Origin of the sequence: Halosolutus halophilus, assembly GCF_022869805.1 — an archaeon.
GTDB classification, from domain to species: domain Archaea; phylum Halobacteriota; class Halobacteria; order Halobacteriales; family Natrialbaceae; genus Halosolutus; species Halosolutus halophilus.
In genome coordinates this window covers 4063084-4176164 of the sequence record NZ_CP094974.1, presented here as the reverse complement: position 1 = coordinate 4176164, position 113081 = coordinate 4063084, and the positions used below count along the sequence as shown (strand labels likewise).

The window sequence follows — 113081 nt, the reverse complement described above, 5'->3', positions numbered from 1 at the left end:
TGCTCCCGCTCATCAGACTGCCCCCTGGTTGTCGACGGCGGAGGACCCGTCGTCGTCCACCATCACCACCATCCCCTCGGTGTCGATATCGCCGTAGATCTCGTCGATCGCGTCGATCGTGAGTTCGTCGCGATAGCCGTCGAACACCTTCGTTCCGTCGCGGAGGCCGATGAACCGTTGGCCGAACTTCCGGGCGAGGTTGACCTGGTGGAGACTGACCATCGCGGTCAGGCCGCGATCGGCGGCAGCAGCCCGGAGATAGGTCATCACCTGCTGGGCGCTGCCCGGATCGAGGCTCGCGACCGGTTCGTCGGCGAGCAAGACGTTCGGTTGCTGGACGAGCGCCCGGGCGATCCCGACGCGCTGTTTCTGGCCGCCGCTCATCTGGCGGGCTTTCTGCTGGGCCTCGTCGAGGAGGCCGACGGTCTCGAGCGCCTCAAGCGCGCGGATCTTCTCGTCGCGGTTCTGGAGACGAAGGAGGCTTCGCAGGAAGCCGTTCCGGCTCAGCGAGCCGGTGAGCGCGTTCGAGTACGCGCTCATCTGGCCGATGATGTTGTGGCTCTGGAAGATCATCGCCACGTCGTCGCGCGGGCTCGTGATCCGATCGCCGTCGATAGTGACGGTGCCGTCGGTCGGGGTCGTGAGCCCGTTTATGCACCGCAACAGGGTGGACTTCCCCGACCCGGAGACGCCGAGAACGACGACGAACTCCCCCGCGTCGATCTCGAAAGAGACGTCGTCGAGTGCGACGGTGTCCCCGTACGCTTTCGTAAGCCCGTCCACTGTTATCTGGCTCATAGATAGTGAAAGCTAGCCCGGGACACGTTACGAAATATCTTCGAATTCGAGTCCGAGTTCGTCGAGGACCTCCTTGATGGGATCGTAGTCCTCGTGGCTGCCCTCGACGACGCTGGAGAACCAGAGTTCCTCACCTTCGTAATCATCGCCGTGACTGAGGTCCTCCGGCTCGGCGTTGAGGATGGCTTCTTCGACGTCCTCGCGAACCGGGTCGTCCCAGTTCGATCGGGCCATGATCGGAGCCCGTGGAAGCGGATCGGAAACGGCCAGCAACTGTAGTTCCTCGTCTTCGGTGCCCGCGTCCTCGTACTCCGTGGAGATCTCCGCGAAGTCGTCCGAGAGTTCGTCGAACTGCTCCTGTGGAACGTAGGGTGCGGTGGAGAACGCGCCGGTCGACGCCGCCGCGACGTCCGGGTTGTTGAGCAGTTGTTCGGCCGCCGTGCTGTGATCCGAGTGCTGGGCGGTGAAGTCGACGGGATCCCCATCCGGCGCGGAGCCGGTATCCAGTCCGGCTTTCTTCAGCATCGTCATCGGCACGAGCGTCCCCGAGACGGAGAGCGGTGACGCCATCGCGATCGTTTCCCCCTCGAGATCGGTCAGTTCCTCGATGCCGCTGTCGGGCGTGGTAGTGATCAGCGAGAAGTACTGTGCGGCACCGTACGCGACGCGGATTCCCACGACGTCGGCGACGCCGCGACCCGCGACGGCGGCCGACGGCGACGTGTCCGCGAGGTGCGCCCGATCGCTACGAATCGCCTGCAGCGTCGCCGCGTAACTGGCCGCCCGATCGAGACTGATCGTTACGTCGACTTCGGACTCGATGTGGTCGACCAGCGGTTGGTACTGCGATCGAATGTCGACGTCCGACTCCGCGGGATTGAGGATCATCGTGATCTCGTTGCTCCCATTGTCGCCGTTGCCGTCGGCTCCCCCCAGACAGCCGCCAGCCATCGCTGCGAGGCCGACAGCACCGCCCGACTGCAGCACGTTTCGTCGCGTCACGCGTCGTCCGCCTGTTGTGCGAGGCATACCGTGGAGATTCCATTTCAGATACAAATATCTTTGTAAGTCAGGTATCCGTGACTATATACGCCCGGTGACTCCGCCAGTTACAGCGAATTTTCCCAGTCGTTCCGTTTTCTTCATCCTGTATAGTATATCATTATGTACCGGAACGCGGTACATCTGTCGTGGCGGTACGATGCGGCCGATCGCGGCCGTCGCCGTGGGCGAACGCGCACTTCACTACACCTATTCGTCTCAGCCGCCTACGGACTGGCAGGAAATGGCCCGGAAAGACGACAACTACCCCTCCCGGTCTGTTGTAACTACTAACTGAACGCGTCTCCATCTGATCGAGGACTCTGATTCAGTCCCCCAGTTCTCGGAGCTTCTTCTGCACCTGCGTGTAGACTTTCGGGTGCAGATTCATTCCCTCATCCACGAGGTCGTACAGGAGATCGGTTGCCTCATCCGCCGTCAAGTCACCTTCTTTCGTACATCTGAGCAACAGCGTCGTCACCCACCAGCACTCGACGCCGTGACTTCGGGCAACCTCGATCAGCCCTTTGTCGTTAGCGAGAAGGATCTCCTCGTCAGCCTCTGCCAGCAGGATCACTGACGCGTCGGCCACCGCAATTCCCTCCATCGACGCCACTTCGTCGGCTGCGTCCGGTATTCCGTGAACAGCTACGTCCGCCAGAAACTCGTCGAGCGTCGCGGTACCACGCTTACCCTCAGTGAGGACTTCTTCCCGAACTCCTTCTGTCGTCCGAATATCATCGAAGGCGGTCGAGACGAGGTCGAGTCGCCCGACCCACGCGAGCGGAATCAGCGCGGAGGAATCGACGACAACCATTAGACGCGATCGAGATCGCGTTCGAGGTCGGCCGTCGTGTACCCGACGTCGATCCCCTCTTCGGAGGCGAGGGTCAACATCTCGACGTACGAGACGTCTGCCAGCTCTGCTGCCTTCCGCAGCGTAATGCGGTGGTCACGGAGCTGGTCGAGTGCCCGCTCCTTGCGCCAGTCGGAGAGGCCCTGTCGGATCAGACGGCGAAGCACCTCCGACCGATCAGCACTCAACTCCGTCTCGAGTTCGGCGAGGGCCTCCTCGTCGTCCTCCGGGATGCGCGTAGTGACCGTTTTCATCGTTACGATCCACTACGTTACGATACGCAATAGATGTAACGGAGAATCGTCCCCCGCTTCGAGTAGTGAATCGCCTCGGGGTCACGCCCCGAGGTATTCTCCTATGCCGCTGATAAATTGACGCACCGGGTGGACACCTCGATCCGAAAATCTACGGACGGAACGAGCCGAATGCCTCGGGATCGTTCGAAAATCGTCGATTTCGTGGTTCGGCGAGAGCGGAACTCTCGTCGAGTTCGCAGGATCTTCGCTCACGCTTGGTGATGAGACGCTTCTGCAGAGCCCGACGGCTGATCGATACTATCCGACGTGCCTTTCCGAGTCGGGGGCATCTCATTCCGTATGAACGCAGATCCACCGACCGTTCCTACGCAAAACGTGACACGGGGTTCGATGACGTACCTATGACACGACGCGACGACTACTACAACAGGGCGAAACAGGAGGGGTACCGCTCGCGGGCGGCCTACAAGCTCAAACAGCTCGACGAACTGGAGAACGTCATCTCGGGCGGCGACACCGTCGTCGACCTCGGTGCCGCACCCGGCGGCTGGCTACAGGTCGCCGCCGAGAAGGTCGGCCCGACCGGGACGGTCATCGGCGTCGACCTCCAGCGCATCAAAGACCTCGACGACCCCGACCTGAACGATCGGGTCGAGACGATTCGCGGCGACATGACCGAGAAGCGAACCCGCGAGCGCGTCGTGGACGCCGCCGGCGGAACGGTCGACGCGGTCGTCTCCGACATGGCACCCAACATGTCCGGCGAGTACTCGCTCGACCAGGCCCGATCGTTGCACCTCGCGCGACAGGCGTTCGAGACCGCACTCGAACTCCTCGACACTGGCGGGAACTTCGTCGTGAAGGTCTTCGAGGGTCCCGACGTCGACGACTTCCGGGCAGACGTCGAAGCGGAGTTCCAGTACGTCCGCGCGACGGCCCCGAAGGCGACCCGGGACGAGTCCTCCGAGATCTACCTCGTCGGGAAAGGCCGGCTCACGGCCCCGATCCGGGCGGGCGACGAACTCGAGGTCGAAATCGTCGACGTCGGCAGCGAGGGCGACGGGATCGCCTCCGTCGACGGCTACCGGCTGTTCGTCCCGGGGGCGGAGGACGGTGACACCGTCCGGGTTCGCGTCGAGGACGTCAAACCGAACTTCGGGTTCGCACAGCGACTCGATCGGGACTGAACGCCGATCGATCGACGGTCGCGTCGGCGTCGACGGTCGCCCGCGATCGCTATCCCGCTGCAGGCCAGTGACAGTCGCTATCCCGCTGCAAGTCGTCCGCGGTCGCTGTTCACCCCAGTCGTTCGCGTCACCCTCCTAGTCGGCCAGTTCGTACTTGATCTCGACGCTCGCGATCGATTCCTCGGCCGTTCCCACGTAGAGTTCCTCGATCCCCTCGAACACCTCGTCGGAGAGCTGTTCCGGTTCCACGGCCCCCGTTTCGGCGGCCGTCGCGAGTTCGTCGTAGAGGTAGCCGATCGCCTCGTGGAGCGCGCGCTGGGTCGCGTCGGTCGCCGGCAGTTCGATCGTCTCGGTAGCCGTGTGGTCACACTGGTCGCCGCTCGGTGCTGACATTACCACTGACATTCACCGGCGCTCATTTAGTTGCTTTCGCCGATCGCTAACACTAGTCCTCCGTCTCGAGTCGATCGTGGCGCTCGTCGATCTCGTCCAAGATGTCGAGGGTTTTCCGGATCGACGCACGGATGGCGTCGCTGCGGTTGACGAACTTCCCGTCGTCGCCGACGTGGTCGTCGAGATCGTCGAGCAACTCCTGTGGAATTTCGACGCTGATCTTGGGCATGTGCGGGGCGTTCGAAGGCGGACGCCTTAAGAGTCGCTGGTGCTGCGGCTCGCTTTCGTCGGAGCCCGCGTCGGGGCGGCCGCAGTCCGGACCGCAGACGGGTCGATATACCACGGCGTGGGTCTCCCCGCGAACGCGGGACCGCGTCGTCTTGCGCGGACAGGAATGCGGCGCGTCTCCCGATCGGGCTCTCGCCGACTCGAACGCGATCTGACTGCCGTCGAATAGCCGCTGTTCCGGTCCGAACGCGAGTCGACGCCGTTATTCGATCGCTGTGTTGGCGTCGGCGTCCGGATCGGGCGTCGCCTCGGAGCCGCCACCACCGCCGAAGAGGCGCCCGCCGGCGGTGAGCACGTAGAGGACTGCCAGACCGAGCAGGTATGTCAGCGCGATCGGGATCGCCACGAGCAGCATCGTCAGGATACCTTTCGGGCTGGCAAACGCGGCGACGGTGAAGACGCCGACGACGACCGGTCGCCACCGATCGAGCATCGTCCGGTAGCTGATGATGCCGCCGACGTGGAACAGCGCCATCGTGACGAGGATATTGAAGAGGAAGCCGACCCCGAGGGTCGTGTAAATCACGAGCCACGAGAAGCTGTTGACCCGGTAGGAGACGACCATTCCGTTCTCGAGCGCGTCGGTGATGAGATACGAGATGACGGCCGGTGCGATCCAGTAGAACCCGAGGAAGAGTCCCAGACCGAAGCCGGCGAACAGCGTCCCGCCCCAGACGAGGAAGACCCGTTGATCACCGCGGACGAGGCCGCGTTCCCTGGCCGCCGGCCATCCCCAGTAGAAGATCAGCGGCACGACGGCGATGAACGCGAGGATCGTACTCACCTTCACCATGAAGATCAGCACCTCGACGGGGTGGAGCGCGACGACGAGCCCCATCTCGTTTATCAGTTCGGTCAGTTGGGCCGGCGAATCCGCGGCGGCGATCTCCGCTGCGTCCATGTCCGTGACCTCGGCGAGGACCTCGTCGGGGACTCGATCGACGAACTTGGCGAGGATGACCCCGAACGCGCCCTGGTACATCGCGAGGAACGAACCGGCGAGGACGGCCATGAACACGCCCACGATGTAGATCGTCTTCGAGGTGAGGCTGTCGACGATGAACGCCAGGTCGTAGGCGTAGCCGCCGATATCTTCCTCGGTCGTCTCCTCTTCGGTGAACGGATCGAGCATCCCGGCAGCGGTACTCGAGAAGACGCTCTCCTCGTCGTCACCCCCGCTTCCTTCGGCGGCCGCGGCACCCCCGGACGCGGTCCCGGCCGTCCCGCCTGCACCGCTTCCCTCGCTCTCCGCCGCGTCCCGTTGTTCCTGAAGGCGATCGAACCGGTTGAGGATCGCCTCCGCCTTCGCCCGGTCGTCGTCGTACATCGCCTGTCGGGAGTACTCGAGGGCCTCCTCTTCTTCCATCGCGAGGAAGACCTGTGCCGGAACCTCCTCGACGTCGTCGGCCGCGAGCGTCTCGAAGTCGACGTCGTCGGGGTCGTCCGCGCTCCGGATGTCGCCTTCGCGGGGGTAGACCGGGGACTGCAACACCTTCACCGTGTAGCCGACGATCACGAGGAAGCCGACGACGGCGGCGACGATCGCACCGACCGCGGCGTCGCCCAGCAGGCCGTACTCGACTGCGATCGACTCGAGCCCGAACGCTCCCTCGGGCCGGTAGGGTGCCGGGAACAGCGGGTAGACCGACTCCTCGAGCTGATCGAATCCGTCCCGGTTGACGAAGACGCCCGTCGTGACGGCGACGATCGCCAGCGCGGTGACGAACTGGAGGAGCCGCCGTTTCACGAGTCCGGCTCCCGTATCGAGTTCGGCCGCACCGCGGCGACGAATGTTGGTGACGACCTTCGCGAGACCGAGGCTGAAGACGTAGAGGCCGACGAGCGGCAGTGCCCACATGACCAGCGTGAACGGGTCCGGCGGGGAGAACACCGCGCCGAAGACCGTGATGGCGACGATCGCGTGACGCCACTTGTCCCGGAACTGCTCGTAGGAGACGATCTCGGTGTAGGAAAGGACGCTCATGAGAAGCGGCAGTTGCGCCGCGAGACCGAACGAGAGGGTCAACAGGGCGATGAACTCCGTGAACTCCGTGATCCCCCAGCTCGGGGTGACGCCGGCGTCGTGGGCGACGGCACCGAGGAAGTCGAACGCGTAGGGGAAGAAGATCGCGTAGGCGTAGGTCACGCCGATCCAGAACAGGGTGAACGAGGTTATGACGAGCCCGGCCACGTACCACCGGGAAACGGGGACGGCCGACTGGACGCCGCGACGGCGGAGCGCGTCCCGGGAGAAGTAGAGCAGGGCCGGTATCGCCATGAGGACCCCGACCAACATCCCGATCTTCGCCTGTAACAGGATCACCTCGAACGGCGTCCGGGTGATGATGCTGGTCGCGTCCGCGACCTCCTGGCCCATCTCCGCTTTCGCCGTCGCCTCGAGGAAGTCCCAGATGAACACTCGCAGGGCGTAGAAGGAGCCGATGAAACCGATCACGAACACGATAAACACCTTCTGAAGATGCGTCTGCGCACTCGAGAACAGTGCGCCAAGCGTCTCCCGGCCGGAGTTGATGGCTCGGGCTGTGTCCTCGTCGACGGCAGAACTCATTGACTGGTGGTTGGTAACTGACATCCAGTTATCAACCTTTCGAGTAGGGCGAGCCACCGAGTGCGGGACGCGAGTCTTCCAGCGTCCCTTGTCAACTCTTCACAGTCTCTGTAAGAAAAAGGCCTATAACCGCCGGCCTATCTATATCCCGATAGATGTCGGACGAGCCGGAGGAGAGGACTGCCGCGGACGGGTCCGACGAGCCACGGGTAGACCCCGACGAACGATCGGTCGAGTCAGCCGAGCGCGACGACGAGTCCGACACCGAGTCGTTTTTCGGGGACGACGTTAGCTCCGTCTTCAGTGACGAACCGGGCGACGGCCCCGACGAGGAGAGCCCGTCGTTCACGGCGGACGCCGAGACGGACGATTCGATCTTCTCCGACGACGCCGCGGCGACCGACGATACTGAGCCGACCGCGACCGACGATACTGAGCCGACCGCGACCGACGAACCGGCCGAGGGCGAGCCGACTGCGGCCGACGACACCGCACCGGCCACACCCGACGATCCGACCGAGGCCAGGACCGACGGCGAAGGCGTCGTCAGTGATCATCCCGATCCCGGCTCCGGCGGGCCGGGATATCCGGAGGACGACGACATCGGCGGCATCTCGACGCCGCCGGACGACGAGGAGATGCCCCTGGCCGATCACATCGAGGAGATGGTGCTCCGGCTCGCGGTCGTGTTACTGGTCGGTGCGGCCGGGACCGCGATCGGGCTGCTGTGGGCCTCGGAGGCCATCGAACACATCTGGCTCAACGTCTTTCCGTACGCCATCGACGAGGTGCCGCCGCCGCACCTCTACCACCCGCTGGAACTGTGGCTGACCCGGATCAAGCTCTCGGCGCTGCTCGGCATCATGGTCGCCCTGCCGGCGTTCGTCTACGAGTGTTACCTGTTCATGCGACCGGGGCTGTATCCCCACGAGCGCAAGTACTATCTCGCGGCCGTGCCGACGAGCGTCGTGCTCGCCGGGCTGGGCATGCTGTTCTCGTACCTGCTCGTGCTGCCGGTCCTCTTCCAGTACTTCACCTACTACGCTGAGGGGAGCGCGAACATCGCCTACGCGCTCGGGGAGACCTTCAACCTGATCATCACGCTGACGGGCTTTCTGGCGATCGTTTTCCAGATTCCGCTGTTCATCATGCTCGCGATCATGATGGGCGTGACGACCCGTCGCTGGCTGGTCCAGAAGCGGCTGTACTTCTGGGCGGCGTTCGCGGGGCTCTCGTTCATGTTCACGCTCGATCCGACGATGATGGCGCCCGTCCTCGTCGCCGTCACGATGATCCTGCTGTTCGAGGGGACGCTGCTGGTGTTGAAGTGGGTCGGCCGGGAGTGACGGACCGTCGGCTCCGACGCCGGGCGGTGTCTCGGGTCGATTACCGATGCTCGCGAGTCCGATCGGTGGCGTACTCGAGCGCGTTTTCGAGCGAACCGGCCCCGTCGTAACTGGCCGAAAACAGGGTCATGAACTGGCGCCCGATCCGGATACAGCGTTCGAACCGGAGGACGGTCCTGACCCGGTTCGACTCGGAGAACTCGAGCCCGGGATAGCTCGTCACGGTGAGCGTGTAGCCGGGGTGCTCCTCGCCGTCGAGCGAGGCCGGGGCGACTTTCACCCGGAGGTCGCCCGACTCGTGACGGTAGATCCGATACTCCAGTTCTCGATCGCTGTTGGCGGCGGTATAGGTCCGACGCTCTTCGATCGTCCAGTCCGGCGGCAGGTCGGCGTCCATCGATCACCAGTACCCGTGGAAAGGCTACGTCCGTATCGCATTGTGCAATATTATCGGATAGTGATTCAGAAATACTTCTATTGGTTGGTTCACGACGCAAGATTGGGTTATATTCTGGACGAATGTCTCTCAGTGTCGGGGCGATTCGGACGATCGAGAACTCCGGGCCGGCGAGCGGGTCGTCGCGGGGCCATCGATCGAACCGGCCGCGCCGGCGGTCGTCAGTCGTCGGTTCCCGAGTCGGCCGCGAAGACGTCGGAGACGACGGGGTCGTCCGATCCACGTTCGGACCCCTGGTCGGTCCCGTGACCGCTTTCGTTCTCGTGGGCGTTTTCGTGCTCGATCTCGCCCTCGGGACTGACGCTCCCGGTCCGGTAGCCGTGCAGGTCGAGCGTGACGTGGTCGAAGCCCAGATCCGAGAGTTCCGCGCGGACGGTCTCGACGAACTCCAGTTCCAGCGCCCGATCGAGTTCGGCCGGCGAGACCTCGATGCGCGCGAGGCCGTCGTGGTCGCGGACGCGGAACTGGTCGAACCCCCACTGCCGGAGCAGCGCTTCGGCCCGCTCGACCCGTGTGAGCCGGTCTTCGGTGACGGACAGCCCCGTGGGAATGCGCGAGGAGAGACAGGCCATCGAGGGTTTGTCCGCGACCGAGAGGTCGTAGTGGTCGGCGATCGCCCGGACCTCCTCCTTCGTGACGTCGTGGGCCAGCAGCGGCGAGTAGACGTCCAGTTCCTCGACCGCCTGCAGGCCGGGCCGGTGACCCACACCCGGATCGTCGGCGTTGGTTCCGTCGCAGACGGTCTCGATACCGAGACCGCGGGCCGTCTCGAGCATCTCGCCCAGCCGCATCGTCCGGCAGTGGTAGCAGCGATCGTCGTCGTTCGCGACGAAGTCGTCGCTCTCGAGTTCGGAGAAGGCGACGATCTCGTGGCGGATACCGATCTCCTCGGCGACCCGTTTCGCGTCCGCGAGTTCCGCTTCGGGGAGGGTTTCGCTCTGTGCGGTGCAGGCGACCGCGTCCTCGCCGAGGGCGTCGTGGGCGAGCGCGGCCACCACGCTGGAGTCGACTCCGCCGGAGAAGGCGACCAGCACGCCGTCGTAGGTTGCGAGATCGTCGCGGGCGGCCTCGAGTTTCGCCTCGACCCGTGTCATGGCCCCCCGTTCGCACCGGACGGGCAAAAACGCGTTGTCGTCGACCCGATCGCTCGGACCGATAGAGGATCCAGAACAGCGACGGTTGGTCCCGGACACAGTGGTACAGCGGCGCGACCGATCGGCGGGGTCGACTGCATTAGACAGCGCGCCGGATGGTTAAGGAGCCGCCAGTGGTACACGTCCAGAACCGATGTCTCTACGAAATCGAGTCCGACGGCTGCGGTCGACGAGGGAACCCCGGGAAGGACCGCAGGCGACGTCCCAGCAATCGCGGGCGGAACACGCGATTTACGCGACGATTCGCGGGCTGCAGGCGGGGTTCGTCGCGACCGTCATCATGACGGCGTTCCGGCTGCCGATCATGCGATCGCTGCCGCCGTCGGCGAACTTCTGGTCCCAGTACGTCACCGGAGGCGATCCCGAGGAGCATCCGATCGCCGGACTCGTCTTGCACTTCGCCTACGGGATCCAGGCGGGCGCGCTCTTCGGCGGCCTGTTCGCGCTACAGGACGCGGAACGGTCGATCGAACCCGAACAGCGGGGCATCATCTGGGGCATGATCTACGGGATGGCGCTCTCCGCGTTCGGCACGCAGATCGTGCTGAAGGAACTGCTCGGGATTCGACTCGACAGCGACGAACTCGCGCTGTTTCACGCTGGACACCTCGTCTACGGGCTCTCGCTGGGCGCCTGGGTCGGGTCGCGAACCGAGGGCGTCGAGGATCCCGAGACGGAGTACGAGTACGACGACGGAAACTGAAATCTCTACGGTGACATCCCCCGCGGCTACAGCCCTGGGCTCTCACAGTGCTACCACTGGGCAGAGCAGTCGTGCGATCGGGGGTACGAAACTGAACGGCGATCAGGAAACGAGTAGCGCTGCATCAGTGACACTCCGTCTCGAGGATCAGCCCTCGTAGCCCGCGTGCACCATGAGATCCGCGAAAACGTCGGTATCCATCGCGTCGCGATAGACGATTCCGTTGACCATCCCGCCGGGATAGACGTTGCCGTTCATCGCGTGGTGGACCTTGTGACAGTGCATGAGGTAGATGCCGGGGTCGGCGTCGGCCTCGAATTCGACGGTATGGCGTTCCGCGGGGGCGATGTTGGTAACGTCCTGTTCGTACTGGGCCGCCTCCGGGATCTGGCCGCCGTCCTTCTCGACGAGACGGAATCGGTGGTTGTGCGTGTGCATGGGATGAGACATGTAACCCGCGTTGATCATGTGGAGGCGAACTGTATCGCCGTGATCGACGATGATCGGCGACCCGTCTTCAGGGTGGAGCGTTCGCGGGAGACTCTTCCCGTTGATCGTGAACACGTCCGGGTTGCGCTGACGCGGGCTGTAGTCTACATCTTCGCCGGCCAGCTGTCGGTTCACGCGCGAGTCCCAGTCCTTGAGGGTGAAGAAGTACTCCTTGTCGGCCGGTTCGTACCCCTTCGGATCGACCCGGAAGATACCGTACATCCCCATATCGATGTGGCGATGGGTCTGGTAGTGGCAGTGATAGAGGTGCGTTCCAGGGACGTTCGCGGGGATCGTGTAGGTGTGTTTTTCGCCGGGGTCGACCGTGATACCGGTCGTCGTCGGCACGCCGTCGTTCTCCCAGGTCTTCTTCGCCCCGTGGAAGTGCAGCGTGTGCGGCATGTCAGCGCCCGTGTTGTCGAGGGTCACTTCGATGTCGTTGCCCTCGGTCGTCCGGAGGATCGGCCCCGGCACGCTCGGCTTTCCGTCGTCTGCCTTGAACGCCCAGACCTGCGGGAGCTCCACCGGACCTCCCATCGAGTCCATGGGATGGACGGCGTGCTGGGCCGTCACCGACCGTAGCGTCACGCTACCGCCCTGCTCGTCGACCTGTACGACCTCCGGTGAACTCGTCCACGGCAAACCAGACTCGGACGAGTCGGCGGGCTCCTCGGTCGACTCCGCCGGCTCGGTGCCCTGCACGGCCCCCCGACTCGTACAGCCGGCCAGGCCGGCCAGCGTCGTTACGCCGCCGGTCGCAGCAACGAATTCGCGTCGCGAGAGACCCAATCCAGGTGCGCCAATACGATCACTCATACCAACTCGACGTAAGAAGAGCCGGCGTATAACGGGCCGAGCCCGTTCTTATCGATCGGGAAGTGACGTGAACATGTTCCCCGAGACTACGTAAACGACGGCTGCACGATCGGATGTGCGCTGACTTTCGGTGGCTACTGTCGACCTCTCGACTCGAACCGTTTCCGTCTGTAGAATCGCCCGGTACCGGGTTCAGGGTTCGATCGTACCCAGTAACGCGTCGACGTCGGCCTCGAGCGCGTTCGCGTACTCGAGTCGCAGGTCGCGGGCGTCGCCCCTGGTGACGTACTGTCGACCGTCGATCCGCGTCGCGATCGGGTGGTAGTCGCCGATCGAGAACCCCATGCGATCGAGATAGCCGGCGACGCGGTCGTCTTCGAGCCCGTCGTGGATGGCGGCCTCCGCGAGGTCACAGGTGGTGTCGAAGTCGGGGAGCGAGATGCCGTCGCTCGTGACGCGGCCGGGCGCGTCGCCGCTTCGGTCCTCGATCTGCACGTTGGTGTGATGGAGGCCGTCCATCACCGCCCGGAGTTCGCCGGTCAGTCGAAGGAGTTGACTCGGGAGCGCCGCGTCGGGCGATCGCCACTCGACGGTCGGCATCGACTCCCGCAGTCGGATCGGCGTCCAGACGACGTCGTCGGGCGAGAAGTGCTCCTCGACCGCCGCCTCGTCGACGCCCGCCCCGATCGCGGCCGACTTGAACTCCTCGAAGCGGTGCTCGAGGCGGCGGTGCCACTCGCCGACGTTCTCGACGTACGCCCAGAGCTGACCGTGTTTCGGGTACCGGTCGTACCCCTCCTTCCGGTACCAGTAGGCGCGTGCGCCGTTCGCGACCCGCTCACCCCGGACGTACGGCGACGAGTTGACGAGCGCGAGCGCCGGATCCAGTGCGATGAGCGTGTTGAGCTGGTCCGTGACGTTTCGCTTCTCGACGTGGACGTGGGTCCCCGCACAGTGCTTCGCACAGTCGAAGTCCGACCCGACGACCCGCTTCTGGATGCGGCCCCGTTCGCCGGGCCGACGCGTAATCCCGTCGCAGTTGATCGGCGTCCCCAGCGGGACGAGCCGTTTGTCCAGTTCCTCGGCACGCGAGAGGACGGCGTCGAGTTCCTCGAGGAACCGGTGGCGAAGCTCCTCGATCGACTCGCAGGGCGGCGTCTTCAGTTCGAACAGCGGTTCGACGAACTCCTCGACCGTCCGATCGGAGACGTCGGTGAGTTCGCCCGGCGACGTGAGGTCGCCGTCTCGATCGATCACCCAGTATTCGACCTCGATGCTCGTTTTCATTGCTCGCGTCCTTCGAACGGGAACTGCTCCGGCGGTTCGGTACCTGCTACGGCGATTCGATCGAGTCGGTCGGTGAAAATTGGCGTCCGTACTCCGTTATCACAGTTCGAACGTGTTTCTCCGAATCGATCGGGCCTGCAGCAGCCTGCTGTATTTGACGTGGCCGGAGCCGACGGTCGAGCGAGCGGTTGTCGATCCCTCTACATAACGGTCCGTCCCGTCGACTCTCGTTCGAGACGGGGCCGTTCCTCGCGAACCGCGAACGGCGCGTCACGGGCCGTCGTCGGGCCGATACGCGGCGTTCCCCGTCCGCGGGTGGTGTGTGGCGGAGCCACGCCAAGACGTTTTGCCGTGTTCGTGGAAGCGCCGCGCATGCCCACGACGCTCGAGATAGCACAGTTCGTTCGGGAGACCGACTCCGACGACCTCTCCGCCGACGTCCGGGACGCGCTCAAACGCCGGCTCCTCGACTCGATCGGCGTCGCGATCGCCGCGGAGGGTGCCGAACCGCCCCGGGCCGTCTATCGAACGGTGACGGACCTCGAGGACGACGGGCCGTGTACGCTCTGGGGTCGCGACGGCGGTGCGTCGCCGGTGCAGGCGGCGATGCACAACACCGCGCTCGTCCGGTACCTCGGTTACGTGGACTCGTTTCTCGCGCCGGGCGAGACCCCCCACCCGAGCGATGCCGTCGGCGCCGTCGTCGCCGCCGGGGAGTACGCCGATCGATCGGGATCGGACCTGCTCGCGGGGCTCGCGATCGCCTACGAGATTCAGGCCGAACTCGCGTGGAACACCCCGGTCCGTGAGAAGGGATTCGATCACGTGACCCACACCGTCATCTCGGCCGCCGCGGGCGCGTCGAAACTCCTCGGACTGGATCTCGAGGAAACCCGGAACGCCATCGCCATCGCCGGAACCGCACACAACGCCCTGCGGGTAACTCGCACCGGCGAGATCAACGAGTGGAAGGGACTCGCGTCGGCGAACGCGGCGCGCAACGCGGTCTACTCGGTGATGCTGGCCACGAACGGGATCGCTGGGCCGCGGAACCTCTTCGAGGGACAGCAGGGGTGGGAGGACGTGCTCTCGGGGCCGTTCGACGTCGACCTCTCGCCCGGCGAGCGCGTCCACGACGTGATGACGAAGCGCTACGTCGGCGAAACCTACGCCCAGTCCGCGGTCGAGGGGATCATCGAACTCGCCCGGCACCAGGACCTCGATCCGGCCGCCGTCGCGGGGATCAAACTCGAGACGTTCGCCGGCGCGAAGCGCATCATCGGCGGCGGCGAGGGCAACCGCTACGATGTCGAGACGCGGGCCCAGGCGGACCACTCGCTGCCGTACATGCTCGCCGCGGCGCTGATCGATCGCGACCTCTCGCTCGCACAGTACGACCCCGAGCGCATCCGGCGCGACGACGTGCAGGCGTTGCTCCGGATCGTCGACGTCAGCGCGGATCCCGAACTCACGGCGCGATTCGAGGCGGGCGAGATGCCCGCGATCATCGACGTCACGATGGACGACGGCACCACATACCGGGTCGAGAAGGACGCCTTCCGCGGCCACCCGACGAATCCGATCGGCTGGGACGGCCTCGAGGAGAAGGTCGACGCGATCGCGGGCGAACACCTCGCGGACGGCCGTCGCGACGATCTGGTCGAGACGATCCGGCGTCTCGAGGAACACGAGGTGGCTGACCTGACGGGGGTGCTGGCGTAGCGGTCCCGTCTGGAGCCGGGACCCGGTCAAGTCCACCTGACGGAGGCCCAACTGAAGACTCCGACCAATGAACTCACACAACTCACGGAACGATAGACTAGCTCTCTCCCGCCGTCGAGCACTGCGCGCCGCCGGGATCGCCGCCGTCACCACGACCACCGGCTGTCTCGGCTCGGTCCGCGAGGGCATCGCGTCGAGCGACGAGCCGCCACTGACCGAGCACGACGGCGAGGTGCCGACCCAGACGATTCCCGACGGCGCCGTCCAGTTCCGCGGTTCGGTCGAGCGCTGGGGGTACTACCCGGACGAGCGCGTCCCCGACGCGGTCGAACGCGAGTGGCGCTTCGACGAACTCAACCAGATCGACCACAACGCCGCGAAGGCGAGCGCCGTTCCGCTTCCCGACGGCGGGGTCGTCCTGCCCGGCGACACCGGCCACGTCAGGGCGTTCGAGCCAGATGGCGAGGTGCGCTGGACCGCCGAAACCGACCTCGAGGACCGCGGCGTCCACGGCACGCCCGCGGTCGTCGGCGACACCGTTTACGTCGGCGCGTACGACGGGATCTGTTACGCCTTCGACGCCGCCACGGGCGAGGAGGTGTGGCAGACCCGACTCGGCGACTACATCGGTTCCAGCCCGCTCTACTTCGACGATCGGCTCTTCGTCGCGGTCGAGTACTCCGGCTACGACGGCAGTATCTTCGCCGTCGATCCCGGGGACGGCGCGGTGCGCTGGGAAGACGCGGAGAGCCGCCCGGACGAGCACCCGCACTCGACGCCGGCGATCGACCCCGAGACCGGGACGCTCGTCGTCGGAGCGAACGACGGACTCCTCTACGGATGGGACACGTCAACGCTCGAACTGGCGTGGACGTTCGAGACCGACCCGCACAACGACACGGACGGGGAGATCAAGGGCCCCGTCGCGACGTACGACGGCGGCGCATTCTTCGGCTCCTGGGACGGGCGCATCTACCGCGTCGACCTCGAAGCCGGCACCGAGGACTGGTCGTTCGACACGGGACGATCGGCCATGACCGGCCCCGGGATCGATCCGACGCTGAACGCGGTGTTCGCCGGCAGCCACGACGGGAACATGTACGCGTTCGACGCCGACACCGGCGAGGAGGCGTGGCGCTTCGGGACGGACTGGCGGATCCTCAGTTCCCCGACGGTCTGTGCCGATCGGCTCGTCTTCGGGTCGGACGATCGCACCCTCTACGCGGTCGCGAAGCGATCCGGCGAGGAGGTCTGGCACGTCGACCTGGACGGCTACGTTTCAAGCACGCCGCTGGTCTACGACGGCGCGATCTACGTCGCCGAGCGCGCGCCCAACCCGCCGGACCCGGAGGAGGATCAGGACGAGTCGGAGATCGACACCGACGGCGGCGGCTACAAGTTCGTGGCCGCCGAGTGAGACGCCGTGAGCCGTTTCGGTGGGGCCGTCCGATCGCGGGTGGCGAGGGGTGATCGCGAGTGACGGGTGGACGTGTCCGATCGCGAGTGACGGGGTGAGGATTACCGGTCTCCGTCCCGTTGGATCGATCGATGACGGTCCGACCACACTCCGGGCAACGTCTCGCCCGTCTCGATCGGCCGACGGCGACCGAGCCGACCCGGCTCGCGATCCTCTCCGACGTCCACCTCGCGACGGACGCGACCGGGACGTGGAAGGTGTTTCACCGCACGGAACGGCACCTGCGCGGTGCCGTCGCGGCCGTGAACGATCGGGACGTCGACGGGGTGGTCGTCGCGGGCGACCTGACGCGCAACGGCGTGCCCGCGGAGTTCGACCTGTTCGACGACCTCGCCGCCTTCGATCCGCCGGCAGTCGCGGTGCCGGGCAACCACGACTTCCCGACGACGTTCGACGAGCACGACTCGCTTCCGATCAGGAAGTTCGAGGAGCGGTACACGCCCGGCGGGCTCCCGTTCCGGATTCGGTTCGGCGACCTCGCCGTGTTCGGACTCGACAGCCACGCCGCGACCCCCGGGTCGCCCGCGGAGACGTGGGACGGCCGGATCGACGCGGAACAGCTGATGTGGCTCGACGAGGTGTTGACCGACGCCGACGCCGACGCGTCGATCGTCGTGGTCCACCACAACCTCCCGGCGACGGGCGACCTCTACGAGCGATACCGCGCGGAGTTGCCAGTCGCCGGCGAGGTCCCCGGATTCTCGAACCCCGAACCGCTGGTCGACCTCCTCGTGAGCCACGACGTCGCGCTGGTCGTCACCGGCCACCTCCACTTCCCCGCGATCGAGCGCGCCGACGGCGTGACGGAACTCACCGTCCCGGCGGTCTCGTCGTTCCCGCACGGCCTCCTCGTGCTCGAGATCGACGATCGGGGAACGGTCGTTCGGTTCGTCCCGTTGACGAACGGCGACGGAATGGTCGAGTCTATCGCGCACGGCTACGAGAAGGATCGGGTGTTGCTCTCGGCGGCGCAGTTGGCGACGTTCCCGCTCGTCGACGACTTCGCGTAGGTGCCCGTCTGCACCGCTGTGCCGCGATTCGCCGTCCTGAATCTGCAAGGATAACGCCGATCGGTCGGCCGATCGTAGATTCGGCTATGACGGGCTACGAGATGCACGAACCCGAGTTCTCGGGGACGACCGCCGAGGAGTGGGACGACCCGCAACTCGAGGACTTCGACACCGATGACCTGGGGGAGGTGGCGGCCCACTTCGTCCTCTCGGCGTCGGGATTCCCGCCGGAGAACTTCACCGATCTCAAACTGCCCGTGGTCGATCCCGGGGGCGACCTGAACAAGAACGCGCTCAGCACGGCGAAAAGCGGCGGTCGCGGCGTCGGTGCGATCGAGGATCTGGACGACGAGAAAGCCGAGGAGACCGAGGACCTGATCGACGACCTGGCCAACGACCACTTCGAGGACGCGGACTTCGGCGACTAGCGGCGGTCCCTCGTTGAACCGTCGACTACGCCGGCTTCGAGGCCGACGAGCCGCCCCGTCCCGCCCGGAGCAGTTTGACGACGCCCTGTGCGGCGAGGCCGACCACCGTCCACTTCCAGGCGAGGACGGCGACGCCGAGTAACGCGATCGCGCGCGTCCGATTCCCGCGATCGAGCGCGGTCTTCGCGTCTCTCAGCACCGAGACGACGGTCAGCGATCGGGTCGCTTTCGAGTGGAGGAGTTTCGTGAGTCCCATACCCGTCCTTGCACCGCTGACGGGATAACGGGCCCGCCGGAGTCCGCAAGCCATCGCGTGGGCGTCTCGGTAACCGGAATGCCAGTCCGCGAGCAGGTGCCGGCCGCGTCTGTCCTCCCGAGCGGCCTCTGTCGGCTGGCCGGGGCTTTTTCCGGCTCTCCGTCGTCGGCTCTCGTATGGTGTCGTTCGACGAAGAGCAGGCCGAAGCCGAGGCGCTCGACCGGTTCCAGGAACTCGGACTCTCCCAGTACGAAGCCCAGACGCTGATCAATATCCTGCGACTCGGGACGGGAACCGCCCAGGACATCACCCGCGTCAACAACGTCCCCCGGACTCGCGTGTACGAAGCGGCCGATCGACTCCACGAACGGGGATTCATCGACATCCTGCACACGACGCCGCGAAAATTCACGGTGGTCTCGGAGGAGACGATCATCCGCACGCTCAACGTCGAACGTGAGAACACCATTACCGAACTCGCGGAGTGTCTGGAGACGATCGGGCCAGCCCAGCCCCAGCGCGAACAGTTCGGCGTCTGGACGGTCACCGGTCGGGAGGCGGTGTCCTCCCGCATCGACGAGTTCATCGCCGACGCCGAGGAACAGATCGTCTACATGACCGTCGACGAGTTGCTCACCGACGAGCACCTCGACCGGATCGAGGCGGCCGCCGATCGCGGGGTCGAGATCTATCTTGCGGGCATCTCCGACGACGTACAGAACCGTATCCAGGAGACGGTGCCGTCGGCCGAACTGTTCGACACGCTCTGGGAGTGGGAAGAGACACCTGCCGGAAGCCTGTTGATTACCGACGAAGAGACGGCGCTCGTCAGTGCGCTCGTGGACGGCTACGCGAACGAGACGGAGATCGAAGAGACGGCGATCTGGGGGGCGGGCGACCGAAACAGTCTCGTCGTCGTCCTTCGAGCGATCTTCACGTGGCGACTCGACGGCGATCGAGCGGAGTGAGTTTCTACGGGCGTTCTCTCGGCGAGGTGACCGGTTCGATCAAAATTCTGAACGACACAATTACCGCCAGACGCGCTGTCAGGCCGGTCGCCCGATCGTGTACAGGAACTGCGGCGTCTGGCCGGCCGCTCGCGGCGCGAAGAAGTCCGTGACCGCGTCGTCGTAGAACGTCAGCCCCGTCCCGCCGAGGTCGCGGTGGGCGTAGGTTCCCAGGTACAGGCGACCGGCAGTCAGCGACGCCTCCAGCTGGGCGACGCGGTAACCCCGATCGCCGAGCGCATCGACGATTTCGTCGAGATCGGTCACGAAATAGAGACAGACTGCGGCGTCGGCTCCCAGCCGCTGATCGAGCGCGAGGTGGCCCGCCTCGCTGCGGAACTCGCCCGCCCGTAGCCGCTCGAGGTTGCCCTCGTCGGGATGGTAGTGGTAGGCCCCCGATTCGAGGCCGTCGACCCCGTTGACGAGCAGGTAGGGATCGACGAACGACAGGGGCGGATCGGCCGCTCGCCCGTTCGAGGACGAACGAAGTGAGTCCTGACGCCGTACGTCCATTGGAACCCCGCGAACGGCCCGATCGAGCACGGTCGACAGCTTTCGAAAGCTGATCGGTTCGCGATTGTACTCGCGACAGGAACCGCGGCGCTGGATCGTCCGGTGCAGCGGCCGACTCGACGCCGTCTCGTGATCGACCGGATCGAGGGGGATCCGCTCGCCGTCGCCGGAGTCGCGCGTCCCGATCGGCCCCGCGGGCCGATCGGCGCGCCACGATGCGGCTTCGTCCCCGTCGGCGAGCGTGCCGGCGGCCCACGCCTCGTGGATCAGCGGAAACTCCCTCTCGGTCGGCGAGAGCGGTTCGGTCTCGGGATCGATCGGCTCCTGACCGGTCGCGCCGGCGGGGGACGAGTCTGCGCCGTCGCCGATCGGGACGATTTCGAGCGGCGCTTCACGCTCCGGGGCGACGCCGAGCAGGTCGGCCACGGGCCGGTCCGCGAATCCGGTGACGACCTCGGCCCGGTAGTCCAGCGCGTGGGCGACGGCGAGCAGGTTCGCGAGTGTCGTGCCGGAGTCCCAGAACGCGTGCCGGAAGGTCCGATCGCGGTACTTCCAGGCGTTGCGCCACCACGTCGAGGTCGTGACGATCGAGAGCGGTGCGTTCGCGACGCCGTCGTGGTCCGCTGCGTTCGCGAGAACTCCGCGGCAGTCCTTCTCCCGGAGCACGTCCAGCGACAGCGTCCCGGGATCGAAGTGGTAGACGCCGGCGTCGAGCGCGGGTTCGTCGCGGTTCGAGGACGACGTCGCCGCCCCGGCGAGGTCCCCACAGACCACGTACAGGTCGACGTGGTACAGCGCGCCGGTGGTCGCCGCGGCCCGGAACAGGAGGGTGCGATCGCGACGGTCGATCGACTTCGTGATCCCCGCCGCGTAGTAACAGAGGGCGGTGACGGTCTCGAGGTCCGGCTGTCGGTCCCGGTCGAGGTCGCGGTCGGGCGTCGACTCGGCGATCGCCGAAAGCGCCGGTTGCTGGGGCGGGCGGACGCGATCGGCGAGCGCCCGTTTCGGCACCCCCACGTACTCCTTGTACGGCCGCGGCTTGTTGTCGAAGTTCAGGCCGTGACTGCCCTCGCGAACGCTTCTCGGTGAGTGTTTCGTCCGTTCGTGGTACTCGCGGGCCCCGACTGGCATGGGTGTCGGTACCACGCCATCCCGGAAAAACGGGCGGGAGCTTTTTCTCGCTTCGATGGAATAGGCCGGTCGAGAACATGGACCTCGAGTCGATTCCGGGCGTCGGCGAGAAGACGGCCCGGGCGCTGTCGGAACTCGACGAACCCGAACGAGCGTTGCGGGCGGGTGACGTCGCGCGGATCGCCGAGGCACCCGGGATCACGCAGGGGCGGGCGGCCCGCATCGCACGCGGCGCGATTCGCCGCGAGCACGACGATCCCGGCGGCTTCCTCGCGACCGATCGCGCCCGCGAGGTCTACCGCGAGGTCCTCGGCCTGCTGAAAGGTCGCACCGTCACCGACTACGCGGCCCAGCGCCTCGAGACGGTCTATCCGAGTCCGAGTCGATCGCGCATCGAGGAGGTGCAGGCCTTCGCGGCCGACGCGATCGATCGGGACTACGACGCTACCGTGCTGGACGCGCTCGAAGGGGTCGAACCGCTCGCGACGCCGGGCGACGTCCGGGTCCGGGAACGCTGTCTGGCGACGACCGACGCCGAGCGCTACGCCGAGGCGCGCGAGGCGATCCCGGAACTCTCCGTCGAGGTCGTCGAGGACGCACAGGGGCTGGCCGAACTCGCGCGCGGCTACTCGACGGTCATCGCCCTCGACGAGTCGTTCGCCGGCGTCACCGTCGACGGGGAGGTGCAGGTCCGGCCCGACGCCCTCGAGACCCCTGCGGAGGTCGTCCCCGAACGCCCGCTCGCGTTCTTCGCGCGGAACCGGGACCGCCTGCAGGCGGCGATCGCGGTCCACCGCGCGGCCGACCTCGACCCGGCCTGCGACCTCGACGCGCTGGCGGACGGCCTCTCGCGGCTCGACGAGGACGGGACGGTCGCGGGCGACGACGAACTCGATCGGCTGACGACGGCGGTCGACGACCTGGACGCGGCGACGGGGACGGCCGAGAGCATCGCCAACGATCGGCTCCGGGAGGCGATCCGCGAGAAGGACGTCACGATCGAGGGTTCCGACCTCCTCTCGCTGGTCGAACGGGGCGCGGGCGTCGACTCGCTGCTGTCGCGGGAACTGGCCGACGAGTACGCCGCGGCGGTCGAGTCCGCCCGCCAGCACCTGATCGAGGCGCTCGACCTCGATCAGGGCGAAGCCGAGATTGCCCGGCGCGCATTCGGCGACGAACCGACGTTTCCGGTCGAGCGCGACGAGGACGCGATCGGTCGGCTCCGCGAGGAACTTACCGCCACGAAGGAGCGCCGCGCGGGCCGGCTCAAGCGCGACCTCGCGGCCGATCTGGCCGATCAGCGCGACGGGGCGCGCCGGCTAGTCCGGGACGCCCTCGAACTCGACGTCGAACTCGCAATCGCCCGCTTCGCCCGCGAGTACGAGTGTACGATGCCCGAGTTCGTGTGGGAACCCAGCGGGACCGAGGGAGAGCCCGCGGGCTTCGCGATCGAGGGCGGCCGGTCGCCGCTGCTGGACGAACCGCTTGCGGCGATCGATCCCGTCGACTACGCGGTCTCGGGGGTCGCGCTCCTCTCGGGAGTCAACAGCGGTGGCAAGACCTCGACGCTGGACCTCGTCGCGAGCGTCGTCGTGCTGGCACACATGGGACTGCCGGTGCCCGCCGAGGACGTTTGCCTCCGGCGGTTCGACGACTTCCACTACCACGCCAAGACCCAGGGGACCCTGGACGCGGGGGCCTTCGAATCGACGGTCCGGGAGTTCGCCGACCTCGCGCAGGGCGGCGAGGGGTCGCTCGTCCTCGTGGACGAACTCGAGAGCATCACGGAACCCGGAGCCAGCGCGAAGATCATCGCTGGCATCCTCGAGGCGCTCTCGGAGAACGGCGCGACCGCGGTGTTCGTCTCGCACCTCGCGGGTGAGATCCGCGAGATGGCCGACTACGACGTCACCGTCGACGGGATCGAAGCCGTCGGCCTGGTCGACGGCGAACTCGAGGTAAACCGATCGCCGGTGAAAGACCACCTCGCCCGATCGACGCCCGAGTTGATCGTCGAGAAACTCGCCGGCGAGCGCGAGGCGCGGTTCTACGATCGGCTGCTCGAGAAGTTCGAGTAGCGTTCGCGTCCCGGTTCCGCGTCCCTCTGTCTCCGGGCTCCGGGCGCTCCCGCTGGGTTCGAGCGCGTGCTCGTTCCCGATCGACGCCCGATCGGCCGATTCGGTCGCGAACGTCCGGGAACGCCGTCACTTCGGTCGCGGCCCCTCCAGTGGATGTTGACTCCCCTCGATTACGTCGAGCGCCCGCTCGAAGGCGGCCTCGACGTCTCCGAACTCGCCTTCCTGTGTCCACTCCCCGTCGGGAGTGGCGGTGTAGACGTCGAACCCGCCTCCGCGGTACTCGTGGGACTCGACGTACAGTTCTTCGTCGACCGTGCCGTCGTCGTCGACGAGGAGCCAGACGCCCAGTTCCTTCCCGCCCTCGAGGTCGCGTCGCCGTTTCCAGTGCATAGTTCGAGCTACGATTCCGAGAGACGTATAGCTGGTCCGGGGCCTCCACTCCCGTCCCTGATCCGAATCTTCGACGACGGTGGGGCCGGTATTCGAGTGTCCACGCTCGCGCTGAGCAACCGATCGTCTCCGGACTGCGCCGAATCGTACGCCGGCGTCGACCGCGTGGCCGTTCGGTCCGCTACGCCGACGCCGGCCATCGGGCGAGGACGTCTAGCTGGTGGGCGAGGTAGACGAGTTCCGCGTCCGCGACCTGTTCGTGGCGACTCTCCGCCCACGCGCGCAACCGCTCGGGGTCGATCGTCCCGTCGGCCGCGAGCGCGGACTCGACGGTGTCGACGATATGATGGAGGAAGTACGCCTCGTCAGCTTCGTATCCGCCGTCGGTCGGCCGCACCACCCAGTCGGAGCCGCCGGCCGCGACGATCCGTCCGCCGGTCGCCGGAACCGCGGTGAGGAGGCGGCGGCCGGCGTTGCTGTCACCCGTCTCGCCGCCGACCTTCTCGGTCGTGTCCATCCGACGGTGAAACCGCCGCTCGATCCGGTCCTCCAGTTCGGGGTCGACCGGCGGCACCAGCGCCGTCACCCCGTCGAACGTGATGGGGAAGTAGGCGACCCCGCCGGATCGGAGCCCGTCCGCGATCGCCGAAAGCGCCGTCTGGACGTCCGTGAGGTCGAGGAAGGCCTGGGCGACGACGGCGTCGTAGGTCCCGTCGCGGTCCGCGAGGTGGGCGAGCGCGTCTTCGGCGCGGAACTCGACCTCGAACGTCGCCCCGTCGCGGTCGACGCGTACCGTTCCATCAGACCGATCCGGACCGTGGCCCCGATCCGACGCGCGGTCGACGACGCTGTCCGCGGCGGCCTCGACCAGGGCCGGGTCGGCGTCGATGGCCGTGTACCGGACCTCGGTGCCGGCCGTCCACTCGAGGATCGTCTCGACCATTGCGCCCGTCCCGGCCCCAATCTCGCAGAGTTCGACGGACTCGTCGAACCTCTCGAGCGTCCGGCGAAACGCGTCCGCGACGCGCCGGTTCCTGGCGCGCCGGTCGACGGTCCGCTTGGCATCGAGGTATCGACGGAACGAGTAGTGATCGGGTTCGGTCACGTCTCTATCGGCCCGTCAACTCGTGGCGGGTTAAGTCCGGTCGTCACGGCGACGGCCCCGCGGCCTCGCGGAGTCGAGTCGTGAACGACGCGACGCGATCGACGGTGTCGCTCCAGGTGGGATGGGCGTCGTAAGCGTCCCGGGCGGCGACTCCCATCTCGGTGAGGCGCTCGCGATCGGCCGCGAGCGAGCCCACCGCCTCGGCCACGGCCCGCGGTTCGCCCGGCGGAACCAACACCCCCGTCTCCCCGTCGTCGACGACCTCGCTGGCGCCGCCGGCGGTCGACGCGAGCGCCGGCATTCCGAACCCCATTCCCTCGAGGTAGACGATGCCGAACCCCTCGTAGCCGGATGGAACGGCGAGAAGGTGCCCCTCCCGGAGGGTCGATGACAGCGCCGAATCGGACACTCGGCCCGCGACCGTCACCGACTCCTCGACGCCCAGCGCGTCGATCAGGCGGTCGATCCGACGGGCGTACCGCGGATCGATCGTCGGGTCGCCGACGACGGTCAGGGTCCACTCGTCGGCCGGGCGGGCGGCCAGCCCCCGGAGCAGCGTGTGGAGCCCCTTCCGTTCGACGAGCGTCCCCACGAAGACGATTCTGAGCGGCCCTGGCTCGTGGGCACGTGCGCGGATCCGCGCCCGCGTGACTCCCGGGTCGACGTGGTCGCCGCCTGGCGGCGCGACGACGCCCGTCGTCGGGCCGACGAGCGTCTCGACGGTCTCCCGGGTGGTCTCGCTGTTGTACACGAAGGCGTCGACGGTGTCGAGGTAGCGCCGCTCGATCGCCCTGACGAGCGCGTTCCGCCACGCCGCCCGCGGCTCCCGACACCGGAGGTGGTGGACGATAGAGACGATCGGCGTGGCGTCGTCGCGCCGGCGGTTGTGCCGGACGAGCGACGGGTGACAGAGTTCGTCTTGCAACAGCACGTCGACGTCGAGACCGGTCAGGTCGGCGGCGACCTCCCGGGAGACGTTGTCGAGCACGTTCGTCCCGTATCCGCCCTTCGGGAGCGCGACGACCACGACCTCGTGGCCCCGTTCGCGGAGCCCCGCGACGAGCCGTCGATCGTAGCGATAGCCGCCGGACGTGCGCTCGAGGCCGTCGTAGACGACTAGCCCCAGCCGCATCGAATCAGACGGTCGTGGCGTACGAAGCGGCTGCCCCGTCCTCTTCCCACATCGTCACCTCGACGGCGTCGAGTCGGTCGGTCTCGATCCCGTCCGCGACTCGATCGGCGAAGAACCGCGAGAAGTGCTCCACGCTCGGGTTGAGCCCCTCGAACTCCGGGAGGTCGTTGAGCGTCGCGTCCCGGTACCGGTCTACCAGCCCGTCCACGACCGCCTTGAGGTCGTCGATGTCGACGAGGTAGCCGTACTCCCCGAGTTGCTCGCCCTCCACCTCGACCTCCACCGTCAGGTGGTGGGAGTGGAGGTCTCCCTCGGGTCCGGGGTCGGGGACCGTGAGCCAGTGTTGGGCGACGAAGTCGCGAGTGACTGTCACCGTGTACATACCCCGTCGGACCACGCGCGTGAACTAAAACCCAGGTGGCGCGCGACCCGACGCCGGACCGACGGACCACAGTCGAACCGGGCCGCGGCGGACCAGTCAGTACGTCAACAGCACCTGGACAGTCTCGTCCGGCCGATCGTCCAGCAGTTCGTAGGCCTCCGGGGCGTCCGTGACCGGGACGCGGTGGGTTACCAGACGGTCGGTCGCGACGTCCTCGAGTCGCCGCCACGCGGTCGCCAGCCGACGGGCCACGGTCCAGCGTCCCCGCCGTGCCGGCGCGATGGTGCTCACCTGGCTGCTGATCAGGCGGATTCGGCTCCGGTGGAATCGCCCGTCGAGCGACAGTTCGGCCGTCCTGGTCCCGTACCACGATCCGACGACGACGCGACCCCCGTACCCGGTCGCGTCGACGGCGGCGTCGAGCGCCGCCGGATTCCCCGAGAGTTCGTAGGTCAGGTCCGCCCGACGCGGGGGCGCTTCCCGTTCGGTCCGTCCGGACGGCGATTCCGGACGCTCGGGCGGTCCCGACGGCTCGCTGACCGCCGCGGCCGGGTCGTCGTCGGGATCGAGGCACCGGTCGGCCCCGAACGCCTTCGAGAGCCGTCGTCGCTTCTCGTAGTAGTCCACGGTCACGAGCGACGAAAGCGGCGTTTCGGCCAGCAGTGCCGTCGTCAACAGCCCCACGACGCCCTGGCCGAACACGATCGCCCGCTCGCCGATGCGGGGCTCCCCGTCGAGGACCAGGTTGACCGCCGTTTCGACGTTCGGGAGGAACGCCGCCTCCGCTGGCGAAACTCCGGACGGCACGACGCTCACCTCGTCGACTCCGACGACGAACTCGCTGGCGTGGGGGTGGAACGCCAGCACCGTCTCGTCGCGCCACGCCGGGTCCACGTCCGCGCCGACGGCGGTCACCGTCCCGACGACCGCGTACCCGTAGGGAAACGGGTAGGAGAACGATCCGGAGAGTGCCTCCAGCGTCTCGTCCGCGGCGATCTCGGGGTTCATTTCACCCCGGTAGAGTAACAGTTCCGTCCCGGAGCTGATGGCGGATACCGTCGCAGCCACCTTGAGTTCGTCCGGGCCAGGGTCGGGAACCGCCGTTTCTCGGACCTCGACCTCGCGGGGACCCGTGAAGTACACCGACTGGGCCGGCATCGGGTTACGTCCCCCTCGTTCTCTCACCGGCACCGATCTCGACGCGGGTTCCGTTCTCCCGGCAGCGTTCGAGCGCCTCTTTGGCCACCATTCCGGCGTCGCCAGCCGTCCGATCGCGACCGACGCCGACCTTGAGGTCGATCCCCGCGGCCTCCTCGACGTGATCGATCGCCCCGTCGAACGCCGTTCGATCGAGCCCGGCGGTCACCGAGATGACGTTGTCGCCACCGATGAAAAACGACAGCGAGTCGTGACTGTCGTACATGTGCTCCAGAAGTGTCGTGTACCCCCGATCGATGCGCCGGAACACTTCGAAGGCGTCGAGTTCGTCAGTATATCGCCCGGTCGCGTCGTTGACGTCGAAGTGGGCGATCTGGACGGTCCCTTGCTCGCCCAGCGGATCGCCGCGCAGGATCTCGGTTCGCGCGCCGTCCTGGGCGCTCCCGGCCGCCTGGAGGTTCGCGGTCGCCTCGCCGACCGCTTCCCGGGGCGAGGTCCCCGTGGCGACGCCGAGGCTGACCGTCACGGGATAGCGGTTGCGGACGGCGTCCTGGATGCGCCGGTGTCCCGCCAGGTCGAGCCCGTTCGTGACGGCGATCATGTTGTCGAATCGCGTGGAGAACACGTAGCCGTCGTGATGACCGACGAGTTGTGAGAGGTCCGCGTACAGGCGGGACTGGAGCATCTGCAGGTCGACCTCCCGTTTCGGTGACGGTGCTACCGTCCACGGCCCGTAGTTGTCGATCTGGATCACCGTAACCTGTGTTTCGGTCACAGTCACTTCCCCCCGTACCACGTCTAACGGTATAATTTGTGGGCGATAGTGAACGGGAAACGGGGACCGGAGAACGGCCGTCCCCAGGTATATGCTACTCCTTCCCGTAGGGTTCAGCCGGAGTATCGGCTCGTGTCTCGAACGCACGCCGCGAGCGGCACCGGATCGCCCGCGATCGCCGCCGGGGAAACGGATGTCTGAACGGGTCTCCGAGGAGCGTGTGCTCCGGGACTGGCTCGCACGGGAGGCCGACTGCGGCGCGGCTGACGTCGATCCGGAGACGGTCCCGACGAACTCGGCGGCCGTGCTCGACGCGCTCCTCACGGCGAAGCCGGGCGCGGCTGCGTTCGTCTGGCGCGAGCGGCCGGTCCGGTGGTACCGGCTCACGCTCGATCGGGAACGATTCGTCGACCTCCGTCCGGTGGACGGGCCGGACGATCTCCTGTGGCGCGCCGCCTCGACGGACGGCACCCTGTTCGGCGTGGCCGAGCGGATCCACGAGGAGGGGGTCGCCCCGCTCGAATCGGCGGGAATCGACGCCGAGGCGATCCGAACGTACCGCGACGACCTCGCTTCCGGGACGCCGTTCGACCCGCTGGTCGTCCGGACCAGATGCGGCGCGACCCCGTGGTTCGTCGCCGACGGGAACCACCGGGTGACCGCGGCGGCGCTGCACTACCTCGAAACCGGTCGGTACGTCCCCCTGTCGGCCTACGTAGCCGTGACCGCGAACCCGGTCCTCGGGCCGACTATCACCCGGATCCGAGGCCTGCTCCAGCGACTGGCTGGACGAACGATCGCCCATCGCGGCAGTCGGGAGCCGTAACTACGTCCGGCGAACGGGGTGAATGCGAGTACGACGCTTTTGCACGTGCTTCGGGTCTCGCCTGCACGAGAACTGCGACCGAGATCGCGATCGCGTCCTCGATCGCCGTGGGCGGTGCTCGCGACCTGACGCCGTATGACCGACAGGATTGTGCAAGTACAACGCCTACCACGGCTCTCGACCTCTGGTATGGTATGGCTTACCGATTCGAGTGTCCGCTGGGAAGTTGCCAGTTCGCGCTCCGATCGAGCAGCAGCGACGAGGTCGAACGGCTGGTCCGGGCCCACGCTCGGGTGAGTCACCGCGGGCGGATCGATCCGGCCGATATCGATCGCGGGATGGAGCGGGTCGAAGCGGCCTGAGCGTGAGCGTGGCCGAGCGGACGAGACTGCGAACTCCCGACCTGCGACCCGTAATCCTGCGAACAACTAAGTAGCTTCGACAGCGTGGTGAAAGTAATGGCAGACGGCCCCGACGAGGGGATGTTGTCGTGGGACGAGTCCGTGTTCAGGAACGAGCACGTCTTCGAAATCGACTACGTTCCCGAGACGTTCAAACACCGCGAGGAGCAGACCCGGAGCCTGACGTACGCGCTCCGGCCCGCGGTGCGCGGGTCGCGTCCGCTGAACGTCGTGGTCCGCGGCCCGCCGGGGACGGGGAAGACGACGGCGATTCAGAAACTGTTCGACGAGGTCGGTGCCCAGACCAGCGACGTCCGGACGATCCGGGTCAACTGTCAGGTCAACGCGACCCGATACTCGGTGTTCTCGCGGCTGTTCGAGGGGACCTTCGACTACGAACCGCCGTCCTCGGGGATCTCGTTCAAGAAGCTGTTCGGCCAGATCGCGGAGAAACTCGTCGAGGAGAACCGCGTCATGGTGGTCGCGCTCGACGACGTCAACTACCTCTTCTACGAGAACGAGGCCTCGGACACGCTGTACTCGCTGCTCCGGGCCCACGAGGAGTACCCCGGTGCGAAGATCGGCGTCATCGTCGTCTCCTCGGACCCCGCGCTCGAGGTCATCGAGGAACTGGATTCGCGCGTCCAGAGCGTCTTCCGGCCGGAAGACGTCTACTTCCCGGTCTACGACCAGCCCGAGATCGTCGACATCCTCGACGAACGCGTGAAACGGGGCTTCCACGACGGCGTCATCTCCCGCGAAACGCTCGATCGCGTGGCCGAGTTGACCGCCGAGAGCGGCGACCTCCGGGTCGGGATCGATCTCCTGCGACGGGCGGGACTCAACGCCGAGATGCGTGCGAGCCGCACCGTCGAGATGGAGGACGTCGAAGAAGCCTACGAGAAGTCGAAGTACATCTCCCTCTCGCGGAGCCTCTCGAACCTGACCGACACCGAACAGGCCTTGCTCGAGGTGATCGCCCACAACGACGGGGAACAGGCCGGCGACGTCTACGAGGCCTTTCACGAGCGGACCGACCTCGGCTACACGCGCTACTCCGAGATCGTCAACAAACTCGATCGACTGGGCCTGATCGACGCCGACTACGCGGACGTCGACGGTCGCGGCCGCTCGCGATCGCTCACCCTCTCGTACGACAGGGACGCGATTTTGAACCGACTGGAGTGAGCGCGGCTGGCGGGCACGCCGATCGCACGACAGCCGTTCGATCGGGGGCGCACTACCGGTCGCGACTGTCGCGCGATAACCGCGCGTTTCAGGCCTGATCGATCGTCTCGCGGTAGTTCTCGAGCGTCTCGATGGCCGACTCGACCTTGGTCTCGGTGTTGCCGTCCGCCTGCTGGCTGACCTGCCGGAGGGTATTGAGCCGTTCGTCGAGGAGGGCGTGATCCGGCTGAGTGTCGCTCATCACGTAGTCGGAGAACGCGTCGGTGGTCTCGCGGATATCGTCGCGCACGTCGTCGTCGGCGCTCTTGGCGGCCTCTTCGAGGTCGTCGCGGGCCTGCTGGAGGTGGTCCGTCATGCGCCGCGCTACCCCGTCGCCGCCCATAACGGTTGGCCGGGCACCAGCCACGTCCGATCGATCGGCCCGTGGAATTCGGCACTTACACGATCGTACTATCGGGATACCGGTACGTCGACGTCGCCGTACAGGCGTCCTTCCGATCACAGGGGCGTGATATCTCGAAATCGCCGGACGGAAACGCCGGAACTAGTCGCGCTACTGACTGTCGGCTATTTGTCTTCCCGATCCTCCATCACGATCGCATCATGCCAGTATCACGCCGCGCGGCGCTCAAGGCGATGGGGATCGCCGGTGGACTGACTGCGGCGAGCGGTACCGTCCTCGCCGTCGGTGAACACGAACACGACGATCGGCCGAAACCCGACGAGAAGCGCAAGGGGGACGGAAAACCGGTCGATACACCCGGAGCCGCCGTCCGGGTCGCGCACTTCTCCCCGGACGCACCGAACGTCGACGTCTACGTCGACGGGAATCGCGTGCTCGCTGACGTCGCCTACGGTGACGTCTCGCCGTACCTCGAGATCGAACCGGGAACGTACCGGATCAAAATCACGGCGTCCGGCGATCCGGGAACGGTCGCGTTCGACGGTGACGTGGCGTTCGGCGCGGCGTTCTACACGGTCGCCGCGATCGGTGAACTCGGTTCCGGGACGTTCCAGCCCGCAGTCCTGCTGGACGCCGGCTCCGCACTCGTCAGACTCGTCCACGCCGCTCCCGACGCGCCGGCCGTCGACGTCTACGCCGACGACCAGCCCGTGTTCGAGGACGTCGAGTTTACCGACTCGAGCGACTACGTCCCGGTCCCCGCCGGCGCGTACACCGTGACGGTCCGGCCGGCCGGCGATCCTGACACGATCGTCGCCTCGTTCGACGTCACGCTCGAACGAGGGACGGCATACACGGCCTACGCGATCGGCTACCTGGAGCCGCCCCAGGACGTGATGGATCGCGACTTCACGGTCAAACTGACGGTCGACGGACCGATGGCTGACGCGGACTGATTCCGTCCCGGATCCGCTCTCGAGGCCAGCGCCGATCAGCCGTCGGACGCCGCCCCGACGAGCGAGACGAAGTTGTCGAAGACGCGGTGGGCGGTCACGTTCTCGTAGGAGTGGGCCGTCTCCGTCCACCCGAAATCGGCCTCGATCTCCTCGTGAAAGTCGCTCGTAAACTCCGGGTGAAACTGAACCGTCCACAGCGGGGCCACACGGTGTTTCGTCCCGAAATGGGGGTAGTAATCGGTCGTCGCGATGACGTCCATGTCGTCGCCGGGCTCCAGTACGACGTCACCGTGTACCGCCGGGACGATCGGTTCGACGCCGTCGAACAGCGGGTCGTCCGCGAGTTCGATCCCGACCAGCCGGTGTGTCGTCCCGACGCGTTCGACTCGACCGCCGAGCGCAGCGTTCGCGATCTGGTGGCCGAAACAGACGCCCAGCGTCGGGATCCGGCGCTCGACGAGTTCGTGTACTAGCTCCCCCTGGTCCGCGATCCAGGGCTCGTCCTCCACCTCGTAGACGCCCGCCGTGCTTCCCGTCAGGACGACGCCGTCGACCCCTTCGAGGTCGGGCCGCTCGCCGGCGGGGAAGTCACACTCGAGACAGCCCGGAAAGTGGTCGGCGAGCGCGAGGGCGTGGTAGTCGTAGTCGTCGTCGATCTCGTTGTGAACGACGAGGATCGTCGGCGGTGTCATCGGGATAGTCGACGCGTCCCGGATCGATAATGCTGTGGGCAGCGCGACAAGCGTGCCGGTCAAGTGGCTCCAGTTCCTTATCGAACTCACTGTGAGTGATACGCGAGGTCCCCTCCAGCCGGACCGTCCGGACGTCGACCGACCGTTCGAGGTCGACGCCCCGTTCGACCCCGCGGGCGACCAGCCCGAGGCGATCGAAGGGTTGGCCGACGGGTTCCGATCGGGGATGGACAAACAGACTCTGCTCGGCGTGACGGGATCGGGCAAGACCAACACCGTCTCGTGGCTGATCGAAGAGATCCAGAAGCCGACGCTGGTGATCGCCCACAACAAGACGCTGGCAGCACAGCTGTACGAGGAGTTCCGGACCCTCTTTCCCGAAAACGCCGTCGAGTACTTCGTCTCCTACTACGATTATTACCAGCCCGAAGCCTACGTCGAGCAGACCGACACCTACATCGACAAGGACGCCTCGATCAACGACGAGATCGATCGGCTCCGCCACTCCGCGACGCGCTCGTTGCTCACCCGCGAGGACGTCATCGTCGTCGCGAGCGTCTCGGCGATCTACGGGCTCGGTGACCCGCGCAACTACGTCGACATGTCGCTTCGTCTCGAGGTCGGAGAGGAGATCGGCCGCGACGACCTGCTCGCGCAACTCGTGGACCTGAACTACGAGCGCAACGACGTCGACTTTACGCAGGGCACCTTCCGGGTCCGTGGCGACACGATCGAGATCTATCCGATGTACGGCCGCTACGCGGTCCGCGTCGAACTCTGGGGCGACGAGATCGACCGGATGGTCAAGGTCGATCCGCTCGAGGGGAAAACGCAGGGCGAGCAACAGGCCGTGCTCATTCACCCCGCAGAGCACTACTCGATCCCGGAGACGAAACTCCAACAGGCGATGGACGAGATCCGCGACGATCTGGACTCTCGCATCTCGTACTTCGAGCGCAAGGGCGACATGATCGCCGCCCAGCGCATCGAGGAGCGGACCACCTTCGACCTCGAGATGATGCAGGAGACGGGCTACTGTTCGGGGATCGAGAACTATTCGCTGTACCTCTCCGATCGCGAATCGGGCGAGGCTCCCTACACCCTGCTCGATTACTTCCCGGACGACTTCCTCACCGTAGTCGACGAGTCTCACGTGACCCTGCCCCAGGTACGCGGGCAGTACGCCGGCGACAAGTCCCGCAAGGACTCGCTGGTCGAGAACGGGTTCCGGCTCCCGACCGCCTACGACAACCGGCCGCTCACCTTCGAGGAGTTCGAGGCGAAGACCGACCAGACTCTCTACGTCAGCGCCACGCCGGGCGACTACGAGTACGACCACAGCGACCAGGTCGTCGAACAGATCGTCCGGCCCACCCACCTCGTCGACCCGAAGGTCGAGGTCTCGCCCGCTACGGGGCAGGTCGACGACCTCATGGACCGCATCGACGAGCGGATCGATCGCGACGAGCGAACCCTCGTGACGACGCTGACGAAGCGGATGGCCGAGGACCTCACCGAGTACCTGGAGGAGTCGGGCGTCGACGTCGAGTACATGCACGACGAGACCGACACCCTGGAGCGCCACGAGATCATCCGCTCGCTCCGCCTGGGCGAGATCGACGTCCTCGTGGGCATCAATCTCCTGCGGGAGGGCCTGGACATCCCGGAGGTGTCGCTCGTCGCGATTCTCGACGCCGACCAGGAGGGCTTCTTGCGGAGCGAAACCACGCTCGTCCAGACGATGGGCCGGGCCGCGCGGAACGTCAACGGCGAGGTGATCCTCTACGCCGACGAGCCCTCGAACGCGATGGAGTCGGCGATCGAGGAGACCCAGCGGCGCCGCGAGATCCAGCAGGCGTACAACGAGGAGCGTGGCCTCGAACCCACGACGATCGAGAAGGAGGTCGGCGAGACCAACCTTCCCGGGTCCAAGACCGACACCAGCGAGGTCTCCGGCCGCTCGCTCGCTGACGAGGACGAAGCTGCGCGGTACGTCGATGAACTCGAGGAGCGGATGCAGGAAGCGGCGAGCAATCTCGAGTTCGAACTCGCGGCGGACATCCGCGATCGCATCCGCGAGGTCAGCGAGGAGTTCGACCTCGCGGGCGGCGAGGACGAGGGGATCGCGCCGCCTGCCGAGGAGTTCTGAGCCGGGATCGGGCGGTCGTCGGGGTGGCGGTGCTCGAGTAGCACGCGTTTCGTTGGTTTCTTCAGTATTCCGTTTCGACGTGCATCACCTCGAGTGTACTATCGTTTGTGCCATCTACAATCGGTACCGAAGGTCGTTCCGATGGCTCTGACCGGAGCGCCCGGGCCGACATCTCCGAGGAGGCCGACGGCTGGATCGACTCCACCGTCGCAAACGATGGACATCTCGACGGCGGCTTCGGCTGTTTCCTCGGCGAGGAATCGGATGCTCACTGGAGCGTCTGTCTCACGTTCGGTGAGGCGACCGGCGGCGCCGTGGAGAACGCGCGGCTGACACTTGACGAGGGTACGCTACCGAGCGGTCCACGTACACGAACCCCTGGCCGAGGGACGGCGAAACCAGTTAGGTAGATCGCCTTCGTGAGCCGACCGCTCTCAAACTCCGTTTACAACTGCTTCAGCCCTCACGCGAGGCCAATTGTGATACACCGGCCTCGTCAGCAGTTCGCTCGAGCGCCCGCTCGACAAATGTCGCGACTTTCTCGTTTGAATCCGTCCGATAGGTCGCGAGGTCGTCGCGATACGGCCGGACTGCACCCGGAACTTCGTCTGCGATTCTCGAGATCGTTACCGCAAGATTTCCACGCGCGGTTTCCGATAGCTCACTGTCGGTAAGCGCCTCGAGTACTGTCTCGACGTGCGTGGACACTAACTCCGGGTCAGCTTTCGCGAGTCGGCCGATGACTTGCGATGCAACGAGACGAAGGTCCGTAGATTCGGCAGTGAGCGCGTCGATACTAACGTCACGAAGTAGCTCGCGATCGGTATCCGGAATAGCTCCAACGCTGATACTGTAGAGCAACTTGACCCGAACCGAATCGACGGATTCGGCGACCGCTCGTTCGACCAGACGGTCCGTCCACGATCTGAGACGGCCGTGGTCTTCCCAGGCGAATGTGGCGAGGGCGGACGCCGACTGATAGCGGACCTCCCAATGACTGTGATCGAGGTGGTCCACCAGGAACGCGATAGTCTCGTCGGTGAGTGATTCGTCGGCTTCGATCCGCCGTTGGAGAGCCAGTATTCGCCCGAGAACGACGGGTGTCAACTCGAGGAACGAGCGACCAGGGTTTGTCAACCGACTCCGAAGAATTCCGACGAACCCGCGCCGTTCAACCGTTAGCGTGACGATAACCGAAACGAAGACATATCCGACGAAATCGTAGCGGACGGCAACGAGCGCTTCTCTCCCACCCAGTCCGACGGCTGTGAGCGCGACTGCGTACAGGAGTCCAAAGCCAAATGCGCTGCCGGCTAGGAGGAAGAGGACGACTGACGGACCGTAAACGAGGCGTCGTTCGAGTTCTTCCGATTCGAGTGAGACAACGATCGTATTGAGCGCGTCTCGGGTGCTCGGCATCGCCGTCACGGCCAACGAAATCCCAACCCAGAGCCCAAGCAATCCCAGTAGTTGCGTCTGCGGTCCCGTTTCGACTGCGAGGATGTCCCAGTAGAGTCGAACGAGGCCGGACACCTTGTTCGGATAGGTGATGATTTCAACGGGAAGGAGGGACCTCGTTACTGCGGTGAAGACAGACAGCGCCGCCACCGTGTTGACGAACAGTGGGGCGATCGCGATCAGGAACGCCTTCCACGCGGAACTTGGCCGTTCGTGACGCACCCATCCCAGCGCCGGTTTCGTCAAACCGGCCGGAATCACAGGCAGCCCCACGAGTCTCATCTGAGTGAGTTCGACACCAAGGAGACGACATGCCCCCGCGTGGGCCAGTTCGTGGACGACGATCCCTGGCGCGAATAGCAACCCGATGAACGCCCAGGGTGAATGGGGTCTGCGGCCCCATCGTCGACGAACGTCCCGTAGAAACATGATACTACAGCCGAATTACATCTTAGTATATCTATCGTCTGTATCACATTTTGCTCGTACTCGTGTACGTATCTGCGACTTCTAGCCCAACAGCGGTATCACTACCATTGATGCTACGTCCAGAACGCGATGAAGCTGCCGTCGCTCAGAGCACGCCGAATCCGAACTCCGGCATGCCGAAGACGGGTCCCCAGAGCAGGTTGAGCGCGACGCCGACGACGACGGCGGGCAGGAAGTTGTAGATCGTCGCGACGATCGCCGCTCTGGCGTCGACGGCCAGCAGCGGGAACAGCGCGTCGCCGTCCTGCGCGATCGCGTTGGCAGTCAGCGCCGAGAAGGGCAGGCCGCCTTCGGCGTAGACGCTCGCCAGCAGGATCTGCGGGCCGCAACCGGGGATCAGGCCGACGGCCGCGCCGCCGATCGGGGCGAGGACGCCCGCGGCCGCGGCGACGGTGGCGACGTTTAGCCCCGTGAGGAGGACGGCGTACTCGTAGATGAGGAAGGCCACGAGCACCCAGACGGTGACGAAACTGGTCTCCATCGCCGCGTGGGTGAGCGTGTCGTAGACCGACCCGAAGGAGTCTCGAGCGCGTGCGATCTCTCCCTCGCCGACGTAGTGGCGACCGATCGCGTAGAGGTACAGCGACAGCACCGCGCCGGCGATCCCGACGACCGTGAACAGGCCGTCGAAGCCGATCCCGGGTGCGAGCGCGACTTCGGGACCGCCGCGGAGCAGGTAGATCGTCCCGAGGACGAGCCCCGCGACGGCGGCCACCCACCACGCGACGTGGGCGAAGTGGGAGAGTGGAGTGAGCACCCGAGAGCGGCGGTCCGGCCCCGATTCGTGGGCGTGGGTGGGTGCCGGACAGCCGTAGTCGTGGGCGGGATTGGACCCGACGCCACTGTTGACAACGGTGCCGCCGTCGGCCATCGCGGGCGAGAGCTGTGCGACGGCCGCGTCGATGCGGGAGACGCCGAGGCCAACTGAATCGACGAGGTAGCCGGTGGCGACCGATGCCGCGAAGGCGATCGCGTAGGCGTAAATCGCGGCTTCCGGGGCGAGCGCGAGGATGACGAACGCCGAGTCGCCAGCGGTCGCGCCGAGCGTCGCGACGACGGTCCCGAAGCTGACCGTTCCGCGAACGTACAGCGGCATGACGACGATCGCGCCGCCACAGCCGGGGGTCAACCCGAGGAGGCCGCCGAACAGCACCTGCAGGCGCTCGTTGTCCTCGATCGCGGCGAGGAGCGCGCCGTCGGTCCGGTACTGGGCCAGTCCGAACGCCAGGACCGTCACCGCGACGAACGCGCTCACCTGGACGTAGCTATCCCGGAGCGATTCGAGGAGAACGACGAGCAGTTCGTTCATCGACGCTCACTCGGAGCGTCCCCTCGTCCGAGCAAAGGATTAGACATATCTAAATCTGGATTTAGCAGGGGAGAATAAATAGTTGCTGGTACACGCAGTCTTCGATCGGACCGACGGTTATCGTTCGATCACCCCCAGAAGTATCGGCGAGACGCTGCTGTCGGCTCCCGTCTCGTCTGGTGTACCCCGAAACCGTCCGGACGGAGCAAGCGGTGGATCGCTCGAGGTGACGGTCGTCGCTACTCGTGGTCGTCCCGCAGGTGTTCGATCGCGTGCAGTTCCACTACGGGGACGACTTTCGCGACGAGGAGGAAGATCAACGCCACCATGGCGATCGTCCCGACGAGCGACATGATCTCGATGAGACTCGGGACGTACGTGCCGGGCGTCGCTTCGTAGATGTCGAAAGTCGGATGCAGGAAGCCCTCGACGACGAAGAGGACCTTCTCCATGACCGTCGCGGTGAGCACCATGATGCCCGATGCGACGGCTCGCTTCTTGGTGAAGAGGCTCGGCCGGATCGTCTGCGCGAAGATGTACGCGAGCACCGTAAAGACCAGCAACATCGAGGTCTGATAGATGGGGTTTCCGAGCCGCGCCTCTGCGGCGTGGGTCACGTCGACCGGGGCCTTGAAGAGGCCGGTGACGTTCTGCTGAAGCTGGAGCCAGAGGAACAGCAGGCAGAAGAATCCGAGCCACAGCAGTAATCCGCGGAAGATGTCGTCGGTGATGATGTGATCCCAGTCGTAACCCCAGCGGAAGCCGTAGGAGAGGAGGATCACGCCGCTGATCGCCGAGGTCAGCGCGATCGTGAGGAACTGCGGTCCCTGCACGCCGCCGTACCACGTCGGGTACGTCGGGAGCACCGCGAACAGCCACGGGATGACGCCCCCGTGGAGCAGGAGCGGGGCCATGATGATGATCGCCAGCGCGAGCCACCAGACCATCCGCTGGACGATTTCGTCCTCCCGCTCCGTGTAGCCGATCGTCAGCCCCCTGTAGATCGGATCCAGCCGATCCGGCAACTCGTCGCGAAGACGCGTGACGTCGTAGCGGACCGTCAACGCCAGATACGTCGCGGTCAACACGAAGTAGGCCGTAATGACGGTCACGTCCCATACCAGCGGCGAGGCGTGCACCGTAATGTGGTAGTGTCCCAGGACGCTGGTGACCATCCGATCGGGTCGGCCCAGGTGAATGATGATGTAAAAGCCCGCGGCGGAGAGCCCGGCGATCGTCAGCAGTTCGGCCAATCGAGCGACCGGCATGTATCGGTCCATTCCGAGGAGCCGAACGGCCGCCGAGAGGATGATCCCGCCGTGAGCGATGCCGACCCACCAGATGAACGCGCCGATGTACAGTCCCCAGGTCACGCCACCACCGCTACCCCAGTCCGAAAGGCCGGTCACCACCAGCCCTTCTGCGAGCTGGTACCCCCAGCCGATCAGGAAGAGCACGAACGCCAGACCAGCGACGGCGACTAGCGCGTAATACGTCGTCGATGTGTGCTTAATCGGACGGAGAATGTCCGCCTCACTCGGCGATTTCGTGGCCATGGTGGGAGTTCTTCACTAACAGATGGTGGCGAATCACTTGCTTCCGACCGGTGAATTTGCAAGCCCCTTCTTGTAGCGGGGTCGACGATCGGCGTTCCGCGCTTTCGATCACGGTTTTCGGCCCTCTCGACTACGGCCTCCCGGTCCGGCCGCGGCGCCACCGGTTCCGGCTACAATTCGAGGGTGTAGACCACTTCCCGGCGCTGTTCGCCGCCCATCTCGACCTCGCCCTCTCCGGTCCGCTCGAACCCCTGTTGCTCGTAGAACCGCTGTCCGACCTCGTTCGACGCGAGGTCGATCGCCCGCATCCGTTCCATGTTGAAATCCTGCAGGTCCTCCCGGAGCCGTTCGTGTAACTCGGTCCCGATACCCTCTCCCTGGTGGTCCGGGTGGACGGCCATCCGGAGGACGTCGCCCTCGTCGTTCTGGACGACGCCGTGGGTGAAGCCGACGACCTCCCCGTCTTTCTCCGCGACGAGGAACGCGGTCCCGGCCTGTTCCAGGGCCAGTTTCAGGGTCTCGTCGCCGTACCAGTCGTCGATCGTCTCGTCGATCGTCTCGACGTCGAGTTCGTCGTAGGTGTCGTGCCAGGTGGCTCGCGCGACCTCCCTGATCGCCTCGCGATCGTCCATCGTGGCTGGTCGGAGTTCCATACCCGTCCCTACGGTATCGAATACCAAAGTGATTCCACCATACCCGGTATGTGGGTCAGACGCGCTTCGGTAGGTGAGCCACGCGGCGACGAGTCGGGCCAACGAGCCCACGATCGGCACCTAGAGTTCGAGCGTGTAGACTGCTTCTGGGTAGAACTCGCCGTCGATCTCGACTTCGCCCTCGCCGGTCTGCTCGAAGCCGAGTCCCTCGTAGAACGCTCGGCTGACGTCGTTGAACGCGAAGTCGAGCGACCGGACGCGATCGACGTCGTACCGCTCGATCTCCGCGAGCAACCGCTCGTGAAGGTCGGTCCCGACGCCCTCGCCCTGGTGGTCGGGATGGACGTACATCCGGAGGATGTCCGCCTGCTCGCCCTGAGCGACGGCGTGTGTGAAGCCGACGATGTCACCATCGCGTTCAGCGACGAGAACGACCGTTCCAGGTGCCTCGAGCGGCATCGAGTCGTCGGTGTACCAGCTCACGACGGTGTACTCGATCGTCTCGGCGTCGAGTTCCTCGTAGGTGTCGTGCCAGGTCTCGCGTGCGACCGCCTTGATCGCCTCGAAGTCGTCGGCAGTCGCCGATCGGATGCTCATATCGACTCATTGATAGTGAGGGTACAAAGTAATTCGTCACCGGCGACCTTCTCACGACCAGTTGGTTCCGGGGCGCTCTCCGGTCGATACCGTCGGTCGTCGTCACTCGCGGACGTCGAATCCTCGCTCGCGAAGCAGGTCCGGGACGCGGTCCCGGTGATCGCCCTGGAGTTCGATCCGCCCCTCGTCGACCGTGCCGCCGGTTCCCATCGAGGACTTCAGGTCCGACGCGATCGACTGTATCTCGTCCGTCGGGAGGTCGAACCCCTCGACGATCGTCACCGGCTTGTCGTACCGGCGGCTCTCGGTCCGGATCGACAGGACCTGCTGGGACGTCTCGAGATCACCCTGGGTGTCGAGTTCGTCGAGCAAGTCGTCGAGTTCGTCGTCGTCGTTTGCCATGGTATACCATCGTCCGGTCCAGGGGATATCCCTGTCCCTGCTCTCGCAACGGTCCTTCCCCGATCGAGTTGTCGACCTACAGCCTCGACTTGATCGTCTCGGCCGTCTTCTCGCCGACGCCGGGGACGCTCCGGAGGTCCTCGATCGACGCCTCACGGACGTTCTCGACGCTGCCGAACCGGCCGAGCAGTTGCGTGCGCGTCTCGGGGCCGACGCCAGGCACGTCGTCTAACACCGTTTTCACCTCGTCTCGGACCGTCTGGTGGTACTGGACCGCGAAGCGGTGGGCCTCGTCGCGCACGCGCTGGAGGAGGTGGAGGTGCGGCGCGTCCGACGGCCACGAGAACTCCCGATCGGGGGTGATCACGCGCTCCTCGGCCTTCGCCAGCGCGATCGCCGGGACGTCCCACCCCGCGTCGGCCAGCGCGTCGCGGGCGGCCTGGAGTTGTCCCGCGCCGCCGTCGATCACGAGCAGGTCGGGATCCGGCCGATCGTCGCGCCCCTCGACGGCCCGGCTGGCGCGCCACCCGAGGAGCGCGCGCATGTTGTCGTAGTCGTCGTTCTGATCGGTCAGCTTCTTCCGGCGATAGTCCGCTTTCTCGGCGCTGCCCTCGACGAACGTGACGTTGCTCCCGACCGCCGACGTGCCCTGGGCGTGGCTCACGTCGAACCCCTCGATCCGCCGGGCGGCGTCGATCCCGATCGCGTCCGCGAGCATGCCACACTCGTCGCGGCCGCCGACGTTGCGGCGGGCGTTCTTGAGCGCGAGTTCGACCAGTTTCGCTTCGCGGCCCGCGCCCGGAACCCGGACGGCGACGCCCTCGGCGTCGAGCCACGCCGCGACCTCTTCGTCGCCGTGGCGCTCGGGGAGGAGCAGCGCGTCCGGCAGGTCGCGCTCGGCGTAGTACTGGACGACGAAGGCCGCGAGCACGGCGGGGACGCCCTCGCCGGCCCCGTCGGCACTCCCTGCTGGGGCTTCGCCGGCTCCCGGCGCGTCCATGGTGTGGCGATCCCGATCGACCAGTTTGCCGTCCTCGGCGCGCAGGCGGGCGACGGTCGCGTCCGCGCCCTCGATCGCGACCCCGAGTACGTCGACGGCCCGTTCGTCGCCGACCGACTGGACCGCCTCGCCGCCCTCGCCGTGGAACGCCTCGACGGTCTCGAGTCGATCGCGCAGGTTCGCCGCGCGTTCGAAGTTCCGCTCCTCGGCGGCGGCCTCCATCTCACGGCGCAGCGGATCGGCGAGGATGCCCGTCTCGCCCTCGAAGAACCGTTCGACGGCGGTGACGTCCTCGCCGTAGCTCTCGAGGTCGATCTCGCGGGTGCAGGGCGCGGTACACAGCCCCATCTCGTAATCGAGACAGGGCCGATCGCGTCCCGCGTACTTGTGGTCGGAACACCCTCGGACGCCGTACGTTTCGCGCAGCGCCTTCACGACGGTCTCGACCTGCCCCTTGTTCGTGTACGGGCCGAAGACGGTCGCCGATTCCGCCGGATCGCGAGTGATCTCGATCCGCGGAGCCTCGTGGTTCGTCAACTGCACCATCGGGTACGACTTGTCGTCCTTGAGCCGGACGTTGTACCGCGGCTGGTGGCGTTTGATGAGGTTCGCCTCGAGCAACAGCGCCTGCGTCTCGGTGTCCGTGACCGCGATCTCGATCCCGTCGGCCCGATCGACCATCCGGCGGATGCGTGCGCTTCGCGGGTCGGCGTAGGAGCCGACCCGACTCCGGAGGTCGACGGCCTTCCCGACGTACAGCGTCGTATCCCCCTCCTGAAACTGGTAGACGCCGGGCTCACGCGGTACCGATCGCGCCCGCTCGCGAACCCCGTCAGCGTTCATCGGCGGTCCTATGCAGTGAGCGGGTTTCAGCCTGACGTCACCGATCCGGTCCGTCACCGCGGCTGGGCCCGCCGCTGCGCTCGGTCCCGTTATCGGAAGTAGCCCAGTCGCTGCGATCGAGGTCGCGCGTCCTCTCACCCTCCGACGGTGGGTCTTCGAGGGCGCCGTCAGCTGATACGGGGGCCGGCTCCGGCCCGATCGCCTCCTCGAGGGAGGGGACCGCACCGGCCTCGAGATCGGCGTCCGTGACGGGCAGGTCGAGGTCGTCGTCGCCGGCGATCCGGAGCACCAGCCGGCGCGATCGCGAGTGGCCGTATCGCAGGCCGAAGAGCAGGCTGAGGGCGAGCAGGACGAACCCGGTGCCGAGGAGCGCGAGTTCGAACGCCGCGAGCAACGTCTCGACGGCCCGGAGCGCGCCGTCGATGACGCCCGCGACGGGCCCCGGGCCGTCAGCGTCGATATTGTCGACCACGCCGGTCGGGTCGACGAGCGTGGCCGTCACGAGCAATCCGATACCGAGCACGCCGGAGGCGAGCGTCCAGCCGGCGGCCCGGCGGTTCTCGTCGCCGTCGACCGTCACGTTCCGGACGTTCGGTCGATCGACGGCCCGGAAGTCCGCCCCGTCGACGTCGGGTGTGAACGCGAAGACGCGGTGGGACGTGACGACGACGGTCGCCGATTCGAGTTCGATCCGCTCGACCTCACGCTCTCCGTCGAGGAGTAACTGATCGACGTGGTCCGTCCACTCCATCGTGCCGACGTCTCTCGCATATCCTCAAAGTATGGCGGTGCTTTCTCGGGGATCGCGGAGCCGACACGGTACATTCTCGGTCCTCGATCCGCAAGGCCCGCGTATGAGTGCCCCGACGGTACGGTGCTGGCTCGTCGAACGAACCTTCGGCGACCGCGACTTCGTGACGATCGTCTACGCGACGCCGGATGGCTCGCGATACCAGCAACGCCAACGGTCCTCGACGTCGTTACAGACCGGCCCGACGGTCACGGCGGCGACCGAGATCCCCGAGGACGACCTCGAACCCGTTCCGGACGAGGAGACCCGCGAACGGTACGCTGCGGAGGTCGAACGGACCGCCGAGCGATACGACCCCGACGATCCGATATGAAAGCTGAACACAAATTCCTCCGTAATTCCAGGGTATATCATTACCTGCAAGTGACAAACCTTATCGGCAAACGGTGTGTCAACACAGACAGCTATGCCCGCAATCACAGTCGACAACCTGACCAAATCCTACGGTCAGACCCTCGCCCTCGACGACCTCTCGTTCGACGTCGAGGAGGGTGAGGTATTCGGCTTCCTTGGTCCCAACGGGGCTGGAAAGTCGACGACGATAAACGTCCTGCTGGATTTCGTCCGTCCGACCGCCGGGCAGGTCCAGGTCCTCGGACTCGATGCGCAGGCACACAGCCGCGAGATCCGCTCGCGGACCGGCGTCCTCCCCGAAGGTTACCAGACCTACGATCGGCTCACCGCCCGCCAGCACCTCGAGTTCGCGATCGAGTCGAAAGGCGTCGACGACGACCCCGAAGCCCTCCTCGAACGGGTCGACCTGGCCGACGCGATCGACAAGAAGGCCGGCGGCTACTCGAAAGGGATGTCCCAGCGGCTCATGCTGGCGATGGCGCTCGTCGGCGAGCCGGAACTGCTGATCTTGGACGAACCCTCCACCGGCCTCGACCCCAACGGGGCCCGCGAGATGCGCGAGATCGTCCGCGAGGAGAACGCCCGCGGCGCGACGGTCTTCTTCTCGAGTCACATCATGGAACAGGTCGAGGCGGTCTGTGACCGCGTCGGCATCCTCCGCGAGGGCGAGATGGTCGCCGTCGACTCCGTCGAAGGGTTGCGCGACTCCGTCGAGGGCGGGACGGCCCTGCGGGTCACCGTCGACCGGATCGACGACGACGCCCTGCAAGCGGTGCGTTCGCTACCCGACGTTGGCGACGCCGCCGTCGAGAACGGAACCCCGCCGACGGTCGTCGTCCAGGTCGACGGCTCGAAGACGACCGTCCTCTCGACGCTCGAGGATCACGGGATCGACGTCCAGGACTTCTCGACGACCGAGGCGTCGCTCGACGACGTCTTCAGGTCCTACACCACGGGGGTGCAAGCATGAGCACGGAGACCGGAACGAGCGCCGGTGCGGGGACGACCGCTCCGTCCAGTTCGGTCAACCCCGAGAGCGTCCGCGCGGTCGCGAAGAAGGACTTCCAGGACTCGGTCCGCTCCTGGATGTTCTGGGGCCTGAGCATCTTCTTCTTTACGCTGCTCGTCACCGTGACGGGCGTCATCTCGTACTTCAACGAAGACATCGCGGTGCAGGGTGCGACGACCGAGGCGCTCGTCCTCTTCGTCAGCCAGATCACCCGTTTGGTCATCCCGCTGATCGCGCTGGTGCTCGGCTGGAAGGCCATCGCCGGCGAACGCGAAACCGGGAGCATCAAGATCCTGCTCTCGCTGCCCCACTCCCGGAAGGACGTCCTCCTCGGGAAACTGATCGGTCGATCGGCCGTGCTCTCGCTCTCGCTCGTCATCGGGTTCGCACTCGCCGCCGTCGTCGTCGCCGCCCTGCTCGGGAGCTTCGATATCGTCGACTACGCGAGCCTGCTCGTGATGGCGATCATCTACGGCGTCGCCTACACGAGCATCGCCGTCTCGCTCTCGTCGGTGACGCGATCGACGACGATCGCCGGGGCCGCGATGTTCGGCGTGTTCATTCTGTTCTACGTCGTCTGGAACGCGATCCAGACCGTTTTCCAGCTACTGATGAACCGCGGGACGATCGAGGGCGTGAGCTACACGACTGAATTCCCGACCGCGGACGGCTCCGTTCAGGAAGTGACGCGGGACCGGCTGCCCGACTGGGCGCTGTTCGTCGACACGATCGATCCCGGCAACGCGTTCCAGAACGCGATCACGGTCCTCAGTTCGACCGGCGGGGGCGAACTCGGGACGGCCTATCCCGACGCCTACTTCGCCGACGGCGTTCCGTTCTACCTCCAGGACTGGTTCTCCTTCATCATCTTGCTGGCCTGGATCGTCGTCCCGATCGCCGTCGCGCTCTACCGGTTCGACAAGGTCGACCTCTGAGGACCGACGACGGGATTTTTTACTGCCCGGGCCGCGGTCTCGGACCGATCCGGCGCGGACGCGTTCGATCGATCGCGACGGACACGTGGTTCTCCCGACGAGACGTTTAGGTACGGGCCCGTGGTACTGGGTCTGTGACCGACTGCATCTTCTACGGCGGGAAAGGCGGCGTCGGGAAGACGACCTGCGCGGCGGCGACCGGACTCCGACTCGCCGACGCCGGCCGGGACATGCTGATCGTCTCGACCGACCCGGCCCACTCGCTGGCGGACTCGCTCGAGACCGCGATCGGGCCGGAGCCGACGGCGCTCGACGGCGTAGGCGATGGGTCCGACGAGTCGGTTGGGCCGGGCGAACTCTGGGCGGTCGAGATCGACCCCGATACCCGCAAAGAGCGGTACGAAAAACTGGCGCGGGCGCTCGCGGCCGACCTGCGAAGCGCCGGCATCAGGCTCGACGAGGAGGAGGTCGAACGGATCTTCGCCGCGGGCGCGCCCGCCGGGAGCGACGAACTCGCCGCGCTCGACCTGCTCGTGGAGTACGTCGACGAAGGCGAGTGGGACGTCGTCGTCTTCGACACGGCGCCGACGGGCCACACGTTACGGCTGTTCGACACGCCCGAGGTGATGGGGCTGGCCCTCGAGACGACCCGATCGCTTCGCGGGCAGGTCCGCCGGATCGGGACCGCGGCCCGCAGCGCAGTGCTCGGCCCGATGTCGATGATGACCGGCACCGATCGCGACGAGGACGACCTCGTCCGGTTTCAGGAACGCCTCGAGCGGGCGCGCGACGTCCTCGTCGATCCCGAGCGCACGGCGTTTCGCGTCGTCACCCATCCCGAACGGATGGCGATCGCCGAATCGGAGCGACTCGTCGAACGACTCCGCGAGGCCGGCGTTCCGATCGATCGCCTCGTCGTCAACCGGGTCTTCGAGGGCCCGGCGGAGGGGTGTTCGCGCTGTCGGGCCCGGCAGGAGCGTCACGAACGCCGCGTCGACGAGATCCGGGAGACCTTCCCCGATCTCGAGGTTACGACCGTGCCCGAACTCGAGGGTGAGGTGCAGGGTCGCGAGACCCTCTCGGCGATCGCCGATCGGCTGCCGGAGTAGCAAAACCGGAATCCGAACGCCGGCCTGCCGTCGTCACGCACGCCGGCCTGACGTTGTTGCACCACACAAAATAACCTCGTGCCACGACCGATCGCGCCTCGATCGGTCTCGCCGTGGCGATCAGCCGACTCGGCTGCCGCCACCGGCCTCGGGACCGATCGCCGCTACTCGAGTTCGATCCCGCGTCCCGCGAGTAGCTCCCGGAACGCGTCCTCGTCGACGATCGGGACGTCGTTCGCCGCGGCGTCCTCGCGCTTCGTCGCGCCCGGGTTTTCCCCCACGACGAGGTAGTCCGTGTTGCCCGAGACGCTTCCCGTCGCGTTGCCCCCGTGGGCTTCGACGGTCTCTTGGGCCTCGCTGCGCGTGACGCCCTCGAGCGACCCGGTGAAGACGAAGGTCAGCCCGTCGAGTTCGTCGCCGCCCGCTTCGATATCGGTCTCCCGGGGCGAGACGTGTTCGAGTAAGGCGTCGACCGCCTCGGCGTTGGCCTCGCTGGTGAAGAAGTCGTGTATCTGTCGGGAGACCGTCGCGCCGATTTCGTCGACCCCCTCGAGCCGATCGGGGTCGGTCTCGGCGGCCTCGCGGAACGCCTCGAACGTCCCGAACTCGCGCGCGAGTTCGCGGGCCGTCGCCGGCCCGACGTGGGGGATGCCCAGCGCGGAGAGGAAGTCGGGCAGCGGCGGTTCGCGGCTCGCCTCGATCTCGGCGAGCAGGTTCTCGGTGCTCGTCTCTCCCCACCCCTCGAGCGCGGTGAGGGCCTCGCGATCGAGTTCGTAGAGGTCCGCGATCGATTCGACGAGGCCGGCGTCGACCAGCTGGCGGACGCTCTTCTCGCCCAGTCCCTCCAGGTCGAGGCCGTCGTCGCTCGCGTAGTACTCGATCGATCGTCGTAACTGGGCGTCGCAGGCGAGGCCGCCGGTGCAAAACGCCATCGGGCCGTCGCGCTCGATCGGGCTGTCACAGACGGGACAGCGGTCGGGGAGTTCGTAGTGGCCGTCGCTCCCCTTTTCGACCACCTCTTCGACGTAGGGGATCACGTCGCCCGCGCGCTGGACCCGGACGGTATCGCCGACGCCGACGTTCTTCGCGGCGATTTCCTCGGGGTTGTGGAGGCTCGCCCGCGAGACGGTGACGCCGCCGACGTCGACCGGGTCGAGCAACGCGACCGGCGTCACCCGTCCCGTCCGGCCGATCTGGACCGCCACGTCGGCGATCGTCGTCACCTCCGATCGGGCGGGGAACTTGTACGCGTAGGCCCAGCGATCGTGGCGAGCCGTCCGCCCGAGTTCCTCGCGCGCCTCGCGGTCGTCGACCTTGATCACGACGCCGTCGATCTCGTAGGGGAGGTCGTCGCGCTCCTCGAGCAGCCGATCGCGGTAGTCGATGGCTCCCTCGACGTCGGCTACGATCTCGACGCGATCGTTCACCCGCAGTCCCCAGTCGGGGAAACGGTCGAGTTCCGCGCGGTGGCTGTCCTGGAGGTCGCTCGCGTCGAGCACGTCGAAGAAGAAGACGTCGAGCGGCCGCTCGGCGACGATCGAGGGATCGAGCTGGCGGATCGTCCCCGCCGTAGCGTTGCGCGGGTTCGCGAATGGCTCCTCGCCGCGTTCGATCCGCTCGCGGTTGTAGTCCTGGAACGCGTCTTTCGGCATGTAGACCTCCCCGCGAACGGCGAGGAAGTCGGGGTAGTCGCCGTGGAGCCGCTGGGGAACGGAGCCGATCGTCCGCGCGTTGTGTGTCACGTCGTCGCCCTCGCGACCGTCTCCGCGCGTGACGGCGCGCTGGAGGCTCCCGTCCTCGTAGACGAACTCCATCGAGACGCCGTCGAACTTGGGCTCGCAGACGTAGTCGTAGTCGACGTCGCCCGCGCGCTCGTCGGCACGCGCGCTCCCGCTTTCGCGCAACTCGCGCCGGACGCGGTCGTCGAACTCCCGGACGTCTTCGACCGCGCCGCTCGCATCGATCGACAGCATCGGCGCGACGTGTTCGACGGTCTCGAACTCCTCGATCGGCTCGCCGCCGACGCTTCTGGTCGGGCTGTCCGGATGCGCGAGGTCGAATTCGTCCTCGAGTTCCTGCAAGCGGCCGAAGAGCGCGTCGTACGTCCGATCGGCGATTATCGGGTCGTTCTCGACGTAGTACCGGCGATCGTGTTCGCGGATGGCCTCGCGGAGTTGCTCGACCTGCTCGCGGGCCTGCTCCTCGGTGAGGTCCTCGATCGGTTCGAAGTCGGTCGGCGGATCGCGGAGATACGGGTTCGCTTCGTCCGCGTTCTCGTCGGCGAGAGACATTCGTTGTCCGAGGGTTACGCTGCTGCCCCGTTAACGTTACTGCAGTCGTCCGACCGCCGAAGTGCAGCCGTCTCGGCCGCTGAAACGGCGCCCAACGGGGAGGTCTCGTGAACCCGGTTCGGAGGCCCGGCGTTCGGACGACGCGGGGAGCGCTACCCCCACGGGCTGTCGCCGATTTCGGCGCGAACCCGCGGACCGACCGCCACGCGACAGTCGGCCCGCGCCGTGGCGATACACAGCAGGGCGTAGCCCTCCGCCCGCTCTCGCTCCGTCAGCGCCTCGGGCGGGCGACGGTAGTCGAACGCCGCCGCGGCGTCGATCGATCGGCTCTCGCCGGACGCCCCGGCGTCGGAACCGTCGCCGTCGACGGCGAGCAGCCGGCCCACGCAGGCCGTGCAGGTCCCCTTCCGGCAGTCGTACGGCAACCGAACTCCCTCCCGCAGGGCCGCCTCGAGTACCGTCTCCCGACGATCGACCGTCACGATATCGCGCTGACCGTCCGGCCACTCGAGCGTCACGTCGTGGGACGTCATCGTTCGGTCCTCGTCCGCCGTCGTCTGTACGGGTTCTTCACAGCCAGTCTCTAGGACGGACAGCGAGAAAAGATTGCACGCGTCGGCCGTCGGTACCGCGAGCGGCGTCGCGCCGTCGGATTCGGGCGAACGAAACGCCGGCGTGCGCGTACCCGGACCGATCGCCGCCCGCTCCACACGCTTCCGCTGCTACTTCCAGGGGTTGTCGACCAGTTCGGACTGTACCTGCGAGCCGACGGCGACCCGACAGTCTGCTCGCGGGGTAGCGATGCACAGGAGCACGTACCCGCCGGTGCGGTGTCGGGGTTTCAGCGCCCGCGGCTCGCGCCGGTACGCGAACGCGTCCGCGACGTCGATCGGTTCTGTGTCACCCGCATCGCCGATCGGTTCCCGATCGGCTGCGTCGCCGCCTCCTCCCGTCCCGTCGATCGCGAGCAGCCGTCCCACGCAGGTCCCGCAGGCACCCGTCCGACAGCCGAACGGCAGTCCGACGCCGTCGCGCTCGCCCCCCTCGAGAACCGACTCGTCCTCGCGAACCGCGATCGTCCGCGTCCGGCCGTCAGGCCACTCGAGGGTCACGTCGTGGCTCGTCATGTGCTCGGCCGAGTACCGGTTTCGCGGCCGATCACTGCCAGACGTCGCTCGTACAGTCGCCGTCGGGCCACCGGATCTCGTGGGCGCGGGCCGGTCCCGCAGGGCACTCGCCCCAGTCGACGAGGAAGTCCTCGTCGAGTTCGAGGGTCCCGTTCCGCGGATCGACGTCGGCTTTCAGCATGACCGATCCCCGCTCGGCTTCCTCGGGGTAGAACTGGTCGTCCCACGAGGAGAACAGCGAGGTGGTCCAGTAGAGCCGCTCGCCGTCGAGCGAGAGCTGGATCATCTGCGGGCCGGCGGCCAGTTCGCGGCCCTGGACCTCCTGGACCTCGCCGAAGGTGCCGCCGACCGAGAGCGAGTCGGCCCGCCGCGGGTTCGCGGGGTCCGAGACGTCGTACATCCAGACCTCGCCGTGAAGCCAGTTCGAGCCGAACAGGTACCGATCGTCCATCGAGATGAGGATGTCCGTCGGGAGCGCCGGGACGGGCATGTCCCAGTCGGGATGTTCGCGGCTCTCGAAGTCGATCACCTTCTCCGCGCGGTACTCGCCGGCTGCTTCGTCTCTCCAGAAGTGGAAGATATTCGACGACAGGGCGGCCCCGACGAACCCGTGGGTCGACTCGGGGGTGTGGAGGAACCGCACCTCGAGCGGGATCAGTCCCTCCTCGCCGAGGTCGATCGTCTGTTCCACGGTGCCGTTCTCCCAGTCCCAGAAGTGGAGCTTCTGGCCGTACTTGCCCGCCTCGACGTCCTCGAGGTCGAACCCCGGATAGTAGGTCTTCGGCGCGGCCCACTCGCTCGAGACCATCACGTTCTGGCGGGGCTGGTACCAGTAGTCGTAGTTCATCTCGATTTCGCCCGGCGGCTCCCACCGACCCTCGATTTCGAAGTCGTCGTTCAACTCGAGGAACCCGCCGGGAAGGTCGCCGTCGGCGTCCCCGAGCATGCTGATGATGATCTTTCCGTCCGGAACGCAGTGGACCGTGTGCGGTGCCGAGAGGTCGTACTCGAAGACCTCCTCGGGTTCGATCACCTCGACCAGTTCCGGATTTCGTCGGTCTTTCGTGTCGATCACGTGGAGCCGCGAGGAGCGCTGGCCGGGAACGATCAAGTGCCGCCGCTCCAGCCCCTCGACGTGACACGACGAGGAACAGGCGTTCCACCCGAAGTGGTGGAGTTCGTCGCCCCGGTTCGGCATCTCGATGCGATCGACGATCTCGCCGTAGGTCTCCGAGTCGGGATCGAGGTCGACCACTGCCACGAAGTCCGGTTCGTCGACGTCGGTGCCGACGTAGAGGCTCATCACGTACGCCAGTTGCTCCCGATCGCTCTCCTCGATGGCGGCCTGGGGCGTCGAGTAGCCGGGCCCTTCGTGGTGGTGGTCGTGATCGTGGTCCGGTTCGACGTCGCTACTAGTGCTAGCATCACTCATGATATTCCTCGACCACGAACACGTAGATAAATCTATGCGGGTGTCGCAGCGATCGAACCCGATTCGTCGCTCACTCGTTCGGTGATGGGTCTCGAAAGCGATCGCCGAACGAACGTGGCAGGGTAATCGAGACCCAGTACTTTACCCGCCGGAGACCCTACGTCGTTGTAGATGGAACGGGGAACGGAGTACGGACTGGTCGATCTCGACGAGGCCGAAACGCCGGGCGACGAGTGGGAGGAGATCGACGTCTCGGACACCGAGGCCGATCGGATCGCCCGCAAGCGCGATCGGGAGTTCGAACAGTTCGAGGAACGGATCAAGGACGCCGACCAGTTCAAGGTCGAGCAGTCGGTGTTCGACGACGCGACGTTCGCGGCGCTGTACAAGCTGGTCCAGGACGGCTACGTCGAGGCCTTCGGCGGTCCCCTCTCGACGGGCAAAGAAGCCAACGTCTACCACGCGCTGGGCGACGACCGCGAGGTAGCGGTCAAGGTGTACCGGATCAACGCCTCGAACTTCCGGCAGATGCGCGACTACCTCGAGGGCGACCCGCGCTTCGAGGGCCTGGGCGGCAAGAAGAAAGACGTCGTCCTCGCCTGGACCAAGAAGGAACTGGCGAACTTAGAGCGGGCCAGACAGGCCGGAGTTCGGGTTCCCGAACCGATCGCCTCGGAGCGCAACGTCCTGGTCATGGAGTACATCGGGAACGAGGAGGGCCGCGCGAAGCGACTCGGCGAGGTCCACATCGAGAACCCCGAAACGGCCTACGAGGTCATGCGGGAGTACATGCGCCGGCTCTACGCGGCGGGGCTGATCCACGGCGACCTGAGCGAGTACAACGTCGTCTTCGACGAGGGACAACTCGTGGTCATCGATCTCGGACAGGCCGTCACCGTCCACCACCCCAACAGCCGGGGCTTTCTCGAACGCGACTGCCGGAACGTCGCGAGTTTCTTCTCGCGGCAGGGGCTCGACACCGACGCCGACGAACTACTCGAGTTCGTGACGAGTCCCGAGCCGGATCCGTCGCGCGAGTGACGATGAAGGAGTATCCCGACATTCCGCCGGTCGACGCTGCTCCGGACGACCTCTTCGAAGGGCATCTGTGGCTCCTCGAGAAGATCGACGGGGCACACCTCCGCTTCCAACTTCAGGAGTCGGGACTCGTCCGGTTCGGCGATCGAACCCGCGTCTACGACGACGACGTGCCCGAGCCGTACCAGCACGCCGTCCGCCACGTTCGAGAAAACCTCGACCGCGAGGCGCTCCGGAACGCCGTCGACGACGTCGAGGACGTCGTCTTCTTCGGGGCGGCGACTCACTACCAGACGATCGCCTACGAGTGGGATCGCATCCCGTCGTTTCTCGGCTTCGACGTCTGGTCGGCCGACGCGGAGGCGTTCCGCCCGCCAGACGCCGTCGACGCGATTTTCGACGGGATCGGCCTCGAGTCGGTGAACGTTTTTGAACGCGAACGCCGCGCGCGGGACTTCGACCCCGACTCGTTCGCGATCCCGCAGTCGGCGTGGTACCACGGCCCCGCCGAAGGCGTCGTGATCCGAAACAAACGGGGCCAGCGCGCGAAACTCCTCCACCCCGATGTCGGGGACGAGGAGCCGACGCCGATCGACGCATCGGCCGAGGAACTGGCAGCGAGGTACGCGACCCGTGATCGGCTTGAGAAACTCGCAGCGGAACTCGAGGACGAGAGCCGGCCCGTAACGTTCGAGACGCTCTACGATCGCGTCCTCGAGAACGTCCTTCGAGAGACTCACGGACGGCTCCACCACGGCGAGACCAGCGTCGAGATGAGCGGCGTTCGCTCCGAAATCGGCGCGCTCACGCGGGCGTTTCTCGACGATCGAACCGACGGGACGTAGGCGACCGCGCGACTCGAGCGGGCAGAACGTTTTTTATCGATCCGAACCGACAGCTAATCGATGACGCCCGCTCTCGAGTGGCGCTGGCGCTGGCAGGGTCCCTCGAGAGCGGACAGTGTCGCTGCGACGGGCGACGCGGCCTAACCCGACGCTCGCGGCGGCGATCGCTCCCTCCGCTCGTTTTCGCGCTCGTACCGCGTGCTAGCCGCTGCAGTCGCCCCATCGACACGAATGAGAGAGCCGACCGACATGACCGATAGCACAGCCACGCCAGAGACGACTTCCGACGCCGATTCCGGCGACGGAGGGTTCACCGTCACGCCCTACGCCGTCGACGGCCAAATCGACTACGACAAGCTACTCGATCGGTTCGGTGCCGATCCCCTGACGGACGAGCAGATCGATTGCTTCCCGCCCCATCCGATGCTCCGCCGGCGGATCTTCTACGCCGGCCGGGACGTCGATCGCTACCTCGAGGCCCCCGAGTCGGGCGCATCCCACGCGATCGTCACCGGGCGCGGACCGTCGGGACCGATGCACCTCGGGCACGTCCTGCCGCTGTATCTCGCGAAGCGGTTCCAGCAGGAGACGGGTGCGACGGTCTACGTTCCGCTTTCGGACGACGAGAAGTACCTCGCGAAAGACCAGTCCTTCGAGTCGATCGGCGAACACACACGCGAGAACCTGCGAGACATCCTCGCCGTCGGCTTCGACCCCGAACGGACGCGGATCGTGATTGACACGGCCGATGCAGACGTGATCTACCCGATCGCGGTTCGACTCGCCAGGTTCCTCACGCCGGCGACCGTCGAGGCCGTCTACGGGGAGCAGGACACCGTGGGCCTGCAGTTCTACCCGGCTGTACAGGCGACGCACCTCCTGTTGCCGCAACTCGTCGACGGCCGCCAGTCAACGCTTGTCCCGATCGCCGTCGATCAGGACCCGCACGTCCGGGTCTGTCGTGACGTCGCCGCGAAGGAGGCGCTTCCCGTCCGGAAGCCCGGAGCCCTCCTCGGCCGATTTCTCCCCAGCCTCGACGGGCCGGGGAAGATGAGTTCTTCCGGCGACGCGCCGTCGATCGAACTCACGGCCGATTCCGAGACCGTCGCAAAGACGATCCGTACCCACGCGTACACGGGTGGCCGGGCGACGGTCGCGGCGCACCGCGAGCACGGCGGCGATCCGACCGTCGACGTTCCCTTCCAGTACCTGCGATTCTTCTTCGAACCCGACGACGAGCGTCTCGCACGCATCGCGGCCGACTACCGCGCGGGGGAGCTTCTCAGTGGCGAGATGAAGGAACTGACGATCGATCGGATTACGGCCTTCCTCGCCGCCCACCAGCGGCGGCGCACGGCACTGGATTCTCTCGAGACCGAACTCGAGCCCTATCGGCTCACCGACGGGGAGCGACGACGAGCGCTCGATCGAGCCGGCATTCCGGTATCTGTCGCGGAATTGAGCGATCGAAACCGGCGCTTACAGTCGGGGAGCGACGGCTAATCTTCTATTAGCACCAGCGGTGGACTGTTACGGAGCGATTTTCGAGATTAGCTTGAAATACGACGTCGGTGACGGTTGCGAACGAGGCAGGTCGTATGGGTACAAATAGCACGGCTCCGACAGACGAGTTCGACACCGAACCGGACGAGACTGAACTCCTGTTCTACGGCGGTCGCGGGATGAGCGCGTTCCCGATCGTGTTCTTCGTCGTCTGGGCGATCATCCAGACGGCGCTGTTGCGCATCTCGAGCGAAGAGGGTCTCGTTCTCGGGATCCTCCTGGGGCTCATCCTCGGGATGTTCTTCGCGAAGGGGTCCTGGAAGGGGTACGCGAACACGATTTTCGAGGGGATGACCCAGCCAGTCGCTGTGACGGCAATCGTCGCCTGGGTCTGGGCGGGGATGTTCGCCCAGACGATGCAGACCGGCGGCTTCGTCGAGGGACTGGTCTGGCTGGCCGACCTCACCGGCGTCGGCGCGGCGCTGTTCCCGGCGATCACGTTCGTGCTGGCGGCACTGCTGGCGACCGGCATCGGGACGGGCTACGGGACGACGATCGCCTTCGTCGCCCTGTTCTTCCCGGCTGGCGTGCTCCTGGGAGCCAATCCCGTGTTGCTGTTCGGCGCGATCCTCTCGGGCGCGATCTTCGGCGACAACCTCGCGCCCGTCAGCGACACGACGATCGTCAGCGCCGTCACGCAGGACTCGGACATCGGGGGCGTCGTCGCCTCCCGGTTCAAGTACGCGATCATCGCTGCGTTGCTCGCGTTCCTCGGCTACGTCGTCGCTAGCTCGGTCCTTCCCGGCGCGGAGATCACGAACGGTGCCGAAGCCAGGCAGCTCTTCGTCGCGGAAAGCGATCCGCTCGGACTCGTTCACCTGCTCTCGATGGGGGTCGTCATCGTGACGGCGGTCGCCGGACGGCACATCGTCGAGGCGATCTCGTGGGGAATCGTCGTCGCCGTCGTGGCGAACCTCGTCCTCGGACTCGCGCCCGCAAGCGCCATCGTCCGCTTCGAGGCGCCCGCGGACGCCCCCGCGGCGGACCTGCTCGGTGGGCTGCCGATCGTCGAAATCGTTTCCGAGGATCCGACGGTGACCGGAAGCCTGGTCGAGGGCGCCGCCGGTTTCTTCACGCTGTCCATCCTCGTGTTGTTCATCATCGGGGCCGCCCAGATCATGATCCGCGGCGGGGCGTTCCAGGCGGTGCTCGACTGGTCGCTCGACAACCTCGCGACGAACGTCCGCAACGCCGAACTCACGATGGTCGGCTCGACGGCGCTGATCAACGCGACGATCACGATCAACACCGCCGCCGAGGTAGCGATCGGGCCCTACATCTCGAAGGTCGGCGAGCGGTTCAACATCAACGGCTACCGGCGCGCGAACATTCTGGACGCCCAGACGGCCGCGCTCGGCTACATCTTCCCGTGGTCCGGCGGGGTGCTGGTGGGCTTCTCCGAGATGCAGAACCTGCCGGAGACGTACGACTGGTTCGACGCCTCGCTGGTGGTCAATCCGGTCGACGTCGTTCCGTTCGTCTTCCACGGCTGGCTGCTGGTGGCGGTGTTCGTCTTCGCGGCGCTCACCGGTTTCGGCCGCGAGTACCTCATCGATCGCGAATCCGAAGAGGTGGCCCGGGTATGAGCCTGCTCGGGAAGTACTTCCGCGGATGGTCGTTCCGATCGACAACACCCTCCCTGGTGCCCGGGAGCGAGGTAAACATCTTCGTCAGCGAGTACGATGGCGACGGCGTCGGGATCGCGAACGTCGGCGATACGCGACTCTACGTCGAGGGCGTCGACCCCGACGACGTCGGCAGGCGGGTCCGGGTCGCGGTGACGTCGTTCGACGAGACCGACGCGACGGGTCGCGGCGAGTTCCGCGAGGTCGTCGGCGAGAGTTCCTACGCCGGCTGAGCGGGCCGACCGATCGGCCCAATACTCTTTACGATCCCCCTCGCGCACACCTGTATGAACATCGGTGTCATCTCCGACACGCACGACAACGTCGAGGCGATCGAGCGAGCCGCCGACGTCTTCGCTGCGGAGGGCGTCGAGATCGTCATCCACTGTGGCGACTTCGTCGCGCCGCTGATGATCCCGTACTTCGGCCAGTTCGAACTCCACGGCGTGCTCGGGAACAACGACGGCGACGTCGCCAACCTGCAGGCCGCGTTCGACGGGCTGGGCGGCGAGAGCGAACTCCACGGCCGGTTCGCGAGCCTCGAGTTCGACGGCCTCTCCGTTGCCGTCCTGCACGGCGAGCACCGCGAGGAGGTCGACGCGATCGCTGCCGGCGAGACGTACGATTTCGTCTGTTTCGGCCACCACCACGAGCGCGAACTCTTCGAAGAAGGGCGAACGACGGTGCTCAATCCCGGCGCACACGTCTTGCCGGGTTCCGAGGACGATCGGACGGTCGCAGTCATCGACACGCTCTCGGAGTCGGTGCGGTTCCGATCGCTGGTCGACGAGCGGAGCAACTGAACGTCAGTACACACCCGATCGCAATGCCGTCGTGTGAGCGGTGTGGGACAGTTTCGGTGACTGCGGTGGGCTGGCCGTCCGTCGGGTGATCCGGTGGCCCTTGTAAGCGCCTAACCCGGTGACTGCCCACACGCGGGTCAGGTCGGGCCGTCACCGGTCCGGGGACTCCTCGCCCGGACGTGCGAGCCACCCGCACCCGTTGCTCGCGGACCAAGCCCTTAACCTCGGTGAGATAATACTGCAGTGTATGCAGCACGTGAAGATTCCGCAGGACCGCATCGGCGTTCTCATCGGCGAGGGCGGCGAGACGATGCGCGAAATCGAGTCGGCAGCCGAAGTCCGCCTCGACATCGACTCGGAGAACGGCTCCGTCGCCGTCGAAACCGTCGGTGATCCGGTTCGCGCCCTCAAGGGCCCCGAGATCGTCCGTGCGATCGGACGCGGCTTCGCACCCGAGGAGGCGCTCCGGCTGCTCGAGGACGACATGATGCTGTTCGACGTCGTCGACATCGACGCTGCCTCGCGCAACAAGAACGACATGAAGCGCCAGAAGGGCCGACTCATCGGGGAAGGTGGCCGTACTCGCGAACTCATGGAAGAGCTCTCCGGGGCCTCGGTCGTCATCTACGGCTCGACGCTCGGGATCATCGGCACGCCGCCGCAGGTCGACGCCGTCCGCAGCGCCGCCGAGATGCTGCTGGACGGTGCGCCACACGGCGCGGTGTACTCGTTCCTCGAAGAGAAGCACAACGAGATGAAACACCAGGGGATGGAGTATCACCGATTCCCCGGTTCGTCCGGTTCGACCTGAGCGGATGCCTGGCCCCTGCCGATCGCTGCGAGTGCCGTGCCTTTCCCGCAGGAATCCGTGCCCGTCGTCGTTCGCCGCGGGTACCGACGTTCGTGGGTCCCGCCCTGGTTCGGCGGCCCCGTTCACCCGATCGAAGCGTGCGGGCGAATCGAGTAACGTTCACGACCAACGATATGTTTTTCTACTAACTGGTGCCGTACTAGAACGATGACCGAATGCGATCGACGACGATTTCTCGCTGGACTTACGGGCGGTGGACTGCTCGCCGCCGGTAGTGGCTCGGTGACGGCGAGCCCCGCCGCCGTCGCGCAGACGACGGACGACGGCACTGTGTGGACGTTCGACACCGGTGACGTGATCGAAGCCGCACCGGCAGTCGCCGACGGCACCGTTTACGTTCCGAGTAACGACGGACTCATCTACGCGCTCGACGCCGAGGACGGCGAGGGAGCGTGGTCGTTCGAAACCGGAACGAAGAACGGGTCCTCGCCGACGGTGGCCGACGGGACGGTGTTCGTCGGCTGCAACGACGGCACCGTCTACGCGATCGACGCCGACGGCGGCGACGAACGGTGGTCCTATTCGACCGGGCTGGCCGTCCGATCGTCGCCGACGGTGGCCGACGGGACCGTCTACGTCGGCAGCCGCGACGACAATCTGTACGCGCTCGACGCCTCGACGGGCGACGAGGTGTGGGCGTTCGAGACCGGTGACTCGGTGCGCGGGTCGCCGGTCGTGGCCGCCGGGATCGTGTATTTCGGGAGCCGTGACGGGACGATATACGCGATCGACGCCGTGGAAGGCGGCGAGGTGTGGACCGTCGACACCGACGTTTCGATCGGGACGACCCCGGCAGTTCGCGACGGCGTCGTCTACGTCGGCGGCGCGGACGAGACGCTGTACGCCCTCGAGTCCGGGACCGGCGACGAGGTGTGGACGTTCGCGGCCGACAATTCGGTCGGATCCCCCACCGTCGCCGGAGACGCCGTCTACGCGGGCACCTCCAGCGATACCGTCTACGCACTCGACGTGGTGGGCGGGGAGAAGAAGTGGACCGTCGACACCGGCGGCTCCGTGTTGACCGCGCCGGCACTGATCGACGAGACCGTGATCGTGAGCAGCGGCGACTCCCTGTACGCGATCGACGCCGTGGAGGGCGACGTGACGTGGACGTTCGAGACCGGGGACACGGTTCGATCGTCGCCGGCGACGGCGAACGGGATCGTGTACGCCGGGAGCTGGGACGAGACAGTGTACGCCATCGATCCCGAAGCGCTTCTCGAGACGAACGACGACACAACCGGCGGGCCCGAGGATTCGGACGGAATCTCGGGTCTGGGGATGCTCGGAGCCCTCGCGAGTCTCGGCGGCATCTTCTACCTGCTGTTTCGGATCACGGACGAGACCGATCGATAGTCCCGAAGCCCGATCGAAACCGGCGTTCACAGGAATCCTTTCATAAATAACCGTCGGTCAGTCTCGTTCGAACGCATACCCCCGGTCGATTCAACCGATCTGAGAGGTGCGATACCGCAGCATTTATATAGAATAACAATCAATCCTTCAGCTGACTATGGCACAACAGCAGATGGGCAACCAGCCGCTTATCGTCCTCTCGGAGGAAAGCCAGCGGACATCCGGCAAAGACGCGCAGTCGATGAACATTCAGGCCGGGAAGGCCGTCGCCGAGTCCGTACGGACCACGCTGGGTCCGAAGGGGATGGACAAGATGCTCGTCGACTCGACGGGCAACGTCGTCGTCACGAACGACGGCGTCACGCTCCTCTCGGAGATGGACATCGACCACCCGGCGGCAGACATGATCGTCGAAGTCGCCGAGACCCAGGAGGACGAGGTCGGCGACGGGACCACCAGCGCCGTCGTCGTCGCTGGTGAACTCCTCAGCCAGGCCGAGGACCTCCTCGAGCAGGACATTCACGCGACCACCCTCGCCCAGGGGTACCGACAGGCCGCCGAAGAGGCCACCGAGGCCCTCGAAGAGATCGCGATCGAGGTCGAGGAAGACGACACCGAGGTCCTCGAACAGATCGCCGCCACCGCGATGACCGGCAAGGGCGCGGAGAGCTCCCGCGATCTGCTGGCCGGCCTCGTCGTCGAGGCCGTCCAGTCCGTCGCGGACGACGAGGGCGTCGACACGGACAACGTCAAGGTCGAGAAGGTGGTCGGCGGCTCGATCGAGAACTCCGAACTCGTCGAGGGCGTCATCGTCGACAAGGAGCGCGTCTCGGAGAACATGCCGTACTTCGTCGAGGACGCCAACGTCGCGATCGTCGACGGCGACCTCGAGATCAAGGAGACGGAGATCGACGCCGAGGTCAACGTCACCGATCCCGACCAGCTCGAGCAGTTCCTCGAACAGGAGGAACGCCAGCTCCGCGAGATGGTCGACCAGGTCGCCGACGCCGGCGCGGACGTCGTCTTCGTCGACGGCGGCATCGACGACATGGCCCAGCACTACCTCGCACAGGAGGGAATCATCGCCGTCCGTCGCGTCAAGTCCAGCGACCAGTCCCAGCTCGCCCGCGCGACCGGCGCTCGTCCCGTCTCGAACGTCGACGACCTGAGCGAGGACGACCTCGGCTTCGCCGGTAGCGTCGCCCAGAAGGAGATCGCCGGCGACCAGCGCATCTTCGTCGAGGACGTCGACGACGCCAAGGCCGTCACCCTCATCCTGCGGGGCGGTACCGAACACGTCATCGACGAAGTCGATCGCGCGATCGAGGACTCCCTCGGCGTCGTCCGGACGACCCTCGAGGACGGCAAGGTGGTCGCGGGCGGCGGCGCTCCGGAGGTCAACCTCTCGCTGGCCCTGCGCGACTACGCCGACTCCGTCGGCGGCCGCGAACAGCTGGCCGTCGAGGCCTTCGCGGACGCGCTCGAGGTCATCCCCCGCACGCTGGCCGAGAACGCCGGGCTGGACCCCATCGACTCCCTCGTGGAACTGCGCAGCGCCCACGACGCCGGCGACTCGGGTGCCGGCCTCGACGCCTTCACCGGCGACACGATCGACATGGACGCCGAGGGCGTCTACGAGCCGCTGCGCGTGAAGACCCAGGCGATCGAGTCCGCCACCGAGGCGGCCGTCATGCTGTTGCGCATCGACGACGTCATCGCTGCCGGTGACCTCGCCGTCGCCGACGACGACGAAGACGAAGACATGCCCGCCGGCGGCCCCGGCGGCATGGGCGGCGGCATGGGCGGTATGGGCGGCGGCATGGGCGGCATGATGTAAGCGAGGGTCGGACCGCACAGCGAACGAACCCGTCGTTTCGCTCCGTCGTTCGAGAGAGCCCCTCTCTCGTGAACCTCGAACGAACGCCCCGCGCTCTGTTGGACCACGGCGGCGCTCGAACCGCCGTCGTTTCCGTTCCGGACAGCCCCTATCTTCGCGTTTCGATTCGTCGGAATTCCCGTTTTCTCACGTACCGTCCGTCGGAGCATCCGTGCTTTTTCACGTGCCGGTTTTTCGGAGTCCCGTTCTCGCAGCCAGTCGAACGTTCGGATGAGGGTATCGCGCCCGTACGACCGATTCACGCGTATTAAGTAGTCGCCCGCAATATTCGCCAGTATGAACACGCTTCTCCTGGACAGCGACGACGCCGACGAGCACGCACGACTCGACGATGTCATCGGCGCGGTCGAACGGGCCTTCGGGGCCTACGAACGCGGCAACGCACAGATGCCGGCCAAATCCTACATCGATCTCCCGCAGTACAACGGGGACTTCCGTTCGATGCCCGCCTACCTCGACACGGGCGAGTGGGACGCGGCCGGGCTGAAGTGGGTCAACGTCCACCCGGACAACCCCGAAGACCACGGCCTCCCGACGGTCCTCGGGACGATGATTTACTCCGATCCCGAAACGGCGTTCCCGCTCGCGATCATCGACGGAACGACGCTCACGATGAAACGGACCGGTGCCGCGGCCGCCGTCGCCACGGACTACCTCGCCGTCGACGACGCCACGAGCCTCGGCATCGTCGGCGCTGGCGTCCAGTCGTACACCCAGCTCGAGGCGATCAGCGAGGTCCGTCCGATCGAGGAGGTCGTCGTCGCGGACAAAGACGAGGGCCGGATCCAGCGGTTCGTCGACACCTACGGGGACGCGTTCGACGTTCGCGCCGGCTCCATCGCCGAGGCGGGCCACTGCGACGTGCTCTCGACGGTGACGCCCGTCGAGGAGCCGATCGTCGGGCGCGAGGACGTCGGCGAGTACACGCACGTCAACGCGATCGGGGCCGACGCCGAGGGGAAGCACGAACTCGCGGACGACCTCCTGCTCGACGCGAGAGTCGTCATCGACGACCACGAGCAGTGTACCCACTCGGGCGAGGTCAACGTCCCCTACGGCGAGGGCGTGCTGACCGACGACGACATCTACGGCGAAATCGGCCAGCTGGTCGTGGGGGACCTGTCGGGCCGCGACGCCGAAACGGGCGTCACGGTCTTCGATTCGACGGGGCTCGCGATCCAGGACGTTGCCGCCGCCCGGGTGGCATACGAGAACGCCCGCGAGAGCGACGCCGGATACGCGTTCGGGATGATCGATACCGACGCACGGTAGTGCGGTCCGATCCGCTGCGGACCGGCCAGAACCACCGAAGTCCAGCTAGAACCACTGCAGTCTGGCAGAACCACTCCACTCCAGCGAGAGTTACCTCAGTTCAGCTAGAGCCACCTCAATCCAGCCCCAGCCACCGCACTACGGCCGCCGTTCGACGGGACGATCGGCGGCCGCCATCAGTCCGATCGGAGTCGGCGCAGGATCGAGCCGGTCATGCGGTGGTCGTCACAGAAGTAGGCCCGGGGCTCGGCCGTCGGCCTCGGCAGGTCGTTCGCCGCGAACATCGTGTTCTCGTGGATCGTCACGTCGGCCGGCTGGAGCGGCCACGGATCGTGGTCGATCTCGCCCGTCAGTGTGCCGCCGTCGCGCGGGGCGTAGAAGCGACGCCGTTCCGAGAGCCAGTACTCGAGCGTTCCCTCATCGGCGGTGAAGACGGGCCCCTCAGGGCGGTACGTCGCCGAGAAGCGGGCCGGCGGTTCGCCTCCTGTCGGTGTGCCGAGGTCGGGAGTGCCCTCGTTTCGGGTGCTCGCGAACACGACTTCGTCGACGCCGCTGGCCCCGCTGCTCACCTGCATCCGTGCGTAGTAAACGGGGAGCCTGGTCGCCCGTCCAACGACCGTCGCGACGAATGCGCTCCCGACGTCGATACTGAAGAAGTACAGGCCCGGATCGCCCCGGTATCTGACGTAGGTCCGGACGTTGAGTTCGGGAAACGCCAGCCGAGCGATCGGTGGCGTCCCGCGGATGCCGGCGTTCGTGAGCACGAACGGGATGACGCTGAGCCACGCCTCTCCCTCTCTGGTCTCGAGCGTCAACTGGTCGGGGACGCGGGGTCGAACGTCGTCGGGGTCGACCGGCCAGTGGATGAACAGGCCGTCACGCCAGGTCATCGAGGCGACGTGTGGTGTTGTCGGCGGCACATCTCGGTCCGAGAACGTCCATCGAAGTGGGTCCGTCCGTGTTCGTTGGAGAGTCATCTCGTGCGATCGGGGGTGAGTTCCGTCGTACGACGGGGAGCAGGATAAAGCACTACGACGACTGTCGAGGCCGATGACTCTCTTCCGGACGGTGACGAATCGGGACGATCGGCGGACGGCGACGCGATGACGGGTGGAACAATTTCCCGACAGGAGGACGATAGCATCAGTGCGACAGAAACGCAACTCGATCTCCCGATGGGTAGTCGCCGTCACTTCTGGCCACTGCACCGACCGTAATTCGATCGCCCTCGACTCGAAGAGGGGTATTTCCGCTCGTTCGTGGCAGTGCTACCGCCGGTTTCGGCGGCAGGCGAGACGGTGATCCCGTCGGTTGCGTCCGCCGCGAATCCGCGCGTCGTTTCGTCGGTCGTCTCCAGCCGCGCGGCCGCGCCGTCGCTTCGGTCGTCCATGCGATCGCTGAACGTCTGTTCCGCTGTGGATCCACCGTGCTCGACGCGTGCGCGAAGAAGAGAATTCTCCACATCGGAACGATAGGGAACTCACACGACGGCGTCGATCACCCGGTCGGGATGGCAGCGTCCACGAACCGCCCGTGACCGGCTCAGTCTTCGATCTCGATCGCCGGCCGTCCGGGTTCGGCGTTTTTCAGCACCGAATCGTCGACCTGGTCGGCGTGGACGACCCGGACCGGCGCGTCGAACTCGCGCTCGAGCAGCCACGCCGCCGACTCCAGCGTCGCGTGCTCTTCGTCCGGGTCGAGGGTCATCGAGAGCGCCTCGCGCTCAGCCTGGAGGCCCTGGCCGTAGTCGGCCGCGGCGTCGCCCTGTTCGCGGATGTGTGACTCCCCCATGAGTTCGCCGATCAGGTTGTCGGCGTCGCTTTCGATCGCGATCTCGAGGGCGTCGTACTTCCACTCGGGGGCGACGACGACGTCGATCCCCTTCGGATCGTCGATGCCGGCCACCTCGACGATGTCGCGGACGTCCTCGCGGGTGTTCGCGACCAGCCGGCGGCGCTTCTCGACGCGATCGCGATCGACCTGGGCGGTCGGCCACGCGGCGTCGACGACGAACTCGTCGTGGCCGAGCGTCTCGGACAGTTCCTCGGCGACGTGCGGGGCGACGGGCGCCAGCAGCCGGACGACCGCCGTCAGCCCGCGCTCGAACGTCTCGGCGTGGGGCTCGGCGTGCTCGGCGTACTGCCGGAGCGTCCGAGCCAGCTCCTGGGTTTCGCGCAGCGCCTTGTTGAACGTCAGGTCGTCGTACTCGTCGGTGGCGATCGCGATCGTCGCGTCGATCTCGCTCGCGACGTAGCTGGCGACGGCGTCGTCCGCGCCGTCGGGTTCGTCGGCGGCGTAGTCCTCGACCATCTCCTTCAGGCGGCCGAGGAAGGCGTTCGTCGATCGGACGCCCTCCTCGCTCCAGTCGAAGTCGCGCTCGGGCTGGGCCGCCTGCATCATGAACAGCCGGGCGGTGTCGGCACCGTACTCCTCGACGATCCGCTGGGGCGAGACGACGTTTCCTTTCGACTTGGACATCTTCTCGCCCTCGAGTTGGACCATCCCCTGTGCGAGCAGGTTCGTGAACGGCTCGCGGTGCTCGAGGCCCTCGTGGTCGGCCAGCACCTTCGTGAAGAACCGGGAGTACAGCAGGTGCATCACGGCGTGTTCGATGCCGCCGACGTACTGGTCGACCGGCATCCAGTCGTTCGCCCGTTCGCGATCGAACGGGGCGTCCTCGAGGTCGGGCGAGACGTACCGCAGGAAGTACCACGAGGAGTCGACGAAGGTGTCCATCGTGTCGGTCTCGCGGGTGGCCTCGCCGCCACAGTCGGGACACGTGGTCTCCTTCCACTCCTCGGCGGCGTCCAGCGGGTTGCCGGTAGTGTTGATGAACTCGGGGAGTTCGACCGGCAGGTCTTCTTCGGGGACCGTGACGGGGCCGCAGTCGTCGCAGTGAACGACCGGGATCGGGGTCCCCCAGTAGCGCTGGCGGGAGATCCCCCAGTCGCGAAGCTGGTACTGCGTGGCCTCCTCGGCGCTCTCGATCGCGTCGGTGAGACGATCTCGGGCCGTCTCGCTGTCGAAGCCCGAATAGTCGCCGGAGTTGACGAGCACGCCGTCCTCGGTGTAGGCCCCCTCGCTCACGTCAGGTGCGTCGGGGATCGTCTCGCCGTCCCAGTCGTCGGGTTCCGGCGCGATGACTGGCTCGATGTCGACGCCCATCTTCCGTGCGAAGGCGTGGTCCCGATCGTCGTGACCGGGAACGCCCATCAGCGCGCCGGTCCCGACGTCCGAGAGGACGAAGTCGGCGACGAAGACGGGGAGTTCGTCGCCCGTCGCGGGATTCGTGGCGGTCAGATCCGTCTCGATCCCGTTCGGTTCGTCGCCCTCGGGATCGGCCTCGTGTTCGATGAAGTGGCGGATCTCCTCGTCCTGTGCCGCGAGTTCCTCGCTGATCGGGTGATCGGGCGCGAGCGCGAAGAACGTCGCGCCGTAGATGGTGTCGACGCGGGTGGTGAAGGCCTGGACCGACCCGTATCCTTCGATACGGAACTCGAGTTCCGTCCCGTACTGGCGGCCGATCCAGTTGCGCTGCATCTGGCGCACCGAGTTCGGCCACCCCTCGAGGTCGTCGATCGCCTCCAGCAACTCGTCCGCGTACTCGGTGATCTTCAGGAACCACTGTTCGAGTTCGCGCTGTTCGACCGGCGTCTCGCAGCGCCAGCAGAGTTCGCCTTCGCCTTCGACCTGTTCGTCGGCGAGGACGGTTTCACACTCGGGACACCAGTTGACCTCGGCGTCGCGGCGTTCGACCAGCCCCTCGTCCTGGAACCGCGAGAAGAGCCACTGGTTCCACCGGTAGTACTCGGGTTTGCAGGTGGTGATCTCGCGCTCCCAGTCGTAGCCAAAGCCCATCGCGTCCATCTGCTCGCGCATCGTTTCGATGCAGTCGAACGTCCAGTCTCGCGGGTTCGTGTCGCGCTCTTTGGCCGCGTTCTCCGCGGGAAGGCCGAACGCGTCCCACCCCATCGGGTGGAGCACCTCGTCGCCGCGCATCCGGCGGTAGCGGGCGTAGGCGTCCGTAATCGTGTAGTTGCGGACGTGGCCCATGTGGAGTTTGCCCGACGGGTACGGGTACATCCCGAGGACGTACGTCGGGTCGTCGACGTCGTCGGGCGTCCGGTAGACGTTCGCCTCGTCCCACGCCTCCTGCCAGCGCCGTTCGACCGCCGCGTGGTCGTATCCCGCGTCGCTCATTCGTAGCTATCGATGTGCCCGTCGGCACCCTATACCTTCCCATTCGCGTCGAACGGCCCGCCCGGGTCGGCGGTCGAAGCGGACCGCGGCGACGCGGCTACTCGAGGTGGATCGCCGGCCGCAACGGCTGGGCCTGCCCCGCCTTGTCGTCGGGGTCGACGGGAGCGCCGTCCTCGGCGTAAATCTCGACGTCCGCGTCGAACTCGCGGGCGAGGAAGTCGGTCGCTTCCTCGTAGACGCTTCGCTCGTCGATCGCGGCCAGCGTCTCTACGGTCTCGTCGTCGCGCTCGCGGACGAACGAGACGAGGTCGCCGACGAGGCGGTTGACGGCGTCGCCCTTCTCGCGCAGGTCGTCGTCTCCCATCACTTCGCCCATAACCTGCCCCTGGTTCGGACCGACGTCGATTACGGTGTCGAGGACGTCCCGCTTCCAGTCGGCGGCGACGTAGAGCCGGATCGTCTCGGGATCGGTGTCGGTCACCTCGACGATATCGCGGACGTCCTCGAGGACGTCTTCGATCAGGTCCTCTTCGGCGACGACGGTCGGATCGTCGAACCCCGGTACCGGCTCCGGCCACGGGACGTCCTCCGCGGGCTCGCCGGTCAGTCGTTCGTGGAGTTCGTTCGCCAGGAACGGAACGAACGGCGCGAGCAGGCGCAGCCGCGTCTCGAGGACGGTCCGCAGCGTCCAGCGCGCCCCGGGACGATCGAGGTCGGCCCGGCGACGGTACCACTTGAGGTGTTCCTCGAACCGGTAGAAGGCGGTCTGGCTGGCCGATCGCGTCTCGAACCGCTCCATCGATTCCGTCACGTCGCGGACCGTCTCCTGGAGCTTGGCGAGCAGCCACCGATCGGGGCGCTCGAGGTCGCGCTCACCCGCCGGCGCCTCGATCGTCTCGATCGCGCGGTTCCATAACCGCTCGAGCTGGTCCCGCGTCGAGCCGACCTCCTCGGCCCGCCAGTCGAAGTCTTGCCACGGCTCGGAGCTATTCAGCAGGAAGAACCGGACGGTGTCGGCCCCGTATTCCTCGATGGCCTCGTCGGGGAGGACGACGTGGCCCTTCGAGGAACTCATCTTCTGGCCCTCGAGCAGCCCCATCCCCAGGCTCGTGATTCCCTGTGGCCACTTCTCCTCCCCGAACAGCTCCGCGTGGTGATAGAGGAAGAACGTGAGGTGATTCGAGATCAGGTCGTTCGCGGAACACCGGTAATCGACCGGGTACCAGTAGTCCCACTCCTCGCGGAGGTCGAGGGCGCGTTCGTTCGGCTCGTCGACCGCGCCTTCGCCGTAGAACAGCGTGTCGAAGAACTCGCGGTCCATCTCCTCCGGCGGAACGTCCTCGAGCCGGTGGGCGAACGTGTAGTACGCCATGTAGATCGTCGAGTCCGACAGCGGCTCGATGACGAAGTCGTCGTCCCACGGGAGCCGCGTTCCGAGTCCGTAGTTTCGGATACAGGGCCACTCCTCGAGCCAGCCGATCGTGTGCTCGTACTGCTCGCGGGTGTTCTCCGGGATCGCGTCCAGGTTGGCCACGGCTCGGCGAGCTTTCTCCCGCCAGTCGTCGTCGTTGTACCGCAGGAACCACGTCTCCTGTTCGGAGACCTCGACGTCGCCGCCGCAGCGACAGATGACCTCCTCGGCGAAGTCGTACATCGCATCGAAGGCCCCCTGTTGCTGGTAGTGCGCGTTGAGGTCGTCGCGGACGTCCTCGATCACCGCCCCGGCGAACTCGCCGTACTCGTCGACGAGTTCGCCCTGGTGGAACTCCCGGTTGTAGAGCTGTTGCGTGGCCTCCTCGAGGGCCGGATCGTGCTGCGATTCGACGCCGTGTTCCTCGACGGCCTCTTTCGCGGGGAACTCGCCGTACCCCTCGATCGTCAGGATCGCCCGCGGTTCGATCGCGCGCACGGCCTCCGGATCGATACCGTACCCGGTCAACTCGTCGGCGCGATCCTTGGCGTCCTGGAGGGCGACCCAGTCGTCCGGCGAGTGAGCGGGAACGGACATCACGACGCCGGTCGCGCTGTCGGTGTCGACGAACTCGGCGGGAGTGACGAGGATCTCTTCGTCCGTAACTGGGTTGGTGACGCGTTTCCCGACCAGATCGGCTCCAGCGAACGTCTCCTCGACCTCGACGTCGCGGGCCTGCAAGTCGAACTTCTCCGTCGCCTCCGCGGACACGATCCACCCCTCGCCGTCGACGATCGCCCGGGCGTACTCGGCCTCGGGATCGACGTACGCGTTCGTCACCCCGCGAACGGTTTCCGGTCGGAGCGTCGCCATCGGATAGACCGTCCCGTCGTCGTCGGTGAACTTGATCAGGGTGTACTCCTGATACTCGGCGTCCTCCCCCTCGAGCAGGTCGTGGGTCGTGACCGGTTGCTCTTCGTTCGTACAGTAGTTGACCGGGTGCAGCCCCTTCTCGAGCAGTCCGCGCTCTTTGAGCGTCTCGTACTGCCAGGTGATGAACTTCGAGTAACGCTCGTCGTTCGTGGTGAACTCGCGGCGCCAGTCGATCGACAGCCCGAGTTGCTTCATCCCCTGCTTGTAGTGTTCTTCGATGAAATGCCGGGCGAAGCCCATCGGGGTCTCGAGGTCCGCGAGGGTGTCTTCCGGGACGTTGTAGGTGTCCCGCAGGACCGACAGCTGGTCCTCCTCGCCTTTCTTGAGCCGTTCGACGGCGCCGATGATCGGCGTGCCGGTGACGTGCCAGGCGATCGGGAAGAGGACGTTGTCGCCCTGTTGGCGGCGGTACCGGGCGTACACGTCCGGGACGGTGTACGTGCGGGCGTGTCCGATGTGCATGCCGCCGCTCGGATACGGGTACGGCACCGTCACGAACGTCGCGTCCGCTCGCTGGTCGGGATCAGCTTCGTACTGACCCGACTCGGCCCAGCGATCGCGCCACTCGGCCTCGAGTTCCTGCGGGTCGTAGTTCATAGCCGCTCATTGTGCGGGATGGGGTAAAAGCACTACCACATCGGGGCGCGAACCGATCGTCGCGCGTTCGATTCGAACCGGAGAGCCCAGCCGTCGATCCGGACGCCGATCCGCGGTAGCGGCGATCAGTGCGCGCCACCGGTACAGTTGATATCTTCGGAAACCTATTCCCGCTCACATGACTCCTGCATCGTTCACCACCGATATCGCCGACGACCTGGCTGACAACCTCGTCAGCACGTCCCGGACGAGTCTCGGCGATACGCTCCGATCGGTCGTCTACTTCACCCCGTCGGAGTTCGACGTCCTGTACGTCCGCCAGGACCTCTACGACTCGACCACGGACAGCCGCGACGTCAAATCACAGCTCGTCGATTTCGAACTGGTCGGCTTCGCGGAAGCGCCGGTTCGCTCGGCGCTCTCGATCGCGGACGGCGACAGGGGCATCGGCACGTACGAGTTCACCGTCCGGTTCCACGACGACGGCTTCGTGGTCAGAAAACTCGTCGGGAACGCCGGCGTCCTCCTCACGACCGACAGTATGGACGTCAACGCGTTCGAAGACGCTGCACACGCGATCGAACGGCTCCTTTCGGGACGATAACCGAGCACCGTCCGGCTTCGGGCCCGTGTCACTCGATGTCGATCGCTTTCGAGTGCTCGCCGCCGCCGACCTTCGGCAGTCGAACCGTCAGCACCCCGTCCTCGTAGCCGGCCGACACCGCGTCCTCCTCGACCGGTTCGGGGAGCCGGATCCGTCGACTCGCCGACGCGTGGGTCCGTTCGCGCCGGAGGTATCGTCCCTCCGCGTACTCTTCCTCGTCGGTTCGATTCGCCTCGAGCCGTAGCGTTCCGTCCGAGAGCGTCAGGTCGATGTCCTCGGTATCGTAGCCGGGCAGGTCCGCCGTCACGACGTACTCCTCGTCGGTGTCGGCGACATCGACCGGGACGGAGCCCGGGACCTGGAGGCCGCCGCTGGTCATTCCCTCCTCTACCTGTCGACTGACGCGGTCGAGCATCTCTTCGATTTCGTCGAACGGATTTCCTCGCATACCTCCCGGTACGCCCTCGAGTGGGATAAATTCTGCCCGCGACTGGACAACAGAACGACGGTTCTCGCGATCGGTTATTCCGGCAGGGTGACGAGTCCGTCCTCGAGTGCGTCCATGAGCACGTCGCGTGCGTGTCCGTCGGGATCGACGCCCTCGTAGACCGCCTTGACCTCGCCGTCGGCGAGGACGAAGGTCGTCCGCGCGGTCCGCCCGTCTCGCAGTTCGACGTCGAACGCGTCGGCGATTTCGCCGTCGGGATCGGCCAGCAGGTCGAACTCGAGTCCCTCGGACTCGCAGAACGACTGGTGGGAGCCGACGTCGTCCGTCGAGACGCCGTACACCTCCACGCCGGCGTCGCGGTAGGTTTCGCGTTCACGCTGGAACTGGTTCGCCTCGATCGTACAGCCCGGCGTGTCGTCCTTCGGGTAGAAGTACAGCACCGTCGGCTCCTCGAACGCCAGTTCGATCACCTCGCCGTCCTGGTTCGGTGCCGTCACGGGCGGTGTCGCCGCGCCTTCCTCGAGTGCCATACGCGTCCCTCCCGCGTGGACGCGGAAAACTGTTTGTGGTAACCCGGTACCTGGTGGACTACCCAACCTGTACCCGTCAGGCTGCCACGAAAGCCCCGCCTGCTTTCGTGGTGTTCGAAGTCCTTTCGAGACGTTCGAAGCGGGATTTCCCGTCGTTCGACCGCTCTGTTCTTTATTCGACGACGTGTTCCGTATCGTAGGAACCGAGTTTCCGCACCCAGCCGTTTTCGGCGATCGCTTCGATGTCCGCGATCGCCTCGTTCGTCCGGGCCTCGTACAGCCCCGCTTCGATGTCGATGTGGAACACGTAATCGCCCAGTCGCTGGCCGCTGGGTCGCGATTCGACGCGGGTCAGGTTGATGTCCCGGTCGGCGAACGGTTCGAGGAGTTCGAGCAGGAGTCCGGGGTAGTTCGCGTTCGGATAGACGACCAGCGAGGTCTTGCCGCCGCCCTTCGATCGTTCCTCTGCGGGTGCGAGCGCGAAGAAGCGGGTCGCGTTCGAGTCCTGATCCTGGATGTCCTCGGCCAGCACCTCGAGGGTGGTTCCGTTCTCCGCGTTCGCCGGGTGGCCGATCCCCGCCACGGAGTGGTCCTCGCGGGCGTACTCGACGCCCTGGGCGGTACTGGCGACGGCTTCTAGCGTGGCGTCGGGGTACTCCCGTTCGAGGTAGGTTCGACACTGGGCCAGCGCCTGGGAGTGGCTCGCGATCGTGTCGAATTCGGGCCCCTGGGCGAGCAGGGCGTGGCGAATCGGGGTGACAATCTCCCGGACGACGGCGACGTCGTACTCGGCGAGGGCGTCCAGGCTTTCCGTGACGCTGCCCTCGATGCTGTTTTCGATCGGGATCACGCCCCGATCGTGTTCCTCGCTCGCGACGGCGTCGACGATCGCGGTCACCGACTGGCGGAAGTCGATCGCGTCCCGGTCGGCGAGCGCACTCGCCGCCCGGTGTGAGTAGGTCCCTTCGGGGCCAAGCGTGACTACAGTCATCGGGTGTGGGTAGCAGGGACGGGGGCAAAAGACCGTCGAGTCGTTGACCTGTTCGCGCTCGAGGTCGCGTCACGGCGTCACTGGCGGCGGAGATCCGATCGATCGCGGTTCGATTCCGCGTGGAGCCGTCGCTCGGTGTGAGGACAGGTACGCGTCGCCGCCTCACTTGCCAGTCGTTTCGAGAGAGGCTGCCGATCGGGAGAAAGCGCCGTCACTGCCCGTTACTCGTCCAGGTGTTCGATCCCCTTCTTCGAGACGTTAGCCTCCGTGATCTCGTTTGGCATCCAGTCTGGCTTGTCGTCGGGCGCGGTTTCTTCCCACGCCCAGCCGTCGTAGATGTGTACCTTGTCCGTGCCCTTCTCCCGCAGCCGGAGTTCGACCCGTTCGGCGGCCGATTCGCTGGAACCGGGTTCGAGTCGCCGGGCCGCCTTGAGGGCGGCCTGTCGTGGTGTGTTTCCGGAAAAGACGCTCGACTCTTCGCCGTCCGACTCGCGCAGTGCAAAGTTTCGTTTACCGTCTTCACGTACCATGGTTTCGCCTCCATGCCAATTCAGCACACGGTCCGACATAAAGATATCCCCCAAAACCGGCCGACTGCGCCGGTATCTTTAAGTGGATACGACCCACCAGTTCTCCGCAGTAACTCCGCAGAGCGGGGCCTCGTTCACTTCTCAGTCCGATCGATCTCGCTCGTTCCCCGAGCGATCGGTCTCCATAAAACGAATGCGGTCGTCGCGCCGTCGAAAACACTTAAGTACATCCTACGGCGAAGTTCGTCATAGAATCCCGCGATGGTACGGAAAAAGAAGCTGAGTCCAAGCGGTGCGAAAGACGAAGACGGAAACTATCACAACGTGCACCTGAACCTCCACGAGGACGAACTCGCAGTCGCGGGCATGGATATCGGCGACGAGGTCTTCGTCCGGGTCCGAGACGGCAAAATCATCATCCAGAAGGCCGACGAGGAAGACGTCGAACACGAGTTCTAGAACTCACCTTTTTACGCTTCGGGATTCGCTCGCTCCGCGAGCGACCCGCTCTCTGCTCACGGGTGCTTCGCGCCCGTTCGCCGGCTCGAGGGACGCAAAGCGGCCCTCGCTCAGCGCAAAAATCTGGATCAAATAGAGCCGCTCGTACGTTTCACTCGCTCGCGGTACTGTACAGCGAATAGTGACCGCCGGTCGAATCCGAAACTCGCGTCCGATCGATCGGCTGCCGGTCAGCGCAGCGCCTCGAGATCGAACTCGAACGCCGCGACCGGCACCTCGAGGTCGTGTTCGACGAGCACCTTCGGGTGGACCTCACCGATGAGTCCCACGTCCTCGCCGTCGACGACGATCGACGCGGTTCGACCCGAAATGAAGGCCGGGTGGTCGGTCGCGGGCGTCTCGAGGTCCACGTCGAAGTTCCTGGCGAGCGCCTGCAGGCGCGCCTTGGCGTCTTCGTAGCCGGCGTCGTGGCTCGCGAGGACCGCGCTCACGTGCCGCCCCTCGGCGACCCCGGTGTTCTCCCGATCGTCGACCTCGGCGGTGAAGCCGATCTCCGCGAGGTCCTGCGGGTAGGCCCGGTGGGTGTTGTTCTCCAGCACCATCAGCAGCGAGGGGAGCACCCACGTCCGCAGCATGGTGTAATCCTCGCTGTAGGGTTCCTTGATCGTCGCGGGGTCGCCGGCCCCGTAGACGTCGTCGCCGGGCGAAATCTCGAGTCGATCGTAGTTCTCGTCCGCGCTGATCATGTGGAAGTTCAACAGGTCCTCGAAGCCGAGGCCGACGAGTTGCGTGCGGGCGGCGTCTTCGAGTCGGGACCGCTCGTGGCGGCCGCCGACGGTCCCGACGTCGGGGTACTTCGGTTCGAGTTCGTTGAAGCCGTAGGCCCGGCCGAGGTCGTCGATGACGTCCAGCGGGTGGAGCACGTCGACGCGGTACGGCGGGATCGTCACTTCGTAGCCGAGGCCGCCGTCGCTACCGTCGTCCCGTTCGGCCTCCAGGCCCGATCGCTCCGCCAGATCGATCACCTCGTCGGGATCGAGGTCGATCCCGAGGATGGTCTCGATGCGATCGTGGGCGACGGTCTTGGTCTTCGTCGAGAGGTCCGGCCGCACTAACTCGCGTCCGCCGGACTGCGTTCGGCTCCCCTCCGAGTCCGCGTTCGCGGACTCGCTATCGGGATACTCGACGCGAACGTCCTCGATCGTCGCCCCGCGGGCCGCGAGCGCGTAGCAGACGATGGTGCACATCTTGTCGATCGTCCACTGGTCGGTGCCGGTCATCTCGACGAACAGGTCGCGGGAGTCGGTCGAGACCTCCGTCCGGCGGCCGTTGATCACCGGCGGGAACGAGAACAGTCCGAGATCGTCGTAGATCGCGGGGTAGCGATCGTACTCGCTCACGAGATCGGCGTACGTTTTCCCGGTCTGGTGCTCTTCTAGCACCTGTGCCGGCGTCATCTCCCGATCCGCGTCGAGCGGGACGAACGTGTCTTCTTCGGGCTCGATGCCGACGTACTGGATGGTCGGGTTCCCGTCGGTCGCCGAGGCCCCTTTCAGCATCGTCAGATCGTGGATTCCGATCGCGCCCTTCGCGCGCTTGCGCCCCATCGTCGCGTGGAGTTTCTCCTGCAACTGGATCAGGGAGTCCAGCCCGTCCTCGTCGAGGTCGATGTCGCGGATCACCGCACCCGTCACGTACGGTCGCTCGTCCGGGACGGATTCGTCGACCTCGATCGTCCACTCCGCCGCGTTCGTCGAGGGGACGTGGACGCCGCGGGCGTCGCCGTAGTGGTAGCGCATCGACCGGGCCACGCCCTCGACGGAGAGCCGATCGAGTCGATCGGGCGCGAACTCGAGTTCGAACGCGCCGTCCTCGGTGCGCCCCTCGAACTCCAGGCCGAGGCCGAACAGGTCGTCTTTCAGTTCGTCGTCGCTCTTGTCCTCGCGGCCGGTCAGGTCGCGCAGTTCGTCGGGGTCGATGTCGACGGTTGGCATCAGTAGGTCACCTCCGTATCCCGCAGCAGTTCGAGGTCACACAGCGTCCCGTGGATGTCCCGGATGTCCTCGAAGCCGTACATCAGCATGAGCAGGCGCTCGAGGGCCAGTCCCCAGGCCATCACGTCGCACTCCACGCCGAGCGGTTCGAGCATCTCCTCGCGGAAGATTCCCGAGTTCCCGATCTCGACGAGTTCGCCCGTCGTGGGATGCGTGCCGAACAGTTCGAAGCTCGGCTCCGTGTAGGGATTGTAGTGGGGCTTGAACTCGATGTCCGTGATCCCGAACTGGGCGTAGAACTCCTCGAAGGTGCCCATCAGGTCCCGAACCGAGAGGTCCTCGGCCATCACCCACCCCTCGATCTGGAAGAACTCCAGCAGGTGGGTCGGGTCGAGCGTGTCGTTCCGGTAGACCTTCTCGACGCTGAAGAACCGCGCGGGCGGCTCGATCTCGCCGATCTGCTCGCCCGAGAGGTACCGCGTCGAGAGCGAGGTCGTGTGCCCGCGTAGCGCGAGCGCTCGCGCGAAGTCTTCGTCCCACGGCGAGTGGTACCCCTCGCCGTCGTCGCCGACGCCCTCCCGGTGGGCTCGCTCCACCCGATCGACGAGGTCCGCGGGCAACTCGTCGATGTGCGTGGGCTGTTCGAGGGCGAACCGATCCCAGTGGGTCCGCGCGGGGTGGTCCTGGGGCATGAACAGGCAGTCGTTGATCCAGAAGTCCGCGTCGACGTGTGGCCCCTCCATCTCCTGGAACCCCATGCCGACGAGGACGTCCTTGACGCGTTCGGCCGTCTGGCGGAGGATGTGGACCCGGCCGCCCTCGAACCGCTCGGCGTCGGCCTCGACGTTGTACTCGGCGAACTCCACGTCCGTCCACTCGCCGCTCGTGAGCAGTTCCGGGGTGACCTGGCCGACCGTCTCCGCGGTCTCGATGCCGGCCATCAGTTCCGTGATGGCCCGTTCGGTGAGCGTCGCCTCGCGGATCGTCGTCTCCGATCGAACGAGCAGGCCGCGGCGTTCGAGCTGGTCGAGCGTGTCCGAATCCACGTCGACGGTATCGATCGGGGCTTCGCCCGCGTCGGCGAGCGCGTCGAGCGCGTTCGCCTCGGCGTCCGCTGCGGGGTCGGCGTCGGGGTCGGCGGTGAGTTCGCCGCTGTCGATCGCGCCGTACCCCTTCCGGGCGTAGTTCGAGAGCGCGATGTCGACGCCGTCGCCCTCGAGTCCGGACGCGCCGATGACCCGCCCCATCGAGACGGGATCGGCGTCGGCACCGGCCTCGAGTGCGGCCTCGTACAGCCGGATCTCCGGCAGTTGTGAGTCTGCGTACGCTGCGCCTTCGTCGGTCAGTGCGATCGTTTCGTCGACTCGCTCGTCGACGGCGACCAGCCCCTCGTCTTCCAGTTCGAAGACCGCCCCGGTGACGGTCTCCGGAGGGAGCTCGGTCGCCGCAGCGAGGGCGTCGACGGACGTTGCCTCGTCTGCGCTCGCGGCCTCGAGGACCGCGACCTGTGGTTCGGGAAGTTGCATTCGCTTGTTCGTATGGCTGCGTGTCGGTCAGTTAGCGGTTCCGATACTGCCCGGTCCGCGATCGTCTCCCGGTCGGTTTCGCCGCGCGCGCCCGGTGTGGGGTGCGCGGGTCCACCGCCTCGATCACCGGGCGAAGAAGAAGCCGAACCCTGGGCGCGTACGCTGTGGTGTGCGGGCGACGCCGGCACGAACGTGGGGTTCGGGTGCCATACGCGAGTCGTGTTCCGGCCGGAGCAAAAGCGTTGCGGTGGTCCACCACCCCGATCTGGTCGCCGCGACGTCAAGTACTCTCGAACCGGAAGGTTTCTCCCGCTGTCGTGAGAGGGGACGCGCATGGAAAGCACCGAATCGGACGTCGACTCCGACTCCACGGACGATCACACCACCGATCGCTCCGTCGACGACCACGACGACTCCGATCATCCCGCTCCCGATCCCAGTGACGACCACCGCACTGACGATCCCAGTGACGACCACCGCACTGACGATCCCAGTGACGAACACCCGACCGCCGTCCCCGATCGGCGGCCGACGGTCGTCAACGGGCTGGTCGGTGGTCTCCTCGCGCTGTTTCTGCTCTCGCTCGTCTCGTTCGCGCCGCTGTTCGGCGGCCTCTTTTCGGGCTATCTCGAGGGGTCCGACCTCAAGGAGGGCGCCGTTGCTGGCGCGTACGCTGGCGCGATCGCGGCCGCCGTGGTGGCGGTCGGCCTGGTCGTCACTAACGGAATCGTCGCGGGATTCTTCCCCGAATCAGTGCTGTTCGGCCCGCTCTACGTCGTCGTGTTCGCGATAGGCGGCGGCGCGATCGGGTCGTACCTCAACGACGAACTCGGCGACGAGATCGGTCGGTACTGATCCGCTTCGGTCGCGTCTCTCGTTCCATTCTCGTCCGATCGCTCGGGCCGTTCTCGCCTGCTACCTCGCGCGCGGCGACTCGAGTTCGACGTCCGCGTCCTCGAGTAGCTCCTCGACCTCCTCGCGTTTCTCCTGGTGCTCTTCGAGGAACTCCCGCATCAGCTGGGCGGCCTGTTCCTTGCAGTCGCCACAGAGCCGCTCGCCGCCGACGCACTCGTCGTAGACGCGTTTCGCGAACTCGTCGTCGTCGCCGGACAGCAGGTAGGCGTACAGTTCGTAGACGGGACACTCGTCGGCGCGGCCCCCTTTCTCGCGTTGCTCTTCGGCGGTTTCGCGGCCGCCGGTCGTCGCCGCCTTGACCTTGTCGTAGCCGTCTTCGGGATCGTCCAGCAGCGAGATGTGGCTCGCCGGGATCGACGAGGACATCTTCCCGCCCGTGAGCCCGGTCATGAACCGGTGGTAGATCGAGGACGGCGGACGGAACCCGTAGCCGTCGTTCTCGACTTCGACCTCGCGGGCGAGTTCCTCCGCCTCCGCCGCGTCCAGTTCGAACGCGTCGACGTGGCTCTCGTAGACGCGCTTCTCGCCCTCGATCGCGTCGACGAGCGCGTCGAACGCCTCGTCGGTCGCCCGGCGATCGAAGAAGCGGGTCCGGGGCCGGATCGGCTCCATGCCGGCTTCTTCGAGTTTCGTCAGGACCGACCCCAGAACGTCCGCACCGATGTCGAGTTCCTCGAGGGGCGTCTCCTCGATCGCCTCGGCGACGTGGACGCAGCGCAGGGTGTCGTCGTCGAACGCCGCGGGGTCGAGTCGCTCGTAGACGTCGGCGACCAGCGCGCGCTCCTCGGGTTCGAGCTCGAAGCTCGCGTAGGCCTCGCTCACCTTGAAGAAGCGCATCCGCTCGGCGAGGTCGCGAGCCAGTCGGACGTGGGGATCCTGGTCCGGTCCGACGGGGATCACCGTGGGTTTGGGCTCGTCGAGTTGCGGATAGAGGATGTCGGCCATCTGCGTGACGACCGACTGCATGTGTGAGACGTCGGTCTCGCCGTCGAAGCCGTAGATCGACTCGAGTTCCGAGAAGTTGGCCTCCGCACCGAGTTCGAAGGCCAGGTCCTGTAGCTCGCGATTGGTCGACTGGCGGTAGAGCGTGCCCTCCTCGGGGTCGAAGCCGAGCGCGAGCAGGGAGAGCAGGTAGTCGCGGGCGTGCTCGTCGATCTCGTTCCAGCTCATCCCGCGGGCGGAGTTGGCCTCGAGGTCGGCGATCAGCGCGTAGGCGTCGGCCCCCTGTTGCTGGTGCCAGATGATCTCGTCGAAGACGAGTTTGTGGCCGATGTGCGGATCCCCGGTGGGCATAAAGCCCGAGAGGACGGCGGCGGGCTCGTCGTTCTGTAGGGCTCTCGCGACGGGTCGATAGTCCCGGTGGCCGAAGATCACGCCCCGTCGCATCAGGTAGTGCGGGTTCGGCACCTCCTCGAGAACCTCGTCGAACTCCTCGATGCCGAACTCCTCGAAGAGTTTGCGGTAGTCGGAGACGCTCGAGGAACCCCACGGATCGAGGGCGACGTCGTCGGCACCTGCAGCTCCGCCGTCGGTCATCGGTTCCCCTGACTCGGACTCCTCGAGTGGGTCGTCTCCGGTCATTACCACGGTTTTGGCGCGCCGGAGCGCAAAAGCCTTCGCCTTCGCCCGCGGTTCCGATCCGTCGTGGGGAGCGGGAATCCTCAAGCGCCCCCGCGACGAACGATCGTCGATGCGCGTTCGCATATTCGATGCCGAACTGGACGTCGACGAGTCGCGGATCGCCGAAGCGCCGGCCGCCGTCCGCGAGCAACTACGGGAGTACGAGGCCGGCGAGCGAAGGGCGTTCGACCTCGCGATCGAGTACCCCGACGACTTCACGGGAACCGTGATGCGCGCGATGGCGCGCATCCCGCCCGGCGAGACGCGAACCTACGGCGACCTCGCGGCGGACCTCGAGACGGCCCCGGTCGCCGTCGGGCAGGCCTGCGGTCGGAACCCGCTTCCCGTCGTCGTCCCCTGTCACCGCGTGGTCGGCGCGGAGTCGCTCACCGGCTACGCCGGCGGACTGGCCCTGAAACGGCGGCTGCTCGAGCACGAAGGCGCCCCGATTCCGGGCGACGAGCCGTCCGGGTCGGCCGAGTGACCCCTGAACCGATCGGATCGCACTCGGGAAGCGATTCTACGAGCAGGTCGCCGCTCGGCCGCGAAATTACGCGTTCCGGTCGGCTACTGCCCGTAACGACGCGAGCCGATCGGCGTCGACGTCGGCGAGGACGACGGCGACGAAGACCGACTCGCCGTCGGGTCGCGGCGCGTCGCCGCCGAGGACGCCGTTGCCGCCGACGATCGACTGGAGCGTGCGCCGCCCCTCGGCGATCGCCTGCCGGTCGAGCCACGCCGGCGGGCCGCCGACGATCAGTAACGCGCGTTCGGCGCTTTCGGGCTCACACTCGAGGGTGAGTTTGCCGCGGATCCCCTTGCGGACGACGGTCTCGATGGCGCTGACCGCCTTGGTCGTCTCGACGTCCGGTTCCGACGAGACGAGTCCGAGGCCGAACCGCGAGCCGCCCGTTTCGACGTCCTGCTCGCCGTAGCCGAGCGTGACGATGGCCGACTCGTTGCCGACGATCCGATTGACGTCGCTCGCGTCCACGACGTTCTGAGTAACTGTCCCGTCCGACCCGGCGCCACCGCCGGCGAACACGGACGCGATCCGCGTCGCCAGTTCCCGGTTGCACCGATCGCGAGCGTCGGCGAGCGTCTCGCCGGGACGGAGCCACGCGTCGTTGTCGAACAGGATGATCGCGTTCGCGAGTCCGTCCAGTCGCTCGAGCGTCCGGATCGCGTTCGATGGCGCGTTCGGCCGCGATGGCTGTTCGGCTCCCGGCGTCGTCCTCACGTGGGATCCGGATCCGGACGCGTCGGCGTCGGGATCGAACTCCCGATCGGCCGGTAGCGTCGCGAGGGCGTACACCGGCGCGTCGTACCGCCGCTGGAGTGCGGAGATGAGCGCTGGCGCGGTTATGCCGCCCGTCACGCCGCCGAGGCCGACCGTGACGAGAAACGCGTCGGCAGCCGCCGGCGTCCCGCGGTCAAGCACCTCGAGCAGTTCCTCGGCGGCCGCCGGGCCCATCTCGAACCCCCGTTCGAGGTTCCCTTCGAGGCCGGTCGTGTCGTCGAGTCCGGTCCCCTGTCCGTACTGGTGGCGATGCGACTCGGGAATGACCGCACGTTGCAGATCGGGTTCGTCGGTATCGAACGCGAACGCGTCCGTGAGAAACGACTGCGTCGCTGGCTCCGCGGCCCGGATCGCTTCGGTGATCCGGCAGCCCGCACCACCGACACCGATTACCTCGAGTTGCATGAGACGATACTGGTCCGATGGGGTTTTCATGGTTCCGCTCGCCCCATCGTCTCCGCGGGATCGATCCCGCCGACGAACGCCCCGAGTACGATTCGATCAGGGCGTCAGCCGCTCTACCGACCACCAGTCGATCCCGCCGTCCTCGTCGACGAGCGCGAATACCATCGTCTTGCGGACGCCGTGAGCGAGGCGGACGTCCAGTGCCAGATCTCGGGGCTCGAAGACGTCACCGTCGGGGTGGACCCGGATCAGCAACTCGGAGTGGCCCAGGTTATCGACCGAGTCCACGTTCGCGTAGGTCCGGAAGTCCGCGCCGAACTTGTACCCCGTCTTGGGAACGACGCCGCGCTCGCGGAGGGCGGTGTAGACGCGAAGGCGGCGCTCGAACCGTTCGCCCTCGACCTCGCGGCCCCGATCGCGCACCGTCGCCGGGTCGAGATCGATCGCCCCGCGCTCGGCGAGGTAGGCCGCCTCGAGCAGCGAACACTGGAGCGTGGGTCGATCGTACTCCCGCCCCTCCAGCGGCTGGCCGTAGAAGGTCTCCTCGTACAGTTCCAGCGGCGGCTCCCAGACGACGACGCGATCGGCGAGCAGGTCGGCCCCGCAGCCCTCGGGGAGCAACGTCGCGGAGGACCCCGCGGGCTCACGGCGGTCCACCTGGAAGTAGGTGATCTCGCTCTCCTCGTCGACGACGGCGAGGACGCCCGCCGAGAGTGCGCTTGCGGGCACGTCGGTCCGTTCGCCGATCACCTGCAGCGGGTACTCCACGTCGCCGTCGGCCGGTCCTTTCCCGCGCGGGAAGACGGCGAAGTCGGCGTCCGGCGGATCGTCGACCCACGGCTCCGCCGCCGGCGAGAGGTAGAACCCCCGCGATCGCAGATCCGCGTAGACCAGAAAGCGAACGCCGAAGTCCGTCCCGGGTTCGCGGGCGACGAACGACCGGAAGTCCAGCCGATCGCCGTCGGCGACGACCCCCTCGAGATCGCCGCGAAAGAGCAGGTGGGCCGCTTCGACGGGCGCGAGGGCGATTTCGTTGCCCTCGAGCGGGTAACCGTAGCCCCGTGAATCGTAATATCGCTGGCGTGCGTTGCCGCCCACGCGGATGACGCCGGCATCCTCGTCGAACCGCCCCTCGAGTGACATACCAGTGGCTTTGCCGTCGGACACTAAGTGGCTGCGGATCGATTCCCACGCAGTTTCTCAGCACACGAATCGGTGTCCAACGCCTCGAAGGCCTCTGGTGCGCTCCAGTCGCAGGACTCGCTGCGGTCCTCACCCCACTTCGTTCGGCTGCGGTCCTTGCGTCGTCTGGCTTCCCGGAGCGCCAGCCCCTTTCAGTCCCACCCGCGGCGGTCAGTCGGGGCCTCCAGTCGGGCGGTCCGGCCAGTCTGGAGTCAGTCGTCACCTGCAGCCCCGATCGATTCCTCGACCAGTCGCTCGCAGGTGGCGTCGAGACAGCGGGTCCCGCTGGGGCTCTCGAACGTCGGGAGGCCGCAGGCGCACTCGCCGTCGACGACGCCGGCGGGAATCGCGAACCCGGTGTCGCAGTCGGGATAGTGCTCGCAGCCGGCGATCAGGCCGCCCCGGCGGAGGATCCGGAGGTCGCCGTCACAGCCCGATTCGGGACAGTTCCACTCCCGATCGAACGCCTCGCGGACGACCTCGTCCAGCGACTCGCAGTTCCGATCGAGGCAGACGGTGAAGGCGAGGCCGCGCTCGACGCGCATCTGCGGGAGGCCACAGTCGCAGTCACAGCGTTCGTCCCGAATCATCGCGTCGGACGGAACGCCATAGCGGTCGCCACAGCCGACGCAGTGGACGCCGGACGATCGAACGAGTGCGCCGTCACACGACGGACAGGTCCCGACGGGGGTGCCGGCGGCCGAACTCGGGTAGTGGGCGAACCCCTCCTGCTCGTGAGCGGCGATCCGGAGGGTCTGGGTGTCCTTCGTCGCGACGAGCGAGAACCCGTCTGCGCGATCGCTGGAGACGGTGTCGGCGCGGGTGAGCCACGCGACGGGCTGGTAGCCGTCGACGTCGTGGACCAGCACGGTGTTGTCCGGTTTGACGATCGTCGTCACCCGACCGCGGTACTCCTCGCGGTCCGTTCCGTCCGTGATCACGGTGCAGTCGCCGGCGAGCACGCGAATCGCGTCGTCGATCATGGGATCGTTGGCCGCGGATTCGTACTTAAACTCACGGACGAATGCGCGATCCAGTGGCGATCGATCTGGTGACCTTTCGGTGCCGACGACGGAACACATTTATTGAGTGTCTCCGCTGACGACCAGTATGGTCGATCCGGACGACGACACCGGAGCCATCTCTCGGCGTCTCGGTGCCCTCCAGGACGAACTGGGGGCGCTGCGGCAGGAACTCCGTTCGGCCGACGGGACCGACCACGAGTTTCGGGGCCGGGTCGAATCCGTCGCGGGGGAGTTACAGAACCTCCTCGCTGCGACGAACGGCGGTCACGGTGCGATCGATACGATATCGGGCGAGACCATCACTCCGCTCGACCCCGATCCGGCGGCGATCGAATTGGACGACGTCGCCCACGCGCTGTCGAATCTCAGTCGCTTCACGGGCCAGGGAATACGCTTCTACAGCGTCGCGCGCCACTCGGTGCACGTGAGCCGCGAGGTCGAGGCTCGCGGGGGCAGTCGGGCCGCCCAGCGCTGGGGCTTGCTCCACGACGCGCCGGAAGCGTACCTCTCGGACGTGCCCGCGCCGGTGAAACGGAGCCTCCCCGGCTACACCCACGCCGAGAAGCGACTCGCCCGGGCAGTCCGGGACGCGCTCGACGTCCAGGTGACGGCCGCGGACGTGACGGTGGTCGACGCGGCCGATTCGGCCGTCGGCCGGCACGAGCTATCGGTTCACCTGCCTGAAAGCGACCGCGAGCCACCCACCCTCGAGTACGATCCGGACGCCCTCGAGTCGGACGTGGCCGATTCGGACCTGTTCTGCCGACGAGCGCGGGAGCTGGGACTCCGGTGACGACGCGGCTCCAGTACCGACGGCGCTCCGGTGACCACGGCAGACCGGCGAGAACGGGCTCCGGAACCGGTTCGATTTAGTACCGGTCCCCGCCATGAGAGACCGTGCACCGTCCAACGCTGATCGTCTACTGTGGGCTGCCGGGGGTGGGCAAATCCGCAGCGTCCGCTTACACCGCAGAGCGGCTGCCGGCGGAACGATACCGCAGCGACGAGGTTCGAAAACGGCTGTTCCCGGACCCGAGCTACACGCCCGAGGAGACCGTCGCGACCTACGAGGAACTGCTCGCGTGCGCTCGGGACGCCCTCGAATCGGACTCGGACGTCGTCCTCGACGCGACGTTCCGCTCGAAACGGTTTCGCGATCGGGCGGCCGCGACTGCACGCGAAGCGGACGCCGCGCCGCAGTTCGTGCGCGTGACCTGCGACGTCGACGTCGTCAGGGAACGCATCGAAAAGCGGACGGAATCCGTCAGCGACGCCGCGTTCGACGAACACCTGAAACTCCGGCGGGCGTTCGACCCGATCGAGCGCGACCACGTCGTGATCGACAACTCGGGATCGCTCGAGGCCACCTACGAGCAGATCGATCGCTCGGTGCTGTAGCTGTCGGCGATACCGTGTGCCGTCGGCCCGCGTGCTTGCGCTCGCCGGAGACCACCGCGGCTAAGGCCCCGCTCGCGAGTGTACTGCCCATGACGACGATCAAGGACAGCGTCCACGACTACATCGAACTCGGCCCCGTCGCGGAGGCGCTGCTGGACACCGCGCCGATGCAGCGGCTCCGCTACGTCCGGCAGTTGAGCACCGTCCAGCTCGTCTATCCCTCCGCGAACCACACCCGGTTCGAACACAGCCTCGGCGTCTACCACCTCGCCTCGAACGCGGTCGACCAGCTCGATCTCGAGTCGTCGCTCGCCGATCGTCTCCGGGCCGCGGCGCTGGTTCACGACGTCGGTCACGGCCCGTTCGGTCACCAGACCGAACCCGCGATCGAGCGCCACCTGGGTCGCCACCACGACGAGATCGAGTGGCTGCTCGCCGAGACGGAACTCGGGACGGCCCTCGAAGAGCAGGGGCTCGATCCCGCGGCCGTCGCGGCGACCGTCGACGGCCGCGGTCCGCTCGGCGACCTCGTCTCCGGCGCGCTCGACGTCGATCGAATGGACTACCTGGTGCGTGACGCCCATCACACCGGCGTCCCCTACGGGACGATCGACCACGCGCGACTGGTGCGGGCGTTCCGGATCGTCGACGGCGAACTCGCCCTCGCCGACGGCAACGTCGCGACCGCCGAGAGCGCGCTGATCGCCCGGACGCTGATGAACGCGACCGTCTACCGCCACCACGTCTCGCGGATCGCCGGCTCGATGCTCGATCGGGCGAGCGAGCGCCTCCTCGCGGACGGCGTCCTCGCCCCCGAGTCGTTCGCGCGGCTGACCGACGACGAACTGCTCGCGACGCTCGCCGACCACGAGCCGACGGCCGACCTGGCCCGCCGGCTCCGCGAACGGTCCCTCTACAAGCGGGCGCTGTGGGCCAGGCGCGACGCCGTCCCCGATCGGTTCGTCGAGATCGAGTACGATCGGACGCGCGACCTCGAGCGAGAGATCGCGAGCGAGGCGGGCGTCGCCCCGTCGGCCGTGATCCTCGACAGTCCGGGCGATCCCTCCTCGCCCGAGTCGAAAGCGAGGGTCGTCGTCGACGGGGAGCCGCGTCGGCTCGAGACGCGTTCGTCGCTCGTCGCCGGGCTCGACGCCTGTGCACGCGAGATCTGGCGACTCGGGGTGTACGCCCCGCCGGTCGACCTCGACGCCGTTCGCGAGGCGGCGGCGACGGTGCTCGACGTCGACGGCGATCCGGCACCGTAATCCCGCGCGTATCCGCTACCTGCCGTCAGGCCCCCGACCCCGGAGAGCCGCCCTCGTCCATTCTGGCGTCGTACTTCGCTATGGCCGTCTCGAGTGCCTCCTCGGCGTCGATATCGAGCGACTCGGCGACGGCCAGCAGGGCGAACAGCGCGTCGCCGATCTCGTCCGATTCGATCGCGACGGTCTCGGGGGTCGTCCCGTAACCGGTCGACTCGTTCGCGTCTTTCGCGAGCTCGCCGACCTCCGAGACGAGATCGAGGAGCCGGTACGCGGGGGGCGTTTCGAGTCCGTGCGCCTCGACGAAGTCGGCGACCTGTCGCTGTTTCTCGTCCATACCCGGTCAAAGACAGGTTGCCCGAAGAATGATACGAATCCTACCTGTCGGAGAGGACAACACTCAAGTCGGAGGATCGACGAACTACCCGACTCATGAACGCTTCGCTCTCCGAGATCGAGTCGGTCGCGATCGAGGCCTGTACTGCAGGCGGGCGGTACTTGCGCGACACCTATCGAGCCGGGGGGACGGACGTCGACCGCCGCGAACACGACGTGAAATCGAGCGCGGACACGGGTGCGGAACGCCGCATGCTGGACGTCGTCAGGTCGCGGTTCCCGGAGCACCCGATCCGCGCGGAAGAGTCCGGCTACCACGAGGGGAGCGGGGCCTGCGAGTGGCTCGTCGATCCGCTCGACGGCACGAACAACTTCGAGTCGGGACTCCCGTCGTTCGCCTCGGCGGTGACGGTGCTCGCCGACGGCGACCCAGTACTCGGGATCGTCTACGTCCCGTTGCTCGACGACCTGTACGTGGGACGGCGAGACGAGGGCGTCAGGTACAACGGCCACCCCGTCAGGGTCGATAGCGACGCCGAAACCGACGTCGGACCCTCGACCGCGACGGTGGTTTCGGTCATCGGCCACGACGTGAAACGCCAGCCCGACCGGCGGTCGGTTTCCGAGACGATCAATCGCGCCATCGAGGACCGCTGCAAGCGCCGCCTCGAGAGCTGGAGTCCGACGGTTCACTGGGGGCTGCTCGCCCGGGGGCGACTGGACGGTATCGTCTGCTACCGGCCCGATCGGGAAGAGCAACTGCTCGGGGAACTGTTCGCGGCGGAGAGCGGCCTCCGGACGGCGAGCGGGGATACCTGGTTCGTCGGTGCCGGGACCGGCGAACTTCGCGACGCGCTCGTGGACGTCGTCCCGGACCGTGTCGACTGACGACGTCGCGGAGACCCGGTCGCCGATCGACCGGTTCCAGCAGGCACAATATCCTTGGTCCGATCGATTCACACGCTCACTATGACAGAGATCGACGCCGAAATCGTGCTGTTCGACGGCTTCGACGAACTCGACGCGATCGGTCCCTACGAGGTCCTCGAGAACGGCGCGCACGCCGGCGCGTCGATCGAGACCCGACTGGTCACGCTCGAGGAGACCGCCCTCGTGACGGCGAGCCACGAACTGCGGGTGGAACCGGACGGCACGCTCGGGGACCCGGACCTGCTGATCGTGCCGGGCGGCGGGTGGACGACTGCGAACGAGGGCGTCCGGGCCATCGTCGATGACGGCGTCCTGCCGGACGTCGTCGACGAGCGCTACGCGGACGGGGCGACCGTCGCCTCGGTCTGTACCGGCGCGATGATCCTCGCGGAGGCGAATCTCCTCGACGGCCGGCCGGCGACGACACACCAGGTTGCCGTCGACGACCTCGAAGCGCACGCGACGAACGTGGTCGACGCGCGGGTCGTGGACGACGGCGACGTGCTCACTGCAGGCGGCGTCACCGCCGGGATCGACCTGGCGCTGTGGCTCCTCGAGCGGGAGTTCGGCGAGGACGTGGCCAGCGACGTCGAACGAGAGATGGAGCACGAGCGCCGCGGCGAGATCTTCGGATAGGGTCGCCCGTAGGGAGGACCGACCGCAGATCGAATCGTCGCGTGCCGCCGACCTAACGGCTATCCGATCGCGGAGAATAGTCGTGACCACATGACTGCCGTGTTGTTCGATATGGACGGCGTCCTCGTCGACAGCGAGGACTACTGGGTCGAGTTCGAACGCGAGGAACTGCTTCCGACGGCTGTTCCGGACGCGGACGTCGATCTCGCCGAAGTGAGCGGGATGAACTTCCGCGAAATCTACGACTACCTCGACGACGAGTACGAGACGGCCATCTCTCGCGAGGACTGGATCGATCGGTTCGAAGCCACCGCAGAGTCGCTCTACACCGAGCGCGTCGAGTCGCTCGACGGCCTCCACGATCTGCTCGAGACCCTGGACGACCGCGGCGTCTCCACCGCACTCGTCTCCTCGTCGCCCCACGACTGGATCGGACTGGTGATCGATCGGTTCGACCTCGCGGGCGAGTTCGACGAGGTCATCAGCGCCGACGAGATCGACGCTGCGAGCAAACCCGCGCCCGACGTCTTCGAGTACGCCGCCGCCGAGGTCGGGGTGCCAGCCGAGGAGTGCGTCGTCGTCGAAGACTCCGAAAACGGCGTCGAAGCGGCCGCGCGAGCGGGGACGACGGTCGTCGCCTACCGGATCGACGCCCACGGTGACATCGATCTCTCACCGGCGGACGTCGTCGTCGACGACGCGGCGACACTCCGCGAAGAAGTACTTCGGCTGGCCGAGTGAGGCGGGATCCTCGGTCGTGTTGGATTCCGGCGGCCCCGTCAGTCCTCGGTCGTGTCGATTCCGGCGGCCTCGTTGATGGGACACTTCTGGGTCGTTCCGGTCACGAAGAGGATGCCGCCGACGACGAGCGCCAGTATACCGATGACGGCTCCGACGGCCCAGTAGCCTGCGAGTGCAGCGATCCCGGCGATTGCGACCACCACACCGATGACGATGCGCCCGATCCGATCGATACCGCCGACGTTCCGTTCCATTTTCGCACCCGGTTCGGACGTACGAAGACGGACGACAAAATTGTTCACGTTCGGTTCCGATCGGGACGGCGGTCGGCCGACTCACTCGACCCGGACCGTTCGCGTCTCCTCGATCGGGAGGAGAGGCTCCTCGGGGAAGGCGACGCTCACCGTAAACTCGAGTTCGTCCGCGTCGGCCCCGAAGACGCCGATGGGGACCGTTTCAGCGTCTCGAAGGTAGGTGTTCGTACTCGTCATCTCGACCCCGTCATCGGGACCGTCGGTTCCCGATCGGTTCGAGGGAGCGTCGCTCCCCCGGTCGTTGACCGTCACGCGGATCCCGGCCCGGGCGGGTTCGCCGACGTTCCGGACCGTCACCTCGCAGACCTCGTTCTCGCCGATTCCGATCGCGTCGGGGAACTGGCCCCACTCGAGTTCGATCGCAGGGAGCGACTGCGCACCCTCGATGACGCCTTCGGCAACCCCTTCCGAGAGGCCGGCGTCGACGAGTCCCTCGACGCCCGCGGCCACGACGTCGCCGGGGGTCGACAGCCCCTCTTTCGAGAGTTTGCTCGCCCGACCCGACGCGACGCCGTCGATCGCCACCAGGCCGACCGCGTCTTCGGCGACGCCGTTCTCGATGCGCGCCTCGGTCCGCCGGGCGAGGTTCGCCGCGTGCGGGCCCGCGAACCGATCGAGGAACGCGCCGAGCGCCGAGACGAGTCGCGTCGCGTTCTGGCGGATCACCCACGCGTCGCTGCGCAGTTCCGAGGGGATCGAGCCGTTGGCCGCACTCCGGAGAATCGCGAGCACCTTCCGATCGCCAGCGTCGAGGTCTCCGGTGTCACGGCCGACGAGCACCGCGTTGATCGCGTCGCGTTCGGACTGGCGGGCGGAGACGGAGTCGAACTCCTGGGCAGCCGCGACCGCCTCGAGGACGTCTCCGGTCCGGAGTTTCGCGTCCCCGTCCGCGACTCGATTGCACAGTTCGGCGAACCGGGCCGCCGTCTCGAGGCGCAGGTAATACTTCGAGGCCAGCATCCCCCGCGCCGTGGCCTCGATCGAGAGGTCGGCGTCGTCCATCTCGACGAAGCCGCGATCGACGAGGTCCTCGAGACAGTCACGCACGCGTCCGCGGAGGTTCGGGAACTCGTACTCGTCGGGCCTGGACTGGCCGCGGACGTAGTAGAAGGTCGTCTCGAGCCAGTCCATCACGTCCTCGAGGTCGGTGATGGTTCCCATCGCGATTTCCGCATTCAGGTGGGTCTCGAGACTCTCCGCGAGGCGGGACTCGATCTCCTTGCCGTCCCGGAGCAGACGGCGGTACTTGTCGGCCTCTGCCGTATCGCAGACGACCCAGCCGTAGCCGACGTCGTCGTAGCCCGGTCGACCTGCCCGTCCGAGCATCTGGAGCACGTCCAGCGGGCTCATGTCGACCTCGCCCTCGAGCGGATCGTGGATCTTCGTGTCGCGAATCACGACGCAGCGCGCGGGGAGGTTGACGCCCCACGCGAGCGTCGAGGTCGAGAACAACAGTTCGATGCGGCCCTCCTTGAACCACTCCTCGACGAGGTCGCGATCGTTCTTCGAGAGGCCCGCGTGGTGGAACGCGACCCCGTCGAGGACGGACTTCCGGAGCGTGTCGTTCTCGAGCGCCGCCTTGGACTCGGCGTGAAAGTCGTAGTCGCCGCGCGGGCCGATCGCGAGGTCGCGCTCGGCGATCTCGTCTCTGGCTTTCTTGGCCGCCTGCACAGTGTCCTGTCGCGAGGAGACGAACACGAGCGTCTGGCCGTCCTCGCGGAGGTGTGGCTCCGCGAGGTCGAGCGCCCTGTAGAGCCGCCGGTACTTGTCGGCAAAGGTGTTCTCGCCGTGCGTGTAGGTCCTGACACCCGCGTTGAGGTCGACGGGGCGGTACTCGTCGCCGAACTCGAAGGTCGTCTCCTCGGGGGCGTCGAGCCACGCCGCCACGTCGTCCACGTTCGGCATCGTCGCCGACAGCGCGACGATCCGGGGATCGCAGAGCCGCCGGAGGCGAGAGATCGTCACCTCGAGGACCGAACCCCGCCGATCGGCGTCGAGCAGGTGAACCTCGTCGATGACGCAGACGTCGACGTCGGTGACGAAGTCGTACCGGCGGGAGTCGTGTTTGCGCGTCGCCGAGTCGAGTTTCTCGGGCGTCATCACGAGGATGTCCGCGTGGCGCGCGCGTCGCGGGTTCAGGTCGCGTTCGCCGGTGACGACGTAGACGGAGTAGTCCAGTTCCTCGAAGCGGTCCCAGTCGTCCTCTTTCTCGTTGGTCAGGGCTCGCAACGGCGCGATAAAGAGCGCGGTGCCGCCGTCGGCGAGCGCCTTGCAGATCGCCAGTTCCGCGAGCGCGGTCTTGCCCGAGGCCGTCGGCGCGCTCGCGACCACGTTCTCCTCGCTCTCGAGCAAGGCGGGCAGGGCCTCGCGTTGCATCCGGTTGAACTCCTCGAAGGCGAAGGCGTCGGCGAATTCGGGGAGAACCTCGGCGACCTCCATCATACGGACACGAGAAGCGCCCGGTCAAAGGCGTTTCCTTCGAGTCGTGAGCTAGCCGTGCGAGGTCCTCGTGAACTCGATCACCGGGATCGTACGATAGTCACCAGAACGGCACCCGCGGTCGCGAAGACGAGCGGGTAGAGGAGTCCGGCGAGTACGATCGCGGGCACGAGTTCGGGAGCCATCGATCCGCTCGCTTCGATCCCGAAGAACGTCCGTTCGGCGCTCGACTCGGCGACGATCGCCCCGAGGCCCACGACGACGGCGTAGCCGATCGTGACCGGTGCGCCGGCCACGACGGCCTCGCCGACGTCGCGTACGTCCCACTGGAACGCGAGGATCGCACCGACGAGCAGGAGGACGAGCGGCGGCACCAGGTACAGCAACTCGGCGTTCGTGCTGCCCGACTGGGCGATGAAGTCGACGGTATCCGTCCCGCCGATCCCGCCGATCGCGCCGCGTGCCTCCACGTCGACCATGTGCGCGTTGTAGAAGTACCAGGCGACGGCTTTCCACTCGGCGACGCCGTCGCCGAACTCGTCGCCGACTTCGCTCCCGATCAGCGCGTACGTGACGAGATAGCCGATCGCGGCGGCGAGTACGCCGATCCCGGCGCTCGCCGCGACGCTCGTGGTTCCCGATCGAGTGCGACCCGTCGACGTCAGTGACTGTTGTGCCATCGTGTCGGGTACGGACCATACTGGCTGCAATGGATCTTGTGTTCTCGATCGGGCGATCGGTGCGGGATTCCGGATCGGGGATCGAAATCAGACGGCCGTGTAATCCCTGTCCGCCGGCGGCTGGCCGAGTTGCTCGTTGAGATGGCTCGCGGCCCGATCGGGATCCGGGACCCGTTCGAACGTCAACTCCGGTTCGCCGGAGCCGGCGGTGTAGACCGTCAGGTCGCCGTAGCCCAGCAGGCGACCGATCGGGGGCTGCTGGAGGCTGGTGTTCTGGACCCGATCGAGGCGAAACTGGGTGACGTCGCGCGAGACGACGCCGCGTTTCTTGTACAGTTCGTCGGACGTGATGACGTAGCGCGTGTTCGTCCAGACGAGATAGCGAGCGAAGACCAGCGCGGTGCCGACAAGCACGAGGAGCACGCCGAACAGGGTCAGGAGGTCGATCCCGTCGACCGCGCCCCAGCCGACCAGGAGAAATCCGAGCACCGCGAGTCCGACCCCGATCGGCAGGCCGGTCCCCATCGCGATCGGGTGCGGCCGGCGTTCCCAGACCACCTCCTCGTCGTCCGAGAGGTGAAGCCAGTCCGACGTCACCGGGGCCATAACCCCCTGCTATTCCGTTCGTCGCCGTAAAACTGTTGCAGCGCGTCAGTTACCGACGATCGGGCGGGCGAGTGGACGAGCAGACGATCGGACGATGGGTCAGTCCGCGGCTTCGGCTCTCCCCGCGCCCTCTGCGGCCGCGGTCTCCGCGGCGCGCTCGTTCATCCCGGCCGTCGTCTCGAACCAGTAGTAGCCCCCGAGGCCGATCGCGGCGACGACGTTCGAGACGGTGACGCCCCAGAAGACGCCGGTCACGCCCATGCTCAGGAGGAACGCCGCGCCCGCGGCGACCGGAATCCGGACGAGCCAGTACTGCAACAGCGTGGCGATCAGACTCGTCCGCGTCCGCCGCGCCCCGTTGAATCCCGCCTGCAGGAGGTACGTCGCGCCGATCGCCCAGTAGCCGTACGCGAGGATCCGCAGGTACTCCGCGGCGACCGCGAGTTCCGCCGCCGTCGCGTCGGGGACGAACGCGGCCGACAGCGCGCCGGGGATCGCCCACTGGATCGCGCCGACGACCGTGAGCGCCCCGCTCGCGATGGCGACGCCGGTCCACGTCGTTCGCCGGGCCCGGGCGGGGTATTCCGCCCCGAGGTTCTGACCGATCATGCTCTGGGCGGCCTGCTGGAGCCCGATCGCCGGGACGAACGAGACGGTCGCGACGCGAGCCCCGATCGTGTACGCGGCGAGGCCCGTCGCGCCCCCGACGAGAGCGACCAGCCAGACCATCCCGACGCGCGCCGACTGGCTCGAGACGTACTGGCCGGCGGTCGGCCAACCGACGTCGACGATTTCGCGACAGTCACCGGGATGGAGTTCGAAGTCCGTCCGCGAGACGACGAATCCGCCGCGGCCGCGCAGCGCCATGCCGATCCCGAGCGCGACGCCGACGCCGTAGCCGATCCCCGTCGCCAGCGCGGCTCCAGCGACGCCGAGTTCGGGGAACTTCCACCAGCCGAAGATCAGGAACGGATCGAGTACGAGATTCACCGCGATCGCCAGGGCGTTGATGTACAGGGCCGCCCGGGTGTCGCCCCAGCCGATGAAACTCGACTCGATCGCCTCGCTCGCGCTCAACACGGGGACCGCGAGCGCGAACGTCGCGAGGTAGGCGGTCGCGTACTCGGTGACGACCGCGGACGCCCCGAAGACGCCGACGATCCGTCCTGCGAGCAGCCCGACCGCGAGGCCGACGATCGAGCCGCCGACGAGGCCGACGACGGCGCCGTTGACCGCGGCCCGCCGGCCGAGTGCGAGTTCGTCGGCGCCGACTCGCTGGGAGACGAGGACCTGGGTGCCGACGCCGGCGCCGACGGCCACCGCGGCCACCAGTCCCACGACCGGGAACGTCACCCCGACCGCGGCGACCCCCTCCAGGCTGTGGCGACCGAGCCAGAGCGTGTCGATCACCTGCTGGAGGACCTGGACGAGGTTCTGTACGAGCAACGGGACGGCCAGGATCACGAGCGTCTTCGGAATGGGCCCGCTCGTGATCTCGTCGCGATCGAGATCGAACATTCTCTTCGGACTGAAGAATAATGCGTAAAATAAATATTTTTATTGTTTGATCTGTTCAGGAACGGGCCCGCGACCACAACGGTTTTTCTTCCGTGGCCGCCACGTACCGGTATGAGCACCGCTCGCAAGCCCGACTGGCTGAAGATGCGGCCGCCGTCGGGGCGGGAGTTCACCGACATCCGCGAAACGCTCCGGGAGCGGAACCTCCACACCGTCTGCGAGGAGGCGAACTGTCCGAACCTCGGCGAGTGCTGGTCGGGCGGAGCAGGGACCGGCAACGGCGAAGGCGGGACGGCCACGTTCATGCTGATGGGCGATCGCTGTTCGCGCGCCTGTAACTTCTGTGACGTCGAGACCGGTGGCATGGAACCGCTCGATCCCGACGAACCCGAGAACGTCGCCGCGGCCATCGCCGAGATCGGTCTCGACTACGTGGTCCTGACGAGCGTCGATCGGGACGACCTGCCCGACCAGGGTGCGGGTCACTTCGCGGAGACGATTCGGGAGATCAAGGACCGTCACCCCGGGATCCTCGTGGAAGTCCTCATTCCGGACTTCCAGGGCGAGGAGCGCCTCGTGCGGAAGATCATCGAGGCCGATCCGGACGTGATCGCACACAACGTCGAGACCGTCGAGCGGTTGCAGTTCCCCGTCCGCGATCGACGCGCGGGCTACGAGCAGTCGTTGTCGGTGTTAGAGCAGGTCGATCGCGAATCGGACACCTACACCAAGACCTCCATCATGCTCGGCCACGGCGAGTACGACCACGAGATCTACCAGACGCTCGCGGATTGTCGCGAGCGAGGGGTCGACATCGTCACGCTCGGCCAGTACCTCCGCCCGTCGCGAAGCCACCTCGAGGTGCAGCGCTACGACCACCCGGACAAGTACGAGACGTGGCGACGGGTCGCCGAGGAGGAGCTAGGGTTCCTGTACTGTGCGAGCGGCCCGATGGTCCGATCGTCGTACAAGGCGGGCGAACTGTTCGTCGACGCCGTTCTGCGCGAGGGGAAATCGGTCGACGAGGCGCGGCGAGGGGCGCGGACGGCGGCGCTCGAGTGACGAATCGACCCTGTCACCGTCGTTGATCGAACGCCGCGACTGCAGACGTTCCCTGCGGGTCTCGTTTCGGGGCGCCGTCGACGTTCGGTTCCAGTGCGGGGCGTACAACAGCCGTTCGGTAGCGATCGGAACCGATCGCTTCTCACAACTGTACGGACGATCTAAGTCGGATAATGCGATACGATGAGCGAGAGCGCGTGTACGGTCGTGAGGAGTACTACTGGGGGACGAAACCGAACGAACTGGCCAGGGAAACGGTCGAAGCCGCACCGGACGCGGAAGACACGCTCACGGCGATCGATATCGGGGCCGGAGAGGGACGAGATGCGGTGTTTTTCGCCGAACAGGGGTGGAACGTGTATGCGATGGACGTTTCACCGAACGGACTGGCCAAGGCGGAGCGACTCGCCGAGAGTCGGGGGGTGACGCTCAGCACGATCGAGGCCGATGCAAACGACGCCACCCTCCCCGACTCGGTCGACGTGGTCTACTCGACCGGGGCGATCCAGTATATTCGTCCCGAGAATCGCGAACGCCAGTTCGACCGATTCAAAAACGAGACGACTGCCGACGGGATTCACGCGATGTTCGCGTTCGTTGACCACCCCGAGGTTCCGACGCCGCCGGACTGGACGGAAAACGAGCACTTCTACGCCCAGGGGGAGTTGGCGGAATATTACGAGGAGTGGGAGATCGTGCGAGTCGAAACTTTCGTTTTTGACGACGATTCGGGTGACGAACCGCACCGACACGCGGCGGAGATACTGTTCGCACGGAACCCGAGTTAGACCGATACAGGGCTCCGTCTTCTCGACCCAGCGCCTCCCGAGAGTCGACTCGTTTCCACGGACACGAAACGCGGTGACGGGGGCGTAACGGCTGGTTATCCGCTCGATCGGCCGCGAGTAAGCCCTCGTATCCACACGTCGGCTGACGATTCCGTCGGTGTTGTGGATCCGTACTCCCGCGGTGAGCGACCGTGCGTCCACTATTCCGACAATTAGTTCACAAACATTTCGAGAACTCGCGTCCGGTGCCCTCGATTCCTGACGAACGATCGATTCGAGGTCGGATCACCGGACACCTCCCGGTATGCGTCGCAAGAATCTCTTTGATAGTAAACTATTTACGAAAATCCTTTAACGCGAGCGATAATTCGTTTGGGTATGCGCAGGTGGGTAAACCCGTGAGTACGATACAGCGCGACCCCCGAGAGCGAGTACAGATCCTCGACGACACCGGTCGAGTCCTCGAAGGTGCCGACGTGCCGGAACTGGCCGACGACGAACTCGTCGAAATGTACGAGCAGATGCGCCTGGCGCGACACTTCGACGAACGAGCGGTCAGCCTCCAGCGACAGGGCCGGATGGGAACGTATCCGCCGCTGTCGGGTCAGGAAGGGTCCCAGATCGGAAGCGCCCACGCGCTGGATCAGGAGGACTGGCTCTTCCCCAGTTACCGCGAGCACGGCGTCTCGCTCGTTCGCGGCATGTCGCTCAAACGCACCCTGCTGTACTGGATGGGCCACGAGCAGGGTAACCAGATCCCCCCGGACGCCAACATCTTCACCGTCGCCGTCCCGATCGCGACCCAGATCCCCCACGCCACGGGTACGGCCTGGGCCTCGAAACTCCGGGACGAAGAGAAGGCGTTCATCTGTTACTTCGGCGACGGCGCGACCTCGGAAGGTGACTTCCACGAGGGGCTGAACTTCGCGGGCGTCTTCGACACGCCGAACGTGTTCTTCTGTAACAACAACCAGTGGGCCATCTCGGTGCCCCGCGAACGCCAGACGGCCAGCGAGACGATCGCCCAGAAGGCGACCGCCTACGGGTTCGAGGGCGTCCAGGTCGACGGGATGGATCCGCTCGCGGTGTACAAGGTCACCCGCGACGCCGTCAAGAAGGCCAAGAATCCGGACGCGGTCGAGGACGAGTCTCCCGGGAGTGCGACCCGGCCGACGCTGATCGAGGCCGTCCAGTACCGCTTCGGCGCGCACACGACGGCGGACGACCCCTCCGTCTACCGCGACGACGAGGAGGTCGAACGCTGGAAGCAGAAGGATCCGATCCCGCGGATGGAGATGTTCCTGCGGAACCACGGGCTGCTGGACGACGAACGCGTCGACGCGATCGAGGAGCGGATCAGCGACGAGGTCGCCGCGGCGATCGACGAGGCGGAGTCCGTCGAACGCCCCGACCCCGAAGAAATCTTCGCGCACGTCTACGACGGCATGCCCAAACGATTACAGGAACAGCTCGAATGGTTCGAATCGGTACGCGAACGCCACGGCGACGACGCGTTACTGGAGGGCTAACATGGCTGCAGAATCGGAAAATCTCACCCTGGTACAGGCGGTACGCGACGGATTGCACAGCGAGATGGAACGCGACGACGACGTCGTCGTCATGGGCGAGGACGTCGGGAAGAACGGCGGCGTCTTCCGCGCGACGGAGGGGCTGTACGACGAGTTCGGCGAGAACCGCGTGATCGACACGCCCCTCGCCGAGTCGGGTATCGTCGGGACCGCGATCGGAATGGCCGCCTACGGGATGCGGCCGGTGCCCGAGATCCAGTTCCTGGGCTTTATCTACCCGGCGTTCGACCAGATCGTCTCCCACGCCGCGCGCCTGCGAACGCGCTCGCGCGGGCGATACACGTGTCCGCTGGTCGTCCGGGCCCCCTACGGCGGCGGGATCCGCGCGCCCGAACACCACTCCGAGTCGACGGAGGCGATGTTCGTCCACCAGCCCGGGCTCAAGGTCGTCATCCCCTCGACGCCGTACGACACGAAGGGGCTGCTGACGAGCGCGATCCGATCGCCGGACCCGGTGGTCTTCCTCGAACCGAAGCTCATCTACCGCGCCTTCCGCGAGGAGGTCCCGGACGAACCGTACGAGGTGCCGCTCGGCGAGGCGGCGGTTCGCCGCGAGGGCTCGGACATCTCGGTGTTCACGTGGGGTGCGATGACCCGGCCGACCCTCGAGGCGGCGGAGAACCTCGAGGGCGAGATCGACGTCGAGGTCGTCGACCTGCGAACCCTGTCGCCCCTGGACGAGGACACCATCGTCGAGTCGTTCAAGAAGACCGGTCGCGCCGCGGTCGTCCACGAGGCCCCGAAGACGGGCGGGCTGGCCGGGGAGATCACCGCGACGATCCAGGAGAAGGCCCTGCTCTACCAGGAAGCGCCGATCGAGCGCATTACCGGCTTCGACACGCCGTTCCCGCTGTACGCGCTCGAGGACTACTACCTGCCCGAGGCCGCACGGGTCGAGGACGGCATCCGGAACGCCGTGGAGTTCTAACATGGTTCGCGAGTTCAAACTCCCCGACGTCGGCGAGGGGGTCGCCGAGGGCGAACTGGTCTCGTGGCTCGTCGCGCCGGGCGACGAGGTCAGCGAGGATCAGCCGGTCGCCGAGGTCGAGACCGACAAGGCCCTCGTGGAGGTACCCGCGCCAGTAAACGGGGCCGTGCGGGAACTGCACTACGAGGAGGGCGACGTGATCCCCGTCGGCGAGGTGTTCATCACGTTCGACGTGGCGGGCGAGGCGGCCGAAGCCGCGGCCGAACCTGCCGCCGACGAGGAAGCCGAGGTCGCCGACGAAGGCGAACCCGCCGGCGATCCCGGCGCGACCGGGACCGAGACCGGCGAGGTCGAGACGCCGGACGATCGCGTCTTCGCTCCCCCGCGCGTGCGCCGGATGGCCCGCGAGGAGGGGATCGACCTCTCGACGATCGAGGGGAGCGGTCCCGGCGGTCGGATCACCGCGGCGGACGTCGAGGCTGCAGCGAGCGGCGGGGCAGTCGAGGCCGACGCGGAGACCGACGAGTCGGGAGCCGCCGCGACGGCCGAACCCGAACCGACCGCCGACGCGTCCACGGCGGAGTCCGGCGGTGCAGCGACCGGGACTGCGGGTGGCGGTCAGCAGATCCAGGCCCGGTCGACATCGGTCGAGTCGGCCGATCGGGACAGAACGCTCGCAGCGCCCGCGACTCGTCGACTCGCCGAGGAGGAGGGCGTCGACATCGACGCCGTCCCGACGGACGAGGAACGCGACGGCGAGGCGTTCGTCACGCCCGACGCGGTCCGGGAGTACGCCGAGGCACAGCGGCAGGCCCAAGAAGCGGATCGGGAGGTGATCGAGGCCGGCGAACCGGTCGGCGAAGCCGAGAAAGGAACGGAGTTCGCACCCGGCGAGCGCGAACGGCGCGAACCGTTCCGCGGCGTCCGCAAGACGATCGCGGACGCGATGGTCGAGTCGAAGTACACCGCGCCCCACGTCACCCACCACGACGAGGTCGACGTGACGGCCCTCGTCGAGGCTCGCGATCGGCTCAAGTCCCGCGCCGAGGACCAGGGCATCCGGCTGACCTACATGCCCTTCATCATGAAGGCCGTCGTCGCGGCGCTGAAGGAGTACCCCGAGATGAACGCGGTCATCGACGACGAGAACGAGGAGGTCGTCTACCGCGACTACTACAACATCGGGGTCGCCACCGCGACCGACGTCGGACTGATGGTGCCGGTCCTCGAGGACGCCGATCGGAAGGGCCTGTTGCAACTGTCCTCGGAGATGAACGAACTCGTCACGAAGGCCCGCGAGCGATCGATCAGCCCCGGCGAACTGCAGGGATCGACGTTCACGATCACGAACGTCGGCGGGATCGGCGGCGAGTACGCCACGCCGATCCTGAACTATCCCGAATCGGGCATCCTCGCGATCGGCGAGATCAAGCGCAAACCGCGCGTGGTGACCGACGAGGACGGGACGGAGTCGATCGAACCGCGATCGGTGATGACCCTGTCGCTGTCGTTCGATCACCGTCTGATCGACGGCGCGGTCGGCGCACAGTTTACGAACACCGTGATGGAGTACCTCGAGAACCCCGAACTGCTATTGCTCGAGTGATCGAATACCAACCTACGACTACGAATATGACTACGACTACGAAGAGTACGAGAGCGGGGGCGAACTGATGGTCGTCGGAGACGTTACCACCGGAACGGACGTGCTGGTCGTCGGGGCCGGACCCGCCGGCTACGTGGCCGCGATCCGCGCCGGACAGCTCGATCTGGACGTAACGCTCGTCGAAAAGGACGCCTACGGCGGGACCTGTCTGAACCACGGCTGTATCCCCTCGAAGGCGCTGATCACCGCGACCGACGTCGCCCACGAGGCCGGCAACGCCGAGGAGATGGGGATCCACGCCGATCCCGCCGTCGACCTCGCGAAGATGGTCGACTGGAAAGACGGCGTCGTCGACCAGCTGACGGGCGGGGTCGAGAAGCTCTGCAAGGCAAACGGCGTCAACCTGCTGGAGGGAACGGCCACGTTCGACGGCGAGAACACCGCCCGCATCTCCCACAGCGGCGAGGGCCAGGGCTCGGAGAGCATCGAGTTCGAACACGCGATCGTCGCGACCGGTTCGCGCCCGATCGAGATTCCCGGCTTCGACTACGGCGACGAACCCGTGCTCGACTCGAAACAGGCGCTCGCGCTCGACTCGGTCCCCGACTCGCTGGTCGTCGTCGGTGCCGGCTACATCGGGATGGAACTGGCGAGCGTCTTCGCCAAACTCGGGACCGACGTGACGGTCATCGAGATGCTCGACGGCATCCTGCCCGGCTACGACGACGATCTCAAACGACCAGTCAAACAGCGGGCGAACGATATCGGGATCGAGTTCCACTTCGGCTACACCGCCTCGACGTGGTACGACCACGGCGATGGCATCCGCGTCGAAGCGGAGCCCGCCGAGCAGGCCGCGACGGATGGTGGCCAGGCGGAAGCCGTCGAAGCGGAGGCGCTCGACCTCGACGCCGAGAAAGTCCTCGTCGCCGTCGGCCGCGAACCCGTCTCGGACACGCTCGACCTCGACGCCGTCGGCGTCGAGACCGACGATCGGGGCTTCATCGAAACCGATTCGCGCGCGCGAACGAACGTCGACCACGTCTTCGCGGTCGGCGACGTCGCGGGCGAACCGATGCTCGCCCACAAGGGCAGCATGGAGGGACAGGTCGCCGCGGAGGTGATCGCCGGCGAACCCGCGGCGATCGACTATCAGGCGATGCCCGCCGCGATCTTCACCGATCCCGAGATCGGCACCGTCGGGATGACGGAGTCCGAGGCCGAAGAGGCCGGCTTCGAGACGATCGTCGGGACGTTCCCGTTCCGGGCCAGCGGCCGCGCGCTGACGACCGGCGAGACCGACGGCTTCGTCAAGATCGTCGCCGACGAGTCCGAGGGGTACGTCCTCGGGGCCCAGATCGTCGGTCCCGAGGCCTCGGAACTGATCGCCGAACTCGGCCTCGCGATCGAACTCGGCGCGACCGTCGAGGACGTCGCGTCGACGGTCCACACTCACCCGACGCTGTCGGAGTCGGTGATGGAGGCCGCCGAGAACGCGCTCGGGCACGCAATCCACACGCTGAACCGTTGAACCGCTGAGTCGCTGAGTCGATCGGGTCGCTACGGCCCCGATCCCGGAGACGGTCCGATACGAGTGAGGACGTCGTCGGCATCGGCCCCGCCGAACCGGTCACGCTCGAGTTCGAGGCCGACGTCGGCTACGAGGGCTCCCCTACTGGACGTACAGCGAATAGGCGATCACGAGGAAGCCGATCAGGACGAGGAGACTCTCCAGCAGAACGCCCATCGGAAGGGGGACGCCGAGGACTTCGTAGAGCATCCCCGCCAGGACCAGGCCGAGTGTCACGATACCGAACCCGGCTGCGAGATAGCCGAGCGCCCGCTGGCGCGTGCGCCGGTAGGCCTTGAACGCGAAGAAGGTGATGACGCTACCGACCACGAGCACCAGCGTTTTGACGACTGCTAGCGCGAGCGCGATTTCGGTCGTCCCGCTCGGCTGTGGGCTCATGTTTCCTTGCGCACCTCCGACCACAGTTCGGCGAGGCGCTCGTCGGCCGTCCGGGCGGGGCGTTCGATCTGGACCCCCAGCGATCGGTCTTCCTCGAGCACCAGCGTAATCTCGTCGAACGCGACCGCGTACTTGCTCGCGTGGTGGCCGTCGCGCCTGATCTCGGTCGATTCTTCGAGCAACGTCGCATCGGTCAGCAACTCGAGCTTACGATACAGCGTCGATTGCGGAATGTCACACCGGGAGGTCAGCTCTGAAGCCGTCATTGGTTCCTCGAGATTCCGGATAATCTCACGGCAGTCGGGATCGTCGAGCGCAGCGCAGATCTCTTCCGCCGACGGCATCGACTCCGCACTGATCGGGTCCCGGACCATTCGTCTGCCCCTTGTGACGCACACGGTTTATCGGCATCGATGCGAAGTGCCGGTTGCCGGTGTCTCGGGCCGTTCCCGAACCGGTTCGGGTCGATCGGCTCTCGGCTCGCTATCGACCACGCCGGCTTCTCTCGTTCCCCTCGTTCGACACGAAGCCTTCTTGCGCGTGCACGCCCGAGTGCGAACGCGCGGGTCTCATTCGGCCCGACCGTGTCTGCGAGGGCGGAATGACCGGCCGACCTCCGCCCGCGTGATACTCCTGTACCTGAGCGTCGATTCCGTCGCGGGCCGATCGGCTCGAGCTACTGGTGCGTTTATTAGTGTCGTCCCAGTGATTGACCACTGCAAAACCGTCCCATGGTATCGGGTTCCGATACGGATCTCGTTCGACGGCCTTATATGTGAACCCGGCGTTCGAAACTAATGCGAACGACGTGGCGCACGCCGCCACGTTCCCTCCGGCTGTATTCCAGCGCGGAGGCAGGCACTGCATCCACCCTCGTCCCGATCGTCGGTTCGATCCGACGGTCTTATCCGTGTACGGGCATTCGATTCGGGTCGTGTTCGTGACCGGCGCGGCCGGTTACGACGATCCGCTGCCCTTATACGTGTCTGGGCACTCAGATCGGATCGCGAACTCCCCCGCCGGCTGTGATTTCCGGCGCGGGATCGATCCGTTGCCCTTAAGTGTACGAGGGGATTCGGATGTGATGTGATCGGCGGGACGCATCGGGCGTCTCGTCGCTCGGATCGAACGAGGTCCGAAGGGGTTATGTACCCCAGACGGCCTACGTTTAGATCCGAAGGAAATGAGGATTCCACCCCTGCGGTCCGCCGTACAGATGGGATCTGATGTTAGCCTCGACAGTTCGGTGACGCCCGATCGGTCCGCGATCGCGTCATCGAACGTGTGGACCCAAATTGTGTGAGTGTGTACAACATTCACCGCCAACAGACCCTCCCCTCACGGGGAGTAATATAGCATTCCGGTTGATCCTGCCGGAGGTCATTGCTATTGGAGTCCGATTTAGCCATGCTAGTTGCACGAGTTTAGACTCGTAGCAGATAGCTCAGTAACACGTGGCCAAACTACCCTACAGAGCACGATAACCTCGGGAAACTGAGGCTAATAGTGCATACGGCTCGCTACCTGGAAATGGTACGAGCTCGAAACGCCCCGGCGCTGTAGGATGTGGCTGCGGCCGATTAGGTAGACGGTGGGGTAACGGCCCACCGTGCCAGTAATCGGTACGGGTTGTGAGAGCAAGAGCCCGGAGACGGTATCTGAGACAAGATACCGGGCCCTACGGGGCGCAGCAGGCGCGAAACCTTTACACTGCACGCCAGTGCGATAAGGGGACTCCAGGTGCGAGGGCATATAGTCCTCGCTTTTGTACACCGTAAGGTGGTGTACGAATAAGTGCTGGGCAAGACCGGTGCCAGCCGCCGCGGTAATACCGGCAGCACGAGTGATGACCGCTATTATTGGGCCTAAAGCGTCCGTAGCTGGCCAGTCAAGTCCATCGGGAAATCTCTCCGCCCAACGGAGAGGCGTCCGGTGGAAACTGTCTGGCTTGGGACCGGAAGACCAGAGGGGTACGTCCGGGGTAGGAGTGAAATCCCGTAATCCTGGACGGACCACCGGTGGCGAAAGCGCCTCTGGAGGACGGATCCGACGGTGAGGGACGAAAGCTCGGGTCACGAACCGGATTAGATACCCGGGTAGTCCGAGCTGTAAACGATGTCTGCTAGGTGTGACACAGGCTACGAGCCTGTGTTGTGCCGTAGGGAAGCCGTGAAGCAGACCGCCTGGGAAGTACGTCCGCAAGGATGAAACTTAAAGGAATTGGCGGGGGAGCACTACAACCGGAGGAGCCTGCGGTTTAATTGGACTCAACGCCGGACATCTCACCAGCACCGACAGTGTGCAGTGAAGGTCAGTTTGATGAGCTTACTGGAGCCACTGAGAGGAGGTGCATGGCCGCCGTCAGCTCGTACCGTGAGGCGTCCTGTTAAGTCAGGCAACGAGCGAGACCCGCACTCCTAATTGCCAGCATGACCCTTGTGGTCGATGGGTACATTAGGAGGACTGCCAGTGCCAAACTGGAGGAAGGAACGGGCAACGGTAGGTCAGTATGCCCCGAATGTGCTGGGCGACACGCGGGCTACAATGGCCGAGACAGTGGGACGCAACCCCGAGAGGGGGCGCTAATCTCCGAAACTCGGTCGTAGTTCGGATTGTGGGCTGAAACTCGCCCACATGAAGCTGGATTCGGTAGTAATCGCGCCTCAGAAGGGCGCGGTGAATACGTCCCTGCTCCTTGCACACACCGCCCGTCAAAGCACCCGAGTGGGGTCCGGATGAGGCCGGCGTAACGCCGGTCGAATCTGGGCTCCGCAAGGGGGCTTAAGTCGTAACAAGGTAGCCGTAGGGGAATCTGCGGCTGGATCACCTCCACAGACCGAGACCGGGGCGACGCCCCGGCTCACCTTTGCGATTCGCGGCCACAACCTGTGGCCACACGTTCGATCGACCACGCACGGCCGATCGGGCACCTTTGAACTGTCGAGGCTAACACTTGCTCCCTGCTGGTCACTCCAGCAGGGGTGGGCCCATAGCTCAGTGGTAGAGTGCCTCCTTTGCAAGGAGGATGCCCAGGGTTCGAATCCCTGTGGGTCCATGTCTCGGAGGAAATCTCGGATCGTATCCCTTAAGTGGGAGACGGCCCGACGATTGAATCCGAACACAACCGATGCACCACCCCGCGCAAGCGTGGGTGGGAAGGGTTAATGCACGCTTGCAGTCTACAAGCGTGCGGATGAGACCGTGTGTACGTGTAGTCCAGGCGTCCACTGGACCCGTTCCCGGGTCACTACGTGATTGCATTGTGCAATCGCCGATCCGATGAACGTGGCTACTGTGCCAGCTGGTGGATCGCTCGGCTCGAGAGCTGAAGAAGGACGTGCCAAGCTGCGAAAAGCCTGAGGGAGCCGCACGGAGGCGAAGAACTCAGGATCTCCGAATGGGAATCCCCACCGCAATTGCTTCGCGCAATGGGGAACGTCGAGAATTGAAACATCTTAGTATCGACAGGAATAGAAAGCAAACGCGATGTCGTTAGTAATGGCGAATGAACGCGACGCAGTCCAAACCGAAGCCCTTACGGGCAATGTGGTGTTCGGACTGACGATCACTCCGCGAAACTCGACACGAAGTCTCTTGGAACAGAGCACGAAACAGGGTGACAGTCCCGTACTGTCGACGAGTAACGGACGAGTCAGCTCCAGAGTATCGGGGGTTGGATATCCCTCGAGAATTCCGCGGGCATCGACCGCGAAGACTAAACACTCCTCGAGACCGATAGCGAACAAGTAGCGTGAGCGAACGCTGAAAAGCACCCCAAGAAGGGAGGTGCAATAGGGCGTGAAATCAGTTGGCGATGGAGCGACGGGGCACGAAAGGTCCCGAACAAAACGACCGAGACGCGAGTCTCCTGTAGGAAGTTCGGGAAGCCGGTGTTCCGTCGTACGTTTTGAAAAACGAACCAGGGAGTATGCCTGATTGACGAGTCTAACCCGATTATCGGGGAAGGCGCAGGGAAACCGACATGGCCGCAGTCTTACGACGAGGGCCGCCGTGTTCAAGCGCGGGGAGTCAATCGGGCATTACCCGAAACCGGACGATCTAGGCGTGGACAAGGTGAAGCGTGCCGAAAGGCACGTGGAGGCCTGTTAGAGTTGGTGTCCTACAATACCCTCTCGTGATCTACGTCTAGGGGTGAAAGGCCCATCGAGTCCGGAAACAGCTGGTTCCAACCGAAACATGTCGAAGCATGACCTCCGCCGAGGTAGTTCGTGAGGTAGAGCGACGGATTGGGGGACCGCACTCCGAGAGGAGTGCGCCCCCCTGTCCAACTCCGAACTTACGAACGCCGTTCGACGCGGGGAGTCCGGTGCGCGGGGTAAGCCTGTGTACCGTGAGGGAGACAACCCAGAGCTGGGTTAAGGTCCCCAAGTGTGGACTAAGTGCGATCGAAAGTGGTGCCGAGCCCTAGACAGCCGGGAGGTGAGCTTAGAAGCAGCTACCCTCTAAGAAAAGCGTAACAGCTTACCGGCCGAGGTTCGGCGCGCTGAAAATGATCGGGGCTCAAGTCCACCACCGAGACCTAGCAGTGCGGATCACACCGCAATCTTGTAGGTTGGCGTTCTGTTCGGGTGGAAGCACGGCCGAGAGGTCGTGTGGACCGTTCAGTAACGAAAATCCTGGTCATAGTAGCAGCGTTAGTCGGGTTAGAACCCCGACGGCCGAACGAGTAAGGGTTCCTCAGCAATGCTGATCAGCTGAGGGTTAGCCGGTCCTAAGTCGTACCGCAATTCGAGTACGACAACAGGGAAATAGGTTAATATTCCTATGCCAGTGTGCACTCAAAGCCGACGCTTTGGGGCCGCCTGAGCCGGGTTTTCGCCCGGTCGAACTGTCGAACTTCGTGGAAGCCGTAATGGCACGAAGCGAACGAATGGCAGGATAGCGCAAGTCAGGTCAACCTAGAGCCCGTGAAAAGGCGAGCACACTGTCCGTACCGAGATCCGACACAGGTACTCGTGGCGGCGAAAGCCAAGGTCTGTCGGGAATAACCGACGTTAGGGAATTCGGCAAGTTAGTCCCGTACGTTCGCAATAAGGGATGCCTGCCCCGCAAAGGGGCAGGTCGCAGTGACTCGGGCGCTCCGACTGTCTAGTAACAACATAGGTGACCGCAAATCCGTAAGGACTCGTACGGTCACTGAATCCTGCCCAGTGCGGGTATCTGAACACCCCTTACAAGGGGACGAAGGACCCGTTAACGGCGGGGGTAACTATGACCCTCTTAAGGTAGCGTAGTACCTTGCCGCTTCAGTAGCGGCTTGCATGAATGGATCAACGAGAGCGCCACTGTCCCAACGTTGGGCCCGGTGAACTGTACGTTCCAGTGCGGAGTCTGGAGACCCCCAAGGGGAAGCGAAGACCCTATAGAGCTTTACTGCAGGCTGTCACTGAGACGTGGTCGCCATTGTGCAGCATAGGTAGGAGGCGTTACACAGGTACCCGCGCTAGCGGGCCACCGAGCCAGCATTGAAATACTACCCGATGGTGACTGCGACTCTCACTCCTGGCGGAGGACACTGGTAGCCGGGCAGTTTGACTGGGGCGGTACGCGCCTGAAAAGATATCGGGCGCGCCCCAAGATTTCCTCACCCGGGTCGGAGATCCGGGACAGAGCGCAAGAGCATAAGGAAGTCTGACAGTGTCCGGCACAACGACGGACGCTGACGCGAAAGCGTGGTCTAGCGAACCAATTAGGCTGCTTGATGCGGCCAATTGCTGACAGAAAAGCTACCTTAGGGATAACAGAGTCGTCACCCGCAAGAGCACATATCGACCGGGTGGCTTGCTACCTCGATGTCGGTTCCCTCCATCCTGCCCGTGCAGAAGCGGGCAAGGGTGAGGTTGTTCGCCTATTAAAGGAGGTCGTGAGCTGGGTTTAGACCGTCGTGAGACAGGTCGGCTGCTATCTATTGGGGGTGTTACGGTTCCTGACGGGAACGTTCGTATAGTACGAGAGGAACTACGAATGGGTGCCACTGGTGTACCGGCTGTTCGAAAGAGCACGTGCCGGGCAGCTACGCACCACGGGGTAAGAGCTGAACGCATCTAAGCTCGAAACCCACCTGGAAAAGAGGAACCACCGAGGCCACTCGTAGAAGACGAGTTCGATAGACTCGGGGTGTACGCACCAAGGCAACGAGGTGTTGAGCCCGCGAGCACTAACCGGCCAAGCCACACATTCATAACTATCGCATTGGATCCGTGACGCGGTGAACGGGTCCGGGCGCTAACTGGACTACACGTACATGACGGTCACATCAGAAGCCACCGATATTGGCATGATCACGGTTCGATTCCGTGAATCGGCGTTACGGCGGCCACAGCGGCGGGGTTCCTCCCGTACCCATCCCGAACACGGAAGATAAGCCCGCCTGCGTTCCGGCGAGTACTGGAGTGGGAGACCCTCTGGGAAATCCGGTTCGCCGCCGACCACTCATACTCACCTTTCGAGCCTCGCACAGCCACGGCTGTACGGGGCTTTCTACATGTATGGACGGCGCTTCGGCTGCGCCGTACCGCTATGCTTAAACGACCGCAGTGACAACCACGTACTGCGCCAAGGTGGCAGAGTCCGGCCGAACGCAGCGGCCTGCAGAGCCGCCCATCGCCGGTTCAAATCCGGCCCTTGGCTTATACCAAATTCCTTACAATCCAACTTGGTTGGAGGATCCAGACGCACCCAATCGCGTCTGGAACACGCTTTTCCGATACTTCCGAAAAGCGTCATGAACCCCATCTCGCGATAGCGACCGCTGGGTCTTCAGCGGAAACACGGGGGTGTTCGGCATGATCTCCGCGAGCGACAGGTTCGGCCCGTTCTGCGGCGCCCTCGGCTGCACCGAAGACGCCGACATCGTCATCCGCCACCCCGAGCGTGGCGAACTCGTCGTCTGCAACGACTGTACTGGCGGCTACGCGGTGATTCGCCATGTCTGAGCCAGACGTCTGTCCAGAGGACGCCCTCCAGGTTGCCCAGCGTGCTCTCGCGAAGGTGAACGATCTCGAGCAGGAACTGGCAGATCTTCGGAAGAGCCACGACGAAGCCCTCGATGATATCGCCGCCCTCGAACTCCGTCTCTCGGAGTTAGACGACAACACCGACTACCGAGATCTCTCCCAGGATCGGAAGGTAGGAATGGTCCGAGAGCACGCCTTCAAGAAAGCCGTCGACGGCCACGGGAGAGCATCGCTCACCTACGATGACGTGAAGTGGGGCGTTTTCGAGGGCCAGCCCGGGAACAGTCAGTGCTACCGGTTACTCCGACGGGCAGCGGGCTACGACAACGACGGAAACTGCGTCCAGGACGTCCCCGGTTTCGACCTCGACGAGAGCAGCCGGCCGATGAAACTGACCGTGAACGCCGAAGCGGCGAAACGAGGAGCCGCGTTTTCTTCCCGGAATAAAACGGGATCGGGGGAGGTGCTCTGAAGATGCGTTTATTCCACAGAGGCATTCCACCTCCACTTTCAGACAGTGAAAGTTGTCTGTAGTACTGCCTGTAAGCAACTGTCCGCTACCGCCGGGTACGCCGAATCCGACGCCGTCCGACGCCGTCGTTCGCGATCGGAACGCTCCGATTCGGAATTATTCCGGCAAGAAAACGCGACCGATCACATGTCACAACCACAATCCGAAGGCGGAACACTCACCGATCGTCTCGCGACGAAGTTCTATCGTCGCTACTCCAAAGAGGCGATCGGCCAGCTGGTGCAACGCTACCCGAACGAACAGCGCTCGCTCGAGATCGACTGGCGCGACATCTACCAGTTCGATCCTGACGTCGCGGACGACTATCTCTCGCAGCCGGAACAGATGCGCCGGTACTTCGAGGAAGCGCTCCGCATGTTCGACCTCTCGATCGACATCGAACTGAACGCGCACGTACGTGTCGGGAACCTCCCGGAGGAGTTCACCTTCTACCCAGGTGAGTTCTCCCCGTCGAAGCACCTCAGCGACTACCGGGGCATTTGCGGCGAGATCACGAAGACATCCGATGTCTACCCGAAGATCGAGGAAGCGGCGTTCGAGTGCAAACTCTGCGGCACGCTCACCCGCGTCCCGCAGTCGAGCGGTGACTTCCAGGAGCCCCACGAGTGCCAGGGCTGTGAGCGCCAGGGGCCATTCAGAGTGAACTTCGACCAATCAGAGTTCGTCGATGCGCAGAAACTCCGGATCAAGGTGCCGCCGGAGCTTGCTGAGGGCGCCGGCCAGAAGATCGACGCGTTCGTCGAGGACGATATCGCCGGCGACGTCACCGTCGGTGACCGCGTCGTGATCACGGGGATCATCCACTTCGAACAGGAAACCAAGAACTCGAAGAAGCAGCCGACGTTCGATCCCTATCTTGAAGGCCACCACATCGAGATCGAGCAGACCGATCAGCAAGATCTCGACGTCACGAACGAAGAGCGCACGCGGATCCGCGAGCTCACCAACGGCGCCGAAGGCGATCCGTTCGACGTGGGTGCGCAGTCACTCTCGACGAAGGTTTTCGGCTACGACCTCGAGAAGAAGGCGCTCATCCTCGCGATGGTTTCCGGTGGCCAGATCCAGTACGACGACGGCGACACCGACCGATCGACACTGAATGTCTTCCTGATAGGTGATCCGGGAACCGGGAAGTCGAAGCTCATCGATCGCGCCGAAGAGGTCGGCTGGCGGACTGTCGGCGTCACGAGCCGGCGAGCCACCGGGCCCGGTCTCACCGTGACAGCTGAACAGGACGATTTCGGCGATGGCGAGTGGTCGCTGAAAGCAGGCGCGTTCGTGAAGGCAAACGGCGGGACGGTCTGCATCGACGAACTGGACGACATGGACCGCGAGACGCGGGCCTATATGCTGGAGCCAATGTCGAAGCAGAAGATCAACGCGACGATCGCAGGTGAGCGGGCGACGTTCGAGACCAAAGCGTCGGTGATCGCCGCAGGCAACCCGAAGCACGGCCGGTTCGATCAGTACGAACCCATCCCGGAGCAGTTCGATTTTCGCTCAGATCTGCTCTCGCGGTTCGACCTGATCTTCACGGTCCAAGACAAACCGAACGAAGACGACGATCGAGAACTGGCCGATCACGTTCTCGACGTCCGTGACGCCGCGAAGCGAGACGATGTCGATCGTGACGAGGACGATACCGAGGTCGAGCCGATCGTTGAAGCCGACCTCTTCCGGAAGTGGATCGCCGTCGCGAAGCAGCAACCGAACCCGCCGTTCGAGAGCGAAGCGGTCAAAGAGCAACTGCGGGATAGCTTCCTCGAGATCCGCCGGCTATACGACGTCGACGATAACTCGCCGGTCCCGGTCACTTTCCGTGACCTCGAGGCACTGGTCCGGATCGCAGAGGCTGCGGCGAAGTTCGAACTCTCGGAGGTCATCACCGAGCGCCACGCTCGGATCGCGACGGAGATGGCCGGCCGATCGATCCGAGACGTCGGCATGAACGAAGACGGCGAGTACGATGCCGACGTCGTCGAGGTGGGCACGTCGACGAGCCAGAAGAAGCGGATGAAACTGCTCGCAAGTGCGATCAACGAACTCGAAGACGAGTATGACGACGGTGTTCCCCGCGATCGCGTGATCGAGGTCATGATCGAGGATGACGATCGGTGGAGCGCTGATCGGCTGCACTCGGATATGGACAACATGCTGGAGGACGGCGTCGCGATCGAGCCAAAGACCGACCATATCCGGTACCTGGGGAGGGCGTAACCATGTCGGTGCAAAAACAGCGCGACCAGACGGAAGTAGAACGGCGCAAACGCACGAAGCAGGTCTACGAGGCCGTTCTCCGCGCCGTCGACTACAACAGCGGCCACAGGCAGCCACCACTCGCGAAGCAATCGTCGGTCATTCAGACGCTCCACGCAGCGGGTTACGGTCACTACGGACTCGAAGAACTCCATCGGGCGATCACAGCCGCTCTCTCGAACGGCGATCTGTTCCGTGCGAGGGACGACAAAGACGATGTCCGGTTGGGGATCAACGACGCAGAGAAACTGCTCGAAAAGATCGAAACGAATCGCTCGCGCTGCGAGAGCCTGCAACGGGACGTGATCGGACTGGCGAATCAGCGGATTCAGAAGCTCCGGGGTGATCGAGATGACTGACCGGAACGATACCTGCACGG

104 protein-coding genes, 2 tRNA genes and 3 rRNA genes (1 of these 109 running past the window's edge) are annotated in these 113081 nt (G+C 65.9%); 53 read left to right on the top strand and 56 right to left on the bottom strand.

What is annotated here, in order from left to right:
- The 5 genes from phnE to MUG98_RS20610 form a co-directional block, all read right to left on the bottom strand.
- On the bottom strand, positions 1-13 hold the 5' end (the start) of the coding sequence (phnE, locus tag MUG98_RS20630; RefSeq protein WP_265109298.1) for a phosphonate ABC transporter, permease protein PhnE. It extends 1037 nt beyond the left edge of the window; only the first 13 of its 1050 coding nucleotides appear in the window; the start codon lies at positions 11-13; its stop codon lies beyond the left edge, outside the window.
- Positions 13-798 carry a phosphonate ABC transporter ATP-binding protein gene (gene phnC / locus MUG98_RS20625; RefSeq protein WP_265109297.1) on the bottom strand — a complete coding sequence of 262 codons (786 nt, stop codon included), beginning with the start codon at positions 796-798 and terminating at the stop codon, positions 13-15. Before phnC ends, phnE begins: the two co-directional genes overlap by 1 nt.
- Positions 799-825: 27 nt before the next feature.
- Entirely contained in the window at positions 826-1827 is a 1002-nt protein-coding gene (locus MUG98_RS20620; protein WP_265109296.1) for a substrate-binding domain-containing protein, read from the bottom strand.
- A 340-nt stretch (positions 1828-2167) separates the two neighbouring features.
- A complete protein-coding gene (locus tag MUG98_RS20615) occupies positions 2168-2656 on the bottom strand; it encodes a PIN domain-containing protein (RefSeq protein ID WP_265109295.1) in 489 nt (162 codons plus the stop codon).
- The gene (locus MUG98_RS20610; RefSeq protein WP_265109294.1) at positions 2656-2949 is read right to left on the bottom strand and encodes a UPF0175 family protein; all 294 of its coding nucleotides are present in this window, start codon (positions 2947-2949) and stop codon (positions 2656-2658) included. Before MUG98_RS20610 ends, MUG98_RS20615 begins: the two co-directional genes overlap by 1 nt.
- Before the next feature lie 404 nt (positions 2950-3353).
- Between MUG98_RS20610 and MUG98_RS20605 the strand changes: the two genes are divergently transcribed.
- A complete protein-coding gene (locus MUG98_RS20605; protein WP_265109293.1) occupies positions 3354-4139 on the top strand; it encodes a 23S rRNA (uridine(2552)-2'-O)-methyltransferase in 786 nt (261 codons plus the stop codon).
- Positions 4140-4274: 135 nt separating this feature from the next.
- Here MUG98_RS20605 and MUG98_RS20600 read toward each other — a convergent pair whose 3' ends face one another.
- The 3 genes from MUG98_RS20600 to MUG98_RS20590 all read right to left on the bottom strand — a co-directional run bounded on the left by MUG98_RS20600 (position 4275) and on the right by MUG98_RS20590 (position 7389).
- On the bottom strand, positions 4275-4532 hold the full coding sequence (locus MUG98_RS20600; RefSeq protein WP_265109292.1) for a hypothetical protein: 258 nt from the start codon (positions 4530-4532) through the stop codon (positions 4275-4277).
- 52 nt (positions 4533-4584) lie between these two features.
- Positions 4585-4761: a ribbon-helix-helix protein, CopG family gene (locus MUG98_RS20595; protein WP_265109291.1), complete on the bottom strand. Its 177-nt coding sequence runs from the start codon at positions 4759-4761 to the stop codon at positions 4585-4587.
- 261 nt (positions 4762-5022) lie between these two features.
- A complete protein-coding gene (locus MUG98_RS20590) occupies positions 5023-7389 on the bottom strand; it encodes a twin-arginine translocase subunit TatC (RefSeq protein WP_265109290.1) in 2367 nt (788 codons plus the stop codon).
- Positions 7390-7544: 155 nt separating this feature from the next.
- On the opposite strand from MUG98_RS20590, the gene MUG98_RS20585 reads away from it, so the two are divergent.
- Positions 7545-8735, top strand: coding sequence for a twin-arginine translocase subunit TatC (locus MUG98_RS20585; protein ID WP_265109289.1), 1191 nt, complete (start codon positions 7545-7547; stop codon positions 8733-8735).
- A gap of 40 nt (positions 8736-8775) precedes the next feature.
- On the opposite strand, the gene MUG98_RS20580 is transcribed toward MUG98_RS20585, so the two are convergent.
- Positions 8776-9132, bottom strand: coding sequence for a hypothetical protein (locus MUG98_RS20580; RefSeq protein ID WP_265109288.1), 357 nt, complete (start codon positions 9130-9132; stop codon positions 8776-8778).
- 221 nt (positions 9133-9353) lie between these two features.
- On the bottom strand, positions 9354-10286 hold the full coding sequence (gene larE / locus MUG98_RS20575) for an ATP-dependent sacrificial sulfur transferase LarE (RefSeq protein ID WP_265109287.1): 933 nt from the start codon (positions 10284-10286) through the stop codon (positions 9354-9356).
- Between the two features lie 193 nt (positions 10287-10479).
- Here larE and MUG98_RS20570 point away from each other — a divergent pair, with 193 nt between their 5' ends.
- Positions 10480-11049 carry a DUF6789 family protein gene (locus MUG98_RS20570; protein ID WP_265109286.1) on the top strand — a complete coding sequence of 190 codons (570 nt, stop codon included), beginning with the start codon at positions 10480-10482 and terminating at the stop codon, positions 11047-11049.
- A 147-nt stretch (positions 11050-11196) separates the two neighbouring features.
- On the opposite strand, the gene MUG98_RS20565 is transcribed toward MUG98_RS20570, so the two are convergent.
- Positions 11197-12354 carry a multicopper oxidase domain-containing protein gene (locus MUG98_RS20565; RefSeq protein WP_265109285.1) on the bottom strand — a complete coding sequence of 386 codons (1158 nt, stop codon included), beginning with the start codon at positions 12352-12354 and terminating at the stop codon, positions 11197-11199.
- A 192-nt stretch (positions 12355-12546) separates the two neighbouring features.
- Complete coding sequence (locus tag MUG98_RS20560; RefSeq protein ID WP_265109284.1) at positions 12547-13641, bottom strand: glutamate-cysteine ligase family protein; 1095 nt, start codon at positions 13639-13641, stop codon at positions 12547-12549.
- Between the two features lie 372 nt (positions 13642-14013).
- Here MUG98_RS20560 and MUG98_RS20555 point away from each other — a divergent pair, with 372 nt between their 5' ends.
- The 4 genes from MUG98_RS20555 (at position 14014) to MUG98_RS20540 (ending at position 18278) form a co-directional block, all read left to right on the top strand.
- Positions 14014-15363: an MmgE/PrpD family protein gene (locus MUG98_RS20555; protein WP_265109283.1), complete on the top strand. Its 1350-nt coding sequence runs from the start codon at positions 14014-14016 to the stop codon at positions 15361-15363.
- Positions 15364-15430: 67 nt separating this feature from the next.
- Positions 15431-16780 (top strand): outer membrane protein assembly factor BamB family protein, encoded by a 1350-nt coding sequence (locus MUG98_RS20550; RefSeq protein ID WP_265109282.1) that lies wholly within the window; start codon positions 15431-15433, stop codon positions 16778-16780.
- A 131-nt stretch (positions 16781-16911) separates the two neighbouring features.
- Entirely contained in the window at positions 16912-17850 is a 939-nt protein-coding gene (locus tag MUG98_RS20545; protein ID WP_265109281.1) for a metallophosphoesterase family protein, read from the top strand.
- An 86-nt stretch (positions 17851-17936) separates the two neighbouring features.
- Positions 17937-18278, top strand: a complete 342-nt coding sequence (locus tag MUG98_RS20540; protein ID WP_265109280.1) for a hypothetical protein — start codon at positions 17937-17939, stop codon at positions 18276-18278.
- Between the two features lie 25 nt (positions 18279-18303).
- On the opposite strand, the gene MUG98_RS20535 is transcribed toward MUG98_RS20540, so the two are convergent.
- The gene (locus MUG98_RS20535) at positions 18304-18534 is read right to left on the bottom strand and encodes a hypothetical protein (RefSeq protein WP_265109279.1); all 231 of its coding nucleotides are present in this window, start codon (positions 18532-18534) and stop codon (positions 18304-18306) included.
- A 176-nt stretch (positions 18535-18710) separates the two neighbouring features.
- Between MUG98_RS20535 and MUG98_RS20530 the strand changes: the two genes are divergently transcribed.
- A complete protein-coding gene (locus tag MUG98_RS20530) occupies positions 18711-19502 on the top strand; it encodes a TrmB family transcriptional regulator (protein ID WP_265109278.1) in 792 nt (263 codons plus the stop codon).
- Between the two features lie 78 nt (positions 19503-19580).
- On the opposite strand, the gene MUG98_RS20525 is transcribed toward MUG98_RS20530, so the two are convergent.
- Positions 19581-21185, bottom strand: a complete 1605-nt coding sequence (locus MUG98_RS20525) for a SagB/ThcOx family dehydrogenase (RefSeq protein ID WP_265109277.1) — start codon at positions 21183-21185, stop codon at positions 19581-19583.
- A gap of 77 nt (positions 21186-21262) precedes the next feature.
- Here MUG98_RS20525 and MUG98_RS20520 point away from each other — a divergent pair, with 77 nt between their 5' ends.
- Entirely contained in the window at positions 21263-23263 is a 2001-nt protein-coding gene (locus tag MUG98_RS20520) for a MutS-related protein (protein WP_265109276.1), read from the top strand.
- Positions 23264-23389: 126 nt separating this feature from the next.
- On the opposite strand, the gene MUG98_RS20515 is transcribed toward MUG98_RS20520, so the two are convergent.
- The 6 genes from MUG98_RS20515 to MUG98_RS20490 form a co-directional block, all read right to left on the bottom strand.
- On the bottom strand, positions 23390-23653 hold the full coding sequence (locus tag MUG98_RS20515) for a hypothetical protein (protein WP_265109275.1): 264 nt from the start codon (positions 23651-23653) through the stop codon (positions 23390-23392).
- A 181-nt stretch (positions 23654-23834) separates the two neighbouring features.
- Positions 23835-24758, bottom strand: a complete 924-nt coding sequence (locus MUG98_RS20510; RefSeq protein ID WP_265109274.1) for a class I SAM-dependent methyltransferase — start codon at positions 24756-24758, stop codon at positions 23835-23837.
- Between the two features lie 43 nt (positions 24759-24801).
- A complete protein-coding gene (locus MUG98_RS20505; protein ID WP_265109273.1) occupies positions 24802-25890 on the bottom strand; it encodes a glycosyltransferase family 4 protein in 1089 nt (362 codons plus the stop codon).
- 4 nt (positions 25891-25894) lie between these two features.
- Positions 25895-26272 carry a 6-pyruvoyl trahydropterin synthase family protein gene (locus tag MUG98_RS20500; protein ID WP_265109272.1) on the bottom strand — a complete coding sequence of 126 codons (378 nt, stop codon included), beginning with the start codon at positions 26270-26272 and terminating at the stop codon, positions 25895-25897.
- A 96-nt stretch (positions 26273-26368) separates the two neighbouring features.
- Positions 26369-27430, bottom strand: a complete 1062-nt coding sequence (locus MUG98_RS20495; RefSeq protein WP_265109271.1) for a zinc-dependent alcohol dehydrogenase — start codon at positions 27428-27430, stop codon at positions 26369-26371.
- 4 nt (positions 27431-27434) lie between these two features.
- Complete coding sequence (locus tag MUG98_RS20490; RefSeq protein ID WP_265109270.1) at positions 27435-28205, bottom strand: GTP cyclohydrolase IIa; 771 nt, start codon at positions 28203-28205, stop codon at positions 27435-27437.
- A 193-nt stretch (positions 28206-28398) separates the two neighbouring features.
- Here MUG98_RS20490 and MUG98_RS20485 point away from each other — a divergent pair, with 193 nt between their 5' ends.
- The 3 genes from MUG98_RS20485 (at position 28399) to MUG98_RS20475 (ending at position 30620) form a co-directional block, all read left to right on the top strand.
- Positions 28399-29031 (top strand): hypothetical protein, encoded by a 633-nt coding sequence (locus tag MUG98_RS20485; protein ID WP_265109269.1) that lies wholly within the window; start codon positions 28399-28401, stop codon positions 29029-29031.
- Between the two features lie 194 nt (positions 29032-29225).
- A complete protein-coding gene (locus MUG98_RS20480; protein ID WP_265109268.1) occupies positions 29226-29393 on the top strand; it encodes a DUF1059 domain-containing protein in 168 nt (55 codons plus the stop codon).
- A gap of 96 nt (positions 29394-29489) precedes the next feature.
- Positions 29490-30620: an ORC1-type DNA replication protein gene (locus MUG98_RS20475; RefSeq protein ID WP_265109267.1), complete on the top strand. Its 1131-nt coding sequence runs from the start codon at positions 29490-29492 to the stop codon at positions 30618-30620.
- An 88-nt stretch (positions 30621-30708) separates the two neighbouring features.
- Here the strand turns inward: MUG98_RS20475 and MUG98_RS20470 are convergent, their stop codons facing one another.
- A complete protein-coding gene (locus tag MUG98_RS20470; protein ID WP_265109266.1) occupies positions 30709-30975 on the bottom strand; it encodes a DUF7553 family protein in 267 nt (88 codons plus the stop codon).
- A 281-nt stretch (positions 30976-31256) separates the two neighbouring features.
- Here MUG98_RS20470 and MUG98_RS20465 point away from each other — a divergent pair, with 281 nt between their 5' ends.
- Positions 31257-31979, top strand: coding sequence for a DUF4397 domain-containing protein (locus tag MUG98_RS20465; protein ID WP_265112496.1), 723 nt, complete (start codon positions 31257-31259; stop codon positions 31977-31979).
- 35 nt (positions 31980-32014) lie between these two features.
- Here the strand turns inward: MUG98_RS20465 and MUG98_RS20460 are convergent, their stop codons facing one another.
- Positions 32015-32671 carry a type 1 glutamine amidotransferase gene (locus MUG98_RS20460; protein WP_265109265.1) on the bottom strand — a complete coding sequence of 219 codons (657 nt, stop codon included), beginning with the start codon at positions 32669-32671 and terminating at the stop codon, positions 32015-32017.
- A gap of 91 nt (positions 32672-32762) precedes the next feature.
- Between MUG98_RS20460 and uvrB the strand changes: the two genes are divergently transcribed.
- Positions 32763-34820 carry an excinuclease ABC subunit UvrB gene (uvrB, locus tag MUG98_RS20455; RefSeq protein ID WP_265109264.1) on the top strand — a complete coding sequence of 686 codons (2058 nt, stop codon included), beginning with the start codon at positions 32763-32765 and terminating at the stop codon, positions 34818-34820.
- 456 nt (positions 34821-35276) lie between these two features.
- Here uvrB and MUG98_RS20450 read toward each other — a convergent pair whose 3' ends face one another.
- From MUG98_RS20450 to MUG98_RS20415, 8 genes are all read right to left on the bottom strand, one after another.
- On the bottom strand, positions 35277-36524 hold the full coding sequence (locus MUG98_RS20450) for a hypothetical protein (RefSeq protein WP_345779779.1): 1248 nt from the start codon (positions 36522-36524) through the stop codon (positions 35277-35279).
- A gap of 328 nt (positions 36525-36852) precedes the next feature.
- Positions 36853-38076, bottom strand: coding sequence for a putative manganese transporter (locus MUG98_RS20445; RefSeq protein WP_265109262.1), 1224 nt, complete (start codon positions 38074-38076; stop codon positions 36853-36855).
- 239 nt (positions 38077-38315) lie between these two features.
- Entirely contained in the window at positions 38316-39632 is a 1317-nt protein-coding gene (nrfD, locus tag MUG98_RS20440) for an NrfD/PsrC family molybdoenzyme membrane anchor subunit (protein ID WP_265109261.1), read from the bottom strand.
- A gap of 170 nt (positions 39633-39802) precedes the next feature.
- Positions 39803-40285, bottom strand: a complete 483-nt coding sequence (locus MUG98_RS20435) for a GNAT family N-acetyltransferase (RefSeq protein WP_265109260.1) — start codon at positions 40283-40285, stop codon at positions 39803-39805.
- Between the two features lie 120 nt (positions 40286-40405).
- Positions 40406-40882, bottom strand: a complete 477-nt coding sequence (locus tag MUG98_RS20430) for a GNAT family N-acetyltransferase (protein ID WP_265109259.1) — start codon at positions 40880-40882, stop codon at positions 40406-40408.
- A 102-nt stretch (positions 40883-40984) separates the two neighbouring features.
- Positions 40985-41284, bottom strand: a complete 300-nt coding sequence (locus MUG98_RS20425) for an SUI1 family translation initiation factor (RefSeq protein WP_265109258.1) — start codon at positions 41282-41284, stop codon at positions 40985-40987.
- Positions 41285-41360: 76 nt separating this feature from the next.
- The gene (locus MUG98_RS20420; RefSeq protein WP_265109257.1) at positions 41361-43127 is read right to left on the bottom strand and encodes an excinuclease ABC subunit C; all 1767 of its coding nucleotides are present in this window, start codon (positions 43125-43127) and stop codon (positions 41361-41363) included.
- Between the two features lie 37 nt (positions 43128-43164).
- Entirely contained in the window at positions 43165-43878 is a 714-nt protein-coding gene (locus MUG98_RS20415; protein ID WP_265109256.1) for a hypothetical protein, read from the bottom strand.
- 103 nt (positions 43879-43981) lie between these two features.
- Here MUG98_RS20415 and MUG98_RS20410 point away from each other — a divergent pair, with 103 nt between their 5' ends.
- The 4 genes from MUG98_RS20410 to MUG98_RS20395 all read left to right on the top strand — a co-directional run bounded on the left by MUG98_RS20410 (position 43982) and on the right by MUG98_RS20395 (position 47345).
- A complete protein-coding gene (locus MUG98_RS20410; RefSeq protein ID WP_265109255.1) occupies positions 43982-44251 on the top strand; it encodes a DUF7967 family protein in 270 nt (89 codons plus the stop codon).
- A 93-nt stretch (positions 44252-44344) separates the two neighbouring features.
- A complete protein-coding gene (locus tag MUG98_RS20405) occupies positions 44345-45262 on the top strand; it encodes an ABC transporter ATP-binding protein (RefSeq protein ID WP_265109254.1) in 918 nt (305 codons plus the stop codon).
- Positions 45259-46236: an ABC transporter permease gene (locus tag MUG98_RS20400; RefSeq protein ID WP_265109253.1), complete on the top strand. Its 978-nt coding sequence runs from the start codon at positions 45259-45261 to the stop codon at positions 46234-46236. The genes MUG98_RS20405 and MUG98_RS20400 overlap by 4 nt, the downstream gene beginning before the upstream one ends.
- Positions 46237-46370: 134 nt before the next feature.
- A complete protein-coding gene (locus MUG98_RS20395) occupies positions 46371-47345 on the top strand; it encodes an ArsA family ATPase (RefSeq protein ID WP_265109252.1) in 975 nt (324 codons plus the stop codon).
- 164 nt (positions 47346-47509) lie between these two features.
- On the opposite strand, the gene ligA is transcribed toward MUG98_RS20395, so the two are convergent.
- The 4 genes from ligA to MUG98_RS20375 form a co-directional block, all read right to left on the bottom strand.
- Positions 47510-49636 carry an NAD-dependent DNA ligase LigA gene (ligA, locus tag MUG98_RS20390; protein ID WP_265109251.1) on the bottom strand — a complete coding sequence of 709 codons (2127 nt, stop codon included), beginning with the start codon at positions 49634-49636 and terminating at the stop codon, positions 47510-47512.
- A gap of 152 nt (positions 49637-49788) precedes the next feature.
- Complete coding sequence (locus MUG98_RS20385) at positions 49789-50169, bottom strand: 2Fe-2S iron-sulfur cluster-binding protein (RefSeq protein ID WP_265109250.1); 381 nt, start codon at positions 50167-50169, stop codon at positions 49789-49791.
- Between the two features lie 189 nt (positions 50170-50358).
- Complete coding sequence (locus MUG98_RS20380; RefSeq protein WP_265109249.1) at positions 50359-50763, bottom strand: 2Fe-2S iron-sulfur cluster-binding protein; 405 nt, start codon at positions 50761-50763, stop codon at positions 50359-50361.
- A 31-nt stretch (positions 50764-50794) separates the two neighbouring features.
- Positions 50795-52195 (bottom strand): selenium-binding family protein, encoded by a 1401-nt coding sequence (locus tag MUG98_RS20375; RefSeq protein WP_265109248.1) that lies wholly within the window; start codon positions 52193-52195, stop codon positions 50795-50797.
- Positions 52196-52366: 171 nt separating this feature from the next.
- Between MUG98_RS20375 and rio1 the strand changes: the two genes are divergently transcribed.
- The 10 genes from rio1 to MUG98_RS20325 all read left to right on the top strand — a co-directional run bounded on the left by rio1 (position 52367) and on the right by MUG98_RS20325 (position 63465).
- Positions 52367-53236 carry a serine/threonine-protein kinase Rio1 gene (gene rio1 / locus MUG98_RS20370; protein ID WP_265109247.1) on the top strand — a complete coding sequence of 290 codons (870 nt, stop codon included), beginning with the start codon at positions 52367-52369 and terminating at the stop codon, positions 53234-53236.
- A gap of 2 nt (positions 53237-53238) precedes the next feature.
- Entirely contained in the window at positions 53239-54078 is an 840-nt protein-coding gene (locus MUG98_RS20365) for an RNA ligase family protein (RefSeq protein ID WP_265109246.1), read from the top strand.
- A 249-nt stretch (positions 54079-54327) separates the two neighbouring features.
- On the top strand, positions 54328-55581 hold the full coding sequence (locus tag MUG98_RS20360; protein WP_265109245.1) for a tryptophan--tRNA ligase: 1254 nt from the start codon (positions 54328-54330) through the stop codon (positions 55579-55581).
- Positions 55582-55676: 95 nt separating this feature from the next.
- A complete protein-coding gene (locus MUG98_RS20355) occupies positions 55677-57227 on the top strand; it encodes a Na+/H+ antiporter NhaC family protein (protein WP_265109244.1) in 1551 nt (516 codons plus the stop codon).
- Entirely contained in the window at positions 57224-57499 is a 276-nt protein-coding gene (locus MUG98_RS20350; protein ID WP_265109243.1) for a DUF7513 family protein, read from the top strand. Before MUG98_RS20355 ends, MUG98_RS20350 begins: the two co-directional genes overlap by 4 nt.
- A 54-nt stretch (positions 57500-57553) precedes the next feature.
- Positions 57554-58069: a metallophosphoesterase gene (locus MUG98_RS20345; protein ID WP_265109242.1), complete on the top strand. Its 516-nt coding sequence runs from the start codon at positions 57554-57556 to the stop codon at positions 58067-58069.
- Positions 58070-58316: 247 nt separating this feature from the next.
- Entirely contained in the window at positions 58317-58880 is a 564-nt protein-coding gene (locus MUG98_RS20340; protein WP_265109241.1) for a KH domain-containing protein, read from the top strand.
- Positions 58881-59087: 207 nt separating this feature from the next.
- Positions 59088-60296 carry an outer membrane protein assembly factor BamB family protein gene (locus MUG98_RS20335; protein WP_265109240.1) on the top strand — a complete coding sequence of 403 codons (1209 nt, stop codon included), beginning with the start codon at positions 59088-59090 and terminating at the stop codon, positions 60294-60296.
- A gap of 172 nt (positions 60297-60468) precedes the next feature.
- The gene (thsA, locus tag MUG98_RS20330) at positions 60469-62133 is read left to right on the top strand and encodes a thermosome subunit alpha (protein WP_265112495.1); all 1665 of its coding nucleotides are present in this window, start codon (positions 60469-60471) and stop codon (positions 62131-62133) included.
- Positions 62134-62469: 336 nt separating this feature from the next.
- Positions 62470-63465 (top strand): ornithine cyclodeaminase family protein, encoded by a 996-nt coding sequence (locus MUG98_RS20325; protein WP_265109239.1) that lies wholly within the window; start codon positions 62470-62472, stop codon positions 63463-63465.
- 176 nt (positions 63466-63641) lie between these two features.
- Here the strand turns inward: MUG98_RS20325 and MUG98_RS20320 are convergent, their stop codons facing one another.
- The 4 genes from MUG98_RS20320 to leuS (MUG98_RS20305) all read right to left on the bottom strand — a co-directional run bounded on the left by MUG98_RS20320 (position 63642) and on the right by leuS (MUG98_RS20305) (position 70606).
- Positions 63642-64355, bottom strand: a complete 714-nt coding sequence (locus MUG98_RS20320) for a YqjF family protein (RefSeq protein ID WP_265109238.1) — start codon at positions 64353-64355, stop codon at positions 63642-63644.
- A gap of 299 nt (positions 64356-64654) precedes the next feature.
- A complete protein-coding gene (locus tag MUG98_RS20315) occupies positions 64655-64855 on the bottom strand; it encodes a hypothetical protein (protein WP_265109237.1) in 201 nt (66 codons plus the stop codon).
- 152 nt (positions 64856-65007) lie between these two features.
- A complete protein-coding gene (gene leuS, locus MUG98_RS20310) occupies positions 65008-67665 on the bottom strand; it encodes a leucine--tRNA ligase (RefSeq protein WP_265109236.1) in 2658 nt (885 codons plus the stop codon).
- A 97-nt stretch (positions 67666-67762) separates the two neighbouring features.
- On the bottom strand, positions 67763-70606 hold the full coding sequence (gene leuS / locus MUG98_RS20305; protein WP_265109235.1) for a leucine--tRNA ligase: 2844 nt from the start codon (positions 70604-70606) through the stop codon (positions 67763-67765).
- A gap of 178 nt (positions 70607-70784) precedes the next feature.
- Between leuS (MUG98_RS20305) and MUG98_RS20300 the strand changes: the two genes are divergently transcribed.
- Positions 70785-71210 (top strand): DUF7522 family protein, encoded by a 426-nt coding sequence (locus MUG98_RS20300; RefSeq protein ID WP_265109234.1) that lies wholly within the window; start codon positions 70785-70787, stop codon positions 71208-71210.
- Positions 71211-71238: 28 nt separating this feature from the next.
- Here MUG98_RS20300 and MUG98_RS20295 read toward each other — a convergent pair whose 3' ends face one another.
- The 4 genes from MUG98_RS20295 to MUG98_RS20280 all read right to left on the bottom strand — a co-directional run bounded on the left by MUG98_RS20295 (position 71239) and on the right by MUG98_RS20280 (position 73709).
- Positions 71239-71658: an Hsp20/alpha crystallin family protein gene (locus tag MUG98_RS20295; protein ID WP_265109233.1), complete on the bottom strand. Its 420-nt coding sequence runs from the start codon at positions 71656-71658 to the stop codon at positions 71239-71241.
- 74 nt (positions 71659-71732) lie between these two features.
- Positions 71733-72188, bottom strand: coding sequence for a peroxiredoxin (locus tag MUG98_RS20290; RefSeq protein ID WP_265109232.1), 456 nt, complete (start codon positions 72186-72188; stop codon positions 71733-71735).
- Positions 72189-72360: 172 nt separating this feature from the next.
- Complete coding sequence (gene pheA, locus MUG98_RS20285) at positions 72361-73179, bottom strand: prephenate dehydratase (RefSeq protein WP_265109231.1); 819 nt, start codon at positions 73177-73179, stop codon at positions 72361-72363.
- 221 nt (positions 73180-73400) lie between these two features.
- Positions 73401-73709 (bottom strand): non-histone chromosomal MC1 family protein, encoded by a 309-nt coding sequence (locus MUG98_RS20280; protein WP_265109230.1) that lies wholly within the window; start codon positions 73707-73709, stop codon positions 73401-73403.
- A gap of 261 nt (positions 73710-73970) precedes the next feature.
- Here MUG98_RS20280 and MUG98_RS20275 point away from each other — a divergent pair, with 261 nt between their 5' ends.
- The gene (locus tag MUG98_RS20275; protein ID WP_006111025.1) at positions 73971-74168 is read left to right on the top strand and encodes a hypothetical protein; all 198 of its coding nucleotides are present in this window, start codon (positions 73971-73973) and stop codon (positions 74166-74168) included.
- 230 nt (positions 74169-74398) lie between these two features.
- Here the strand turns inward: MUG98_RS20275 and pheT are convergent, their stop codons facing one another.
- Together pheT and pheS are read right to left on the bottom strand one after the other, a co-directional pair.
- On the bottom strand, positions 74399-76162 hold the full coding sequence (pheT, locus tag MUG98_RS20270) for a phenylalanine--tRNA ligase subunit beta (RefSeq protein WP_265109229.1): 1764 nt from the start codon (positions 76160-76162) through the stop codon (positions 74399-74401).
- Positions 76162-77688, bottom strand: coding sequence for a phenylalanine--tRNA ligase subunit alpha (gene pheS / locus MUG98_RS20265; RefSeq protein WP_265109228.1), 1527 nt, complete (start codon positions 77686-77688; stop codon positions 76162-76164). Before pheS ends, pheT begins: the two co-directional genes overlap by 1 nt.
- Before the next feature lie 333 nt (positions 77689-78021).
- Here pheS and MUG98_RS20260 point away from each other — a divergent pair, with 333 nt between their 5' ends.
- Complete coding sequence (locus MUG98_RS20260; RefSeq protein ID WP_265109227.1) at positions 78022-78543, top strand: DUF5518 domain-containing protein; 522 nt, start codon at positions 78022-78024, stop codon at positions 78541-78543.
- 60 nt (positions 78544-78603) lie between these two features.
- Here the strand turns inward: MUG98_RS20260 and MUG98_RS20255 are convergent, their stop codons facing one another.
- Positions 78604-80184, bottom strand: coding sequence for a tryptophan--tRNA ligase (locus MUG98_RS20255; protein ID WP_265109226.1), 1581 nt, complete (start codon positions 80182-80184; stop codon positions 78604-78606).
- Positions 80185-80293: 109 nt separating this feature from the next.
- Between MUG98_RS20255 and MUG98_RS20250 the strand changes: the two genes are divergently transcribed.
- A complete protein-coding gene (locus MUG98_RS20250; RefSeq protein WP_265109225.1) occupies positions 80294-80707 on the top strand; it encodes a methylated-DNA--[protein]-cysteine S-methyltransferase in 414 nt (137 codons plus the stop codon).
- 66 nt (positions 80708-80773) lie between these two features.
- Here the strand turns inward: MUG98_RS20250 and MUG98_RS20245 are convergent, their stop codons facing one another.
- The 3 genes from MUG98_RS20245 to MUG98_RS20235 form a co-directional block, all read right to left on the bottom strand.
- Entirely contained in the window at positions 80774-81928 is a 1155-nt protein-coding gene (locus MUG98_RS20245; RefSeq protein WP_265109224.1) for a tubulin/FtsZ family protein, read from the bottom strand.
- A gap of 96 nt (positions 81929-82024) precedes the next feature.
- Positions 82025-83071, bottom strand: a complete 1047-nt coding sequence (gene endA, locus MUG98_RS20240; RefSeq protein ID WP_265109223.1) for a tRNA-intron lyase — start codon at positions 83069-83071, stop codon at positions 82025-82027.
- Between the two features lie 251 nt (positions 83072-83322).
- The gene (locus MUG98_RS20235) at positions 83323-84093 is read right to left on the bottom strand and encodes a DUF91 domain-containing protein (RefSeq protein ID WP_265109222.1); all 771 of its coding nucleotides are present in this window, start codon (positions 84091-84093) and stop codon (positions 83323-83325) included.
- A 127-nt stretch (positions 84094-84220) separates the two neighbouring features.
- Between MUG98_RS20235 and MUG98_RS20230 the strand changes: the two genes are divergently transcribed.
- From MUG98_RS20230 to MUG98_RS20220, 3 genes are all read left to right on the top strand, one after another.
- Positions 84221-84928 (top strand): hypothetical protein, encoded by a 708-nt coding sequence (locus MUG98_RS20230; protein WP_265109221.1) that lies wholly within the window; start codon positions 84221-84223, stop codon positions 84926-84928.
- 104 nt (positions 84929-85032) lie between these two features.
- On the top strand, positions 85033-85533 hold the full coding sequence (locus MUG98_RS20225; protein WP_265109220.1) for a P-loop nucleotide/nucleoside kinase family protein: 501 nt from the start codon (positions 85033-85035) through the stop codon (positions 85531-85533).
- An 89-nt stretch (positions 85534-85622) separates the two neighbouring features.
- Complete coding sequence (locus MUG98_RS20220) at positions 85623-86798, top strand: HD domain-containing protein (protein WP_265109219.1); 1176 nt, start codon at positions 85623-85625, stop codon at positions 86796-86798.
- A gap of 25 nt (positions 86799-86823) precedes the next feature.
- On the opposite strand, the gene MUG98_RS20215 is transcribed toward MUG98_RS20220, so the two are convergent.
- On the bottom strand, positions 86824-87132 hold the full coding sequence (locus tag MUG98_RS20215; protein WP_265109218.1) for a MazG nucleotide pyrophosphohydrolase domain-containing protein: 309 nt from the start codon (positions 87130-87132) through the stop codon (positions 86824-86826).
- Positions 87133-87227: 95 nt separating this feature from the next.
- On the opposite strand from MUG98_RS20215, the gene MUG98_RS20210 reads away from it, so the two are divergent.
- From MUG98_RS20210 to MUG98_RS20200, 3 genes are all read left to right on the top strand, one after another.
- Positions 87228-88019 (top strand): inositol monophosphatase family protein, encoded by a 792-nt coding sequence (locus tag MUG98_RS20210; RefSeq protein ID WP_265109217.1) that lies wholly within the window; start codon positions 87228-87230, stop codon positions 88017-88019.
- 81 nt (positions 88020-88100) lie between these two features.
- Positions 88101-88697, top strand: a complete 597-nt coding sequence (locus MUG98_RS20205; protein ID WP_265109216.1) for a DJ-1/PfpI family protein — start codon at positions 88101-88103, stop codon at positions 88695-88697.
- 90 nt (positions 88698-88787) lie between these two features.
- Complete coding sequence (locus MUG98_RS20200) at positions 88788-89438, top strand: HAD family hydrolase (protein WP_265109215.1); 651 nt, start codon at positions 88788-88790, stop codon at positions 89436-89438.
- A 38-nt stretch (positions 89439-89476) separates the two neighbouring features.
- On the opposite strand, the gene MUG98_RS20195 is transcribed toward MUG98_RS20200, so the two are convergent.
- The 5 genes from MUG98_RS20195 to MUG98_RS20175 all read right to left on the bottom strand — a co-directional run bounded on the left by MUG98_RS20195 (position 89477) and on the right by MUG98_RS20175 (position 94995).
- On the bottom strand, positions 89477-89692 hold the full coding sequence (locus tag MUG98_RS20195) for a YgaP family membrane protein (RefSeq protein WP_265109214.1): 216 nt from the start codon (positions 89690-89692) through the stop codon (positions 89477-89479).
- A gap of 81 nt (positions 89693-89773) precedes the next feature.
- A complete protein-coding gene (locus tag MUG98_RS20190; protein WP_265109213.1) occupies positions 89774-92191 on the bottom strand; it encodes a DEAD/DEAH box helicase in 2418 nt (805 codons plus the stop codon).
- Between the two features lie 80 nt (positions 92192-92271).
- Positions 92272-92871 (bottom strand): DUF7978 family protein, encoded by a 600-nt coding sequence (locus MUG98_RS20185; RefSeq protein ID WP_265109212.1) that lies wholly within the window; start codon positions 92869-92871, stop codon positions 92272-92274.
- Between the two features lie 87 nt (positions 92872-92958).
- Positions 92959-93477 carry a PH domain-containing protein gene (locus MUG98_RS20180; RefSeq protein WP_265109211.1) on the bottom strand — a complete coding sequence of 173 codons (519 nt, stop codon included), beginning with the start codon at positions 93475-93477 and terminating at the stop codon, positions 92959-92961.
- A gap of 99 nt (positions 93478-93576) precedes the next feature.
- On the bottom strand, positions 93577-94995 hold the full coding sequence (locus tag MUG98_RS20175; protein ID WP_265109210.1) for an MATE family efflux transporter: 1419 nt from the start codon (positions 94993-94995) through the stop codon (positions 93577-93579).
- Between the two features lie 111 nt (positions 94996-95106).
- Here MUG98_RS20175 and lipA point away from each other — a divergent pair, with 111 nt between their 5' ends.
- From lipA to lpdA, 6 genes are all read left to right on the top strand, one after another.
- Complete coding sequence (lipA, locus tag MUG98_RS20170; RefSeq protein WP_265109209.1) at positions 95107-96057, top strand: lipoyl synthase; 951 nt, start codon at positions 95107-95109, stop codon at positions 96055-96057.
- 173 nt (positions 96058-96230) lie between these two features.
- Positions 96231-96845, top strand: a complete 615-nt coding sequence (locus MUG98_RS20165; protein ID WP_265109208.1) for a methyltransferase domain-containing protein — start codon at positions 96231-96233, stop codon at positions 96843-96845.
- A 398-nt stretch (positions 96846-97243) separates the two neighbouring features.
- Positions 97244-98374 (top strand): pyruvate dehydrogenase (acetyl-transferring) E1 component subunit alpha, encoded by a 1131-nt coding sequence (gene pdhA / locus MUG98_RS20160; protein WP_265109207.1) that lies wholly within the window; start codon positions 97244-97246, stop codon positions 98372-98374.
- 1 nt (position 98375) lies between these two features.
- Positions 98376-99362, top strand: a complete 987-nt coding sequence (locus MUG98_RS20155) for an alpha-ketoacid dehydrogenase subunit beta (RefSeq protein WP_265109206.1) — start codon at positions 98376-98378, stop codon at positions 99360-99362.
- Position 99363: 1 nt separating this feature from the next.
- On the top strand, positions 99364-100968 hold the full coding sequence (locus MUG98_RS20150; RefSeq protein WP_265109205.1) for a 2-oxo acid dehydrogenase subunit E2: 1605 nt from the start codon (positions 99364-99366) through the stop codon (positions 100966-100968).
- A 67-nt stretch (positions 100969-101035) separates the two neighbouring features.
- Entirely contained in the window at positions 101036-102499 is a 1464-nt protein-coding gene (gene lpdA, locus MUG98_RS20145) for a dihydrolipoyl dehydrogenase (protein WP_265109204.1), read from the top strand.
- 141 nt (positions 102500-102640) lie between these two features.
- Here the strand turns inward: lpdA and MUG98_RS20140 are convergent, their stop codons facing one another.
- A complete protein-coding gene (locus tag MUG98_RS20140) occupies positions 102641-102937 on the bottom strand; it encodes a DUF7521 family protein (protein WP_265109203.1) in 297 nt (98 codons plus the stop codon).
- Positions 102934-103311, bottom strand: a complete 378-nt coding sequence (locus tag MUG98_RS20135; RefSeq protein WP_265109202.1) for a winged helix-turn-helix domain-containing protein — start codon at positions 103309-103311, stop codon at positions 102934-102936. Before MUG98_RS20135 ends, MUG98_RS20140 begins: the two co-directional genes overlap by 4 nt.
- A 983-nt stretch (positions 103312-104294) precedes the next feature.
- On the opposite strand from MUG98_RS20135, the gene MUG98_RS20130 reads away from it, so the two are divergent.
- The 9 genes from MUG98_RS20130 to MUG98_RS20090 all read left to right on the top strand — a co-directional run bounded on the left by MUG98_RS20130 (position 104295) and on the right by MUG98_RS20090 (position 113061).
- A 16S ribosomal RNA gene (locus MUG98_RS20130) occupies positions 104295-105769 on the top strand.
- Between the two features lie 151 nt (positions 105770-105920).
- Positions 105921-105992 (top strand) — tRNA-Ala (locus MUG98_RS20125).
- Between the two features lie 225 nt (positions 105993-106217).
- Positions 106218-109137, top strand: a 23S ribosomal RNA gene (locus tag MUG98_RS20120).
- Positions 109138-109266: 129 nt separating this feature from the next.
- Positions 109267-109388 (top strand): 5S ribosomal RNA (gene rrf / locus MUG98_RS20115).
- Together the 16S, 23S and 5S rRNA genes with 2 tRNA genes alongside form the textbook arrangement of a ribosomal RNA operon.
- 124 nt (positions 109389-109512) lie before the next feature.
- A tRNA-Cys gene (locus tag MUG98_RS20110) sits at positions 109513-109588 on the top strand.
- 155 nt (positions 109589-109743) lie between these two features.
- Complete coding sequence (locus MUG98_RS20105) at positions 109744-109893, top strand: hypothetical protein (RefSeq protein WP_265109201.1); 150 nt, start codon at positions 109744-109746, stop codon at positions 109891-109893.
- Positions 109886-110386: a hypothetical protein gene (locus MUG98_RS20100; protein ID WP_265109200.1), complete on the top strand. Its 501-nt coding sequence runs from the start codon at positions 109886-109888 to the stop codon at positions 110384-110386. Before MUG98_RS20105 ends, MUG98_RS20100 begins: the two co-directional genes overlap by 8 nt.
- Positions 110387-110572: 186 nt before the next feature.
- Positions 110573-112663, top strand: coding sequence for a minichromosome maintenance protein MCM (locus MUG98_RS20095; RefSeq protein ID WP_265109199.1), 2091 nt, complete (start codon positions 110573-110575; stop codon positions 112661-112663).
- A gap of 2 nt (positions 112664-112665) precedes the next feature.
- Positions 112666-113061, top strand: coding sequence for a hypothetical protein (locus MUG98_RS20090; RefSeq protein WP_265109198.1), 396 nt, complete (start codon positions 112666-112668; stop codon positions 113059-113061).
- Positions 113062-113081 lie beyond the last annotated feature (20 nt).

Excerpts from the sequence above, each read along its gene's own strand:
- larE (WP_265109287.1), bottom strand. The coding sequence starts at position 10,286 with ATGACACGGGTCGAGGCGAAACTCGAGGCCGCCCGCGACGATCTCGCA.
- MUG98_RS20325 (WP_265109239.1), top strand. The coding sequence starts at position 62,470 with ATGAACACGCTTCTCCTGGACAGCGACGACGCCGACGAGCACGCACGA.
- MUG98_RS20350 (WP_265109243.1), top strand. The coding sequence starts at position 57,224 with ATGAGCCTGCTCGGGAAGTACTTCCGCGGATGGTCGTTCCGATCGACA.
- MUG98_RS20295 (WP_265109233.1), bottom strand. The coding sequence starts at position 71,658 with ATGCGAGGAAATCCGTTCGACGAAATCGAAGAGATGCTCGACCGCGTC.
- MUG98_RS20300 (WP_265109234.1), top strand. The coding sequence starts at position 70,785 with ATGACTCCTGCATCGTTCACCACCGATATCGCCGACGACCTGGCTGAC.
- MUG98_RS20320 (WP_265109238.1), bottom strand. The coding sequence starts at position 64,355 with ATGACCTGGCGTGACGGCCTGTTCATCCACTGGCCGGTCGACCCCGAC.
- MUG98_RS20530 (WP_265109278.1), top strand. The coding sequence starts at position 18,711 with ATGGTGTCGTTCGACGAAGAGCAGGCCGAAGCCGAGGCGCTCGACCGG.
- MUG98_RS20355 (WP_265109244.1), top strand. The coding sequence starts at position 55,677 with ATGGGTACAAATAGCACGGCTCCGACAGACGAGTTCGACACCGAACCG.
- MUG98_RS20340 (WP_265109241.1), top strand. The coding sequence starts at position 58,317 with ATGCAGCACGTGAAGATTCCGCAGGACCGCATCGGCGTTCTCATCGGC.
- MUG98_RS20245 (WP_265109224.1), bottom strand. The coding sequence starts at position 81,928 with ATGCAACTCGAGGTAATCGGTGTCGGTGGTGCGGGCTGCCGGATCACC.
- MUG98_RS20555 (WP_265109283.1), top strand. The coding sequence starts at position 14,014 with ATGCCCACGACGCTCGAGATAGCACAGTTCGTTCGGGAGACCGACTCC.
- lipA (WP_265109209.1), top strand. The coding sequence starts at position 95,107 with ATGAGCACCGCTCGCAAGCCCGACTGGCTGAAGATGCGGCCGCCGTCG.
- MUG98_RS20260 (WP_265109227.1), top strand. The coding sequence starts at position 78,022 with ATGGAAAGCACCGAATCGGACGTCGACTCCGACTCCACGGACGATCAC.
- nrfD (WP_265109261.1), bottom strand. The coding sequence starts at position 39,632 with ATGGCCACGAAATCGCCGAGTGAGGCGGACATTCTCCGTCCGATTAAG.
- MUG98_RS20610 (WP_265109294.1), bottom strand. The coding sequence starts at position 2,949 with ATGAAAACGGTCACTACGCGCATCCCGGAGGACGACGAGGAGGCCCTC.
- MUG98_RS20590 (WP_265109290.1), bottom strand. The coding sequence starts at position 7,389 with ATGAGTTCTGCCGTCGACGAGGACACAGCCCGAGCCATCAACTCCGGC.
- MUG98_RS20520 (WP_265109276.1), top strand. The coding sequence starts at position 21,263 with ATGGACCTCGAGTCGATTCCGGGCGTCGGCGAGAAGACGGCCCGGGCG.
- MUG98_RS20360 (WP_265109245.1), top strand. The coding sequence starts at position 54,328 with ATGACCGATAGCACAGCCACGCCAGAGACGACTTCCGACGCCGATTCC.
- MUG98_RS20090 (WP_265109198.1), top strand. The coding sequence starts at position 112,666 with ATGTCGGTGCAAAAACAGCGCGACCAGACGGAAGTAGAACGGCGCAAA.
- MUG98_RS20415 (WP_265109256.1), bottom strand. The coding sequence starts at position 43,878 with ATGGAGTGGACGGACCACGTCGATCAGTTACTCCTCGACGGAGAGCGT.
- phnC (WP_265109297.1), bottom strand. The coding sequence starts at position 798 with ATGAGCCAGATAACAGTGGACGGGCTTACGAAAGCGTACGGGGACACC.
- MUG98_RS20600 (WP_265109292.1), bottom strand. The coding sequence starts at position 4,532 with ATGTCAGCACCGAGCGGCGACCAGTGTGACCACACGGCTACCGAGACG.
- MUG98_RS20400 (WP_265109253.1), top strand. The coding sequence starts at position 45,259 with ATGAGCACGGAGACCGGAACGAGCGCCGGTGCGGGGACGACCGCTCCG.
- MUG98_RS20465 (WP_265112496.1), top strand. The coding sequence starts at position 31,257 with ATGGGGATCGCCGGTGGACTGACTGCGGCGAGCGGTACCGTCCTCGCC.
- pheT (WP_265109229.1), bottom strand. The coding sequence starts at position 76,162 with ATGCCAACCGTCGACATCGACCCCGACGAACTGCGCGACCTGACCGGC.
- MUG98_RS20570 (WP_265109286.1), top strand. The coding sequence starts at position 10,480 with ATGTCTCTACGAAATCGAGTCCGACGGCTGCGGTCGACGAGGGAACCC.
- MUG98_RS20230 (WP_265109221.1), top strand. The coding sequence starts at position 84,221 with ATGGTCGATCCGGACGACGACACCGGAGCCATCTCTCGGCGTCTCGGT.
- thsA (WP_265112495.1), top strand. The coding sequence starts at position 60,469 with ATGGGCAACCAGCCGCTTATCGTCCTCTCGGAGGAAAGCCAGCGGACA.
- MUG98_RS20485 (WP_265109269.1), top strand. The coding sequence starts at position 28,399 with ATGTCTGAACGGGTCTCCGAGGAGCGTGTGCTCCGGGACTGGCTCGCA.
- MUG98_RS20435 (WP_265109260.1), bottom strand. The coding sequence starts at position 40,285 with ATGGAACTCCGACCAGCCACGATGGACGATCGCGAGGCGATCAGGGAG.
- MUG98_RS20150 (WP_265109205.1), top strand. The coding sequence starts at position 99,364 with ATGGTTCGCGAGTTCAAACTCCCCGACGTCGGCGAGGGGGTCGCCGAG.
- MUG98_RS20410 (WP_265109255.1), top strand. The coding sequence starts at position 43,982 with ATGAGTGCCCCGACGGTACGGTGCTGGCTCGTCGAACGAACCTTCGGC.
- MUG98_RS20580 (WP_265109288.1), bottom strand. The coding sequence starts at position 9,132 with ATGGACGCCGACCTGCCGCCGGACTGGACGATCGAAGAGCGTCGGACC.
- MUG98_RS20540 (WP_265109280.1), top strand. The coding sequence starts at position 17,937 with ATGACGGGCTACGAGATGCACGAACCCGAGTTCTCGGGGACGACCGCC.
- MUG98_RS20255 (WP_265109226.1), bottom strand. The coding sequence starts at position 80,184 with ATGACCGGAGACGACCCACTCGAGGAGTCCGAGTCAGGGGAACCGATG.
- MUG98_RS20200 (WP_265109215.1), top strand. The coding sequence starts at position 88,788 with ATGACTGCCGTGTTGTTCGATATGGACGGCGTCCTCGTCGACAGCGAG.
- MUG98_RS20180 (WP_265109211.1), bottom strand. The coding sequence starts at position 93,477 with ATGGCCCCGGTGACGTCGGACTGGCTTCACCTCTCGGACGACGAGGAG.
- MUG98_RS20380 (WP_265109249.1), bottom strand. The coding sequence starts at position 50,763 with ATGACGAGCCACGACGTGACCCTCGAGTGGCCTGACGGCCGGACGCGG.
- MUG98_RS20495 (WP_265109271.1), bottom strand. The coding sequence starts at position 27,430 with ATGCCGGCCCAGTCGGTGTACTTCACGGGTCCCCGCGAGGTCGAGGTC.
- MUG98_RS20565 (WP_265109285.1), bottom strand. The coding sequence starts at position 12,354 with ATGAGTGATCGTATTGGCGCACCTGGATTGGGTCTCTCGCGACGCGAA.
- MUG98_RS20315 (WP_265109237.1), bottom strand. The coding sequence starts at position 64,855 with ATGGACGACCGAAGCGACGGCGCGGCCGCGCGGCTGGAGACGACCGAC.
- MUG98_RS20475 (WP_265109267.1), top strand. The coding sequence starts at position 29,490 with ATGGCAGACGGCCCCGACGAGGGGATGTTGTCGTGGGACGAGTCCGTG.
- endA (WP_265109223.1), bottom strand. The coding sequence starts at position 83,071 with ATGTCACTCGAGGGGCGGTTCGACGAGGATGCCGGCGTCATCCGCGTG.
- MUG98_RS20190 (WP_265109213.1), bottom strand. The coding sequence starts at position 92,191 with ATGGAGGTCGCCGAGGTTCTCCCCGAATTCGCCGACGCCTTCGCCTTC.
- MUG98_RS20105 (WP_265109201.1), top strand. The coding sequence starts at position 109,744 with ATGATCTCCGCGAGCGACAGGTTCGGCCCGTTCTGCGGCGCCCTCGGC.
- MUG98_RS20155 (WP_265109206.1), top strand. The coding sequence starts at position 98,376 with ATGGCTGCAGAATCGGAAAATCTCACCCTGGTACAGGCGGTACGCGAC.
- lpdA (WP_265109204.1), top strand. The coding sequence starts at position 101,036 with ATGGTCGTCGGAGACGTTACCACCGGAACGGACGTGCTGGTCGTCGGG.
- MUG98_RS20480 (WP_265109268.1), top strand. The coding sequence starts at position 29,226 with ATGGCTTACCGATTCGAGTGTCCGCTGGGAAGTTGCCAGTTCGCGCTC.
- MUG98_RS20560 (WP_265109284.1), bottom strand. The coding sequence starts at position 13,641 with ATGAAAACGAGCATCGAGGTCGAATACTGGGTGATCGATCGAGACGGC.
- MUG98_RS20430 (WP_265109259.1), bottom strand. The coding sequence starts at position 40,882 with ATGAGCATCCGATCGGCGACTGCCGACGACTTCGAGGCGATCAAGGCG.
- MUG98_RS20445 (WP_265109262.1), bottom strand. The coding sequence starts at position 38,076 with ATGAACGAACTGCTCGTCGTTCTCCTCGAATCGCTCCGGGATAGCTAC.
- MUG98_RS20470 (WP_265109266.1), bottom strand. The coding sequence starts at position 30,975 with ATGACGGACCACCTCCAGCAGGCCCGCGACGACCTCGAAGAGGCCGCC.
- MUG98_RS20500 (WP_265109272.1), bottom strand. The coding sequence starts at position 26,272 with ATGTACACGGTGACAGTCACTCGCGACTTCGTCGCCCAACACTGGCTC.
- MUG98_RS20135 (WP_265109202.1), bottom strand. The coding sequence starts at position 103,311 with ATGGTCCGGGACCCGATCAGTGCGGAGTCGATGCCGTCGGCGGAAGAG.
- MUG98_RS20095 (WP_265109199.1), top strand. The coding sequence starts at position 110,573 with ATGTCACAACCACAATCCGAAGGCGGAACACTCACCGATCGTCTCGCG.
- MUG98_RS20165 (WP_265109208.1), top strand. The coding sequence starts at position 96,231 with ATGCGATACGATGAGCGAGAGCGCGTGTACGGTCGTGAGGAGTACTAC.
- MUG98_RS20365 (WP_265109246.1), top strand. The coding sequence starts at position 53,239 with ATGAAGGAGTATCCCGACATTCCGCCGGTCGACGCTGCTCCGGACGAC.
- MUG98_RS20280 (WP_265109230.1), bottom strand. The coding sequence starts at position 73,709 with ATGGTACGTGAAGACGGTAAACGAAACTTTGCACTGCGCGAGTCGGAC.
- MUG98_RS20550 (WP_265109282.1), top strand. The coding sequence starts at position 15,431 with ATGAACTCACACAACTCACGGAACGATAGACTAGCTCTCTCCCGCCGT.
- MUG98_RS20195 (WP_265109214.1), bottom strand. The coding sequence starts at position 89,692 with ATGGAACGGAACGTCGGCGGTATCGATCGGATCGGGCGCATCGTCATC.
- MUG98_RS20250 (WP_265109225.1), top strand. The coding sequence starts at position 80,294 with ATGCGCGTTCGCATATTCGATGCCGAACTGGACGTCGACGAGTCGCGG.
- rio1 (WP_265109247.1), top strand. The coding sequence starts at position 52,367 with ATGGAACGGGGAACGGAGTACGGACTGGTCGATCTCGACGAGGCCGAA.
- MUG98_RS20545 (WP_265109281.1), top strand. The coding sequence starts at position 16,912 with ATGACGGTCCGACCACACTCCGGGCAACGTCTCGCCCGTCTCGATCGG.
- MUG98_RS20535 (WP_265109279.1), bottom strand. The coding sequence starts at position 18,534 with ATGGGACTCACGAAACTCCTCCACTCGAAAGCGACCCGATCGCTGACC.
- MUG98_RS20220 (WP_265109219.1), top strand. The coding sequence starts at position 85,623 with ATGACGACGATCAAGGACAGCGTCCACGACTACATCGAACTCGGCCCC.
- MUG98_RS20585 (WP_265109289.1), top strand. The coding sequence starts at position 7,545 with ATGTCGGACGAGCCGGAGGAGAGGACTGCCGCGGACGGGTCCGACGAG.
- MUG98_RS20505 (WP_265109273.1), bottom strand. The coding sequence starts at position 25,890 with ATGCGGCTGGGGCTAGTCGTCTACGACGGCCTCGAGCGCACGTCCGGC.
- MUG98_RS20185 (WP_265109212.1), bottom strand. The coding sequence starts at position 92,871 with ATGGCACAACAGTCACTGACGTCGACGGGTCGCACTCGATCGGGAACC.
- pheS (WP_265109228.1), bottom strand. The coding sequence starts at position 77,688 with ATGCAACTTCCCGAACCACAGGTCGCGGTCCTCGAGGCCGCGAGCGCA.
- MUG98_RS20205 (WP_265109216.1), top strand. The coding sequence starts at position 88,101 with ATGACAGAGATCGACGCCGAAATCGTGCTGTTCGACGGCTTCGACGAA.
- pheA (WP_265109231.1), bottom strand. The coding sequence starts at position 73,179 with ATGACTGTAGTCACGCTTGGCCCCGAAGGGACCTACTCACACCGGGCG.
- MUG98_RS20275 (WP_006111025.1), top strand. The coding sequence starts at position 73,971 with ATGGTACGGAAAAAGAAGCTGAGTCCAAGCGGTGCGAAAGACGAAGAC.
- MUG98_RS20100 (WP_265109200.1), top strand. The coding sequence starts at position 109,886 with ATGTCTGAGCCAGACGTCTGTCCAGAGGACGCCCTCCAGGTTGCCCAG.
- MUG98_RS20420 (WP_265109257.1), bottom strand. The coding sequence starts at position 43,127 with ATGAACGCTGACGGGGTTCGCGAGCGGGCGCGATCGGTACCGCGTGAG.
- MUG98_RS20425 (WP_265109258.1), bottom strand. The coding sequence starts at position 41,284 with ATGGCAAACGACGACGACGAACTCGACGACTTGCTCGACGAACTCGAC.
- MUG98_RS20345 (WP_265109242.1), top strand. The coding sequence starts at position 57,554 with ATGAACATCGGTGTCATCTCCGACACGCACGACAACGTCGAGGCGATC.
- MUG98_RS20460 (WP_265109265.1), bottom strand. The coding sequence starts at position 32,671 with ATGACACCGCCGACGATCCTCGTCGTTCACAACGAGATCGACGACGAC.
- leuS (WP_265109235.1), bottom strand. The coding sequence starts at position 70,606 with ATGAACTACGACCCGCAGGAACTCGAGGCCGAGTGGCGCGATCGCTGG.
- MUG98_RS20620 (WP_265109296.1), bottom strand. The coding sequence starts at position 1,827 with ATGCCTCGCACAACAGGCGGACGACGCGTGACGCGACGAAACGTGCTG.
- MUG98_RS20175 (WP_265109210.1), bottom strand. The coding sequence starts at position 94,995 with ATGTTCGATCTCGATCGCGACGAGATCACGAGCGGGCCCATTCCGAAG.
- MUG98_RS20525 (WP_265109277.1), bottom strand. The coding sequence starts at position 21,185 with ATGCCAGTCGGGGCCCGCGAGTACCACGAACGGACGAAACACTCACCG.
- MUG98_RS20615 (WP_265109295.1), bottom strand. The coding sequence starts at position 2,656 with ATGGTTGTCGTCGATTCCTCCGCGCTGATTCCGCTCGCGTGGGTCGGG.
- MUG98_RS20335 (WP_265109240.1), top strand. The coding sequence starts at position 59,088 with ATGACCGAATGCGATCGACGACGATTTCTCGCTGGACTTACGGGCGGT.
- MUG98_RS20140 (WP_265109203.1), bottom strand. The coding sequence starts at position 102,937 with ATGAGCCCACAGCCGAGCGGGACGACCGAAATCGCGCTCGCGCTAGCA.
- MUG98_RS20385 (WP_265109250.1), bottom strand. The coding sequence starts at position 50,169 with ATGACGTCCCACGACGTGACGCTCGAGTGGCCGGACGGTCAGCGCGAT.
- MUG98_RS20605 (WP_265109293.1), top strand. The coding sequence starts at position 3,354 with ATGACACGACGCGACGACTACTACAACAGGGCGAAACAGGAGGGGTAC.
- MUG98_RS20210 (WP_265109217.1), top strand. The coding sequence starts at position 87,228 with ATGAACGCTTCGCTCTCCGAGATCGAGTCGGTCGCGATCGAGGCCTGT.
- MUG98_RS20595 (WP_265109291.1), bottom strand. The coding sequence starts at position 4,761 with ATGCCCAAGATCAGCGTCGAAATTCCACAGGAGTTGCTCGACGATCTC.
- MUG98_RS20405 (WP_265109254.1), top strand. The coding sequence starts at position 44,345 with ATGCCCGCAATCACAGTCGACAACCTGACCAAATCCTACGGTCAGACC.
- MUG98_RS20375 (WP_265109248.1), bottom strand. The coding sequence starts at position 52,195 with ATGAGTGATGCTAGCACTAGTAGCGACGTCGAACCGGACCACGATCAC.
- MUG98_RS20290 (WP_265109232.1), bottom strand. The coding sequence starts at position 72,188 with ATGGCACTCGAGGAAGGCGCGGCGACACCGCCCGTGACGGCACCGAAC.
- MUG98_RS20515 (WP_265109275.1), bottom strand. The coding sequence starts at position 23,653 with ATGCACTGGAAACGGCGACGCGACCTCGAGGGCGGGAAGGAACTGGGC.
- ligA (WP_265109251.1), bottom strand. The coding sequence starts at position 49,636 with ATGTCTCTCGCCGACGAGAACGCGGACGAAGCGAACCCGTATCTCCGC.
- leuS (WP_265109236.1), bottom strand. The coding sequence starts at position 67,665 with ATGAGCGACGCGGGATACGACCACGCGGCGGTCGAACGGCGCTGGCAG.
- MUG98_RS20235 (WP_265109222.1), bottom strand. The coding sequence starts at position 84,093 with ATGATCGACGACGCGATTCGCGTGCTCGCCGGCGACTGCACCGTGATC.
- MUG98_RS20215 (WP_265109218.1), bottom strand. The coding sequence starts at position 87,132 with ATGGACGAGAAACAGCGACAGGTCGCCGACTTCGTCGAGGCGCACGGA.